Origin of the sequence: Providencia sp. PROV150 (assembly GCF_028481025.1) — a bacterium.
Taxonomy (GTDB): domain Bacteria; phylum Pseudomonadota; class Gammaproteobacteria; order Enterobacterales; family Enterobacteriaceae; genus Providencia; species Providencia hangzhouensis.
The window spans coordinates 57,672-173,014 of the sequence record NZ_JAMPPJ010000004.1; the positions used below are offsets into that span (position 1 = coordinate 57,672).

Sequence of the window (115,343 nt, forward strand, 5' to 3'; positions counted from 1 at the left end):
CAGTGCCGCAGTGATCATACAAGCTTGTTTATGAGACTTAATGACGGTTTTGACGGGTAATTCTTGTGACAAGGCCTTTTTGGCTGCCAGTTCTTTAAATATCGGGGTTTCTTGTAAAAAACGACGTAAATACACAGAGATAAACCCAAAAACACCACCAAGAATAAATGGAATACGCCATGCAAAATCATGAATTTCAGTTGTAGTATAAGAGCGCTCAATAATAATTGCGACGATAGAGCCTAATAAAATACCACCGGTGATCCCAGAAGTCAGTGTACCGACACCTAAACCATAACGCTGTTTTGGTGTATGTTCTGCAATAAATACCCATGCACCTGGCATTTCACCACCAATCGCGGCACCTTGCATAATACGCATTAACAGCAGTAATAATGGAGCAGCAGCACCAATAGTTTCAAAAGTAGGTAAGAAACCAATAACAAATGTTGGGAATGCCATTAAGAAAATACTGAGGGTAAACATTTTCTTGCGGCCAATTTTATCCCCGAAGTGAGCCATGATAATGCCACCAAGAGGGCGAGCAAGGTAACCTGCTGCAAATAGACCCAGTGTTGCCATTAGCGCGAGAAATTCGTTATCCCCTGGGAAAAATAGTTGGGAAATAATTTTTGCGTAAAAAACAAAGATAACGAAGTCATAAAACTCAAGAGTTCCCCCTAAAGAGGATAAGCCTAATGTTTTATAGTCTTCTTTGCCCAAAGGTCTCGCAGAGGGCTGGCTGGCGGTTTGCGGTGTCATTATAGTTTCCTTCTAACTACCTGTAATACTAAATTGCATAAATTCAAAATAATAAGCATTGACTCATAATAATGAGCTAATCATTTTTATTGGTGCAGATAAGAGGTATAAAACGTTGGATGGGTATAACTTAGTTTAATACACAGTATCTTTCTTGCATGAGTATATTTATAGCAGGAAATTCTATATTCTGTAAACCTCAACCCTAAAAACAAGAATGACATTCCAATTAGTTTTGATTTGTTAGCGTATTGATTTGGTGTGATGATAAATAACCTTATATGATGTTAATAATATGAATTTTGCAGAATATCGTATATTTAAATTAGTGAGTTATAGCGTTAATTATATTTAATTTAATAAATTCTTACTGAATTATGGTAAGTAAATATTACCTAGATATTATTCGTTATAATTAACTTTATTAATCTAGATAAACTAAATAACTATAAAATCATTTAATTAATAGATAAATAAAAGGGTTGTTTGCGGGATTTTGGTTTTTTAGCTGGGCTTTGCTGTCGGAGGGAGTGTTTTGTAAATTGCACGCGCCTAATCTAAGAGTAGGACGCGTGCAAAGCGAATTTAAACGAGGAATAGAGTGGCTAAGCCAAGGAAAATAAAGAAACCGCCTGTATCTGTGATAGCGGTGATCATCACGCTAGAACCGATAGCAGGGTCCTTGCCCAGTTTTAGCATAATGAGTGGAATAACTACGCCCATAATAGCCGCCATTAGTAGGTTCAAGATCATCGCTAATGTCATGACTGCACCCATAGCGATATCGCCATAAAGGAAGTAAGTGACGACACCCATAATTCCTCCCCATACAACCCCATTAATAAAGGCGACACCAAGCTCCCTTAACATTAAGAAAGAGAAACTATTGTTTTGTATCTGGTGCAGGGCAATGGCACGAACAATCATGGTAATGGTTTGGTTTCCCGTATTACCGCCAATTCCTGCCACAATAGGCATTAATGTGGCAAGGGCGACTAATTGGGAAATCGTATCTTCAAAAACCCCAATAACACGAGAAGCCACAAAAGCGGTACATAGGTTAATGGCTAGCCATGTCCAACGGGTTTTAACGGCTTGGCCGACAGGGGCGAAAACGTCTTCTTCAGGGCTTAACCCCCCCATACGACGAATACTGTTATCGTTTTCTTCACTAATGTTATCAACGATATCTTCAACCGTCAGGCGGCCCATTAGTAGGCCGTTGTTATCAACAACAGCCGCAGAAATTAAGTCATAACGTTCGAACGCACTCGCTGCGTCTTCGCCTTTTTCATCAGGCAAGAAGGTCACTGTGTCAGTCTTCATGACATCGGCCACTATTTTTTCAGGGGATTGCGTTAAAATAGTGGTTAGAGGCAATTCACCTTGTAAATAATTACTGTTATCGACAACGAAAATTTTGTCGGTCGCTTCTGGGATCTTGCCCCGTTGGCGTAAATAACGTTGAACCGTTTTTAGCGTCACATTTGGGCGTACGGTGACGAATTCAAAATCCATCATTTGGCCGACGCTATCTTTCGCATATTGTAAAACTTCGCGAATACGGCTTCGCAGGCTAGGTTCTAAATAGGTGAGGAGCCGACGCATGGTGTCACGAGGTAAATGCTCAGCAATATAGGCTTGTTCGTCAACATGCAAGTTGGCAACGGCGCGCAGTAGTTCTCTGTCAGACATATCCTTAATTAGGCTATCCCAAACAGAAACCGAGGCCTCAACTAACACTTCACCACGTTCGTTATTATCAACAAGACGCCATAACGCGAGACGCTCATCATAAGGGAGCATTTCTAAGATATCGGCGATATCCGCAGTGTGTAAATCAAGTAGCAATTCTTTTACAAGACTAATTTTTTCACTAATTGCTTTGTCATCAATACTGACGTGTTGATCATTTTCAACAAGCGCATGGACGAACTCTTCGTCATCTAAAAATAGCGTCAGGATTTGCTGGCGAATATGTGCCAGTTTTTGAGAGTGCGGGTTGACTGTTGGCGCCGCATCGGTTGAGAAAGCAGATTGTGACATTTTAATCCTTAAAGCAATAGCAGCGCAAAAGCGCTTTTTATGAATTCGTCTGCGAGCGGACGAAATTTATTATCATTATTGTCGCTTATTTAAATAATATATCAAATAGTTGAGTCAAATAAGCGGTGATTTTCAAGTCATCAATGATGAATAATAAGAACAAATCACTACAATAATGGCCGCAAATTACTCATTTTCTGCGCAAATAGTTAACGACCAACCGGGAACATCTTCCCAATAGCCACTTTCCTTTTCTAAATCTAATAACATCAATGCATTTTGCACGAGATATTCAGATGGTAAATAGATAGTCCAGTGCCCATCATCCGTTTCTATCCGTAACGAAGAAGGGATTGTTGTAGATTGGCGTTGATTATTTAACAAAATGGCTAGCCGCAAAATTTGGATAAGCGGCATAAATTGTTTTCTTTTAAATAAATTAAATTTAGGGATATCGTCATACTTAATAGCCCTACGATGATTACGTACTAATGTTGCCAGTAATAGTTGCTGTTCTTGGTTGAAACCCGGTAAGTTAGTATTTTGCAAAATATAAGCAGAATGGCGGTGCATACCACTATGATTAATACTTAAGCCAACTTCATGGAGCATAACCGCCCATATTAAAATGGATTCTAACTGTGGATTGAGTTGTTTAGGGTTTTGCTGCCCCCATTGGAAATAGAGCTCTTCCATCGTTTTTAATACACGTTTCGCTTGCTCTCTATCAATATTATAATGCTCAGCAAGGCTTAATGCAGTACGTTGACGGATATCTTGGTGACGGAAGCGGCCTTCCATTTCATATAAAACACCTTCACGTAATGCACCGTCAGATAAACGTAACTCTTTAATTTCTAATGAATCAAAGACGGCAAGTAAAATGGCTAAACCTGGGACAAATACGTGTTTACGTTCATTAGAGAGGCCCAGTATATTTAGTGAGCTAAATGACTTATATTTTAATGCCATTTGCTTGATTTCGATAAGGCGTTCACGGGTGATAATACCGTCTTTATAGCCTAATTCTTGTATTACACTATGAGCAGCTTTGATGGTGCCCGAGGCACCCATCGCGACGTCCCAAGTTTGTTTCTTAAATAAAATCGCAGTGCTTTCTAATTTTAAGCAAGCCCCTAGGTAGGCGCGATTAAAAAATTCAGGGTTGATTTCTTCATTTGGGAAGTAAGTGCGAGCAAAGCTCACACAACCCATACGGCGGCTTTCAATCAAAAGCGGTTCAAACTTCTCACCAATGACTAACTCAGTTGAACCACCACCGATATCAAGTACTAATTTGCGGCCTTTTTCGGGTTGGGTGTGTTCAACGCCCATAAAAATCAATCGAGCCTCTTCTTGGCCTGAAATGATTTCAATAGGATAGGGCATGATTTCTTTTGCGCGTTGCAAAAATAATTTCACATTCGTTGCGACACGTAATGAGTGTGTGCCAACAATACACACGTTCTCAGGGGAAAATCCTTGTAACCGTTCGGCAAACAACGCGAGGCAGGCAAGGCCACGTTCCATGGCTTCTTCACTTAATTCATTGGTATCACTTAGGCCATCGGCAAGGTGAACACGTTTTTTCAAACGAGTGAGAACTTGCAATGCACCGTTGACAATACGAGCAATGACCATATGAAAACTATTGGAGCCTAAATCTATAGCCGCAATTTCTTGTGGTCTCGGTGTTGAGGCGTTGGTTATTGGCATATTTTTAAGCTCTTGTATCAGGTGTTTCGATTGATTTTAAATAATCATACACAGCAAGCTGGGCTTGGATTTTTCGTTTATTTCCGCGGGGAACATAATGATTACTTAAATCTTTGTCAACATAACGTGCTTTTACGGTATCGCTAAATTGCAGCTCTAAAATATCCAATACCCGTTGTTTTAAATGCGGGTCGACTAAACTAACGGCAACTTCAATGCGGTAGTCAATATTGCGCGTCATCCAGTCAGCGGAGGAAATAAAGACTTTTTCGTCACCCGCATTGGTGAAAACATAGACACGGTCATGCTCAAGAAAACGGTCAACAATGCTGGTTACTTGAATATTTTCACTATAGCCGACTTGACCCGCCACTAAAGAGCACATTCCTCTGACTAATAAACGAATTTTGACACCTGCATTGGAGGCATCATACAGTTTGTCGGTCAATTCTTTGTCGACTAGATTATTAATTTTTAATGTGATGCCACTCGGCCGTTCAGCGAGTGCATTTTCGATTTCTTGGTCAATTAAGGCCATTAAACGAATCCGTGTATTTTGTGGGGACACCATTAAATTATCGAAAGTCACTGGGCGATAGGGGTTTTCTATAAAACTAAATACCCGACGAACTTCGTTGGTGATCAGCTCATTTGCTGTGAGTAGCGAGTAATCGGTATAAAGCCGAGCGGTTTTTTCATTAAAATTACCCGTACCAATATGAGCGTAGCGAACGATTTGGCCTTCTTCCATACGCGAGATAATAAACAATTTCGCATGGATTTTAAGCCCTGGCGCGGAGAAAATAACATGCACGCCAGCTTCGGTTAACCGTTTTGCCCAATGAATATTGGCGGCTTCATCGAATCGAGCTTGTAACTCAACGACCACCGTGACTTTTTTTCCATTATGGGCAGCATGAATGACGGAATCGATAATGCGTGAGTCTTTCGCAACACGGTAAATATTAATTTTTATCGACAATACATTCGGGTCAAAAGACGCTTGGCGCAATAATTCTAAAGTATGTTCAAAGGTATAGTAGGGATAATATAACAGCACATCGCGTTCGCGAATGGCATCGAAACCGTTACGGAAATTATCAAACCAGCGGTGACGCAGCCTTGGTAATGGCTTGTTTAATAGGTTTTTATTTCCTTCATTAGGGAAATTAATAAAGTCTTTAAAATTGTGGTAGCGGCCACCGGCAATCACGGAGTCATCGCTGGATAGCCCCAGTTTTTCACGTAAAAGAGCAACCATTTCGTCAGGCATATCACGCTGATAGACAAAACGGACGGGTTCTGCGGTTAAACGTTGTTTTAATGTAGATGACATTATTTCGAGCAAGCTCGATTCCATCTCTGTTGCGATGTCGTACTCTGCATCACGCGTCATTTTCATCGAATAGGCATTGAGCTTATCGTAATCAAAAAAACCTTTGAAAATTTCATCGAGCGTATAGCGAAGGATATTATCAATTAGGATCATTGACTTGCGACGCTTTGGCATTTCCGGCGGTAAGTTAACAAACCGAGGTACTTTATCAGAGGGAATTTCCAATAGCGCATACTGAATGTGATTGCCATTGATGATTTCAACGGCAAGGTACGTGTAGTCATCTTTTAGAAACTCAACCAGATTGGTGTCAGGATTAATTAATATTGGCGTAATATGCTGGCGCAGGTTCTGCCGGAAATATTGACGTAACCAAATCTGTTGGCGAGGCGAAATTTGACGTTCGTTAATCAAGAATATTTGATTGCGCGCCATTTCTAATAGCAAATCATTATAAAGAATATCGAACTCTTGTTCTTGTTTGGCAACTCTTGACTGAATTCTCTTTAACAAGTGGCGAGCACCGCTTGCCGAACCCCGTTCTTCATTAATTAAAATACGGCGTTTAACGTCGGCGAAGCGGACTTTATAAAACTCGTCTAAATTATTGGAATAAATACCCAAAAAACGCATTCGCTCAATAAGAGGGTTACGCTTGTCGGCTGCTTCTTGTAAAACACGCTCGTTAAAAGACAGCCAGCTTAACTCTTTTTCATGATAGAGACGTTCTTGGGACATTCTAACTCCATATTAGACTCTTGTTACTTTGTGGCTATGATACCAGCCAGTTAGCTAAATGTGTTGTTTAATTGCTTTATCTTGGGTAATAACACTTTCTGGATTAGCAGATTGCTGTTTCATCGTAAAATATTGCTGCTGAAAAATACACATACGGATAGCGGTGTGATAACGACCATTGACAAAGAACTCGTCGATCAGTTCGCCTTCAGTATGGAAGCCTAGTTTATTATAAATATGGATAGCTTTGACATTTTCTTTATCAACAATAAGATAAAGTTTATATAAGTTTAGTACAGAAAACGCGTAGTCCATTGCTAATTGCGCAGCGCGACTCGCATAGCCATGCCCTTGATGGCTCGGTGCAATGATAATCTGAAATTCAGAGCGTCGGTGAATATAATCAATCTCTACCAATTCGACTAGGCCTACTTTCTCACTGTCATTTTCAACGATAAAGCGGCGTTCAGATTGGTCATGAATATGTTTATCGTAAAGATCGCTTAATTCAACAAAAGCTTCGTAAGGTTCTTCAAACCAATAACGCATAACACTGGCATTATTATCAAGCTGGTGAATGAATGCTAAATCTTCACGTTCAAGTGGGCGCAACCTAAACGGATGAACTTGCCCGGTTGTCATAAAAATACCTCTATTTAGTTAGGAAAAATGTGTTGTTCTTCGATTACAAGGATAACATTTATTTACGATAAAATAATGACACAGCACAGAGAGATGATCACCTTGTTGAAAAATAATTCATTTTACTTAGGGGGACGCTGTTTAACTCAATACCGTTCTATGTTATTTCCATGTGAAATACGACGAAAAAAGGGTGGATATCCACCCTTAAGTTTATATTTTTCGCTGCCACGAAGGTTACTCGTTAGCATAACCTTGTTGCGGTAAAATTTGGTTATCTAACACAGCGTTACCTTTTTGCATTGTTAATCGGCCACTGATGAACCATTCAACAACTAATGGGTAAATCGCATGTTCTTGAGCTTTAACCCGCTCGATAATATCTTCTTCGCTATCTTGTTCAAAGATAGGCACTTTGGCTTGTAAAATAACCGGCCCGCCATCCAGCTCTTCGGTAACGAAATGCACCGATGTGCCATGTTCTTTATCCCCATTTTCCAGCGCCTTACGGTGTGTATGTAAACCGGGGTATTTAGGCAGCAAAGAAGGGTGGATATTGAGTAATTTTCCAGCAAAGTGGTTGACGAATTGGGCTGATAAGATACGCATAAAACCCGCTAATACGACTAAATCAGGCTGGAATTGGTCAACCTGCGCGAGTAATGCAGCATCATATGCTTGGCGGTCAGTATATTGTTTCGCATCTAAATAACAGGCTGGGATCCCAGCCTGTTGTGCTCGAACAAGCCCATAAGCATTGGCTTGGTTGCTGATAACAGCAACAATTTGAGCGCCAATTGCCCCAGAGCGACAGCTATCAATTAATGATTGCAAATTACTGCCACTGCCAGAAATGAGGACAGCTATTTTTTTCATTAGCGGATCAAAACCTGCTCTTCACCCGCAGGTAATGCACCAATTGTACCGATTTGCCATGCGTTTTCACCAAGCTTGTTCAGCAGAGCAAGTGCATTTTCGACTTCTTGCTGTGGCAGAGCAATAATAATCCCCACACCACAATTGAAGGTACGGTACATTTCATGGGTACTAACATCACCAGCTTGCTGTAGCCAATTAAAGACTGCGGGCCATTGCCAGCTGCTGCCGTCAATAATCGCTTGTGTGTTGTCAGGTAGTACGCGAGGAATATTTTCCCAGAAACCCCCACCGGTTATGTGTGCAATGGCGTGGATATCGCTATTTGCGATCAGCTCTAATACATTTTTAACGTAAATGCGTGTTGGTTCCAATAAGTGATCAGCTAAAGGTTTTCCATCTAATAGCGTTTCTTCAGGGTTGGTTTGACTGACTTCAAGGATTTTGCGAACCAGCGAATAACCATTTGAATGAGGGCCGCTAGAGGCTAAAGCAATTAAGGCATCCCCAGCACTCACTTTGCTGCCATCGATGATTTCTGAGCGCTCAACAACACCCACACAGAAACCCGCCACATCGTAGTCTTCACCATGGTACATACCAGGCATTTCAGCGGTTTCACCGCCAACTAATGCGCAACCAGATTGTTTACAGCCTTCTGCGATACCTGTAATCACGCTAGTAGCGGTATCCACATCCAGTTTACCGGTTGCATAATAATCAAGGAAGAATAGAGGCTCTGCGCCTTGAACAATCAGGTCATTGACACACATAGCGACGAGGTCAATCCCAATGGAGTCATGACGTTTTAAATCCATTGCTAAGCGTAATTTGGTACCGACACCGTCAGTGCCTGAGACTAAAACAGGTTCACGGTATTTTTGCGGTAGGGAACATAATGCACCGAATCCCCCAAGCCCACCCATAACTTCTGGGCGGCGGGTTTCTTTTACGACACCTTTAATACGTTCAACCAAGGCGTTACCCGCATCAATATCAACACCGGCATCTTTATAGCTGAGAGAGGTTTTATCAGTCACTACGGCCCCCAAGGCAATTACATTTTTGAGAAAAATAACATCATTGACATTATTCTAACAGGCTAGGCAAACGTTTGCGATAGCTTTGTGTTGGAAATTTTTTTAGTACTCGTGATTCAAAAAAGGGGATTGCTAAGAAGCCGTACAGAAAAATAATAAATGATTTTATTTAAATCAAATTTGCGGTTTAGCCAATTTCAACTTAACTGAGATGAGGTATAATTCTAAAAAAAATTGTGTTAATCGTTGTTGTTTTGACCAAAATCAAGCGTTATCTAGTGGCAACCAAAGCTAAAAGAGGTATAATCCGGCGATTTTTTTGTCCGCCGCCGTCTTAAATAGTAGGAGAAACCCATGAAGATCGTTGAGGTAAAACACCCTCTCGTTAAACATAAACTCGGCCTGATGCGAGATCATGATATAAGCACAAAACGCTTTCGTGAACTGGCCTCAGAGGTTGGTAGCCTACTGACTTATGAAGCAACTGCTGACCTTGAAACTGAAAAAGTGACTATCGATGGTTGGTGTGGTCCTGTAGAAATAGAACAAATTAAAGGTAAGAAAATCACTGTAGTACCAATTCTCCGTGCTGGTATTGGTATGATGAATGGTGTATTAGATAGTATTCCAAGTGCACGTATCAGTGTGGTGGGTGTTTATCGTGATGAAGAAACACTGCAGCCTGTCCCTTATTTCCAAAAACTCGCATCTAACATTGAAGAACGTATGGCATTAGTGGTTGACCCAATGTTAGCGACGGGTGGCTCAATGATTGCCACTATTGATTTATTAAAAAATGCGGGTTGTACCTCGATTAAAATCTTAGTCCTTGTTGCAGCGCCAGAAGGTTTAAAAGCGTTGGAAGCTGCGCATCCAGATGTTGAATTATATACCGCTTCAATTGATGAGTATTTAAATGAAGAGGGGTATATCGTTCCGGGTCTCGGTGACGCGGGCGACAAGATATTTGGTACTAAATAATGATTAAGCCGACTGAGAAGTCGGCTTTTTTTTGATTAATTGTAGAGACTCACTGCTTATTCAGTGATTAGCCATTTCGCTAAAAGAGGATAAAGTCACATGACTCGTCGCACCATCAGTGTTGAAGAAAGACCACCATTATTACAAACTATCCCACTGAGCCTTCAACACCTGTTTGCTATGTTTGGCGCAACCGTTATCGTACCGATTCTGTTTGGTGTAAACCCCGCGACAATTTTGCTGTTTAATGGAATAGGAACGCTGCTGTACTTATTTATTTGTAAAGGGCAAATTCCGGCTTATTTAGGTTCAAGTTTTGCATTCATTTCCCCTGTGTTGATTTTATTACCATTAGGTTATGAATTGGCACTTGGCGGCTTTATCATTTGTGGCGTGTTGTTCTGTATAGTTGCGCTGATTGTTAAAGTTGCAGGAAGAGGGTGGATCAACGTCATGTTCCCCCCAGCGGCAATGGGGGCAATCGTAGCTGTAATTGGTTTAGAGCTTGCTCAAACCGCTGCAGGTATGGCAGGGCTATTACCTAAAGATGGCGCAGTGGTTGATTCGAACACGTTAATTATTTCCCTGACCACATTATCAGTCACTATTCTCTGCGCGGTCGTTTTCCGTGGGTTTTTATCTATAATTCCAATTTTGATTGGCTTTTTAGCGGGTTATGCATTGTCCTATTTTATGGGAATTGTGGACTTTACCCCTGTTATTGAAGCGCCATGGTTTGCTATCCCAACATTTTATACACCACGCTTCGAATGGTTTGCTATTTTAACCATTTTACCTGCGGCCTTAGTGGTTATCGCTGAGCACGTAGGGCACCTAGTGGTCACGGCGAATATTGTTGAGCGTGACTTAATGAAATCGCCAGGTTTGCATCGCTCAATGTTTGCGAATGGGTTCTCGACGGTGATTTCAGGTTTCTTTGGCTCGACACCGAATACGACTTATGGTGAAAATATTGGGGTAATGGCAATTACCAAGGTATACAGCACATGGGTGATTGGCGGAGCTGCAATTATTGCTATTTTATTATCTTGTGTTGGTAAATTAGCTGCTGCTATCCAATTAGTGCCGGTTCCTGTCATGGGCGGGGTTTCACTCTTATTATACGGGGTAATTGGTGCATCAGGTATTCGTGTGTTGATTGATTCAAAAGTTGATTATAACAAGCCACAGAATTTGATTTTAACCTCAGTGATTTTAATTATTGGTGTTAGTGGTGCGGTTATCCATATCGGTCAAGCGGAACTTAAAGGTATGGCACTGGCGACGATTGTCGGGATATTTATGGCATTATTGTTCCGTTTTATAACGTTTGTTAGGCCTGAAAAGCAATTTGTAACATCTGAAGTGCAAGAGCTTGATAGCAATAAAAAATAAGCTATGTGATTTTCCCTATTGCCGTTCGGTTGATCGAGCGGCATTTGCTCACCGTTCTTATTCATCTATCCGTGTTTTTTATGGTAAACTGCTAGATGAAAATTGATTTGTACAGCCAGAGGCGCTTCTGAACACACCATCACAGCTTTCATTACCACTATATCTGCCAGATGATGAAACCTTTGCAAGCTTTTATGCAGGGGAAAATGGGGCGTTGCTGTCTGCTATTCAGTCTGCTATTAATCAACCACACGGTAGTTATATCTATTATTGGTCGCGAGAAGGTGGTGGAAAAAGCCATTTATTACATGCGGCTTGTGCTGAACTGTCTGAACAAGGCATTGCAGTAGGCTATGTCCCTTTAGATAAACGTGCATATTTTGTCCCTGAAGTACTAGACGGTATGGAACATTTATCACTCGTTTGTATTGATAATATTCAGTGCATCGCGGGTGATGAAGAGTGGGAAATGGCGATTTTCAATTTATATAACCGTATTTTGGAAATTGGCCGAACTTGTTTATTAATCACTGGGGATAGGCCACCTCGGCAAATCGAACTGAAATTACCTGATTTAGCGTCTCGCCTTGATTGGGGACAAATTTATAAACTGCATCCACTGAGTGACGAAGATAAAATTTGGGCACTGCAATTACGTGCTCGTATTCGTGGTTTCGAATTACCGGAAGATGTGTGCCGTTTCGTATTAAAACGTTTAGATAGAAAAATGGGAACCTTGTTTGATATCTTAAACAAACTTGACCACGCATCCATCGTTGCTCAGCGCAAATTAACGATCCCTTTCGTAAAAGATATTCTAAAACTCTAGTAGACTAAACGAGTTGGCAGCCGCATAGCTGCCAAAATAGTGACTATAAGATTTCACAGACTTGCTCAGGCGGACGGCCTAAGCGTGCTTTATCACCATTAACAACGATAGGGCGTTCAATCAACTTAGGGTTCTCATGCATCGCTTTAATGAGTTGGTCCTGAGTTAAGCTGTCATCGTTTAAATTCAATTCCTTATACAGCTCTTCTTTGGTACGCATTAATTGACGAGCATCTTTAAAGCCTAACATTTTAAGGAGTTTTTTGATCTCAGCTACCGTTGGGGGTGTTTTTAAATATTCGACCACCGTGGGAGTGATACCCTTATCAGTTAAAAGGGCTAGGGTTTCACGACTTTTAGAACAACGTGGGTTGTGGTAAATCTTAATCGAATCCGTCATTATTTTAACTCCTTACGGTTTTGCATTTTTGTCACGTAATTGTAGTTTTCTAAGCGCATCAATGCGAGCGTCATAACGCTGTTGTTCATAGCTGCCTAAACGGCTTTGACGGCTAGCATCGCTGAGATAATTAATCGCAGTGTCATAATTACCCCGTAATGCCATTCCTTCTGCGTAAGCGGCGAGTTCTTCTGTACGTTTACCTTGCTTTGCAGACGCTTCAGCCAGTAAATCCCAGCCAATCGGGTCATCAGGGTAATCAAACGTATATTTATTCAACAAGGTTGTTGCTTCTTTATATTGATGATTATTAATTAATGCGTTGGCAAGGTTAACAATGAAAACAGTATTTTTCGGTGTTTTTTTCAATGCGTTTTGTAAACGCGAAACTGCTCTAGCAACTTGATTTTGTTCGATATCGACATCCGTCATACTATCAATAAACCAAGGGTTATCAGGTTGTTTCGCTAATAGCTCTGTCAGGATTTTACCTGCTTCTGCATATTTTTTGTCCTGAGAAAGAAGTAACGCTTTACCATATTGTGCCGCAATTTGCTCTTGTGCAGAACCTTTCCCGTAATTTTCAATAATTTGGTCTAAGGCATGTTTTTGCTCGGTGCTATACATGGCCAAAATACGAACGCGAGCTAACATAAAATCTAGTGATGATGGCACACTCACTTTAGGATATTGATTAGAGCGGTTTCTTGCATCCGCTAAACGGCTATCCGGTAAGGGGTGCGTTAATAGGATTTCAGGGGGCTTCGACATATAACGAGTTTGGTCTGACATCGTTTGCATAAAATCAGCCATGGCGTGTGGGTCAAAGCCAGAGCGCCTTAATGTCTGCAAGCCAATACGGTCAGCTTCTTGTTCATTGGCTTGGGTAAAGCTGATCATACCTTGTTGAACCCCAGCCATTGTTCCTGTTAAAGCGGCAAAACCGGCTTGAGGATTCGCCATCACTAACAGTAAAGAACCAATGGTCCCTGCAATCGCGAGAGGAGTGGTGCTTTTCTGGTCTTCCATCATTCGCGCAAGGTGTCTTTGCGTGACGTGAGATATTTCGTGAGCCATGACTGATGCGAGCTGGCTTTCATTTTGGCTGTACCGAAATAATGCGGAATGCAGCACGACATTACCCCCAAAATAGGCATATGCGTTAATATTGGGGTTATTGACTAAATAGAACTTAAACGGTGTTTTAACTGAGTCGGCATTTTTTACTAAGCGCATGCCAAGTTTGTTAACATACTGAGTTAACAGTGGGTCATAAATAAGAGGGGTACTGGCTCGTATTTGGCGTGTGATTGCGTCTCCCATAATAATTTCTTGGTTGATGCTAAGAGTGCCTCCCGCCGTCGTTCCTATATCGGGTAAGGTATCTTCAATTGCGCTATAAGCAGGTAAAACTGCACCGTTCATTAGCGCAGCGATCATGAAAGCCAATAATGGATATTTTAAAGTTTTCTTCATGAAACGTGAGTATCCCATACAACATTTAAATTTAGGGTAAGTACCGACTTTATTTCGGGTATGTTTAAGTAAGGCACCTAAAAACGCGAAAAGTTTAAAACACATGATAGCAAAAGCTATCGTAAAATCTGTTCTTCGGTATAATTTTCGTTACTTTAGGAACTGTCCTTTGCACTAATTCCCCCAGGAGCAATAAATGCTGGAATTGTTTTTACAGTGGTATCGTCGGCGTTTTGCTGATCCACAAGCCATAGCCCTCTTTACATTACTCGTATCGGGGTTTGTGATCATCTTCTTTTTCAGCAGTATACTGGCTCCATTGCTGGCGGCAATTGCTTTAGCTTATTTACTTGAATGGCCAACCAATTTATTACAGCGTATAGGGTTATCTCGTTCAGTTGCTGTCGGCATTATTTTGACCTTATTCGCTGGAATAAGTGCCATGGTTATTTTAATTATTGCGCCGACGGCATGGCAGCAAGGGATTAATTTGATGGCCGATCTACCAAATATGGTTAACCGTTTCAATGAATTCGCACAGAAATTACCAGAGCAATACCCCGCATTAGTGGATGTTGGCATTATTGATATGATGGCAGATAACCTTCGTAGCCGCATGTCAGGCATTGCAGACTCAGTGGTTAAAGCGTCAGTTGCATCATTAATTGGTATTTTTACTTTGGCGGTTTACTTAGTTCTAGTGCCTTTGATGACATTTTTTCTTTTAAAAGATAAAGAACGTATCAGCAAAAGCTTTCTTAAGTTATTACCCAAAAATCGTTTGTTAGTGGGCAAAGTTTGGGTCGAAATGAATGAACAAATCACCAACTACTTACGAGGGAAAGTAACAGAAATGGTGATTGTTGGGGTGGCGACCTATTTATGTTTTGCTTATTTTGACTTGCGCTATTCTGTATTGTTATCGGTGCTTGTCGGAGTAGCGGTATTAATCCCTTATATTGGTGCGGTAGCGGCCACGATCCCAGTGGTTATTGTTGCGCTCTTTCAGTTCGGTATCGGCAGTGAATTTTGGTACCTAATGTTAGTTTACTTAGTGATCCAAGGTTTGGATAGCAACGTTGTTGTGCCTTTATTGTTTTCTGAAGCGGTAAATTTGCACCCACTAGTGATTATTTTATCTGTTGTGATATTTGGTGGGTTATGGGGCTTTTGGGGCGTATTTTTTGCAATACCATTAGCAACACTGATTAAAGCGGTCATTCACGTATGGCCGGAAGAGCCAACGGAATCACAAAACTAGGTTAGGAATAGTGCTGTATGGGGGCATACAGCACTAAGATGTGGCGATTAAGCGTGTGTATTAATGTAATCAAGCACGATTTCGTGGTGGTTACTGGTTTTAAAATTGTCAAAGACGTGTTCTATTTTCCCAGTAGGGTCAACGAGGAAGCTAATACGATGAATCCCATCATAGGTTTTACCCATGAATTGTTTTTCACCCCAAACCCCAAATTGCTCACATACTTGGTGGTCTTCATCTGATAATAAAGTGAAGTTCAACATCTCTTTTTCAGCGAAACGAGACAGTTTCTCTGGTTTGTCTGTGCTAATACCTAATACTTCGACACCTTTCGCTTTAAGTGTATCCATTTCATCACGTAGACCACACGCTTGAACAGTACAACCAGGGGTCATCGCTTTAGGATAAAAGTAAACTAATACGCGCTGACCCTGATAATCAGAAAGATTGATGAGCTCACCATCTTGGTCAGGAAGGCTAAATTGAGGCGCCTTATCACCGGCTTTCAATGGGTTCATTACATATATCTCCGTTAACTTTGCATGTTGGGGTTGTTAACAATACTTATGTTGCCTTTAGCATTTAGCATTGTACACAGTTGTTGAAATTTATTTTTTATGATTATGCCATTATCGTCCAACGGGTCGTGTGCAGTAATCTGAATCTCCAGTTGAGCGGGCATATCATTATTGGCTGGTTGTGTTTTAGAAACAAGCTCTGCGATATTACACTGCGAGGTTGTGAATAAATTTGTGAATTGCTCGACAATACGGGGTGCATCGTCAACAACAACATTCACTGTTACTGTCGATGGGTAATAGGTTGTTTGAACACTCTGGGTTCTTTTCATTACGATGAGCAAATCGAGCTCGGCGCCCTTAGGTGGCAATGTCGCCTCTAAAAGGGTGATAGCATTCCAACTGCCTGAAAGCATCATAATGAAGGTAAATTCCTTGCCAAACATCGCTAAGCGACTATCTTCAATATTACAATCACACTCGCTGACTAGCCGTGTAATAGTATTCACAATGCCCGGACGATCTGTTCCCAGCGCAGTAATGACAAGAAATTGCTGTTCAGTCTTAGGCAAAGTCTATTCCTTAGTATTTTAATTATGTCAGTTAAACATTTGATTAGAATATAGCAGTAAAATTCTAGCACTAAAAACTGACTGACTATGAAGGTAAGGAAACCATAAAAAAGACAATCTGCCAAGAGGGGAAATAGACTCTTGCGAGAAATATCAGTGAATTATTACTTCTATTTAAGTTAATGTGCTCGGCATTAACAAAATTCATTAAATTCTTGCTGTTGGGTGGTTTTCTTCTTTGAAATGAAAAAGTAACATGGTAGTTCAATTATTGAGGGGGTATCGCTATGGCTAATGGAAACGCAAATTATAAAGATTTTTTAACGGGAAGCATTGTTGCAGTTATCACACCAATGGATTCGGCGGGGCGTTTAGATAAAGCCAGCTTAAAAAAATTGGTGGATTATCATGTTGAAAGCGGAACAACTGCGATTGTTTCTGTTGGTACAACTGGCGAATCAGCAACCTTAACGCACAAAGAACATGTGGATGTCGTAAAAGCGACACTTGAATTAGCGGATGGCCGTATTCCTATTATTGCAGGAGCAGGCGCAAATGCGACAGCTGAAGCTATTTCGCTGACAAATGAGTTTGAAAACAGTGGTGTAGTTGCTTGCCTGACGGTAACACCTTATTATAATAGACCTTCTCAGGAAGGGTTATATCAACACTTTAAAGCAATTTCAGAAAACACGAGCTTGCCACAGATTCTTTATAATGTACCATCACGGACTGGCTGTGATATGTTGCCTGAAACCGTTGGGCGTTTAGCAAAACTGGCGAATATTGTTGCAATTAAAGAAGCAACAGGGAACTTAGCTAGGGTTCATCAAATCAAAGAACTGGTTGATGATAATTTTGTACTGTTAACAGGTGATGACGCAACAGCACTTGATTTCATGCAACTGGGTGGTCAAGGCGTTATTTCAGTCACATCCAACGTTGCGGCACCACAGATGGTAAAAATGTGTGACTTAGCGCTTGCAGGCAAATATACTGAGGCGCGTGAATTAAATAAAAAACTGATGGGGCTTCATCTTCAGTTATTTGTTGAACCAAATCCAATTCCAGCGAAATGGGGCTGTCATCGCTTAGGCCTGATTGCAGATGGTACATTACGGTTGCCAATGACACCGTTAACCACCTCGGGCCAGCAAAAAGTTGAGGAAGCCTTGAAGCTCGCTGGGTTACTGTAAAATTTAGGGAATTTTAATGGCAACATTATTGCAAAAATCGAAGGTTATGAAGGTTGCTGGCCTGTCACTTGTCGTGTTACTGGCAGCCTGCTCCAGCGATCAGCGCTATAAACGTCAGGTCAGTGGTGATGAGGAATATCTCAATGCTGCGCCATTGAAAGTGTTGAATGTGCCACAAGGGCTGACATTACCAGAACAAAATGGTGAGTATGATATCCCTAAAGCCACATCAACAGGGGCAATAGGGAAAGCGTTAGACATTCGTCCGCCAGTACTGACAATTTCGCAATTAGCGGGTTCTCGTACAGAGGATAGCGCTCAAGCAAGTCGTTTGTTGCTAGAAAATACACCTGAAAATAGTGCACTTTGGTCACAAGTTACGATGATCTTAGAGCAAAGAGGTATTCCAGTTTCATCTAAAGATGATGGTTCTCGCTCAATTGAAACCGATTGGGTCAAATGGGATCGTGCAGATGAAAACGTACCGATTGAGAGTCGCCATAAAGTAACAGTGCAACCAGAAAATGGTATGATGGCGTTAACGGTAACCAGCTTAGGCTTACGTCAAGGTGGTGAGACCATTACCGATGTTGTCGAAACTCAACGTTATAACAAACTGTTATTGAATGAATTAACCGATAACTTATATACGTTGCGTGATACTTCAAACAAAAATAGCATTCAAAATGCTTATGGTATCATTGATGTTCAAACAGGTAGTGATGATACTGGCTTACCTTTAGTTGTTGTTCGTGCGCCATTTGATGCAGTATGGGAACGCTTACCACACACCTTAGAAAGTGTTGGCATGAAAGTGGGTGACCGTACACGTTCAAGTGGTTCTGTGATGGTGACTTATAAAGGTTTAAGCAGCTCAGAATGGCAGGCGTTGGGCATTGATGACCCAACTGTGCCAGAAGCGGATTATAAAGTGCAGGTCGGTGATTTAAATAACCGTAGTACACTGCAATTTATCACCACCAAAGGTGTTCCTTTAACACAAAAACAAAATGATGAAATGGTTGCTGCACTGAAAGCGGCGTTTAGTAAAGCACCAGCTAAAAAGCAATAATTCAACATTTTTAGATGACTAATTAAACCGTAGCTTAAATACAAGCTGCGGTTTTTTTATTTAAATTGGATGGGTTTGTATTGGGGTAAAGATATTAAGCTTCATACGCATAGGCTGGTGGTTATCAGCTCTGTATTTTGTTTATTTAATGCTTATCGTAACCTATATGCTTAGTTAATTATTAATTAGCTTTCCATCAGTTTCAATTTTCCTTCTCTGGAAGGCTAATTTTATCTTTCATGTTTTCACTTAAAACAAATGGACAAAAAATCAGTATTTATGGTTAAGTAATCGTTTGCGTCCGCTCCGGAATTTTATTATCATGATTAGCAGTCAATTATAAAATATTGAATATCAGCTAGTTAGCGTTTTACATAGTGAATTTCAGTAACTGACTGAAACAGAGCAGAAAATTAACAATGAATAGGCCATTTGAATGGTTTTTGTTCTTCTGTTACTTATCTGAATCTGCTGTGCAGGTTGATTTTTGTTTAGTTTAATCACATCCCTGGAGTGTGTAAGATGCAAAAGAAAGCTGAGTTGTATCGTGGTAAGGCAAAAACAGTCTATACCACAGAGGATCCTGATCTACTGGTTCTGGAGTTCCGTAATGATACATCAGCACTCGATGGTGAGCGTATCGAGCAGTTTGACCGTAAAGGTATGGTAAATAACAAGTTTAACCATTTCATTATGAGCAAATTAGAAGCAGCCGGTATTCCAACGCAAATGGAAGCATTATTGTCTGACACAGAAGCTCTAGTGAAAAAGTTAGATATGGTGCCGGTTGAGTGTGTGATCCGCAACCGTGCAGCGGGTTCACTGGTAAAACGCTTAGGTGTTGAAGAAGGCATGGTGTTAAACCCGCCTTTATTTGACTTATTCTTAAAGGACGATGCCAAGCACGACCCGATGGTGAATGAATCGTACTGTGAGACTTTTGGTTGGGTGAGTAAAGAAAATTTGGCTAAAATGCGTGAGCTAAGCTACAAAGCCAATGAAGTGCTCAGTAAAATTTTTGCAGATGCAGGGTTAATTTTAGTCGATTTTAAACTGGAGTTCGGCTTGTATAAAGGCCAGATTGTCTTAGGTGATGAGTTTTCCCCAGACGGTAGCCGTTTATGGGACAAAGAAACACTGAATAAAATGGATAAAGACCGTTTTCGTCAGAGCCTTGGTGGTCTAATTGAAGCTTACGAAGAGGTCGCCCGCCGTATTGGCGTGCAGTTAGATTAATTAATTTCCTATAATTTGAATGAGATTTTAGCCTGCATTGCAGGCTATTTTTTTATTTTTTAGTTATTAATCGGGCGCGACTGTTGGTTAATAAAATGTGTGATCCATGATGAAAGAGTGGTATCAGTAGTATTTATTTGTAGTTGCTGACTAAGTGATATCAATGTCGGTGCAGGAAGTGGGCTTTCAACTTGTAACTCTGGATGGCTTAATATTTCCGTTGGTTGACCATCAGCGATGAGTTGGCCATTTGATAAATGCAATACGCGTTGAAAATGGCGAGCAACAAAATCAAGGTCGTGGCTAATAGAAACGACGCTTACCCCTTTTTCGCGTTGTAATGTCAGCCAATCTTCGAATTTTCGCATCCAAAAGGCATCAAAGTCACGGCTTGGTTCATCAAGTAGCAATAGTTTAGGTGAAACAGCCTCTAAGCAGGCAACAGCAACCATCCTGCGTTGGCCTGCATGTAAATCTAAAGGGTGTTTATCCGCCACATCGGATAAGTGGCAAATTTCAAGTGCTTGCTGTACTCGCGCTTGAATATCACGTTTATGATGTTTTTGGCGTTTTAAACCAAAAGCAATTTCATCACGTACACAACTATGAAAAATTTGTTTCTCAGCTTCTTGGAATAAGATCCCAATATGGTTAGCTCTTTGTGGGGAGGAAAGAAGATTAAGCGGGAGGCGATCAAGCCGAATATCACCTTGTGTTGGGCGCAATAACCCCGCTAAAAGGCGCAATAGCGTTGATTTACCTGCACCATTATCCCCAACTACAGCGACCCATTCACCAGGGCGAATAGATAGAGATAAAGATTGTATGTTATCAATAGTTGAACTTGGCCAACGATAACTCAGGTTTTCAAGCTGTAACATATCGCTCCTTAAACATCTGTAGCAATTGTGCTTCATCGTGGGGAATATTTCCTTGCCAATACCCTAATTTGAGCAGTTCACCTACCGCACGCCAAGCATCTGGCATATTGATTGTTTCAATGGCATCAAGAAAAACATCATTTAAACCGCCTGTTGCGACCATTTTCCCAGCCTCTAAAAAGGTTTTACCCGTATTCAGCAAAAGGAATGAGTCACAGAAACTGATGGCTGGTAATAAGTTGCGCTCAAAAAAAATAATGCTACAGCTTGTTTGTTCTGTATAGCGTTGTAATTGCGTTAAGATGCGTTGTGTTGCACTCGGTGTGAGCCGACTAAAGGCTTCATCAAGTAACAGGAGTTTGGGTTGCATCGCTAATGCGCTTGCTAACACCACTCGTTGCGCTTCACCGCCTGACAAGGTTGCAGGATGGCGCGTTCGCAGTGCCCCACAAAATGTCAGTTCAATGGCAAGCTCAACTCGCTCACTAATTTCGTCGGGTGTTAAACCGAGGTTTTCAGGCCCGAACGCAATTTCCTGTTCAACGGTAAACGCGCAGCCTGAAAGTTGTAATTGGGGGGATTGCTGAACTAGTTGGCGTGATATAGACACCTGAACCACGGAGTTGTCAGCTAAGGGCGCTCGTAATATCTCTGCGGTTCCTTCGATTTTCCCCTGAATGAGGTCATTGTGCCAACCGGCGAGTATTTGCGCTAATGTGCTTTTTCCGCTGCCGTTACCGCCAAATATGCATAGCCATTGGCCTGCGTTTAGCTGAAGATCAATCGGCCCTAATAGGGACTGCTCCGCACCTTGTGGAATGAAGCGCATTTGTTGTAGATTTACCACCACAGAGAGAGACCACCTTCAATGAAAATTAACAGAACTAACCCATATCTAAGTAGGGCTTGGAGTGAGCTATCTTTAGGCGGGTTTAATGTGGTGCGTTTGGCACAATAACGAAAACCACGCATATCTAATGCGGCTCCACGAATACTTAGTTCACTTAACGTATTACTGGCAAGTGGAAATAATAGGGCAGGTAACGATATAACACGTTGCCAAAAGCGCCCATCAAGAGGTACGCCTCTCGCTAATTGGGCTTCACGGATAGTGTTTAATTGCTGGCGAAATTGTTCTGCAAGTAATAACGGGCCTGCGAGTAGGTATGCAAAACTTGCAGGTAAACGGCTTGCAAACAAAGCACGAATGAAACGTTCAGTCGGTACATACTGCAGCCAAAGTTGAGAAGCGCTAATAATCGTTAATAACTTAAACCACAATGCCAACGCAAATTCAGGGCGGCTATTTTTTAATGTGGCTCCGGTTAATAGCTGAGCTAGCCAGCCACCATGAATTAACCAAAGCCCTGCCGCCATGGGAAGCATAATCCACGCAACTATTTTCCATCGGTGGCGTGCGGGCCGCCAAAATAATAAAACACCAAATGTGCTGCAACCTAACAGAATTAATGGCCAGCTCAATGGTAAGAAAAGCGAGCTTACACTGAGCCAAAACCAAATTGTCAGCGAGGTAAATGGATGCATTTAACGGACCTTAGCCATATTTGGATAATTACGTTGGACACGTTCTGGTAATTGTCGAACCAATAACCAAGCAATAATGGCTGATGCGACTTTATCTGCAATATTGGCGCCTAATACTGTAATTGCCACCGATTCTAATAAGTTATCGCCAACAGCATGAAAATACGCGACAAAAAAGTCAGCGCCGCTACCGGTTGTTCCTGCAAACAAGTAAGTGCGAATGGGAACAGCAACGATCATCAACGCAAAAGTAATGACAACACCGGATAAAATCACTCTTGGTAAGGTGCGAAAACCACCTGCGCGAGCTAATAACCCAGCACTCAGGCCAATCATCATCGCGACAGGGGCGAAAGCCGCTGCAATTGGGCCGCTGAGTAAACCCCATAATAGATTTGTTAATAATCCACTCAATAGCGCAACCCAAGGGCCTGCTAATAATGCACAAATTAATGTTCCTATAGAATCTAGGAATATCGGCAGTTTTAACATTGAGCTTAATTGGCCAATAACCATATTAATAGCAATAGAAAAAACAATTAAAGTCAGTGTACGACTAGAAATAATCGACGTTTTACTCATGACAAAGTCATTCCTTACAGTAATGGAATAATAAAATTAGCGAGAAGTGATGATAAGCTCTTCATAACCAGACAAAAGGCAAGGTTCACGAGTGAAATTAACTTTTTCAAGTTCCCCAATAATCAGCTCTAATGTTGTTCTAACAGTACAACCCGGCATCATATGGCCACCGAGAACTTTCCCTTCTTCATCAGAGACAGACAAATGCAGGTGTTCGCCGTTAGCATCTAAAGTGCCAATTAATGAAACAATTTCGAATTTGCCTGTTGTGTGAAACGTGTTCTCTTGTCCTGCAAAACGCAGTGCGACATGAGTTAAGCTGCCGACGCTACTGGCAATAAATGCAGCTTGTAGGCTGTGTTGCTCAATTTTTCGTTTTAATGCTAAAAGCGCATCTTCTCCAGGCACTAAGCGGATAGCAATAAAACGAGCGTTTGAAAAGGGGGATAAAGATTGGTTCATATTGTTAATCCTAATCATTGTGCTTGCGCAGAGCGTCGCACAACCATGTAAATCATTAAAATTATAAATAATGCTAAGTTATGATTTTTCTGTATTAATTATTGGTGATTATTATACGTAATTGAGATGGATTGTCTGGTTGTAAAGGTATTTAGGACTATCTTCAGCAAAAGGCACCACAAGTTGGTTTTTATGATGATAAATATAAAAAAAATGCAGAAATAAAAAAATAAACAGTGATGAATATTCCGAATATTTAGCTTAAGTTTTGGTGGCGATGGAAGTTATCTGTATTGCCATGCTAATTTTATGTACAATTCGGCTTGTCACCGTGAAATATGCTAAGAAGACCTCTTTTGAAAAGTATTAAATAGATAATAAAGAACAGCTAAAATGTCGCACTTGAGTTAATAAATTGTGCGGAAATAGTAAGGCTTTTTATTAATGAAAATATCGTTACCGTAAAAATAAAAAGAGTTGGCGTTAATATTTGCTTCTTTGATGATGAGCCAATAACATGTTTTTAAATAAGTCTATTTGCTGCTAATAAATTATAATTATGCGTTTTACAGGGATAAATCTATGAGTCATGTTGATCCAACATTAATCATTTTACTGGTATTAGCCGGGTTAGGTATCATTAGTCATAATATGACAGTCACTCTTGCGATGTTATTTTTATTGGTGGTCAGAATAACACCATTGAATAATTATTTTCCATGGGTTGAAAAATATGGCTTAACCATTGGGATACTTATCTTAACTATCGGTGTTATGGCACCAATTGCGAGCGGTAAAATAACGGCAAATGAAGTATTGAGCTCATTTTTGAATTGGAAATCGATTCTTGCAATTGTCATCGGGATCGCCGTTTCTTGGTTAGGTAGCCGAGGTGTCACATTAATGTCCCATCAACCTTCTACTGTTGCAGGCTTACTTGTTGGAACTGTTATTGGTGTTGCTTTATTCCGTGGTGTTCCTGTAGGGCCTTTAATTGCTGCCGGGATCTTGTCACTATTAATTGGTAAATCATAGTATTACGATGGTGAAATTGCTTCCTGTTATTATCGAACAGCTACATATGGTTGGCATGCGTCGTCTTATGGTTCTTTCTGGCGACAGTGCGTGGGTGGAACAGCAACTCAACGAACTTCAGACAGCCATTGATGGCGACTGGTTAACCATTTCAACGAATTTGCCACAAGGGGTTTCCCCAGAGAATGCACATCTATTATTGGGCCGTGAATTTTTACATGGCATCTTTGATGCACGTAAAGGTTTTCATAGTGAAGCCCTAGCCATGCTTGCTGGCACGTTAAAAGCAGGGAGCTTGTTAGTTTTATGTACTGCACCTCAAACTGAGTGGGCGACAAATGCTGATCTAGACAGCCTACGTTGGAATGAACAATTGGGGCTCATTCCAACACCGAATTTTATTCACCATCTGCAACGGACTTTCCAAACATCTTCCGATATTTTATTTTATAAACAAGGAGATGAGCCTGATTTTTCATTACTAAATAACAAACCATTATGGCAAGCACCGACAGGCCAGCCAACAGAACAGCAGCAACAAATAATTAGCCAATTATTAAAAGCAAAACATGGCATTTGGGGCTTGATAGCCCCGAGAGGGCGCGGAAAATCTGCAATAGCTGGGATGTTAATAAAACAATTTATGGGAGAGTGTTGGTGTTGTGCTCCCGCCAAAGTGGCAACGGAAGTTTTAAGTCGGCATGCAGGACAAAAGATTAATTTTTGGTCCCCTGATAGCCTATTAGCGTACTGCCGCAGCAATGAAAAAATAACAGCAGATTGGCTAGTCATCGATGAAGCTTCTGCTATTCCTAATTATATATTACGTGAGCTGGTGGGGTATTTTCCTCGAGTTCTATTAACTACGACAGTCGATGGTTATGAAGGAACTGGGCGCGGTTTTACGTTAAAATTTTGTGCAAGTTTAGCTCATTTCACTTTACTGCAACTTGATAACCCAATGCGCTATGCGGCTAATGATCCCTTAGAATTGTGGGTCAATGAGGCTTTATTGCTGCAAGAACCCACCACTCAAACGGTTCTTGCTGGAAATACTGAATATAAAGCGTTAACTCAGGCATCATTAGCGGAAAATAATGAGCAATTAAAAGCGTTTTATGGCTTATTGATGAGTGCACATTATCGAACGTCACCATTAGATTTACGACGACTATTGGATGCCCAGCAACAACATTTTATGGTGGCAAAAGCCGAGTCTGATGATTGTACCTATTTAGGTGCATTATGGATGGTAGATGAAGGACAGTTAACCGAATCATTGAGCTGGCAAATATGGGCTGGGCTTCGTCGACCAAGAGGAAATTTAGTTGTCCAATCTTTAGCAGCTCATAGTTATTTCCCCATTGCGGCACAATGGCTATCTCGCCGAGTGATGCGTATTGCCGTTGATGCGAACTACCGTAGGCGCCAAATTGGTTTAACGCTTTTAGAAAAACAGAAAGCAATTGCTACAGAGCAAGGGTTAGATTTTTTATCTGTTAGTTTTGGATTAACACCAGACTTAGTCGCATTTTGGCAAAAAGCGGGCTTTCGGTTAATACGAATAGGTTCGCATAAAGAAGCCAGTAGTGGCTGTTTTACCGCGATGGCTATTTTACCTATTTCAAACCGTGCATACCAACTTTGTGAACAAGGCGAATCCCGATTAAAACGTGACCTATATTGGCGCAGTGATTTACAAGAGTTTGCGTTCGAAACGGATCCACAGCAGCAACTAGTGACAGATGATTGGATAGAACTGATCGGTTTTAGTGAGTTTAAGCGCCCAATTTCGGCGAGTACAAGTGCAATTATGCGTTTATTGAGGGAAGAAACAAACGGGCTTCCTCTCCTCAGACGGCATTTTGTATTATGTGAACCTATCTCCAAGATTTGCGCGGATGTCGGTATTACAGGGCAAAAGCAATGGTTAAAACGAGTAAGAGAAGAGGTTGGTATACAGGTAAAACAATACCAACCAGCACTTTTAGCTGAAATAAAGCAGAAAATTACTTCTTCTTGTCTTTAGGCCAATCGTCTTCATCATCCCAAAGATGGTTATTATCCTGATGCGGAGGGATTTCAGGCTTGTTATCTAAAAATTTTTTGGGGTCCAATTTCATCATTTCTTTGACTGAGTTCCAGATAATACCTACCAATAAGAGTAAAATTATCCACCAGTAGTCGGCTAACCATTGCATACATTACCTCTATGAAATTGGGTATAGCTAAATGTTGATTTTAAATTATTTAAAATTTATACCATTAGAGTACCATTTGCACTTTGTATGAAGCGGTGTGTTGTGTGTTTTTTCAGAGATAACTACAGCAAATACACCTACAGAGTTTATTGTTTATTTAAATACCATGGCAAATGCACCAACAATACCAAGCAAAATATCAGAGCCTGTAAGTGCGTAGATATTTTTAACCTCTTCACCGCGAATATTAGCAAAGCGTTCAAGCGCTTTTTCTGTTGAAACGGCTTCAACTTCTTCAAATTGCTTTTCATATCCGGCAGCAATTAGCTTTTGAGTCTCTTGCTCATTTGGTGTAATGATAGCAATAACTTTTCCGGCCTTCATAAAAAAAGAGTAATGATTCATGGGGCTTCCTAATAGTCTTAAGTTTAGGCTCCTGTCATTTTCCTCAGGCTTAGCAAGTCATGACTGGGGCTATTACCGCTCTTTTCGTAGTAGAACAAGGGAATAATAATCGCATCAACAGGCAAAAGCGACTTTTCATTAAGCGTGTTTACCATTAGAGTATACCATTGATATTATTATGAGTTACCACAGATTTTATGCGGCTTTTACCATTTGATTTATTTTTTAGGGAGGGGGAGTAATTTTGAAAAAATTGTTCCTCATTGTTATTGGATGGTTAGCTGTTGCGCTGGCTTTTGCTGGCGTTATTCTTCCTGTTTTGCCGACTACGCCTTTCTTGTTATTAGCGGCATGGTGTTTTTCTCGTTCATCTCCACGCTTTCACCATTGGTTATTATATCGCTCTTGGTTTGGGGGATATATCCGTCACTGGCAAAAGCATAAAGGACTACCGAAAGGGGCAAAACCAAAAGCAATTGTATTGATAATACTCACTTTTTCACTATCAATCTGGGTTGTTAGCTATTTATGGTTAAAAATTGGTTTATTGGCACTGTTGTGTTGGCTGCTTATTTTTATGTATCGGCTTCCAGTTGTTGATGAACAAATTGCCACGAAAAAGAAAAAAGCCCCATAAATTATGTAGCGTAATCTATGAGGCGTGATAGAAGTTGCTCTGTTAGCTTAGAAATTATTCAGGAGCTTTAATATAGCGTTCGAATACATAATCTAAGTTACTGTTTAGCCAGTTTTTTCCGCAAATATCCTCTTGTAGGAGAACTTGTTTAATGACTTCTGGCGTTAAAAGCTGTTCAGCTTCATGGGATAAAGGCCAGTAGCTAATATGCCAAGGTTCATAGGCAACCCCTGCATTTTTTGCAGTGAAAGGGCGATAAAAATCAAATGTCGCCATGTTATCCGTCAGCCAGTGGTTCAGTTCAGCAAAATAGCCACCAGTTTCATATTCCCAAGGCTCTAACTGTAACGTTTGCCCTGAAGGAATACGTAATGGGTCATAAACATCTATTTCGGTTCCCCAATGGTGGCGGCTTGCACCGGGTAATGCAGACCAATGTAAAATAGCTTCACAAAGCTCGCCTTCAGAAAGCGTTGTAATATCTAAAGGTTGGCTTTGTGCATCAAGAACAGGGCGGAGACCGGTAAATTTTTCATTCCAAATTAACTGTTGACGTGAAAAATCACGAAATGCACTTGCCGATTGTAACTTGAACCCTGACTTTACAGCCACTTGTTGCATGGCTAAAAATGCTTTGGTGGCATTGAACTGTAGGCGATGAGAACCGCCAAGTGTCACTAAATGGTCAGTTGAGCGGCCTGTTAACATGGCAATAGTGATCATAATAACAATAACCCCATGACCCGTTCATAAATTAAGGCCAGCTGTTGCAAGTCTTTGACGCTAACGCATTCGTCAACTTTATGTATGGTGGCATTCAGTGGGCCGAGCTCAATAACTTGAGTCCCCATTTGGGCGATAAAACGGCCATCGGAGGTTCCACCGCTTGTGGATAACTCTGCATTAAGACCAGTTAATTCATGAATTGCTTGCAAAGTTGCAGTGACAAGCTCTTGTTTTTCAGTTAAAAATGGTTGCCCAGATAACGACCACTCTATTTTATATGTTAAGCCATGGCGTTCTAGCATGCTAGTGACCCTGTCACGTATTTGTGTGTCGGTCAATTCGGTGCTAAAACGAAAATTAAATTGAACAAATAACTCACCAGGGATCACATTACTTGCCCCAGTACCTGCATGGATATTGGCAATTTGCATGGTGGTGGCAGGGAAGAACTCATTGCCGTTATCCCAGATAGTTGAAGTGAGCTCTTGTAAAAAAGCGGTTGAACGGTGCACCGGGTTGTCCGCTAAATGGGGATAAGCAACGTGTCCTTGTGTACCCAAAATAGTTAAATTCGCTGTAATAGAGCCTCTTCGACCATTCTTTATGATGTCGCCTAATTGTGATTGGCTTGACGGCTCACCGACTAAACAGTAATCAACGCGTTCATTACGTGCCATCAATGTTTCGACCACTTTGACCGTGCCATCTAGCGCATCGGCTTCTTCATCTGATGTGATTAAAAAGGCCAAACGCCCTTGATGTTGAGGGTGCTTTTTGACAAAGCGCTCTGCGGCGACAACCATTGCTGCGACTGAGCCTTTCATATCAGCAGCACCGCGACCATACAAATGTTGATTGATAATTGTCGGGCTAAAAGGGGGTGTTTGCCAATTTTCACTATTGCCTGCTGGTACGACATCGGTATGGCCTGCAAATGCGAGGGTTGGGCCTTGAGTACCTCGATGTGCCCAAAAATTTAATGTGTTACCAAAATGCATTGGTTCAACGGTAAAACCGAGTTGGTTTAAACGCTCAGTCAGTATCGCTTGGCAACCTTGGTCATCAGGGCTGATAGAAGGGCGTGAGATCAGTTCTTTGGCAAGTTGAATAACTGGGCAATCCATCATAACCGCCTGATTATCGAATGAAGTTTTGGTAGTCATTTGCGCTAAACCCAACTAAGTAACGGTTGTCTGGAGAAACAAGTACGGGTCTTTTGACCATGGCGGGCTCTGCAATTAGCACTTTTTTCGCGCTATTTGAGTCAACCACTGCATTTTTTTCATCATCAGTCAGTTTACGCCAAGTTGTTCCTCGTTTATTTACTAACACTTCCCAATCAATATGTTCCATAAAGGTAGAAAGTAATTCATCGCTAATACCATCAGCACGATAATCATGAAACTGATAGTTAACTCCATTGTCTTCTAAGTAACGGCGTGCTTTTTTAATGGTGTCACAGTTTTTAATTCCGTACATGATATAAGGAGAGTTAGATGTATTGGGCATATGATTTTCCTCAAAAAACTAGCGATAATCCATACATAATGAGGCAAAAATCGCTTAGGATCTAGCCCAAATGTGAGAAATATATAATAAACTTATAATTAAATTATTCGTAATTTAGCTTTGTTAATTAATATAATTAGAAAAAATTATCTTGAACGCATATAAATTAAGCTAGCTTCAAGACGAGAGCGAACACGTAATTTTTTAAGAATATTTCTAATGTGAACTTTAACCGTTTCTTCAGAAATAAAAAGTAAATTAGATATTTCACGGTTTTTTAAACCTACAGCCATTTCATGTAAAATTTCAGATTCTCGCCGTGTCAGTGATGAGAGTGGGTCATTATAATTATGACGAGAAATAAGATGCTGATATATTTTTTCACTGAAAACTAATTGCCCTCTAGAGGCTTTCTTCATACTATAAAATAACATGTCAAGCTCACTGCTTTTTAATAAATACCCTTGTGCTCCTGCATCAATAGCGCCATATATATCTGTTTTAATTGTTGAAGCAGATAACACTAATAAGTAGCTATTATTGCAGTGCTTACGAAGTAATCGTATCGTTTCAAATGTTTTAATACCTTGAATATTGGTATCTATAATAATTAGATTAGGCTGTAGCTGCCTTGCAATGCTTAAGGCCTCGTAACAACAAGAGGACTCTGCTGTGACAATAAAGTGCGTATCGGTATTTATGAGCTGTCGCAATCCCAAGCGTATAAGAGGGTGCTCATCAACAATCATTACGGTATATTTAGACATAGAGGGTTCCTTTTTCATGTCTTAAAATTCAAGGTCTAGTTTGATACTTTCCATAAAATAGACAGTTTAATTTTGATATATTTATTATATTTAATTGGAGTATTAATAATTGTAAAATCAGTATGGGGAATTCTTAATGTTACTTCTTTGCTTAATATATTATATCCCTCGCTAATAACAATAAGATACTTGTTGATAATACATTAAAATTAGAAAATTCATATCTAATATTTAAATCAATATTAAACGGAGAAGGTATTTAAGATAGGGTTCATAATGTGATTAATTTTTTATATATATTAACCTCATAAAACTAATAATAAATTATTTTTAGTTAATATCTTAAAAATTAGAGAGGTGTTTCGATATAGTAAAATATAATCAATGTGATTACGTTTTACTCTAACGGTGACCTAACTCTATTGTAACTGAAAGATTTTTTTGGAAATTGCCAGTATGATCATGATTTGCTAGGGAGATGTGTTTATACTGTTATCGCTCTTACCTTACTTATTTTGAAAGGACTTGACGATGGATGACAAATTAAAACAAAGTGCTCTTGATTTTCATGAGTTTCCACATCCTGGGAAAATTACGGTTACCCCAACTAAACCACTAACAACCCAGAGAGATCTCGCATTAGCATACTCACCAGGTGTTGCAGTGCCATGTCTTGAAATTGCAGATGACCCACTTAAAGCTTATCGTTACACCGCTAAAGGTAACCTTGTCGGGGTCGTGTCTAATGGTACGGCTGTCCTTGGGTTAGGTAATATCGGTGCTTTGGCTGGTAAGCCTGTCATGGAAGGAAAAGGTGTACTATTTAAAAAGTTTTCTGGTGTTGATGTCTTTGATATTGAAGTTGATGAAACAGACCCAGACAAGTTAGTTGATATCATTGCGTCTCTTGAGCCGACTTTTGGCGGTATTAATTTAGAAGATATCAAAGCACCAGAATGCTTTTATATTGAACAAAAACTTCGTGAGCGGATGAAAATCCCTGTATTCCATGATGACCAACACGGTACCGCAATCATCTGTACTGCCGCTGTTATCAATGGCTTACGTATTGTTAAAAAAGATATTGGTGATGTGCGTCTGGTGGTTTCTGGCGCAGGGGCGGCATCAATCGCTTGTATGAATTTATTAGTCGCGTTGGGGTTGAAACGCGAACATATCACCGTTTGTGATTCAAAAGGGGTGATTTACAAAGGCCGTGACGAACGCATGGATGTCACCAAAGCCGCGTATGCAATTGAAGATAACGGCCAACGTACTTTGGCTGATGCGATTCCTAATGCAGATATTTTCTTAGGCTGTTCAGGTCCACGTCTTTTAACGCCAGAAATGGTGAAAACCATGGCAAAAGATCCTCTAATCTTAGCATTGGCTAACCCTGAACCCGAAATTTTACCACCATTGGCGAAAGAAGTTCGCCCTGATGCCATCATCTGTACTGGTCGTTCTGATTACCCAAATCAGGTTAATAACGTATTATGTTTCCCATTCATTTTCCGTGGTGCGCTAGATGTTGGCGCAACAACGATTAATGAAGAAATGAAACTGGCTTGTGTATATGCCATTGCAGACCTTGCATTGGCTGAGCAAAGCGAAGAAGTGGCTTCTGCGTATGGCAACCAAGATTTATTCTTTGGCCCTGAATATATTATTCCGAAACCATTTGACCCGCGTTTGATTGTGAAAATTGCGCCAGCAGTGGCAAAAGCAGCTATGGATTCAGGGGTAGCAACGCGTCCAATTGAAGACTTTGATGCCTATATCGAAAAATTAAATCAATTTGTTTATAAAACAAATTTATTCATGAAACCTATTTTCTCTCAAGCTAAGACGGCGAAAAAACGCATTGTATTAGCAGAAGGGGAAGAAGAGCGTGTATTGCATGCGACTCAAGAATTAGTGTCTTTAGGTTTAGCCTTCCCAATTTTAGTTGGGCGCCCAAGTGTGATTGAAATGCGTATTCAAAAACTCGGCCTACATATTGAGTTAGGTAAAGATTTTGAAGTGGTTAATAACGAAAACGACCCGCGTTATAAAGAATATTGGCAAGAATACTACCAAATCATGAAACGTCGTGGTATTTCCCAAGAAATGGCGCGCCGTGCGGTGATTAATAACCCAACCTTAATTGGTGGGATCATGGTGTTGCGTGGCGAAGCCGACGGGATGATTTGTGGTACGGTGGGCAGTTATGGCGAACACTATGAAGTTGTTAAAGATTTATTTGGTTTCCGCGAGGGTGTTCATGCAGCAGGTGCAATGAATGCATTGTTATTACCAACGGGTAATACGTTTATCGCAGACACTTATGTCAATGAAGACCCTTCACCGGAAGAGCTAACTGAAATCACGTTAATGGCAGCGGATACAGTAAGACGCTTTGGTATTGAGCCAAAAGTGGCTCTGTTATCGCGTTCTAGCTTTGGTTCTTCAGATTGCGCATCTGCACAAAAAATGCGTGATACGCTAACGATGATCAAAGCACGTGACCCACATTTGGAAATTGATGGTGAAATGCATGCGGATGCCGCATTAATTGAATCTATCCGTAAAGATGTGATGCCTGATAGTCCATTAAAAGGTTCAGCAAATTTATTAATTATGCCAAATATGGAAGCAGCACGTATTAGTTATAATTTACTGCGTGTCACAAGCTCTGATGGTGTGACTGTAGGGCCTGTGTTAATGGGGGTTGCGAAACCTGTGCATATATTAACACCAATTGCTTCGGTACGTCGTATCGTGAATATGGTGGCATTGGCAGTGGTTGAAGCACAAACAAATCCACTCTAAGGGTTAATATTAATTAATTTGTGTTAAAGGCTTCTATGGTTTCATAGGAGCCTTTTTGTTGAAAATGATTCTCATTATCTGTATCTTGTGAGCTTGACTACATAAGATGGAAAGCATAATGATTTCAATTAGATTGACCTCTCGAATAGCCACTTTAATGGTTGGGTTATTTTTTCTTATTGGTTGTACACAAAAAATTGAGCCAACAAACGTACAATTGGATAGCCAGCTAACAGCAAGCGACCAAATTGTTGACTTAGCAACAGGTAAGTCTTTAACACCTCAGCAATTAGTTGAGCAGCTTGCTCAATCTCCACGTGTGATTGTTGGAGAAAAGCATGATAACCACTATCACCACCAAATTGAGCAATGGCTTGTACAGGAAATGCCAAAAATACGGCCTCAAGGTGCGGTTTTACTCGAAATGCTGACACCGTCACAGCAAAAAGGTGTGAGTCGAGTACAGGCACAGATGCAGAGTAATCCTTATATTCGTGACGAAAAGTTACAGTCCGCCATAAAATGGAACAGTGGTTGGCCTTGGGAACAGTATGGGGCTTTAATCCGTCATTTGCTAAGCTCACCTTATCCATTACTTTCTGCAAACCTAGATAAAGAAGAGGTGCTTTTCGCCTACGCTAACCCATCATCAATAATGGGGCAGTATTCGACTCAGCCTATTGTTCAAGAACTCATCAGTAAAACGATTGAAAGCTCTCATGGTGGGGAACTTACAGCGGAACAAGTGGTAAAAATGACCTTTATACAGCAGTTGCGTGACCGCCGTATGGCAGAGTCGTTATTAAATGCACCTACACCCGCGCTCTTATTTGCAGGTGGCTACCATGCAACAAGAGCTATTGGGGTACCTTTACATGTGCAAGACCTCGCACCTGACGAATCAGTCAAAGTGTTAATTATTTCAGAGAGAGGGGAAGAAATAGACCATTTACATGCTGATTTTGTTTGGTATACCCCTAAATGATGACTAAATAATAGCAACCTAATGATTTCAAAAAAGTTAATTTTGTGAAGTATTCTTTATTTTCATTAAGAAATGATTTCCATTTTCATTTGTTATTAATTATCATTTGCGTTTATGTGAAGATACATAAGTACATAAGATAAAAATGAGTATAACAACATTTGAAAATAAGTATTTAAAGCGAACGACGAAGATGAGTGGGTGGTTCGCATTGGCAATTGCTCTTCATGTCGCTGTGGTTGGGGGCTATATATGGGTAACTTATAATCAACAATGGGAAGAGCTATTGCCTCCACCATCAGTGGTGATGGAAATTTCGATAGAGTCGCAAGCCGAACAATTGACAGAAGTTAACATTGGTCAACTACAAGAGTTAGCGGTGGCGAGTCAAGCCTATGAGGCTCCATCAGAAGAGAAAATTATCCCACCATTAGCCATCAATGAGCAGGCAGAAGTGCAAGTGGCTAAGACGGTGAGTACAAAACGAATAGCTGAAGTAAAAAAACAAAAGCGTGAAAAGCAGGTGGTTGAACAAAAACAAGCGACTGATTCAAAAGCCAATGATGCCCCTGTCACCAGTGATGCAGCAGCGCCATTACAGACTCAGAAAATTGCCGCAGAATTTAATAGCCAGTCACAATCGATAGAGAACGCGAAAAGGCTGTGGGAAGCACAAGTATTGGGTAAATTAAATAAATACAAGCGTTTCCCTGAAGATGCCGTAAGGCGAGGGCGAGTTGGTCAATCAGTAGTAACATTTACGGTTGACCCACAAGGTTTTTTACTTGATAGCGAGCTGGTGAGTTCATCTGGAACGCGATCGTTGGATAGAGAAGCCTTGCAGGTTTTATCAAGAGCGGCACCTTTACCTGAACCACCTACTGAAATTTTAATCAACGGGCGGGTAACAGTCAGGATCCCTATTGATTTTACTCTTAATGAAAAATAGATTGGATGAATTATGCGTAATAAACTTACTGAGTTTTGTCTTATTACATTACTTGGTTTATATGCAGCAACTAGTGCTGCGGAGGATAGAATGTCAGCACCAATAGCCAAAAAACAACCACATACAATGACTACTCACGGAGATGTCCGTGTTGATAACTATTATTGGTTAAGAGATGACCAACGTGAGTCTCCAGAAATTATCGAATATCTAACGCAAGAAAATGACTATACAAAGCAACAATTAGAGAAAGGTGAGTCGTTAAAAAAAGAGATTTACGATGAACTATTTTCGCGTATGAAGCAGGACGATGAGTCAGTTCCCTATAATTATAATGGTTATACTTACCGCTCACGAGTGGTTGCGGGAAAAAATTATTCTATCTATGAAAGACGTCCGGTAAATAGTCAGGGTGAATGGGTTGTATTAGTTGACGGTAATGAACGTGCCGAAGGCACAGAATATTATCGTATGGGCGCGTTAGCTATTTCGCCAGATAATACCACGCTTGCCATTGCCGAAGATCGCCAAGGGCGTAATGAATTTGCAGTGTCATTTCGAAAAATTGATGAGAGCGAGTGGCAAGAGAATGCATTAACCAATACATCAGGGAATATTGTTTGGGCTAATGATAACCAAACGCTATTCTATGTGAATAAGGACAAGCAAACATTGCTTCCTTATCAAGTGGTTAGGCACCAATACGGTACACAGCAAACTCAAGACAAACTGGTGTATGAAGAAAAGGATGATACTTTTTACATTAGTTTAGCGAAATCGACGTCAAAAGATTTTATTTTAATAGGTATCACGAGTACTGAAACTTCTGAATATCGGTTAATTGATGCAAATCAGCCACAAAATGATGCTAAAATCTTAAAACCACGTCAAGTTGGGGTTGAGTACTATCCTGATCATTTCAATGGTAAATTCTATATTCGTTCTAATCACCAGCACCCATTGTTTGGTTTATATATTGCAGACAATATTTCAGCGCCGTGGGTAAGCTTTATTACACCACGTGATGGGGTTGATCTTGAAGGTTTTGCGTTATTTAATAACTGGTTAGTGGTAGAAGAGCGCCAAAACGGCTTAGTAAATATACGCCAAATCAGTTGGTTAACGCATAAAGAAAACCAAGTGAGCTTTGATGACCCAACTTACATGGCGTGGATTGGGAATAACCCTGAGCCTGATACAGACACATTACGCTACGGCTACTCATCAATGACCACACCGTCTTCAGTATATGAAATTAATATGCTGACTCAAGAAAAACAGCTTTTAAAACAAGAAGAAGTTAAAGATTTTAATAAGCAAAATTACCAAAGTGAGCGTATTTGGGTCACTGCACAAGATGGGGTAAAAGTCCCTGTTTCCTTAGTTTACCGTAAAGATCTTTTCAAACATGGTCAAAATCCATTGTTAGTCTATGGTTATGGGGCTTATGGATATGGCATAGACCCTTCTTTTAGTTCATCTCGTTTGTCTTTATTGGATCGCGGTTTTGTTTACGCGATTGCACATATTCGTGGTGGTGGTGACTTAGGTAAAAATTGGTACATACAAGGCAAAACAATCCACAAAATGAATACATTTACTGACTTTATTGATGCAACCAAAGGGTTATTATCAGAAGGTTATGGTAAAGCAGGGCATGTGTATGCCATGGGGGGCAGTGCGGGTGGCTTATTAATGGGAGCGGTGGTGAATATGGCGCCTGACTTATACGAGGGTGTTGTTTCCGCTGTTCCATTTGTAGATGTGGTAACCACAATGTTAGACCCATCAATTCCTCTAACTACTGGGGAATACGACGAGTGGGGTAACCCTGAAAATGAAGAGGATTACTGGCGAATTAAAGCGTATAGCCCTTATGACAATATCAAAGCACAACATTACCCACATATTTTAGTGACGACAGGGTTACATGATTCCCAAGTTCAATACTGGGAACCTGCAAAATGGGTGGCTAAATTGCGAGATATTAAACAAGGTAATTCATTATTATTATTAGAAACGAATATGAATGCGGGCCATGGCGGTAAATCAGGGCGTTTTAATGCACTCGATGATATTGCCCAAGAATATAGCTTTATTCTTATGCTTGAAAATAAAGACAAATATTTTCCATATTTAAAATAATAATTAACCTATAAAATTTAGGTGATTTTAGGCCAGCAACAAGATTAATCACATTGTTGCTGAGCCTTTTCACAGGCACTATTTGGCCTGTGCTAGCGGTGTGAGCGTATGACACTCAGTACGTTTACAGGAATGGTTTAATGAATAATAAAACAATAATTATGGTAGCTGGCATTATTGCCACTAGCTACCAAGGGATCGCTTTGGCTGAAAATACACAGCAGCAAAATAAGCAGAAAGAAGGTGTGGTTAATTTTAGCCAATTAAAAGTTTCAGGTGCGCAGAAACAAACCCCATTAGTCAAAGCATTAGAAAAACCAGGTGCTTATAGTGCGGTTGGTACAGAAAATAAATTGCAGTCGATGGATAAAATTATTCGCACCATGCCCGGCACCTATACTCAAATGGATGCCAGCCAAGGTACGGTTAACGTCAATATTCGTGGACTGAGTGGTTTTGGTCGCGTGAATATGATGGTTGATGGTATTACACAAAGTTATTATGGTATCTCACCGAGCAAATATACCCACGGTATGCAGCCGAGTAATGATTTTGGTTCATTAATTGATCCAAACTTTATTGTCTCAGTGGAAGTGGAGAAAGGGCAGTTGAATGGCAGTAATAGCATTAATGCTTTAGCCGGAAGTGCGAATTTCCGCACTATCGGAATTGATGACGTCATTTTTAACGACAATTTATACGGACTGCGTAGTAAAGCTAACTGGGGGGATAATGGTCTCGGTTATAACGGAATGGTTGCCGTTGCGGGTAAAACGCAATTACAGGATGATGGTTACTTTGGTGGTTTAATTGCAATTAGTGGTCATAATATTCCCGGAAGTTATAAGAATGGAGACGGCTTTGACAGTGATGAATTTGCCACAGATCCCTCATTCAAACAAAAGCCACAATCTCAATTGGCAAAGTTGAAATATAAACCTAATGATCGCCATGAATTGGAATTCAGTGGGCGTTTTTTGCAAAATAAACTTACCAGCAGAAAGATTAATAGTGATGACTATTATCTTAAATATAAATGCACCCCATTAAATGAATTAATTTATGTGGAAATCTTGGCAAGCCATGGTAATAATGAACAAAAATTTCAAGGTGATCCTATTGGTGGAGCCTTTAAAAATGCCATATCTAGAAATAAATCCGATAGTATAAATTTATCCAATACGAGTCATTTTTCTTATGGAGATGTGGATTATAAATGGCAAGTTGGTTCGAAATTAATGAAAACCAAATACCAAAAAACATCTCAACCTGTTGAAGACCCTAACACCCAAATATATAACCCATTTTCACCGAGTGGCACGCAAGATATCGTGAGCTTATATACCCAATTTGAAGGGAAATATGATATCTATACCGCTACATTTGATCTTAATTATCTTAATTATAAAGTTAAAGGTTATAAACCTGCGTGTGATGAAACCGAAAAATGTTTCCCCCAAGAAGCCAGTACATTGAATATCAAGGATAGCGGTATTAACCCTGGTGTTTTATTATCAGCACAAATTATTCCTGAGTTTCAACCTTTTGTTAGTTATGCTCACTCGATGCGTGCACCTAATTCCCAAGAGGCTTTTTTCTCGCAAAATGGTGGTCAGAGCATGAACCCATTCCTAAAAGGGGAAAAGTCGAAAACATGGCAAGTTGGGTTTAATAGCTTCAAGCCTGACTTAGTTGTAGAGGGCGATCAATTCAATATGAAAGCTCTGTGGTTCCATACACATATTAAAGACTACATTACTAGCAAATCATTTATGTTGTGCCGAGCAAACTCACAAGAAGAGTTTGATTGGTGCTTGATTAACGATGATGTTTGGAATAAAGAAAACCCAGATATTTTTCAGCGTGCAGATATGTATGTTAATGATCCTAGAGATGTGAATTTACGAGGGTATGAGTTGCAAGCCAATTATGATGCAGGTGTATTTTATTCAATGGTTTCATATACCAAAGAGTCAGGAAAACAACCGGTTTCTATTAATAGTACCTCCGTATTTAGTGCAGGGGATTTCACTCAATTACCTGACTATTACCTAACATTAGACTCAGGTGTACGCTTATTTGATGAAAAACTGACACTCGGTTCAACGATTACATGGACTGGCCCCTCCAAACGGATTAGCCCAGTACCCGATGGCGACCAAAATGGTGATGCTATGACGGAGAAATATGAGAAACAACCAACTATTGTTGATGTATATGCAGATTATGAAATTAATAAAAACGTTAAATTGATGATGACTATTAACAATGTGACGAATAAAAACTATACCGATGCATTAAATCGCGCAAATTCGGGGGCAATTATGGAAGAACGAGGGCGAAATAACGAAACGGGTAGAGGGCGTACTTATATGATTGGTGGGCAGGTACGTTTCTAACCAGTATATAAATTTACAACCACTTATCCCGTTATTTTAATCGAGATAAGTGGTTAAAATAATCACTTCGATACTATTTTTGTTTTAACTTTCTCAATGTGAGTAATTTGGCTTTCAACCCAACCATCATTAAGGCGTGTTTTCAGTGGTTGCCCTAATTTTACTTGGCTGGTTTTTTTCAACACGGTGCCTTCTGCTGTCTCACTAATACTAAAGCCGCGAGCAAGTGTTGCCAATGGGCTGACAGCTTCCATTTTCGAACACGCGACAGCAAAACGTTGACGATAGCTATTGACCAAACTCGTGATCATATTTTGCAAATGATATTGTGTTTGTTGCAACTGACGTTGTTGCTTTTGCAACTGAGGGCGTAAATCATTTTGCAGCAAACGGCGATTGACTCTTTCGAATTTAGCTGTCGAATTTTGTAGTTGCCGAGTCATCGACTGTGCTAACTTTTGTTGCAATAAATTAAGTTGGTTATGTTGCCGTGCTAAGCGTAATTGCGGGTGCTGTTGCTGTAAACGATGGTGTAAACGAGCAAACCTTTGTTGTTGGCCTACCACGTAATAATCCATTGCCATTTCAAGGTGTTGCTGTGCAGATTTTAACTGCCGCAGCATTTCTAGCTGGTTACGGCTAACAAGCTCGGCTGCCGCAGATGGGGTTGGTGCTCTTATGTCCGCTACATAGTCCGCAATCGTCACATCGGTTTCATGACCAACAGCACTAATTATAGGCAGTTGACTAGCAAAAATAGCTCTAGCAACGATTTCTTCATTAAATGCCCACAAATCTTCAAGGGAGCCCCCACCGCGACCGACAATTAACACATCACATTCTTGACGCAAATTTGCTAGCTCAATCATTCGAGCAATTTGTGCTGGTGCCATTTCGCCTTGAACGGCCGTTGGATAGATAATGATAGGCAGAGAAGGATCCCGGCGGCGTAAAATATTTAAAATATCATGTAGGGCTGCACCGGTTGCTGATGTAATGATACCGACAGATTTAGCAGGGCTAGGTAGCGGTTTTTTATGAATAATATCAAATAAGCCTTGTGCGCTTAGCGTTTGTTTTAATAGTTCAAAACGCTGTTGCAGTAAGCCCTCACCGGCTGGCTGCATACTTTCAAGGATTAATTGGTAGTCACCTCGAGGTTCATATAAAGTCACTGTCGCTCTAACCAAAACTTGCTGGCCATTTTGTGGGCGGAAAGTGACACGTGCATTCTGCCCACGGAACATTGCCGCACGTACCTGTGCTCGGTCATCTTTTAAGGTTAAGTACCAATGACCTGAACTTGGCTGTGAAAAATTGGAAATTTCAGCGGTTAACCAAATACGCCCCATTTGGCTATCGAGTAGTTCTCGAACTGTTTGGTTAAGCTTGCTAACCGAGTAAATTGCGTTATTTTGTGAAGTCGACATGTGAGCCAGATCAAATTTTAAAACAATGACTTAATCGATAGATACTAACGCAGCTATAGGAGTTATCAAGTTTTTTTTCAAAAAAACGCTGGAAGCAACCGTTTTCGGTGTGTATAATGCCGCGGCAATATTTTATACCTTTCCATAACGCTGCCTGGTGGGATATTGCCTATGTTACGCATTAAAAAAGAAGCACTTACTTTCGACGACGTTTTACTCGTTCCTGCACACTCAACCGTATTACCGAATACCGCAGATTTATCAACTCAACTGACTGCAAACATCCGCCTGAACATTCCTATGCTTTCTGCAGCCATGGATACTGTCACTGAATCTGATCTTGCTATTGCATTAGCACAAGAAGGTGGCATTGGTTTCATCCATAAAAACATGACTATTGAGCGCCAAGCGGAAGAAGTTCGCCGCGTGAAAAAGCATGAAAGTGGTGTCGTCACTGACCCTGTGACAGTAACGCCTGATACCACCATTCGTGAAGTGCAAGAAATGGCTGAACGCAATGGTTTTGCAGGTTATCCAGTAGTTGCAAACGACAACTCATTAGTTGGTATTATTACTGGCCGCGATGTTCGTTTCGTGACGGATTTAGACCAGCCTGTTACTGCTGTGATGACGCCAAAAGAACGTTTAGTCACCGTGAAAGAAGGCGAAGCACGTGAAATTGTTTTACAAAAAATGCATGAAAAACGTGTAGAAAAAGCCTTAGTGATCGATGATAACTTTCATTTGTTAGGGATGATCACTGTTAAAGACTTCCAAAAAGCAGAACGTAAGCCAAACGCGTGTAAAGACGAGCAAGGCCGTTTGCGTGTTGGTGCTGCTGTTGGTGCTGGTGCAGGAAATGAAGAGCGTGTTGACGCACTGGTGGCTGCTGGCGTTGACGTTTTATTAATTGACTCATCACATGGTCATTCAGAAGGCGTATTACAACGTATTCGTGAAACCCGCCAAAAATACCCTGACTTACAAATTATTGGTGGTAACGTTGCAACAGCGGAAGGGGCGAAAGCCTTAGCGGATGCAGGAGTTAGCGCGGTTAAAGTCGGCATTGGTCCTGGTTCTATCTGTACCACTCGTATTGTGACTGGCGTTGGTGTACCACAAATTACAGCTATTGCAGAAGCGGCAGAAGCTCTGGAAGGTACGGGTATTCCTGTTATCGCGGATGGGGGGATTCGCTTCTCAGGTGATATCTCTAAAGCTATCGCGGCAGGCGCAGCCTGTGTGATGGTTGGCTCAATGTTCGCAGGAACTGAAGAGTCTCCGGGAGAAACTATTTTATTCCAAGGCCGTACTTACAAAGCATACCGTGGCATGGGTTCACTAGGTGCGATGTCTAAAGGTTCGTCAGATCGTTACTTCCAATCTGATAATGCAGCAGACAAATTAGTGCCAGAAGGTATTGAAGGCCGCGTAGCATACAAAGGTCGCCTAAAAGAAATCATTCATCAACAAATGGGTGGCTTACGCTCCTGTATGGGCCTGACGGGCTGTGGTACTATTGATGCATTAAGAACAAAAGCAGAATTTGTTCGCATCAGTGGAGCCGGTATCCAAGAAAGCCACGTTCATGATGTTACTATCACGAAAGAATCTCCAAACTACCGTTTGGGGCAATAATCGATAAAGTTTCTCAGGGTGGCGCATTCATTTGATTGCGTCACCGATTCTTATTTTTGACTTGAATTTTTGGAATTCTCCTCAAATGACAACAAATATCCATAAACATCGCATTCTTATTCTTGATTTCGGCTCGCAATATACACAGCTGATCGCCCGTCGTATTCGTGAAATTGGCGTTTACTGTGAACTCTGGGCGTGGGACGTTACAGAAGAACAAATTCGAGAATTCAATCCAAACGGTATTATTCTTTCTGGCGGGCCAGAAAGTACGACTGAGTCAGATAGCCCACGTGCTCCTGATTACGTATTTAATGCAGGTGTTCCTGTATTAGGTATTTGTTATGGCATGCAAACCATGTCAATGCAGTTGGGTGGTTCAGTTGAAGTCTCTGGTGAACGTGAGTTCGGTTATGCCAATGTCGAAATCACTGAGCAATGTGAATTATTCCGTGATATTCATGACTCTCTGAACGAAGCTGGCAAGCCAGTACTTGATGTTTGGATGAGCCATGGTGATAAAGTTACAGCTATCCCTGCAGATTTTAAAACTATCGCCAGCACGCCAAGCTGCCCATATGCCATCATGGCAAATGAAGAGAAGAAATTCTACGGTGTGCAATTCCACCCAGAAGTGACTCACACTCACCAAGGCCTGAATATTTTAACGCGTTTTGTGAAAGATATTTGCCAATGTGAAGCCCTGTGGACACCAGCGGCAATTATCGAAGACACAGTAGCGCGTTTAAAAGAGCAAATTGGTGATGACCATGTACTGCTCGCATTATCGGGTGGTGTTGATTCATCGGTTACGGCATTGCTATTAAACCGCGCAATTGGTAAACGTTTAACCTGTGTGTTCGTTGATAACGGTTTATTGCGTTTAAATGAAGCAGACCAAGTAATGGAAATGTTCGCAGGTAAATTTGACCTGAACATCATCCATGCAAAAGCCGAAGATCGCTTCTTAAATGCATTAGCTGGGATCAGCGATCCAGAAGCTAAACGTAAGAAAATTGGTCACGTATTTATCGAAGTATTTGATGAAGAGTCATCTAAGCTGCCTAATATCAAATGGCTGGCTCAAGGAACAATTTACCCAGACGTTATCGAATCAGCAGCATCAGCAACTGGTAAAGCACACGTTATCAAGTCTCACCATAATGTAGGTGGTCTGCCGGATGACATGAAACTTGGTTTAGTTGAGCCATTAAAAGAATTGTTTAAAGATGAAGTCCGTAAAATTGGTCTCGAATTAGGCCTCCCGTACGATATGCTGTATCGCCACCCATTCCCAGGCCCAGGCTTAGGTGTGCGTGTATTAGGCGAAGTGAAGAAAGAGTACTGTGATTTATTACGTCGTGCAGATGCTATCTTTATTGAAGAACTGCACAAAGCAGATTTATATCATAAAGTTAGTCAAGCATTTACCGTATTCTTACCTGTCCGCTCTGTTGGCGTCATGGGTGATGGCCGTAAATATGACTGGGTTGTTTCACTGCGTGCAGTTGAAACTATCGACTTTATGACCGCTCATTGGGCGCATTTACCTTATGACTTCTTAGGCCGCGTTTCAAACCGCATCATTAATGAAGTCGATGGTATTTCCCGTGTTGTTTATGATATCAGCGGCAAACCACCAGCGACAATTGAGTGGGAATAATCCCCCAATAAGAACTCGCTGGCACTGACTGGCAAAATAACGACTTAAGCCCATGTAAAAATGGGCTTTTTTGTTTTTAGTCTTTAATAGCATTCGATTTAATTGAGCAAATTAGTGAACACTTAAATTTGAAGTGCAGAAAGGATTATTGCTTCCATTTTTTCAGGGGTAGTGAATGGTGCGAAGCGTTTGAGCGGTTTACCGTCACGCCCGATCAAGAATTTAGTAAAGTTCCACTTGATCCGCCCACCCATTAGACCTGGTAGCTCGTTTTTCAGGTAACGGAATATCGGGTGAGCAGAGCTCCCATTAACGTCGACTTTTTCGAATATTGGAAAGCTCACTTCGTAGTTAATAAAGCAGGTCTGCGCGATTTCCTCAGCGCTACCGGGTTCTTGTTTGCCAAACTGATTACAGGGGAAACCAAGCACCACAAAGCCCTGAGGAGCATATTTCTTGTAGAGTGATTCTAAGCCGTTGTATTGTGGTGTAAAACCACAATGACTGGCGGTATTAACAACGAGAACCACCTTATCAGCGTAGTCTTTCATAGAGATAAGTTGCCCGCCGAGACTTGTCGCTGCTAATTGATGAAAGGGGGCCATAGTAGGATCCTTAGAATAGAGCTAATCGACATAAGCCAATATAGCCGCTGATTGTGTGGTAGGTCTGAAGTCTTTTACCTGGCTATCTTGGCAAATTTTAAAGGTAAAAACAACATACTGGCTGTTCTCCCATTGATTGAAATATTAGATATTAGCCCTTTGCTTTAATCCCGCTATAAACATTCGCTGGCTAAATAATGGTATCAGCCCGTGTCAAAGTGGAGGGAGCTTATGGCATCAGCAACCTCTCATGTTCCTTTGCAACTAACTCATTCAAAAAATCAGCGACAACCCTGATCCTTCGTGAGTGAGCGAGATCAGAGTGAATGACTAGCCAAATAGGTTGGTCACAGCCTATATTATCTTGTAGGCAAATCAGTCCCATCTTTTGGGCAATGAAATGCGGCAAAACAGCCATGCCAATACCCGCTTGGACTGCGCTAAATTGTGCTGACATCGTACTGGTAGTGAGCCGGCAAGCTCTTCCTCTTAGCGTTCTTTCTAACCATTGTGCTGATTGGAGGTGCTGCTGTGCTTCCGACCAACCGATAAAATCATCTTGTTCTAGAGAGCTCAATCTGTTTGGATTTGGTCTACGCTGTAAATAACTCTCTGAGGCGTAAAGGCCAAACCCCAATGTGCCTAATTTACGAATACGCACATTACCGCGTTCAGGCCTAACCATACGCAGTGCAATATCCGCATCACGCCTGTGTAAATTCACTGTCGACACCCCAGTTACAATTTCAATTGTGAGATTAGGGTTCACGTTGGTTAGTGAAGGCAGAGCAGGGATGATTAGATGATCGGCTAAGCCTTGAGCGGTAGCTAAACAAACATGGCCCATCACGCTTTCGCTTTTTCTCCGCGCGGCATTGCCAAATGCATAACCCGCCTGTTCTAAGGCTTCAGCCTGAGAAATTAATGCATTTCCTTCATCGGTAAGCTTGTAACCAAGCTGGTCTCGAGTGAATAGCCGAACATGTAATGCCTCTTCTAGGCGTTCTAAACGCCGAGATGTGGTTGCAATTCCAAGTTTCAATGCTTTAGATGCAGCACTTAGCGTGCCTTCTCGAGCAATCGCTAAAAATACTCTGACATCATCCCAATTTGAATGCTGTCTATCGTTTTGTTTTCCATTATTGGAAAATGGATTGCTTTCATTAGTCATATAAATCTCCATTTATGGAAAATATACTGAAAAACATAAAATAAACCAAGGGAGAGCGATAATGAAAAAACGTATTTTGGGTAATGGACTTGAAGTCTCGGCAATTGGACTCGGTTGTATGGGGATGAGCGAGTTCTATGGGCCGCAAGATGATCAGGCTGCCATGGTTGTGCTACAAAAAGCTATCGAACTAGGCTGTACGATGCTGGATACTGCGGATACTTATGGCAATTTTCATAACGAAGAGTTGATTGGGCATTTTCTTAAACAAGTCGGTTCTGATGTTAAAATCGCGACAAAGTGCGGTATTGTTCGCCGACCAGGTGAATATGAGAGAAGGATTGATAATAGTCCAGAATATATACGCAGCGCCTGTGAAAGCTCTCTTCGTCGATTAGGTGTTGAATGTATTGATTTGTATTATATCCATCGTCTAGATCCCTCTGCATCAATAGAGACGACAATGCACACGCTGGCGGGGTTAGTTGCTGAAGGGAAAATTGCTCACATTGGGTTGTCTGAGGTGAGTGCGGCAACCCTTAGAAGGGCACACGCAGTTTATCCTGTTACTGCAATCCAAACTGAGTATTCGCTTTGGACGCGTGATGTTGAAACGGAAATATTGCCAACTTGCCAAGAATTAGGGATTGGTTTTGTACCTTATTCCCCGTTAGGACGTGGATTCTTAACAGGGCGCTTTAATGCCGAAAGTAGGTTCGAGAGCGATGATGCACGTAATACGCTACCACGTTTCACATCAGAGAACCTTAGAGCTAATCGCACATTAGCTGACTTTATCGTGCAGATGGCAAGTAACAAGTCATGTTCACCTGCTCAAATTTCACTGGCCTGGTTGCTAGCTCAAGGAGATAACATTGTACCAATACCAGGAACGAATAAAGTTAAACACCTTGAAGATAACTTTGCTGCCGCTGATATTGACCTAACATCGGAGGATTTACTGCAAATAACACAAGCGCTAGAAAGCTTTCAACCTGTGGGTTCCCGTTATACTGCTGAAGGAATGAAAGGTGTTAATGTGTAAGGTAAGCATCATTTTGTAGAGTAATAGAGTTGCCCTGTGCTGTCATATTCTGTGAATGTTATTTGGCAACAATAATTGAGGTATCAGTTTTTTACTGGTGCCTTTTTTTATTAGTACCAAAGACGTTAGAAAAAATAGGTATACCATTATAGGAATTTATTTAGGAAAAGGGGCCTCTATGTATGGGGTTAGATACTTTTGTATCTTACAACTGCTTTATCGAGGGTAAAGCAACAGAGCTTCCCGTTCCTAGGGAATAGGTCATGAAGATGATGAGAGATATTTTTATTGTCAAAGCTTACCCGTAAAAAAGCGCCTGTAATTTACAGACGCTTTTGCTTTTCACTCAATTCTAAAATTAGAACTGATACACTAACCCTAAACCAAGTACGTTATCGGTATTCACTTTGTAGTGGTCAGTAAAATCATTATCGTTTAACAAGTTGATTTTATAGTCGATGACAGCACTTAGGTTTTTATTAAAGTCATAAGCTGAGCCGATGGCGATATAATTTACTAATTCTTTATCTCCAAAGCTGCCTAAGTTTTTACCTTTGGAATAGTTATAGCCAATTGATGGGGTTAAACCGAAGTCAAAAGAATATAGGGCAACCACTTCCAAGTTCTGAGTTTTATTTGCTACTGACTCCATATTATCATTACCAAAACGGCTCATATTAAGCGTTTGGCCATACATGACTGCGAAATAGAGATCTTCGTATTCAAATTTTCCCCCTACGTTCCAAGCTTCAGCGCGTTTACCAGTCGCACTGCTAGTTGTGGCATCTTTTTGCTTTGGTGTACGGGAAGATGAGGAGTAACCACCACCGAGGGAAATACCATAACCTAATTCATAAGCTGTAGATAAACCAAAACCATCGCCGTTATCGGTTAATTCATCACCGGATGACAGGTTTTGTTCGCCATTTTTCCCCTGATATTGTAATGCAAAGCTTAAACCATCAATGTAACCAAAGGCATTATTATTGCGATAAGTGAGTAAATTACGGTTACGGCTTAGCATGTAGTTATCTTCTTGATCCATCGTATCCGCTCCCCAGAGAGGTAATACGTCTGTCCAAGCATTGGTATCATAAATAACACCATAATTGCGGCCATAATCAAGGGAACCGTAATCTGCAAATTTTAAGCCTGCATAAGCTAAACGATTACTATTTTCTTCAGTTGATTCTGATTGGTTAGTTTTAGTTTCCCATTCAAAACGTCCAAAACCAATGAGTTGGTCGGTGATTTGTGTGTCACCTTTTAGCCCCAGTCTGACACGTGAGTCATCACCATCTTCGCCACTACGGCTTTTGGCAATATGATGGCGAACATCGATTTGCCCATACACATCAAGCTTATTACCATCTTTATTGTACATTTCAGCGGAGTTAGCAACATTAGCAGTAAGTAGTGTTGGAATAATGAGTGCGAGTAATTTGTACTTCATAACATAGCCTTATGGATTGAGTGATATTTAGCAATAGTTCCTAATTGATAGTTATTATCATTTAAGCATTTTAATTCGCCAAATAAAAAATGTAACAAAATTAAATATTAGTGAAACAATGCGGCTAACTTATTAAATAATAAAAATAATTTAATTTATGGTGATTTCAACCAAATGTTTTATTTTTAGAAAATCAAAATCAATGTGATGAAAGAGTTATGTTTATGTATAAGTGATTTTTTATGCATAAATCGTGAATTATTACTTGTTTGAAATGCTAAGGTTGGTATTATTTAAAACCTATACAAATTTTGTCTATATCAACCCAGAACCCTAAAAATAATATCTTGGTAGAAATCACTAGATATAAGGAATAATAAGTGGCTTTACGTTTGAAGTATCTGGCATTACTCCCTTTATTAGTTGCTGCGACAGCTTGTCAGCAACCAAATAATATCAAAACACCAGTAGAAACTTATGCGACACAAAACCAACCTGCGGTGGTTAATAACGCATGGATTGAAATATCACGTGGTGCATTAGATTTTAATATCAAAAAAGTACAAAACTTGCTGGGGGATAAGTCTTCTCTGTGCGCTGTTTTGAAAGGGGATGCCTATGGACATGACCTTTCTTTAGTTACGCCAATAATGATTGAAAATAATGTGCAATGTATTGGGGTAACAAATAACCAAGAGCTTAAAACCGTGAGAGACTTAGGTTTTAAAGGCCGCTTAATGCGAGTGAGAAGTGCGACAGAACAAGAAATGGCTCAGGCTACACAATATGAGACAGAAGAGTTAATTGGTAATTTAGCAATGGCGCAGCGCTTGAATGCGATTGCGAAAAAACAAAATAAAGTGATCCCTATCCATCTTGCGCTAAACTCGGCAGGGATGTCCCGTAATGGGCTAGACGTCAGTAGTGCATCTGGCTTAGATGAAGCAAAACAGATCGCGGAGTTATCGCAATTAAAAATCGTGGGCATTATGTCTCATTATCCAGAAGAGGATGAAGCTCAGATCCGTAAAGACCTTGCGAAATTCAAGAAAGAGTCTCAACAAGTCTTGAATGTGACAGGGTTAAAACGTGAAGACATTACATTACATGTCGCGAATACTTATGCAACTATTACCGTACCAGAATCATGGTTGGATATGGTACGTGTAGGTGGTATTTTCTACGGTGATACCGTTGCGACAAATGACTATAAACGCGTGATGACGCTGAAATCGAACATCGCCTCTGTCAATCATTATCCGAAAGGTAATACAGTGGGTTATGATAGAACCTATACCTTGAAGCGTGATTCTGTATTAGCCAATATCCCTGTAGGTTATGCAGATGGCTATCGCCGTGTATTTAGCAATGCGGGACATGCATTAATTAATGGCCAGACAGTTCCTGTTTTAGGAAAAACATCAATGAATACGGTCATGGTTGATGTTACTGATTTAAAATACGTTAGCCCGGGAGATGAAGTTGTATTTTTTGGCAAACAAGGTCATGCTGAAATTACGGCCGAAGAGGTTGAAGACATCAGCGGTGCATTATTTACCGAAATGTCAATTTTGTGGGGTGCAACCAATAAACGTATCTTAGTTGATTAGGTTAATTTTTAATTCCGTATATTTTAACCCGCAATAATCGCGGGTTTTTTTATCCTAAATGTCTCTTCGGATTTTATCCAATATGTCGATAAAATGCGGTTTAGGGGAATGACTATCGAAACTTATAAGCTGATATGTTAGGTTGGTAGAGTCTTTTTTGAGCGGATTGACTCAGAAGGAAAATAAAAGAATTAGAAGGATATCATTTATGTATCAAGTTGATTTACATGCGCATACCATTGCCAGCACCCATGCATATAGCACTGTTAATGAATATTTTGCTGAAGCCGTAAGTCGAGGTGTGAAACTCTTTGCGATTACCGACCACGGCCCTGAAATGCAAGATGCTCCACATGAATGGCACTTTGGTAATATGCCTATCTTACCGAGAATTGTTGATGGCGTTGGTTTATTGTACGGTATTGAAGCGAATATAAAAAACAAGTTGGGTGAGACAGACTGCAATGAAAAGATTGCTCGTCATTTGGATATTATTTTAGCTGGTTTCCATGAACCGGTTCTTGAACCCCAAAGTTTAGCTGATAATACAGAAGCTATGATTGCCACGATCCGTAGCGGTAAAGTGCAAATAATTACTCATCCGGGAAATCCCAAATATCCCATTGATATTAAAGCGGTAGCACAAGCTGCGAAAGATTGTAATGTGGCTTTGGAAATGAATAACTCCTCATTCTTGCATTCAAGAGCGGGTAGTCAAAAGAATTGTTTAGAAATAGCAAAGGCCGTTAAAGAAACTGGCGGGTGGGTAGCATTAGGTTCGGACTCGCATTTTGCTGGGTATCTCGGCCGTTTTGACAGCGTAGTTGAAATGTTGGAATCAATTGATTTTCCGCAATCACAAATTTTAAATGTTACTCCACGCCGTGTATTGGATTTTTTAGAGTCCCATGGGCGTAAGCCTATCCCTGAATTTGCTGATTTTTAATAGTTATTCAGTTATTCAACATTGCGTTCTTAAAGACAGTCAATATTAGGTATAATAAAGCCACAAAAGGTTAGTGGCTTTTAATTCAAGTTATATTGAAAGTTATAATTCAATTTCCATTTGAACACAATTTAACTCAACTTGAGCAAGAGAAGAGTAGTAGCTAGCATGCTTAATCGAAGTAAATCCATGTTTCTGATAAAAGCGTTCCGCATTCGGTGATGAATCTAATACCAATTTTTTAATATTTCGCTTTTTGGCTTCAGCTTTAATAGCATCTAATATTAAGCCCGCAGCTCCGCAGCCAGTGTACTGTGGTAAAGTAAATATGGCATCAACACTGTTAGCCTCTAGATTAAGATAGCCAGTTGCAACGGGTTCATCATTTTTATTTACCGCGACAAAGAATGGGTTATTCTTCACAATACGTATATAACTTACTGGCATTTCATCAGGTGTCCAGGCGCTGATCGTTTTTGCGTCAAAACTCGTTGTACAACCATGGCGAATGGCTTGGTTGCGTATAAACCAAAGATGTTCAGCTTCATCGGGAGTTGCTAACCTAATTTTCATCATGATACACCTGCTAATGTTTTTTTATTTCTTTCATAGAACAAAAAGTACAGTTAAAAAGCAATATATATAACAGAAAGAAAACTAATTTGAATATGGTATACTCACCCTTATTTTTAAATCAGTGACTTTTATGAATTATCAATGCCCCCTCTGCTTTACACCACTTAACTTTATGCATAACAGCTATCGCTGCGCAGAAAATCACCAGTTCGATTGTGCGAAAGAGGGTTACGTTAATTTGTTGCCCGTACAACATAAACGGTCTAAAGACCCCGGTGATAATGCTGAAATGATGCAAGCACGTAGACAATTTCTTGATGCAGGACATTACCACCCGATGCGTGAAAAGGTGGCAGAAAAAATTATTCAGTTTATTCCATCATCTAATACTAGTTTGTTAGACATTGGTTGTGGGGAAGGGTATTACACAGACTATTTCTCTCGGGAACTTGCAAAACATTTTGAAAAATATACGGTTCTGGGCTTAGATGTTTCGAAAGTGGCGGTTCGCTATGCGGCGAAACGGTATAAATCCGTTCGTTTTTGCGTCGGTACAAGCCATCGCTTGCCATTCTCAAATAACAGCTTAGGTGGAGTTGTCCGAATTTACGCACCCTGCAAAGCACAAGAATTAAGCCGTGTATTAGTTTCTAAAGGTATGTTAATTACTGTTACGCCTGCGGCAGAGCATCTGCAAGAATTAAAAGCGTTAATTTACGATGAGGTTAAGTTACATCCAACTAAAGATGAAGATTTACCAAATTTTTCGCTAATAGATAGTTGCCAATTAAATTATAAAATGGCACTGACAGGGCAAGAAGCTTATGAATTGTTGATGATGACCCCATTTGCTTGGCGTGCATCAGAACAGGTCAAAGAGAATCTGCAACAAGCTGAAGTGAAAGAATATACGGCTGATTTTTTAATTCGCGTTTATCAATCTGATGCAGAGTAAGGTTATTGCCCCCATATAAGGGGGCACAAAAACTAATGGGCATACATAAATAATTCGAGGTGCTCAAATAAAATATTAAAACCAATACCTATTAGAACCAACCCACCGATAATTTCTGCTTTTTTTCCGAGTAATGGGCCAACATAGCGGCCAATCATCATACCAATAGTTGCCATAATCATTGTCATTAAGCCGATAGTCATTGCAGTATGAACGATATCCACTTGCAAGAAAGCTAAACCTAGACCGATAGCCATTGCATCAAGGCTGGTGGCTATCGCAGAAAAGATAAGGCTTGTTGAGCTATGACTAGAAGGTTTAGAACAGCATTCTTCATCTTTTGTTTTAATACTCTGCCAGATCATTCTAGCACCTAAAACAAACAATAAACCAAATGCAATCCAATGATCCCAACGGATAACATATTGGCTAGCTAGGATCCCGATACCCCAACCAATAATCGGTGTAATGGCTTCAATAAAACCAAAAATAAAACCAGTACGGAGAATTTCTCTAAAGCGGGGTTTATGAAGAACGGCGCCTTTACAAATAGCAACAGCGAAGGCGTCCATTGATAGGGCAAGGGCTAAGATAAGGGTAGCATAGAAACTCATAATAGAACCTCGGTTGGGTGATTCCATATACACATAAATTACCCCCAACCAAAAGGCTTATTTATGTGTCTATGGTCTTGCCAACCGAATTTTGGTGTCCGCACCACGTTTGAAACCAAACGAGTATGTTGATACGGACTTTCTGGTCTTATATATGAAACCAGAACAGGCTACTCCCCAATGACGTGGAAAGAAAGATACCATATTTTATATTAAAGGCAACACTTAATTAATTGTGGATATTAAATGTTATTGAGAATTATTATCAATAAGGATATTGGCAAAAACAAGGTTAATTAAATTTATAATTAACCTTGTTTTTAGTGATAATATAAAACTTATTTACTTATGATTAATAAGGAATTCATAAATTCTTTGTAAATCATCAAGATGTGAAACTTGGATGTTAATTTTCTTTTTTTCCAAACCTATTATTAATACACCGTCTTCGGATAAGTTCATTGTTTTTATTCTGTCATATAATATAAATGCATTGGCAAAATAAAAACCATTCTGTTTAAAGAATAGCTTAGGTGTTCTTATAAACGCCAAATAGATTGACATAAAAATAGTAATCAATAATAAGTAAGTGGTTAATAAATTACCATGGCGTACAATATTTGTATAAATAACGATACAAATTAGAACAATAAAAATAATAGCATCGGCCCGATGTTTTCGTTTTAGATTAATTTTTAATAATGTTTTACCCTTTAGCAAATGCTGAATGAATTCATCATAAATTGCATAAACAAGCATGATCAAAATGATTATAGCAAGAATGGCATCATTGAAGGTCATTTGTGAACCCTTGGATAAGTGAACATAATGCAGAGCTTAAAATTAAAAAAGGGAGGCTGCAACCTCCCAATTCAAATAATGGTGGAAAATTATGGTGCTAAGAAGTTTAACCAAGCACCAAGGATACCCAAACCAAAGAAGCCGATAATAATCCACAATGCGTTAACTTTACGACGTAACAGCCACATACAGGCGAAGGTTAGCAATAGTGGTACTAAACCTGGCATGAGTTGATCAAGGATCATTTGGACGGTGGTAATATCTTCAGCACCTGTTGTTGGGTTTTTGATCCGCGACACTTCAAGTGGAATATTGACATGTGTCCATTTATTGACCAAGGCCCCCATAACAAATAAACCGAGAATTGATGCTCCTTCAGTTAGTTTTTGTAGGAAACCGCCACCAATGTCTTGAACAATATCAATCCCTTTTTTGTAGCCATATGAAACACCATAATAAAGGGTTAACAAACGGACAAGATTAAACAAAACAAAAAACAGAAGAGGGCCAAGTAAGCTACCCGTCATTGCGATACCTGCACCGAGAGCCGCAAATACTGGGCGAACAGTTCCCCAGAAAATTGGGTCACCAACACCGGCTAATGGCCCCATTAGACCGACTTTGATACCATTTATTGCACCGTCATCAATGTCTGCACCATTGGCACGTTGCTCTTCCATTGCCATTGTGACACCTAGAACAGGCGCTGCAACATACGGGTGTGTATTAAAGAATTCAAGATGGCGCTTAATGGCTTGTTTTCTATCATCATTATTTTCAGGATAAAGACGACGAATAACGGGAACCATTGAATAGCAGAAGCCTAGGGCTTGCATACGTTCAAAGTTCCAAGAACCTTGCAATAGGTTAGACCGTAAGAATACGCCGCGAATATCGCTTTGTGTAAGCTTTTTAGCCGTTGGCTTAGTGATATCTACCATTATACGTTCCTCCTAGTCTAGCTCATTATCAAGGTTGTTATTGCTACTATTTCCTTGGGTAACAACAGTTTGCGATTTATTGTATTTTGGACTGAGTTGGATATATAAAATAGCCATAACAGTACCGATAACCCCAAGAGCAACCAGGTTGAAGTCAGTAAATGCCGCGGTAACAAAGCCTAAGTAGAAGAACGGCATTAAGTAGCCTGCACGCATCATATTGATAACCATCGCATAACCGACAACAACAATCATACCACCAGCAATATTCAGGCCGTCAGTAACAACTTGCGGGATAGAATCCAACATTTGTTGTACTTCTGATGTACCAACAGAAATGGCGACAATTAACGCAGGTATTGCGATACGCATGGCTTGCAGTAATAAAGCTGAGATATGGATAAAGCCAATTGCAGTTAGATTACCATTGAGGGCGGCTTTATCAGCAGCATGTTGGAATGCAACCGTTACAGTACGAACAATAATGGTTAATACTTGTCCCGCTGCTGCGAGTGGGATGGCGATGGCAATACCTGCACCAATGCTTTGACCACCAGCAATAACGAGAATCGTTGAAATGATAGAAGCTAAAGCGGCATCAGGTGCAACGGCAGCACCGATATTCATCCACCCAAGTGCGATCATTTCTAATGTACCGCCGATGATGATACCCGTTTTCATATCTCCCAAAACAATACCTATAAGCGTACAGGCAATGAGAGGACGGTGAAATTGGAATTCATCAAGGATTGATCCCATCCCCGCGATACACGCGACGATGAAGACCATTACTATTTGAACAACGGTAAGTTCCATTGTTTAATCTCCTGTAACCAAAAGTTTTAAAATCTGTTTTGAGTAATGGATTAAAATTAATATAAAAAATGGCTATAAAAATTATTTTTTGAGCTTATTAATCAAGTCCATCATATAAACTTTGCTATCTGATGAGACTTTCCTAACTTCAAGTTCAATCTTTTTGTCGTTCAAATAATTAAATGCATCAATGTCTTCTTGGTTGATAGAAACGGCATTTGTGACCATTGTTTTGCCATCATGGTATGCCATTCCACCAATATTAACGGACTTGACGTCAACACCTTCTTCGACGATACGTTTAACATCAGTTGGATTAGTGAAAAGCAACATAACGCGCTCACCAGCGTATTTCGGGTTATTGTAAACGCGAATACATTTAGCAACATCGACAACATGTGCAGTGACACCTGGTGGTGCGACTTGTTTTAACAATGTAGAGCGAACTTGGTCTTTTGCTACGTCATCACTGACCACAATAATGCGCTTAACTTGGGTTTCTTTCGTCCAGCGTGTTGCGACTTGCCCGTGAATTAATCTGTCATCAATACGAGCAAGTGCGATTACCATATGTTCACCGGGGCCGGCTTTCACTAGTGCAGGGGCAGGAGTACTCGAGACTACAGGAGCAGGTTCAGCTTCAGCTTCAACTTCTTTGAATTTAAATGAACGAACACCACCACGACCCGTTTCTAGGGCGACAGTGATAAGTTCATTCATTGATGGGTTATCGTCACGGCACATGAATGTTTCAACTAACATTGGAACATTTACACCCGTGATAATGTCATAATTATCATGTTCATTAACAATGCGACTAGCTGCGTTAAATGGACTGCCTCCCCATGTATCAACAAGGAATAAGACACCCTTTGATGTATCTAAATCAGTTAGCTTTTGGGTGTACTTATCAAATAGGGTATCTGCGTTTTCCCCAGGGATAAAATCAATAAACGACACATTATCTTGTTCGCCTATTAACATTTCGGTTGTTCGAAGAAGCTGCTCTGCAGCGACTCCGTGTGTACCAATCATAATAGCTATACTCACTATTTTTCCCTCATAGATAGATAAAACAAAACATTATCTGTCGATAAAATGGACACTTAAGTTAGACTCCTTTTTATCAGTTTCCCCTGTATGATAATTTTAGCTGAATAATTACAAACGTTTTATAATAGCCATAAACTCATTTATGGCACTGTTAGTATCAATTACATTATTAGCATATCATCTTGCATTATCCTAAAAACTTGTTTCGCGTCAGAAAAATAAGAATACACCTAAAAATTGATATCGAATTGCATTTTTCTGCTATTCATTTTAATTAAATAAAATTAATAATCTGATTATTTTGTTTTTGCTGGTTTCTTTTTGTGTTATCGGTAACAAAAAAAGTAAATAAAATAGTGCCATATTGATTTTTAGAGTGAAAAGTAATCAATTTTTAGTGGAAATTAGTTATCTCTTGTTCAGCTCAAAACAATCTTTAGCACAAAATAGTATGAATTTCGTTTTGATGTGATGTGTTGAGTATAAGAAAATTGAGTTAATTCAATGAAAAAATTATGGGTAATTGATTAGGTGAATTGGAGCGTTTAGGAAGAGAAAGGTGACTAAAAAATAAAGAAAACTTTTTAATGCAGATTAAAAAAGCACCCTCAAAATACTGTTCAAAGACATAACAGTATAGGAAAGGGTGCTTAAGGCTTAAATTAATTGAGAATAAAATTAGTCACATTGTACTTTGATGGCTAGCCCGCCTCGGGATGTCTCACGATATTTCGCATTCATGTCTTTCCCGGTTTCGTACATAGTTTCAATGACTTTATCAAGTGAAACCCGTGGCTCACTTGTTCTGCGTAGGGCCATACGTGTGGCATTCACCGCTTTAACAGATGCGATTGCATTACGCTCAATACAAGGAACTTGTACTTGACCAGCAACAGGGTCACAAGTTAGACCTAAATTGTGTTCCATGCCGATTTCAGCAGCGATACAAACTTGCTCAGGGCTACCGCCAAATAATTCGGCCAGACCAGCTGCAGCCATAGAGCATGCTACACCGACCTCCCCTTGGCAGCCAACTTCAGCTCCTGAAATGGAAGCATTCATTTTGTATAAAATACCAATGGCGCCTGAAGCTAAGAAATAACGCATATACAGCTCTGGCGTTACCGGTTCTATGCAATGATTATAATACGCTAAAACGGCAGGTACGATACCACACGCACCGTTAGTTGGTGCTGTTACAACACGGCCGCCTGCTGCATTTTCCTCATTCACTGCTAAGGCATACATATTGATCAGGTCAACCACATTCATCGGATCATTAGATAGCTTACTTGATGAAGTGACCATTCGGTTTAGTGCCGGTGCACGGCGAGGAACACGCAATGGGCCCGGCAATACACCTTCGGTGCTTAAACCACGCTCAATACAGGCTTGCATTGTCTGCCATACATCAGCGAAATAGGCTTCGATCTCTTCTTTAGAATGAAGATCTAACTCATTTTTCATCATTAAGCTAGAAATCGAAAGGCCTGATTTTTTACAATTTAGTAGTAGCTCTTCAGCAGAGTTAAATGGATAAGAGACCGGTTTGCTATCAAGAGTAGATTCGCCAAAATGCTCTGCATCGACAATGAAACCACCACCAATGGAATAATAAGTTTTGGTGTAAATTTCTTCATTACCTGCAAAAGCATGAATTGTCATGCCATTTTCATGCAATGGCAGGTTGTCTTGACGAAAATTCATGCCACCCTCATTAGGGAAGTCAACGACCTGAAGACCATTCGCTAATGATAACTTTTCTGTTTCTTCTACATTTTTGATAAAAGTTGGGATGGATTCAATGTCGACAGTGGCAGGTAAGTTACCTGCTAGCCCCATAATAATGGCGATATCAGTATGGTGCCCTTTTCCAGTAAGCGATAATGACCCATAAACATCCACAGAAATACGAGTGACGTTAGGTAATAAATTTTTGCTTACTAAATCATCGACAAATTCTTTCCCAGCTTTCATTGGACCAACGGTATGAGAGCTTGAAGGGCCTATGCCCACTTTAAACATGTCGAAAACGCTTATCACGCAGGACTCCTTAAAAAAAAGATGAAAATGTAGTGCATTATTTTAAAAGGCGCTACTTTACTGTTATTTAGTAGTGTTAACCAGTAAGTTTAAAGTATTTTTTGAAATAAGGTAGTTGCTGAAGGGTAATTGATTGTAAATAGCACAAAATGTCTGTGATGTGGCTAAAAAAGCGACAAGTGGTAGAGGTATATTTTGTCATATATGACGTGATATTTTGTCATCTTAAATAGATTTTACTGCAATAGTAACATTGTATGGTGAAAAGTTGTGTTAAACGTTAATCCAATTGCAAAGCAAGTTGGTGAATAATTGAAGCGGTTAACCCCCAAACTAAATGCCCCTTATACCAATAAAAAAAGATGCGGTTATGCCGCCCTGAACGGTTAATATCGACATATTTATGGCGTTGTAATGAAAGGGCATCAAATAAGGGAACTTCAAAGATAGCAGCGACTTCACTAGGGTTGGCTTGGTATTGAATGTTATTTGGTACCAAACCAACGATTGGCGTAACTTCATAGCCACCATAACTTTGCAAGGGGCTTAACTGACCCAGTACCGTGACTTTTTCAGGAGGGATGGCCACTTCTTCATATGCTTCACGCAGTGCGGTATTCACAAGCGTACCGTCCTCCGGGTCACTTGCCCCTCCTGGAAATGCGACCTGACCTGCATGGGAGCGTAAAAAAGGAGACCTTTGGGTGAGAAGTAATGTTGGGTTTGGTTTATTGATAATGGGTAAAAGAACAGCCGCCGATTTACCCGCCTTAGCTTCAAATTGGCGGGTAGCCGGCAAAGTAAACTGAAAACGATTGATAAAGTTATTCAGTTCAGTCATCGTTATTGAGCGCTCCTAATAAAGGTAAAATCAGGCTTAATTTATCAAAGGTTTCTTGGTACTCTTTGTCTGCTTGGCTATCTGCAACGATACCACCGCCAGCCCAACAATAAACCTGCTTTTTATATGTCAGTAAAGTACGAATAGTAATATTGCTGTCCATATTACCATTGAAACTAATATAGCCGATTGCTCCACAATAGCCATGTCGGCGATGGGGCTCTAATTCTTCAATTATCTCCATTGCACGCACTTTTGGTGCGCCGGTTATTGAACCCCCAGGAAAACACGCTCGTAATAAATCAGTTGCACGGTATTGGCTATCTAGCTTTGCCGTGACGGTACTAACCAGATGATGTACTGCCGGGAAAGCTTCAACAGCAAATAATTCAGGAACACTGACCGTGCCCGGTTTGGCAACACGACCAATATCATTGCGTAGCAAGTCAACAATCATCAAGTTTTCTGCGCGGTCTTTGACTGAATTAGCCAGTTTTTCAGCTTGTGCAAGATCATCTTGTTCATTATCTAGGCGCGGAAGCGTTCCTTTTATTGGGCGGGTTTGAATATCCCCATCTTGCAGAAAGATAAAACGTTCCGGTGAAATACTGATAACCGCATTTTCGGGGAGACGTATAAAAGAAGAGAAGGGAGCTCCATTGCGCTCAAGTAGCGCTAAAAACGCATTCCATTCATCTCCTTTATACTTAGCTTTAAATCTTTGTGCTAAATTAATTTGATAACAATCACCATTACGTAAATATTCATGGATGCGCGCAATATTATGATGATATGTCTCTTCAGACATATTAGATTGCCATGCCGAGGTTAATTGGAATTTGTTTTTACGGCCCTTTTTTTGACTATGTAGCCAAGCTAACCGAGCATCAACATCATCATAACTAATTAATGTAGTTGTTTTATTATGGTGATCAACGATAAGTGCCCACAAGTAGATGCCAACCGCCATGTCTGGAAATTGTAGTTCTGTGGTTGAAATTTCAGGTAATTTTTCAATGCGCCGGCCTAAATCATAACTCCAAAGGCCGAGGGCACCGCCGATGAAGGGACATTCGGTCTCTTCCTGGTATTTCGGTTGGTATTTATCAAGCAACCCTTGAAGAAGTTCAAAAGGATCTGATTCAGAAACGATAGGGGCCTGATTTTGCTCTGAGATAGTTGTTTCAAGCTGATAAGTCGTCAGTGTGGCAATAGGGTCAGCAACGATAATATCAAAGCGATTATGTGAGTGTTTTGCATTACCTGAATGCAGTAACATCGCCCATGGCTGGTGTGCCAGTGGGGTAAAATAATCAATGGCAGTGTTTGGACTATAAGGTAATTGGATTTTTTTGATAACCATTTTTTTTGATAACCATAATGATGAGTCTAAATTTCCGCAAGTGAATCAATACAGATTAACATATATTCTTATCTTAATAATCGAAGAGATGTTAAAATGTTAACTGTTGATTTTAGTCTTTTATTCATGAGGTTTAAACCATGTTTTCTGGTATGCCAGCACTTAATCACCAAGAACAGCAAGAAGCAGTTGAAAAAATTCATCAATTGATGGCGGAAGGTATGAGTAGTGGTGAGGCAATTGCATTAGTTGCTCAAGAAATTAGGGAAAAGCACCAAGGTAAAGAGCAAATCCATGTTCGTTTTGATGATGAAAATTAATAATCTGTAAACATACTATTAACATCCATGCATAAACCTGATAGATTAATATTAGTTAAGTCATTCTATTTATCAATGAAGACTAGATAATAACCAGAAGATAACTGGTATCTGATAGGCTGAAATATGCCGCTAAACTAATCAAAAATCTTTACCTAGTAATAGGTATCGGAGGATGGTATGGAAGCGAATCAAAAAATTGCTGTAGTTTTAGGTGCTTGTGCGCTGGTTTTTAGCTCTTTTGCGTTAAGCGCAAATAATGAAGAAGGTAAAGCAGCGCCTTTCGTCAGTTGTGGTACGTTAACTGAGCCACAAATTGCAGCACAAGTGAAAAGCGATTTTATGCATAATCGTTTACCTCGCTGGACAGATGAAAAAGCGGCTTTAGGCAAGAAAGCGGTTGCATGGGTCAATGATAGTGAAGTCACTAAAACCGAAACAGGCTACAGGGTACCGTTAGTTGTTCGTGGTGCAAAATCTGACTTACATTATTCAGTCGCGGTAGACTGCCAAAATAATACAGTGACATATAATACGGCGAAATAAATTTTTTAATCTTGAGAATCAAGGGGTAACCATTAAGGTTATCCCTTTTTTGTATCATTTCTTTTGTGCCTTCGTGAGATTAGCGATTTCGTGGTTCATAAGGCATACGTGCAAAGTTTTGCGACAGTTGTCGGTAGTAGACTAATCGCTCCCTGAAATACTCCCTTAAGTGCTCGGGTTGTTCTCGCTCAACAGCTTCAGCAATGATGGCAATGTTATAGCGTTCTTTAAATGCAACACCGGAAGCTAAAAGGTCGACATTGACCTTATCCATTTCATCTTTAGGCAATAAAGCAAGATTATGGCTCATATTTGATCTCTACTGTTAAATTCATACGCCATTATTGTAACTGGATAATGAGAAAAAATCTCAATACCTTAATTGGAATAATGAAAAACAATAGTTAAATTTCTCTATTTATATATTAGTAATTAAGGGAAAAAACAGGGAAAGATAATGAGATTGATTATTATTGTTTTTAACAAAAGTTATTAATTATCAGTAAATTGGATTTTTTTGTTTTAAGATTGTTTTAGGGTTTTAATTGTTTTAATACTGTGCATAATATACTCATGAATAATTAATCGATAAGGCATAAATATGTTAACTACAGATATGGTCAAAAAATTAAACGAACAATTAAACCTTGAATTTTATTCTGCAAATCTTTATTTGCAAATGAGCGCTTGGTGTAGTGACAAAGGCTATGAAGGTGCTGCAGCGTTCTTAAAAGCACACTCACAAGAAGAAATGGAACATATGCAGCGTTTATTTGATTACCTTAGTGACACTGGGGCATTACCCCTGTTAGGGCAAATTGCAGCGCCACCAGTTGATTTCAAATCAATTAGCGATGTATTTCATCAAACTTATGAACATGAGCAATTAATTACTCGTGAAATTAATAAATTGGCTCATTTAGCAATGACAACACAAGATTATTCTACATTTAATTTCTTACAATGGTATGTTGCAGAGCAACACGAAGAAGAGAAATTATTTAAATCAGTACTGGATAAACTGGATATGGTGGGTGAGTCTGGTAAGGCACTATTCTTGTTAGATAAAGATTTGAAAAACATGTCAGCGGCAACACATGTTTAATCTACACGCCAGTAAGTAAATAGAAATATCGTTTTATCTCCATGTAAAACATAAAGACCTCTCTAGGCTTATGGGCATGAATCCTGCAATTCAATGTTCATAAGTCTTTTTCTTTTCATTTTGTGTGAAAACTCACAGGATAGGCCGATAAAACCCATTTTTAAGCAGTAAAATGGTTTGTTTTCCGTATAATGATTGGTAATTATTCTAAATTCACCTGCAAATTAAGAGGTTACTATGCCAATTAACCCTATTAAATCTTCATGGCGCAAACTTAGCGCAGTCGCAGTTCTTTTTTTAGGTATGTCTTTCCAACAAGCATTTGCACATGCGCACTTAAAAGACCAACTTCCTGCTGAAGGTACGGCAGTAGAACAAGCCCCTGAGTCTATCTCATTAAGCTTTTCTGAAGGCATTGAAGTTAATTTCACTAAGGTCAGTATTATCGGTCCTGAAAATAAAATAGTGAAAACCGGTAAAGCAACGTTAGACCCAAGTAACGATACAAAAGTGACTGTCCCTGTGGAAGACAAGCTCGTTGCTGGGAAATATGACGTTAATTGGAGCGTCGTTTCTGTCGATGGACACAAAACAAAAGGAACGTATAGCTTTACAGTGAAATAATATGTCACTAGAAGCTTTTTATACCCTTATTCGCTTTATTCATTTTATCGCTGCAATATTGATGTGTGGAATGTCAATATTTGCAGTGGTACTTAGTCGTGAGCCATTTAATTATTTGCTCAGCCGCTATTTGAATAAAGGTATTTTCTTCTGCGCCATCGTTACTGTGTTAACAACTTTTGGTTGGATGCTTGCACAAGCAGGCCTGATGGGAGATGGTTGGCAAGATAGTATCGATTTGGATATATGGCAAGGGGTTTTAGGGACGTCATTCGGTCAAGTATGGCGTTGGGAACTTTTGTCATCTGTATTATTGTTATTGGTTTTATTTGTAAAACCAATCCAATTGCGATTGAAACTCATATTGGTTTTTTCAGTGATCCTACTTGGTTTGCATGCTTTTATTGGGCACGCGGCTATGCATGATGGCTTACTCGGAACCCTCCACCGCATCAATCAATTCATTCATCTTATTAGTTCAGCCTATTGGTTTGGCGGTTTGTGGCCATTTTTAATTTGCATTCAATTTTTACGCAATAAAAAAGAAATGGTCGAAGGGATGGATAAACACATTGTGAATACCATGATGCGTTTTTCGCGTTATGGTCACATCGCTGTTGCACTGGTTATTATTACTGGAGTCATTAGTGCAATAACGCTCTTACCTGGCTGGCCATTAAACTATTCAGGGTCAGAATACCAATCACTACTTTGGTTTAAGATCATTTTAGTGGGGGGAATGCTTCTATTGGCTATTATCAATCGCTATTACATCGTACCTATTATTAAACAAAAAGGGCGGGTCAACACCCTAATTATTAACAGTTGGGTTGAGTTACTGTTAGGGACTATGGCTATCCTTTCGGTGGCGATTTTTGCAAGCTACCAGCCAATCTAGCTAAACTTTTATATTTAATTGATAATAACGCGAAGATATCTTTAATGTTTGATAAGGCACTACCATGAAATTTAAACTCATTATTTGCACACTGTTATTGGCTGGTACCGTAAGTACTGCTTTTTCTGCACCGTTAACATCCGTGAGTAAGAAACAATTTGGAGATGATTGGCCATTTACTCGTGAGGAGGTCATGTTAGAGTGCCGTCATAATGGGGCTTTGGTCGTTATTAACCCTGCGACATTAATGCAATATCCATTAAATGATATTGCAACTGAATTGATGAATAAAAAAGAAATTAAAGCACAGCCTATTGATGTGCTGCTTAAGCCTATCGATAGCACCAAGACAGTTGTGGAAAGAATATTACCTATAAAAGAAGCCGCTGAAAAGTTGTGTGTTAGCAACTAAGCTGATAGCAAAGTAAAACCATTAGAGCATAAAGGAAGTGGTGAATTAATAAATTATCATTGTTATTCAATTAGTTGATTGATTGAAAGGTTTGAATGATTAGGTGAATAGGTTTAACCTATTAAACAAATAGTTCAATATTATAAAATCAAGAAATAAATTGTGTTAATAATATGTGAAAATATTGATAATAAACATGGTAAGAACGTGCATTGAAAGCTAGTATTAGAGTGTACTTTGTTACGTCTCAATGGCAATTTTAGCGCACGGCTCTGCCAGAGCCATTTCCCAAGGCCCGGTAATCGGAATCTACCAGGCCTCTTTTTTGCCTATTATTTTGTTAGCTCTCATTTCATATCAGCTTCTCAGTTCCTACCTACTTATATGCTTAGTCAATAGCCTAAGTGTACTAACAAAATTCTTAAGCAAGTTTCATCACCCAATGGTGATTTTCTTTATCATAACGATCACGATAGAGCAGGACTGGTTTTTCATCTAAAGTTGCAGGAATACTTGTATGCTCGTCCCAGCCATCAAGCTGCATGCAAAAATCGGTATCAGAATCACATGGAATACTCACTGTGTCGCTTTTATGGGAAGCCATAACTGCATCATTAATTTCATAGGAAGATATTTTCAATTTTACAATACACATAACTGCACCTCATTCATTGATTTTAACTATGTATAAACAGCCCAATGAAATTAAGCATAGTATAAATGGAATTAATTTCCAAAATAATTTTTATGACGTATGAAGGGTTAGGGTGCTATATGTGGTTAATATGCACCCTAATAGTGGTTATTTTTTAGGAATAGAAGTTCCCCAGTCCATGTAATCTTTAGGGGGTTCCAACTTCAGGATGAAATGCTGTTCAGGCTTGGCTTTTGGTGCTAAAGGTACTGACGGCGGGGTTGCGAAGGAAATGCCACCGCGTACAAATTGTTTGAAAGTCCCACTCTTGGCGACACCACCAGTTAAACCAAATGAGAAATTAAAACCGGAAGATTGCCAAAATTCTGTATTATTGCGAATGAGATATTGGTATTCCTTGCCAATGCGTGTGGCAACATATACGCGATCGGAAAGCTCTCCCAAATATAGACCTGTAACAACACCGACTTCTAGGCCTCTGAATAAAATAGGCGTGCCAACTTGAACGGAGCCGACATCACTCGCATCAAGGTAAATAGTTAAACCGTCTAGATAACGCGAGTCTGTAATATTTGCAGCTTGTAATTCAAATTGATAACGGCTTTTATTATTACGTCCTGGCTCAGCACTAATATAGGGTTGTAATATGCTATCTAAATTATTTAAACCCGCAGGGGATAATTCAGGTGTTACAACTGCGAAACGGCTTCCTAACCGGGTAAAAGCACTGACATATTCAGGGTATAGAATGGCTTTTGCTTGTACTTCACGTTTATCAGATGACAATTTTAATGATTCAATTTGGCCAATATTGATGCCCAAATAACGGATAGGCATGCCTTCTGAGAGTTTTGATGCATCAAATGTTGTTAATGTAATGATGCTTCCTATTGCTTTCGCGGAGGTTTCATTTGGATAAAGTGTGTGTTGGCGAGCAGTATTGGCAACACCTCCATCCAGGTTATCAAAGCTAATAGCACCGCTAATGGCTCGGCTCAGCGGTGCCGCTTGAACGGTTAAACCATTACCATTAAGTTGAACTTTTGCACCACCTTCAGCCCAAAATACACTGTTTTCAGTGAGTAAGTGAAGATATTCATTTGAGATATTTACATTGATCGCAAACCCAGCCTTGGTCGGTTTAATGGCAATTATTTTGCCGACTGCAAATTGGCGATAAAGAACAACAGAGCCTGCCTGAATGTCTGGTAATGTTGTGGTATTGAGAGTGATAGTTGTGGGTGGTAAAGCCCCTAAAATACCCGCTTTTGCATTATCATCACTACGATATAAAGGAAAAGTTTCTGGGAGTTTTTCTTGGCTTTGTCCTGCTATCAGATGAATACCACCATCTAACCACTCTTGGGGAGTAGCTCCTTGGAATTGTAATCCATTAAGACCTAATTGGATATCCACTCGGCTATTAGCAACAAACTTGCTGTCTTCTCGAACAAGATGTTGGAACTCATCATATATCAGGATATTAAAATTTACTTTCTCAGTTGCTAAGTGACGCTGTAACACCTCGCCAATTTGAATGCCTTTATAAACAATAGGTTGACCTTTATCGACGCCATAAGTGTCATGTGCCCAAAGTGTTAGCAACAGGGGGTCTTTACCATCTTGTTCTGCGGTTTGGGCTATTTTTTTACTGTCTTGTAGGACAAATTTTTGCCCTTCTTCTGCTTGTGGGCTGTCTTGTGGTGAATCAAAAGCAATGGCGCCATTTATAACAGCAGAAAGGCTTTCCATTTTTACGCTAGCGCCAGATTTAAGGTCAAAGCTGCCTTGTAGCCCTGACACATTCCAAAACTGGCTCTCTTTACGGACCAAGTGAACATAAGGTTTTTTGACAACGGCAGAAATGGAAACCCCTTGGTTATCAGGCAAAATGGTGTAGTCTGAAATATAACCAACAGGGACTTTCCGGTAATAAATAGGCGAGTTTTCATTCAGTGAGCCTAAATCTGGAGCAGTCAGGTGAATAAGTAATTCACCTTTATCAATGTCTAGCTGCGGTGGTGTGTCTTGTGCAACAAAAGAGAACTGTTCTGTTCCTGTGCTTGGTAACATACCAATGTAATTTCCACCAACTAAAGCATCAAGACCAGAAACACCCGCTAACGATGCTTTGGGGGTCACTAACCAAAATTTAGTCCCTGAATTTAAGGCTGGCCGCATATCTTTATTCACACTAGCAGTGACAATGATGGTTTTCATATTTTTACTGATAGCAACAGATTGTACTAAACCTACTTCAACACCTTGATACCGGATAGGCGTTCTATTGGCGACGACTCCAGGTGCGGATGTAAACTCAATAGTGATATCCGTTCCTCGTTCAGCCCAATGTTGAAACAAAAGCCAGCCTGCAATGAAAATAGCGACTAAAGGCAATAGCCAGAAAGGCGAAATTTGCCTGCGTTTGCGTAATATGGCTTCTGATATTTCTTCAGAGGGTTCATTTTGTAGGTTTTGATTTTCCATAAGAATCCCAAATTAAACGGCTATCTAACCACTCAACAGCCAAAATTGTTAAAATAACGGCTGAACCAAAATACAGTGCGGCTGGCCCCATAGTAAAAGACATGAGTTGATCACGGTTAACGAGTGTCATCATCAAGGCGATGACAAATAAATCTAGCATTGACCAACGACCAATCCACGAAACAAACCTAAGTAATTTCATACGTAAAATAGGGTCAGTATTGCTTTTTAAATGGATAGAAAACAGTAGCAATATCATAATAATAATCTTAATAAATGGAACCAGTATACTGGCGATGAATACAATAACTGCGATTGGCCAGTTACCTGAATCAATTAAAGAGACAACCCCAGAATAAATGGTGTCTTCTAAGCGCTGTCCATTGAGATAAAAAATAGAGATTGGCATTAAATTAGCAGGAAACAATAACACCATGGCAGCAATTAGTGCGGCCCAAGTTTTTTGTAAGCTATAAGGTTCCCGATAATGAAGAGGGCGATGACATCGTTTGCATTTCCCATTCCAATTTGCGGGCCCAGTGTAATGGCAAGCCGTGCAAGTTAGCGAGTTATCTTGTACTTTTTTATTATTGATGGGATAAAATTTTTGCCATAACTCATCTAGGTTTATGTGGATGAGAATTAATAAACTGAGAATAGACATAGTAATAAAAGCCACTAAGCCATGCCCAATAAATACACTTGCGTAATCTTGCATTTTAATGGCGGCAATACCCAATGCTATTAGGTAAACATCTAACATAACCCATTCTTTGATGTGGCTTAACACTAAAAGAATAGGCCGGAGATTCAAATTGATATGCTGACCAATAGATAACAATAAAATTAAAATTGGTAATAATAAGGGGGCTGCAATAGCACAAAAAGCCACTATACTGGCAGTAAATGGATCCCCTTGTTGATTAATTAAGCGTATACCTTCAATGACATTTGCATTAATTTGGCTTCCTAGTAAATGAATAGAAATAAGGGGTTGCCAAAAAGCAATTGGAGCAAGCATCAGTAATGTGATAGCCAGTATTGATAAACGGTTGAGTGACCAAGAACGTCCATCATTAAGTTGACTAAAACAGCGAGGGCAAACAACGACTTGTCGTACGTTGGCTCGTGGGGTTAGTAGCTTCTGATTGCAATGATTACAACGTTGAAAAAGCAAATCAGTGTGGTTAATGTAGTTCATATTGACTCATTTTAGGTGGTTACCTAGATGTAATCTAGTGTAAAAAAATTTACCTCAAAGTGACAAATTGGTAACCTTAGGGCTACGCTTACAAACATTCGATTAATTGCTTGATTATTACAAGAAATAATTATGGATAAAAAGAAGTATTATCTTGAACTTTCGGACAATCTCTCTGCATTACTTGCAGGTGAGTATGATTTAATTGCAACTTTAGCAAATACCAGTGCATTATTATATGAATATTTAGAAGGGGTTAACTGGGCTGGTTTTTATCTCAGTAATGGGCAAGAATTAGTTCTGGGTCCTTTCCAAGGTAAAGTTGCGTGTGTTCGAATTCCTTTTGGTAAAGGCGTTTGTGGTACAGCTTTTAGTAATAACCAAGTTCAGCGTATAGAAGATGTTCATGCCTTCCCAGGTCATATTGCCTGTGATGCAGCAAGTAACGCTGAAATTGTGTTCCCTTTGGTAGTTAGTGGGCAAATTATCGGGGTTTTAGATATTGATAGCCCAAATATTAGCCAATTCGACCAAGAAGACGAAAAAGGGCTACAACACCTTGTAAACCAGTTGTGCCAACATCTGGCAATGTGTTCTATGCCTAAATATCACTAAATAATGGTCAGTTAAATTAATAGTAACGTGGCAATTGTCAGCAACACGATTATAATGTCGGCTTGTTCATGCCCGTGAGGTTGGCAAAATCGTTGTTATCAGGAAATTTCATGGAAAATCAACCTAAGTTGAATAGTAGTAAAGAAGTTATCGCATTTCTAGCAGAGCGTTTTCCTCGCTGTTTTATCGCTGAAGGCGAAGCACGTCCGTTAAAAGTCGGAATTTTTCAAGATATCGTAGGATGCTTAAAAGAAGAAGATGGTATTAGCAAAACGCAATTGCGTTCTGCGTTACGCATGTATACTTCTAGCTGGCGTTATCTCTACGGTGTTAAAGAGGGCGCTAAACGCGTTGACTTAAATGGTGAAGATTGTGGTGAATTAGATGCAGAACATATTGCTCATGCGCGCCAACAATTAGCCGAGGCTAAAGCTCGCGTTCAAGCACAACGTGCTGAACAAAAAGCACAAAAACGTCCAGCAGCGAAAAAAGCGAGTGAGAAAACCCCTCGTAATCAAGATGCAGCTAAAGAAAAAACGCCTCGTCGCCGTCCGTCAGATAATAAAGAACGCTCGCAAAATACATCTGCTAAAGCCCCTCGTCGTAATACACCTGCGCCAGAGCAAAATCTGAAATCAGTCACTGATATCAATACCCTTCAAATTGGTCAAACTTTGAAAGTGAAAGTCGGTACCAGTGTGATGGACGCCTCTGTGCTGGAAATTGCGAAAGATGGTGTTAGGGTTCAATTGCCAACAGGGCTGGCAATGATTGTACGCGCGGAACATTTAAAGTTCTGATACGGAGGTCAATCAGGTCATGAACAAACTTCTTAAAATTGCATTGGTGGTAAGTCTAGCGACTTTTGGCAGTGCAATAGCTAATACTCAAGCAGTGGCTCCGGTCACTGCGGCTCAGTTACCTGTCTTAAAACAGAGTGCACAGCACGGTACTGTGAGTGAAAGGGTCACCTCTCGGTTTACTCGCTCACATTATCGCCAATTCGATTTAGACAATGCGTTTTCTGGGAAGATATTTGATCGTTATCTCAATATGTTAGATTTCGGTCATAATGTTTTACTTCAATCCGATATTGACCAATACGCCAAAGATAAAGGCAAAGTGGGTCAGTGGCTTGAGGATGGCAAATTAGATACGTTCTATGACCTGTATAACCTGTCTCAGGAAAGACGTTTCGAGCGCTTTAAATATGCATTGGCTCGTTTAGAGCAACCCATCGATTTAAATGCGACTGATTCTATTGAAGTTGACCGTTCAAAATCACCATGGCCTAAAGATAAGCAAGAGCTTGATCGTCTATGGGACCAAAAAGTGCGTTATGATTGGTTGAATTTAAAACTATCAGGTAAAGATGATAAAGAAATCAAAGAGAAACTGACAAAACGCTATAATTTTGCGTTGCGGCGTTTAACGCAAGCGCAAAGTGAAGACGTTTTTCAATTGATAGTTAACTCTTTCGCTCGTGAAATCGATCCACACACAAGTTATCTGTCGCCTCGTAATACTGAACAATTTAATTCAGAAATGAGCTTATCATTAGAAGGAATTGGTGCGGTATTACAGCAAGATGACGAAAATACGGTTATTAACTCATTAGTTGCTGGGGGGCCAGCTGCTAAAAGTAAAGAGCTAAAAGTCGGCGATAAAATTATCGGTGTTGGCCAAACGGGTAAACCTATTGTTGATGTGGTTGGCTGGCGCCTTGATGATGTGGTTGCTTTAATTAAAGGCCCGAAAGGAAGTAAAGTTCGGTTAGAAGTCGTTTCTGATACTAAAGGGGCGAAACCTCATATTGTCACCATAGTTCGGGAGCAGATCCGACTGGAAGACCGAGCGGTCAAACTGACGATTAAACAGCAAGGTAAAGATAAAGTTGCTGTTTTAGATATTCCTGGTTTTTATGTTGGTTTAACCAATGATGTTAAAACTCAATTGCAAAACTTGGCTAAAGATAATGTTTCCGCATTGGTTATTGATTTACGCGGTAATGGTGGTGGAGCATTAACCGAAGCGGTTTCTTTATCAGGTTTGTTTATTCCGAAAGGGCCAATTGTTCAAGTTCGTGATAACAACGGTCAAGTTCGCCAAGATATTGATGATGACGATGTTATTTATTATAAGGGGCCTCTTGTTGTTTTAGTCGACCGCTTTAGTGCATCCGCATCTGAGATTTTTGCTGCAGCAATGCAAGATTATGGCAGAGCGATGATTGTTGGGGAACCGACCTTTGGTAAAGGAACTGTTCAGCAGCACCGTAGTTTGAGCCGTGTTTACGATCAAATGCTAAAACCAGAATGGCCTTCATTAGGTTCTGTCCAATATACCATTCAGAAGTTTTACCGAGTTAATGGTGGTAGCACACAACGTGAAGGTGTAACCCCTGATGTGATAATGCCTACAGGCCAAGACCCAGCTGAAACTGGAGAAAGCTTTGAGGACAATGCATTACCATGGGATAGTATTCCACCGGCAAAATATACACCTGTTGGTAATGTGTCTTCTGATTTATCACCAATAAAAACTCAGCATTTGGCACGTATTAGCAAAGACCCTGAATTCAACTATATTGATGAAGATATTGCTCGCTATAAAGTAAACAAAGAGAGTAAGAATCTTATTTCGCTCAACTATGCAGAGCGCCAAAAAGAAGATTCAGAACTTGAAGCGACAAAATTGAAACGTATAAATGAACGTAATACTCGGGAAGGTAAACCACTATTGAAATCAATTGATGATTTGCCTAAAGATTACGAAGGGCCAGACCCATACCTCGATGAAACGGTGAAAATGGCGATCGACTTAGCTAATCAACATACTAAGCTATTATCAAATAATAAATAATATTCTCTTAGTGTTTAACAGAATTAAGCCAGCGAAAGCTGGCTTAATTTTTTGAGTTTCTTTAACGCTATCTTAATCCGCTTAGAAAATAGAAAATCAAATGTTAATTTATTATTAATTTTGGTGTTTTTAGTCAGCGACTATTAAATTGGTGAAGTTTTATTCTTTATTTATTTTATTTCCCCAAATGACTGACTGAAATTGATGATTAATTATAGGTTTCTTTACCTTTACTTAATTTATCCTAAACTTTTGGTATAGCTTTCCTTAACAACGAGACAATACCATGCGTAAATTATTTGTAGGATTAATGGCAGTTAGTGTAATGATGATTGCATCTATAAATACAGCGAATGCAAGAAATTACCCATGTTCTGGAAGTAAAGGGGGAATAGATCGCTGTGAAGATGGTAAATTTATTTGTAATGATGGTTCAACAAGTCGCTCAGAGCAAGTGTGTACCATAGAATTAAAAAATGATATTAACAGCAAAGCGAAAGCGGCTGGTGCTTCCATTGGTGCAGGTGTTGCTAAACAATCAAGTAAACCATCGGTTTCTGACTCAATAAAGAGCACGAGTGATAAAGCCAGTAAAACAGCCTCTGATAAAGCAAGCAAAGCCAGTGATAAAGCATCAGATACAGCTAAGACAGTAAAAGAAAAAGCCGCTAAAACGACAGATAAAGAATCAGCAAAAGCGGTGAAAGAAAAAGCTAGCAAAGCGACAGATAAAGAATCAGTAAAAGCGGTGAAAGAAAAAGCTAGCAAAACGGCAGATAAAGAGCCAGCAAAAGCAGTGAAAGAGAAAGCTAGCAAAGCGGCAGATAAAGAATCAGCAAAAACGGTAAAAGAAAAAGCGTCTAAAGCCAAAGATAAAGAAACAGCTAAGACAGCAAAAGAGAAATCAACAAAATCGACTAAAGAGAAAACTAATTAGCGCGAGAACTAAACAACAGACAGCGATAGAACAGAATAGTGCCACTTAATGTGGCATTATTTTTTAATAGAGTGGAAGTAAAAGTAAATATTCATTCATTTGGCAAACAATGTGAGTGATAATATAGATAAATACACTAAATTGTTTTTGGTGATTGGCTAACTAGCTTTATCGTTTCAATTACAAATAGCTTTGAATTTAAATGGTTACAAAATGAGCCTTTAAAAACAAATGGTTAAATTCTTATTAAAGAAGTTATCATTTATTTAGAGCATAATGATGAGTTTTGAACGCAGCTATGTAAAGTTATGTTATTTTTTAGGGTTTTCGCGTTAATGCACTTGAAAAAGTGTGAAAAAACCTTATTTATAAAGTAAATTCTACGTATATTTGTTTTTACCAAGGAATACATAAAAAATGATGAGAATTGCTTTATTCTTACTCACAAACTTAGCGGTTATGTTTGTGTTTGGGATAATCCTAAGCTTAACTGGGATCAGAGGTAGTAGTGTCCAAGGCCTCATGATCATGGCTGGCCTATTTGGTTTTGGTGGTGCTTTCATATCACTACTGATGTCCAAATGGATGGCTCTAAAATCAGTGGGTGGTGAGGTTATTGAAACTCCACGTAACCAAACAGAACAGTGGTTAGTATCAACTGTTGAGCGTCAAGCAAAACAAGTTGGAATTCAGATGCCACAAGTGGCTATTTATCATGCTCCAGATATTAACGCGTTTGCAACAGGGGCTCGCCGTGATGCTTCGCTTGTTGCAGTAAGTACTGGGCTATTAGAAAATATGAGTCGTGATGAGGCGGAAGCTGTTATCGCTCATGAAATTAGCCACATCGCGAATGGTGACATGGTGACGATGACCTTATTACAAGGTGTGGTGAACACGTTCGTCATCTTTATTTCACGTATTATCGCACAGGTTGCGGCAGGCTTTATGTCCAACAGTGATAACGAAAGTGAAAGTAGTAATGGTAACCCAATGGTTTATTTTGCGGTTTCTATGGTACTTGAAATCGTCTTCGGTATTTTGGCAAGCATCATTACTATGTGGTTCTCTCGTTATCGTGAGTTCCATGCGGACGCGGGTTCTGCAAAATTAGTCGGCCGTGAAAAGATGATAGCTGCATTGCAACGGTTGAAAACGAGCTATGAGCCACAAGAAGAAGGCCGTTTGATGGCGTTTTGCATCAATGGTCGTGGTAAAGCATTCAGTGAATTATTTTTATCACACCCACCATTAGACAAACGTATCGAAGCATTGCGCTCAGGTGAATATTTAAAATAGCCTAAATAATAGTCTAAAGTTAGCTTTAAGTTGACAACGATTTTAGTATCTGCCCAGTAATAATTTAATTACTGGGCATTTTTATCTATACAATATGGTAAATATGCTCCCTCAAAATACCCATTCATAGCTAACAAACTCAATTCTAATTCTGACTCTCAATTAATTGTATTAATAACTGTAATCGATAAATCACAAGTGAGCTTACTCACAATCTTCTATTTTAAATGAAGAATTACTGAAAATTTGTTCGCTTTTATTTTACTTTTAATCTTTATTAGATTGATAAAGAATTGTTATGAATTCGATTGTTTTGTTAATTAATATGAATTAATTGGGGGTAGGATGGATTTGATAACTACGTGGTTAAGTGAACTAAATGGAGTGGTTTGGGGAGTACCAATGCTGGTTGGGATCTTAGGCGTTGGTATTTATATGCAAATCCGGCTTGCATTTTTACCGATAAGAAAAATTGGGACAGGTTTTAAGTTATTGTTTCAAAAGAATGAATCACGCGGTGAGGGACAAATATCACCTTTTAATGCATTAATGACAGCGTTATCGGCAACGATTGGTACAGGGAATATTGCCGGAGTTGCAACCGCAGTGGTCATGGGAGGGCCGGGAGCGTTATTCTGGATGTGGATGACGGCATTGGTAGGAATGGCAACAAAATACTCTGAGGCGGTGTTAGCTGTCCGTTTTCGTGAAGTCGATAAATATGGCCAATATATTGGTGGCCCAATGTACTACATTAAAAATGGATTAGGCCCTAAATGGATTTGGCTGGGAACACTGTTTGCCTTCTTCGGTGCATGTGCCAGTTTTGGTATCGGCAATACGGTACAAGCGAACTCAGTGGCAGATGTGCTAGAAAGTAACTTTGGTGTGCATAAATGGTTGACCGCAGGGGCTTTAGTTTTATTAGTTGGTGCGGTATTGATTGGTGGGCTGCGACGTATTTCTGATGTTGCAGGAAAACTTGTCCCATTTATGACTGTTGCCTATTTTGGCGCGGGGGTCATTGTGCTTGGTATTTATTTTACTGAGATCCCTGCGGCACTTTCTCTGGTTGTTACCTCGGCTTTTAACCCTGTTGCTGCACAAGGTGGGTTTGCGGGGGCTGCTGTATGGGCTGCAATACGCTTTGGGGTTGCACGAGGCGTATTTTCCAATGAAGCAGGTTTGGGGAGTGCACCTATCGCTCATGCCGCTGCAAAAACACAAAACCCTATTCGCCAAGGACTCATTGCGATGTTAGGGACATTTATTGACACTATCATTGTGTGCTCTGTCACAGGGTTAACTATCATTATTACTGGTGGTTGGCTGACCAGTGAAACAGGCGCGACATTAACCGCATCATCATTCCAAACGGCAATTCCCGGTGGAAATTATATTGTTGCTATCGCATTAGCCGTGTTTGCATTTACCACTATTCTGGGTTGGAGCTTTTATGGCGAAAAATGTGTGCAATATTTATTTGGGTTGCGAGCAATAAAGCTGTACAGAGTTTTATGGCTGATTGCTTTACCTATCGGCGCAACACAATCACTTGATTTTGTTTGGTTGTTGGCGGATACACTAAATGCCATGATGGCGATCCCTAATTTGATTGCCTTGTTACTTTTAAGCCCTGTTGTTTATCGGTTAACACGTGACCATATAAAAGATGTGAACGCAGACAGCATTGATATGGCAAAACAGTTGTACGACAATAAATCATAATCTATTGATAATAAGCTTCATTTTAATAGTGAAGCTTATTATTTCATCAATATCTCTCCTCTCATTCATCAGGCCTATCGATGGGCAATATATAAATCATCTATTTTTATAGGTAAAATTACGGTATGGCGTTAAATGCGCTATGCTTAGAAGAGAAGTTGTATACCATGCGTATTTTATAAATTAAACAAGGGGATAGAATGGATATTCTGGAGAAAACGTTATTGTTTGGTAATGATTTTTTGACAACGACAAATCCCGCTAGGTTAGTTCCGTTTAAATTTGAGATCTACCGTTCTGAGCAAGGTTTTTACCATCGGATTTATAAGCAAGTTGGTATGTCTGGCGCTAACTTTGGGCAAACGTTTGAAGTGTGGGCTTTTGAAGAACAGAAAAGTTGGGATAAGCAAACTGACGATACAACAGTTGATGAATATATTCAGCATTGCCAAGATATTTATAAACGGAATAATACATAAGTTGTAGAAAAAAAAAGCCCCCTTCATAGGGTTCTGAAGGGGGAGCTAAATGAATAAAGAATGGTTTAATTCATGAACAAAGATAGATGATTTTCATGATTAAAACTTAGTTATTTGTGCAGTTTAAACCACTTTATAGCATGTATATCCTTAAAATAGCATTTATCGCTAAATAATCTATTGGCGATACGCTGTTTTTATCTGTTCTAACGTATTTTTATAGGTTTCTGCCTGTTTTTCGTCTTCCATTTGTGCAACTTCACGTTGCATCTTGACCAAAATCTTACCTGCATCAGCTTGGCCGATAGCTTTTAGCATATGCGTTAATAAGTTTTTTAGGCAAGTAACTTCATCTGCTAAGGTATTAACGTTAGGTTCAGTAGGAAAATGGTTTTTCATTAAAGCGGTCCTTTAAGCATAAAAAATAATAGTGAGATTGTAGCATAGAAAGTAATGCGATGTATTTTCAGATAACTGAATGTAATAAATATTCAGATAAATGACTTAAATTTGAACGAATAATGAAACAGAATAGTCGAGAGAATAAAAATAAGCAGACATGATATTGTTCTTGCCAATTAGGCAAAGAGGAGCCTTTATGAGTAATGAAAAAATGTGATACAATTCACATAAAAAGAGTTATTAGCAACCTAGCTTGCTTAGTGACAACTCAATCCTGTATGAAATACCAATATCCTTTCGCAGCAATTTTTACGCACAATTAAACCGTTGTGTATGTTATTTGTGGGAAAGTAAAGGCTAAGAGAAATATGACGCAAGTTTCTAGAAAAACAGCTTGGATCCGTGTAATAGCATTAGCGGTCGCTGCATTTGTTTTTAACACAACAGAGTTTGTGCCTGTAGCATTACTCAGTGATATTGCAAAAAGCTTTGATATGACGGTCGCACATACTGGATTGATGATAACAATCTACGCGTGGGTTGTGGCTTTGATGTCGTTACCTTTAATGCTATTAACCAGTAAAATAGAGCGTCGCAAATTATTAGCTTTTTTATTCGTTATTTTTGTTATTAGCCACATTATTTCAGGGTTTGCGTGGAGTTTTGATATTCTAATAGCAGGGCGTATTGGCGTTGCATTATCCCATGCGGTATTTTGGTCAATTACTGCATCTTTAGCTATTCGGGTTGCTCCTGCAGGTAAAAAAGCCCAAGCTCTTGGGTTATTAGCAACGGGGACCGCTTTAGCGACAGTATTAGGGCTTCCCCTTGGTCGAGTGGTTGGGCAGTTTTTAGGCTGGCGGGCGACGTTTTTAGGTATTGGTATCATTGCATTGTTTACTATGGTTGTGTTGATCCGTTTTTTACCTCGTTTACCAAGTGAACATTCTGGTTCGTTAAAAAGTGTTCCTATGCTATTCCAACGGCCTGCACTCGTAGGAATGTTCGCATTAACTGTTTTAGCTGTTACCGCACATTTTACAGCTTACAGCTATATTGAACCTTTTGTTCGAGAGGTTGCATTGCAAAGCCAAAATTTTGCTACTTTACTACTACTGATTTTTGGTGGTGCCGGTATTTTCGGAAGCGTAATATTTAGTCGTTACAGCAGCAAGTTTTCATTATCATTTTTACCTGCAGCAATCGCATTTATGACGATTTGTTTATTATTGCTGATGCCATTAGGTAGAGATGTTTGGTCTTTGGTTATGTTATCAGTGTTCTGGGGAATGGCGATGATGTGCATTGGCTTAGGGATGCAAGTTAAGGTGATTGATTTATCTCCAGATGCTACTGACTTGGCAATGTCAATTTTCTCTGGAATTTTTAATATTGGTATTGGCGCTGGTGCGCTGTTAGGTAACCAAGTTATTGTTCATTTGGGGATGACTCAAATTGGTTATATTGGTGGTGCGATCGGTCTGATAGCCTTTGCTTTATGTGTTTATCTATTCAAGCGCTATAGTGAATCTCTTACTGATAGAATAGACGTAGCTTCAAATCATTAACTCGTCTTAGCACCATGAAGAAGATATAAAAGCTCTGGGTTATTTTCAGGATAGACAGAGCTTTTTTGTTGTATATAGGAAAATAATAAGTTTCATTATTACTAATTCTAATAATAAGGAAAGGCGATGAAGGGTTTGGGTTTTTTGTTGATGTCTATTATTGCAGAAGTCATTGCGACGACAACATTGAAAGCATCTGATGGTTTTAGTCGTTTTTGGCCGTCTTTGATTGTTATTGTTGGCTATGCTGTTTCTTTTTGGGGGCTTTCGCAGGTAGTAAAAACAATGCCATTGGGTATTGCTTATGCAATTTGGTCAGGTTTAGGGATCGTGTTGGTTTCCGTCGCTGCAATTTATATTTACAACCAAAAACTCGATTTACCTGCAATTATTGGTATGCTATTAATTATTATTGGTGTTTTAGTCATCAATTTATTTTCAAAAAGCGGCGGGCACTAAACAGTTGGTGCAAAATGTTCAGGTAGCATGATAGGAGAAGCAGGGAATGAGGCATAGGGTTAATCATTTTTTTCAGCCAATAATAGCAATGTCACTTATTGGCGTTATATCTGTCATGTTATCTGCGTGTGGTAGTTCAAATGTGGATAAATCGGTGGAACATTCTGCGAGTCAGTATGCTCAACAAGTGGTCAATTTAGGCCCCGGTGCACAAGAAGCTTGTATGTCAGCGGGTGGGTTGCCCGCACTCACATTAGAATTAAATGGGTCACAAACTGCAGTATGCCAATTTGCGAATGGTAAACGTTGTGCTGTTGACATTATACAATCTGGCTCTTGTATATAACTCTTCTTTTTATGAAGTTAATTAATTTTCTTTTAATGGAAAGTTAATTAACTTCATGCATTTATTATAACTGAATGTTAAATTAATATTCATCATTTCTTTTTTTAATTATATTCTAATTACTCATTTATAAATCATCTAATTATGAACATCTATTTAAGTGTTTATTTTAATTATTGATATTTAACGGCGAAGTTACTAATATTAAATAATAAAGAAAAATTTAAATAATTATAAAAGCATATATAAAGATATTTCCATTTATTAAAGAGTAATGCCTAATGAAAAAGAAAATTGAAGAGTATGATGGCCCCGCTGCGGGTTGGGGGGCTGTAAAAGCAGTTGCAGAAGCTTTACGCGGCCAAATGAAAGTAGGGCACGATATCATTGCAATGTTTGAAATGAATAAGGTGGATGGCTTTGATTGCCCTGGCTGTGCGTGGCCTGACCCTGTACATACAGCATCATTTGATATTTGTGAAAATGGTGCAAAAGCAATTGCTTGGGAAGCAACATCTAAAAAAACAACCCCAGAATTTTTTTCTAAATATACTGTAACAGAATTACTCGAATGGGATGACTTTCATTTAGAAGATGAAGGGCGTTTAACTCACCCCATGAAATATAATTCACAAACAGACAAATATGAACCTATCGAATGGGAAGAGGCCTTTCAGCAAATAGGTACGCGTTTACAAAGTTATTCAGACCCAAATACCGTTGAATTTTATACCTCCGGTCGTACTTCAAATGAAGCCGCATTCTTATATCAATTACTGGCTCGTGAATATGGAACAAATAATTTTCCAGATTGTTCAAATATGTGCCATGAGCCAACGAGTGTTGGTCTTGCTAACTCTATTGGTGTCGGTAAGGCGACGGTATTATTAGACGACTTTGATAAAGCGGATTTAGTTATTTGTATAGGTCATAACCCGGGGACTAACCACCCGAGGATGTTGAGCTCATTGCGTGAAGTTTCTAAACGCGGCGCAAAGATCATTGCAATAAACCCTTTAAGAGAGCGTGGTCTTGAGCGTTTTACCTATCCACAAGACGTGTTAGAAATGCTGACGCTAGAATCTACACCTTTAGCGGGGCACTATTATAAAGTTCGTGTTGGTGGAGACACTGCGTTACTTAAAGGGGTTATGAAGTTATTGATTGAAAAGCACCAAGCCGCAGTAGATGCAGGAAAAGAGCCTATTCTCGATACTGATTTTATATCAACTCATACACAGGGTTATGAAGCTTTAAAAAATGACTTACTGACAACAAGCTGGAAGGATATTTTAAGGGTTTCTGGCTTGCCACGCGAGTCTATCGAAGAGATTGCAGACCTTTATATTGAAGCAAAAAGCACCATTATTTGTTATGGCATGGGGATCACTCAGCACGAACATGGTACGCAGAATGTTCAGCAATTAGTCAATTTGCTGCTACTTAAGGGCAATATTGGTCGGGAAGGTGCGGGTATCTGCCCATTGCGTGGCCACTCGAATGTGCAAGGTGATAGAACCGTTGGCATTACAGAAAAACCGTCAAAAAGCTTTTTAGACAAAATTGAACAACGATTTGGTTTTAAGCCACCAAGCGAATTCGGTCATGCTGCAGTCGCGAGCATGCAAGCCATTTCTGAAGGAAAAGCGAATGCTTTAATTTGCATGGGAGGAAATTTAGCGGTTGCAATGCCTGATAAAGACGCTTGTTTTGCTGGTATGAAAAAGCTTGATTTAGCGGTTCATACTGCAACTAAACTAAATCGCTCCCATTTATTAACAGCTAAGCAAACATTCTTATTACCCGTATTGGGTCGCAGTGAAATAGACAGACAAAGCAGTGGTGTGCAATGTGTTACTGTAGAAGACTCAATGTCGATGGTTCACGCATCAAAAGGTTTACTTAAACCATGTAGCCCTTACCTTAAATCTGAGTGTGCGATAATCGCAGGAATAGCTAAAGCGGCAATACCTCAGAGTAAAGTCGAATGGGATGATTTTATCGGTAACTATGACTTGATCCGTGACGCAATGGAGGCGGTATTACCTGGCTTTGATGATTACAATGCACGTATTAAAATACCGGGAGGATTTCACCTGACAAACGCTGCTTCTGAGCGTCGTTGGTTAACTCAATCAGGTAAAGCTAATTTTGTACCGACAGAAGGCGTTATTGAAGACCCGAATTCAGCAGTAAACAGTGAATTGATTTTGGCAACATTACGCAGCCATGACCAGTATAATACTACAATTTATGGGCTAAATGACCGATACCGTGGTGTATTTGGGCAACGAGATGTTGTTTTCATCAGTGGTGCAGAAGCCCAAAAACAGAAGTTACAGGCGGGAGATAAAGTGAATCTCATCGCATTAGACCGTGAACAAAAACCGACAAAACGCCGTTTAGATAACCTCACTGTGGTGATCTATGATATGGCAGACCGAAGTGTTGCCACTTATTTCCCTGAAGCCAATAATTTAATTTCATTAGATAATTTCGACCCGCAATGTGGTATTCCTGCATATAAAAATATCCCTGTGAAATTAGAGAGAGTCATTCAATAGATAGATGTTATTGTTTAGGAACCCCAAATGTTGAATTTAACATTTGGGGTTTTAAAGATTATTTTTTGGCTGGGAAGAATTGGCTGATGATAACAATGATTGCAACTAAGAGATAAGCCGCGAAGATACCAATTAACCATTGTGGCATATCAAGCCCTAAGAATGCCCATTGCCTAACGGCACAGTCACCTGTTGCTTCAAACACTGCAGGGACCCACTCTTGTAATGGTAACCAATCAGGGAAATTAACGAAAAAATCGCAAGAAGCAAATGGAGAAGGATAAAGTTGTAGCATGGTATGTTCCCATGCAAGGTCTAAGCCACGCCAAGCAGAGTAAACCCAAATAAGAATTGCTACCCAGCGTATTACCATATTCCGTGGTGCTATTGCCCCAATTAAGCCAGCAACCATAATGCCAAGTAATGCAACACGTTCATAGACACACATAACACAGGGTTGTAGCTTCATCACATGTTGAAAATATAAGGCCGCACACTCGAGCATAAAGGCAATAAAGGCCATGAGTAGCCAGGCGCCTCTCCCTTGCGAGCAGTAGTTAAAAAATCTGAACATACTTAGTATCCTAATTGAGTAATGCGCACATTTTGCCTCTATCAGCTCGATAAAAAAAGCAATTAAAGTGAAATAATGCAATTTCAGATAAGGCTTTACCTAACATTACAATTAGCCATATTGGTATATGGCTAATTGTTTTAAAGTATAGTTACTGGGCGAATGTAATCAAACCGATACTTTCCATCCAATGAGTGATTGGTACTAGCCAGAGCTCTACCCCTAATAACCCGACAATAGTCATTACGATGGTATATGGAAGAGCCATCCAAACCATACGACCGTAGGATAAACGGATTAGTGGAGATAACGCTGAGGTTAATAAGAATAAGAAAGCAGCTTGCCCATTAGGTGTTGCAACAGAAGGCAGGTTAGTACCTGTATTAATTGCTACGGCTAAGAATTGGTATTGTTCCATTGATACCAAACCTTCATTCGCTGCTTTTAAGGCTTCAGTAATGTAAACAGTCCCTACGAATACGTTATCTGATACGGCAGAGAGTAGGCCATTAAATAGATAGAATAATGATAATTGTGACGACTCAGAGGATTGCAGCACAAACTGAATAAATGGGGTGAATAGTTGTTGGTCAATGATTACGGCTACAATACTAAAGAAGACAGTTAATAATGCGGTAAAGGGTAACGCTTCCTCGAAGGCTTTCCCCAACGCATGTTCTTCTGTGATACCACAAAATGCGGTCGTTAGCACGATAACAGAAAGACCAATAAGGCCAACTTCCGCTAAATGGAAAGCAAGAGCAACGATTAACCACACGCCAATTAAGCCCTGAACGACTAACTGTGCAAGATCTCTTTTGGTACGTTTAGCCGTCAGTTTTTTATCGTGCTCAGTCAAAATTTGACGTACAGAGTCAGGAAGCTCAGCACCGTAACCAAATAGCTTGAACTTTTCAACAACAAAACAGACAACCAAGCCACAAATAAAAACAGGTATGGTCACAGGAGCCATACGAATATAAAAAGTAATGAAGTCCCAATTAACATGCTTTGCAATGATAAGGTTTTGTGGTTCACCAACCATGGTCATGACACCACCAAGCGCGGTACCAATACCGGCATGCATCATTAAGCTACGTAAAAATGCCCTAAATTGCTCAAGGGTTTGCTTTTGCTCCGCACTATTAATGAAACCATCATTTTGTAGGTCAGTGTTGCTGGGCTGGTTAGAGGCATATTGGTGATAGATAGAATAAAAGCCAATTGAGACGCTAATGACGACGGCAATAACGGTTAATGCGTCTAAAAATGCGGATAAAAATGCACTTGCCATACAAAAAGCAAGGGAAAGAATGCGTTTAGAGCGCACGTTTATCAACAGTTTGGTGAAAACAAATAACAGTAATTGCTTCATGAAGTAGATACCAGCTACCATAAAAATCAGTAACAGGATGACTTCAAGGTTATTGCTAATTTCATGTGAAATTTGGGCAGGGGTGGTCATACCAATAATAACGGCTTCTATGGCTAAAAGACCACCTGGCTGCAATGGGTAACATTTAAGAGCCATTGCTAATGTGAATATGAATTCAACAACTAATAGCCAGCCTGCGACGAAGGGGCTGATGAAGTAAAAGATAATAGGGTTAATTATTAAAAATACAATAATTGCTAATTTGTACCAATCAGGCGAATTTCCCAGGAAATTTTTCAAAAAAGCAGTTTTTAAACTAAAATCCATTATGATTCGTTATCCTCTTTTATGCGGATGTCGTGTATTGTGCTATACATACTACTCTTATCTTTTGCGGATTTTAAGCTTATTTGCTAATTGAGAGCTTATGAATTATATGGAAATTCTATGATTTGCCTCACTCTTTATTTTTAGTCTAACTATATCAGACGATGACAATCTGGTATGATTTGCCCAATATCCGTCTAAATGTTTGGAATAATAAAAATATGGTTATTAAAGCTCAAAGTCCGGCTGGTTTCGCGGAAGAGTATATTATTGAGAGCATATGGAACAACCGCTTTCCACCAGGTTCAATTTTACCCGCAGAGCGTGAGCTTTCGGAATTAATTGGTGTGACACGAACAACCTTACGTGAAGTGTTACAGCGCTTGGCTCGGGACGGTTGGCTAACCATTCAGCATGGTAAACCAACTAAAGTGAATAACTATTGGGAAACGTCTGGTCTAAATATTTTGGAGACATTGGCTAGGCTAGATCACGATAGGGTGCCCCAGCTAATCGATAATTTATTGGCAGTACGTACCAATATCGCTGCTATTTTTATCCGTACAGCCTTTCGAAATAACCCCGAGAAATCAATAGAAGTATTAGCTGAGCGGGAAAAGGTTGAAGATAATTCAGATGCATTTAGTGATTTGGATTATAACATTTTCCGTGGTCTTGCATTTGCATCCGGTAACCCGATCTATGGCTTGATTATTAACGGCTTAAAAGGGCTTTATACCCGTGTTGGTCGCTATTATTTTTCGAACCCAGAAGCTAGGCGTTTAGCGTTAAATTTCTATCAACAATTAAGCCATCTTTGCCGTGAACAAGCCTATGACCGTATTATGGATTGTGTGCGTAATTATGGGAAAGAAAGTGGAATAATTTGGCATAGTATGCAAAGCAATATGCCTTCAGATTTAGCTCAAAGTCGCTAATTAATTAGTAGTTAAACACTTAAGGCCAGCATGTTGCATTGAATCTGCATGCTGGTTTTTTTATCGTTAATGATTGACAGTTTTTAGTCACATAGCCACCGAATACGAAAATGAAGCGGAAAAACCAATTTTTATTGGTTTTTTGAAATTTAATACTGACAAAACCCCTCGAATTGGTTTAATAAAATAAACATATTTTATTGGGCGCATCACTTGAATCGATAGAAAACTCTGAATTAACAAAATAGATAAATTGCCATTATTTTATCCAATTGAATTATAAGAATTTAAATTCATGCTGAAATTTTAGTCTAGTATTTAATATCGACATGTAAAACAAATGTGATGAAATTTAAATTTTTTAACTTTATTGTTAAAAGTGTTAATCCACCACATTGGCAAATAATTTCTAGAATATTATCCTAAAATAAATGATGCATATTTTTATTTTGCGGGGAAGCTATGAAAATTCTAGTGTTAGGTGCGGGAGTGATCGGTGTAACAACAGCATGGTATTTAGCACAAGAAGGGCACGAAGTGCTGGTGGTGGATAGACAACATGATGTAGCAGAGGAAACAAGCGCAGCAAATGCAGGGCAAGTATCCCCTGGCTATGCAACCCCATGGGGGGCTCCTGGTATCCCCCTTAAAGCCGTGAAATGGATGTTTGAAAAACATGCGCCCTTGGCAATACGTCCAGATGGTACGTTATTTCAACTGCGTTGGATGTGGCAGATGCTAAAAAACTGCGATATCCAACATTATGCGATGAATAAAAGCCGTATGGTGCGCATTGCAGAATATAGCCGTGATTGTATTCGCCAATTAAGAGTGGATACAGGCATTGAATATGAAGCTCGCCAAGGTGGCACCTTACAGCTTTTTCGTACGGCAGAGCAGTTTGATAATGCAGCGAATGATATTGCGGTCTTACAGCAAGAAGGTGTTCCATACGAATTATTGACGTCTAATGAATTAGTTAAAGCGGAACCTGCGTTAGAGTTTGTCAAGCACAAGCTTACTGGGGGGTTGCGATTACCCAATGATGAAACAGGGGATTGCCAGCAATTCACCAAAAAACTGGCTAAAATGGCGAAAAATGCAGGAGTCCAATTCAAATTTGGTAGCCGGATTGAACAGATTTTAACCGAAGGTAACAAGGTTAGCGGCGTTAAAATTGATGGTGAAATTTTGCAAGCGGACCGATATGTAGTAGCGATGGGCTCTTATTCCACCTCAATGCTACAACGTCTGGTTCAAATTCCGGTTTATCCACTCAAAGGCTATTCATTGACAATGCCAATTATAGATGAACAGCGTGCCCCAATGTCTACTATCTTGGATGAAACATACAAAATTGCAGTAACGCGGTTTGACAAGCGCATTCGTGTCGGTGGAATGGCTGAAGTCGTTGGGTTTAATTTGAATATCCTGAAAAAACGCTGCGAAACATTAAAAATGGTGGTACAAGATTTATATCAAGGCGGTGGTGATATTGCACAAGCGCAATTTTGGACGGGGCTGCGCCCAATGACACCGGATGGTACCCCAATAGTTGGGCCGACTGCATACAGTAATTTATATTTAAATACAGGGCATGGGACGCTGGGCTGGACAATGGCTTGTGGTGCAGGAAAACTGCTAGCAGATTTAATTTCAGGGAACACACCAGAGATAGCGTCTGATGATTTATCGGTATTTAGGTACCTTGATGGCTTTAATACCAAACTGGTTACTCATGGTGATTTAACTCCAGCACGTTAAGCGTTTGATGTTTTGGCATCATTGTAATTTTAGAATTAATTAAATGTACTAAGGAATTAAAATGCCGCGCCCTATAAGTGCTGTTATTCATCTACAAAATTTACAACATAATTTGGCTATTGTACGGCAACATGTTGGAAACTCGAAAATTTGGTCAGTCATGAAAGCAGACGGTTATGGTCACGGTATCAAGCAGATTTGGCCTGCATTAAAAGAAACGGATGGTTTTGGGGTATTGGATTTTGATGAGGCCATTTTATTGCGAAAAGAAGGGTGGAAAGGGCCAATTCTGTTGTTAGAAGGTTTCTTCCAGCCACAAGACTTACAATTGATTGACCAGTATAATTTAACAACCAGCGTTCATAGTGAGTGGCAATTGTTTGCTATTGAAAATGCACAATTATCATCACCTATTTCAGTCTATATAAAACTAAATAGCGGCATGAATCGATTAGGTTTTTCACCGAGCGAATACGAAAGTGTGGTACAACGGTTATCTAAAATGCCGAATGTACGCAGTTTAACGTTAATGAGTCACTTTGCTAATTCAGATACCAAAACGGGCATTACTGAACCTTTTCAACAAATCCAGCAATTTGAACACTTATCTTTAGAAACCTGCATCGCAAATTCAGGGGCAACACTGTGGCATAAACACACACAATATGATTGGATTCGTACAGGTATTTTGCTGTATGGCGCTTCTCCAAGTGGAAAGTCTACTGATATATCTGGGTTGGGCTTGAAGGCGGCGATGACCTTACAGTCAGAAGTGATCGCTATCCATGAAATTCCAGCAGGTCAATCAATTGGTTATGGTAGCCGGTTTACATCGACTAAACCTATGCGTATTGCGACAGTAGCGTGTGGTTATGCAGATGGCTACCCTAGACATGCTGCCAATAGAACGCCTGTATGGTGCAAAGGAAAGCGTTGTGCGCTACTGGGGGCTGTTTCAATGGATATGCTGACAATTGATATCAGTGACTGTGGCGATGTTAAGCTTGGTGAGCGAGTGGAGTTATGGGGGCAAAACTTACCGGTTGATGAGGTTGCACAAGCTGCGGGGACAATTGGTTATGAGCTACTTTGTGCGCTAGCAAAAAGAGTTCCTGTTTCTTATGAAAATAAAGTAGAATAAATATTAATCAGTCACGCTAAAAACAGTTAAAATTTAGCTTTAAATGTGATTTCGATTAAGCATATTGGGATTATAGCTATATTGTTATAACATATAGCTGTGATCTATTTCTCATTATTTTTAGGTTGAATATATGTCAAAAGCAATTAAATTAACGACACTTGCGGTGGCTTTGAGTGTGTTATCTGGGGCCGCCTTTGCAGGAACTTGGTCAGTTGGTGGTTCAGTATTAGCTCAGTCAACACCTTATAAAGGGATTAAGAGCCGTGACTATGTCACGCCAGTGCCTATTGTTAATTATGATAGTGAGAATTTCTATTTTCATACATTAGCAGCTGGTTATTATTTATGGAATGATACACAAGACCAGTTATCATTGGATGCTTATTATTACCCACAATTTTTTAAACCTAAAGACAATGATGATAAAGCAATGCGTGAATTAGACCGTCGCCGTGATACGGTGATGACTGGTCTGACTTATCGTCATAAAGCTGATTGGGGGACACTAAGAACGAATATTTCTGGTGATATCTTAGGTATCAGTAATGGTATTCGTGGTGAGTTTGCCTACCTGTATGGCTTTGAAGGTGACAAATGGTCAATCACTCCGGGCCTTGGTATTAAATGGGATAGTAAGAACCAAAACCGTTATGAATATGGCGTGTCTTCAAAAGAATCACGTAATAGCGGTTTAAAACGTTATAACCCAGGTTCAAGTTGGACACCATACATTGAAGTGACAGGAAATTACCGCTTTGATGAAAATTGGACGGTATTCGCAATGGGCCGTGTTGACCGACTGCCAAGTGAAGTGAAAGATAGCCCAATGGTAAATAAAGATGTTTCCGCCATTATGTGGACAGGTGTCACTTACACATTCTAAGTTTGTGATAGAAAATTAAATTAATTAGCCCCTGATATTCTTACAATTATCAGGGGCTAATTTTATCTATCTAGTTATCTATCTAGAAAATTTATATTCTTAGAATGGATAATTAATCTTGCGGCTTATTATCGCGACTGACCATCACTAAAGAAAGACGAGCAGGGTGTTGTGCTTCACTTTTCATCGGGACGTTGATCCTTGCCGTTTCTACACAAACCATTTGTTTGTACCCATTATTTGGCATGTCATCCATGCTACATGATAATTCTGCCCAAGGGTTCCAACAGACAACATCACTATTATGGTAATGGTGAATTTCTATTGTACGTGCCCAGCCATCATCACGTAATAAGCTGTATTCTTCCGGTTCTGAATAAATACGATCGGTGTGCTTATTAAATTTGAGTGGCTCATTCACATAAGCTTCTTTATCTGCGACTTTATCGAAGTAGTGGCCGCCTAACCCATAGACGGTGGCTTTTTGGATATCACTGATATTGAAATAACTATGCAATGCGGCAGTCGTTTCGAAATCTCCATAACTTTCTAATTCAAGTTCACATGTTTCCCCAAGTTTCATACGTAAGATCAGGGTGAACTCATGGGGCCATAATTTACGGGTATAGTCGGTATCCGTTAACGTGAAGGTTAAAATAACACCATCTTCATGTTCATTATGTGCGGTGAATTGCCAAGGTAAAATTCGTGCAAAACCATGACTAGGACTGGCAACAGGACCGAACCAAGGCCAACAAATAGGAATGCCACCGCGAATAGCAACGCCTTCTTTAAAGGCACTTTCTGAACTTAGCCATAAGCAAGGTTTTTGCCCCGCGGGTTGCCAATCAATAAGTTGAGCGCCTTGTAAACTGACAGCACCACGTACTTTGGGATGTGAAATAACAATAAGTGGGAGCTCATCGAGTTGGCGTTGAGTAATGTAAGCAGAGACTTGTTTAATGACTGGTAGTGCAAAAAGTTTGTCGTGCATGGTATTAGGCCTGTGTTCATTCACTTAAATTATTTAGAAGTTCCTATGTGGCATACTTAAAGCCGCAGTGAATCGTATTCGTTCTAAAATAAGTCATGTTTATAGCGTATCCAATAGATGATCAACCATAAGCGATATTGCAGAAAATATGAAGTGTTAATTTGTTATTGGATACGATACAAAAGAGCCGCCAAATTGGCGGCTCAGTTAGACAGATTACATTACAGCTCTTATTTAGAGATGTGAGCGATCAGGTCTAAAACTTTGTTAGAGTAACCCGTTTCGTTGTCATACCAAGAAACTAATTTAACAAAGTTGTCGTTCAGTGCGATACCTGCTTTAGCATCAAATACTGAAGTCAGTTTTTCACCGTTGAAGTCAGTTGATACAACGTCATCTTCAGTGTAACCCAGAACGCCTTTCAGTTCGCCTGCAGCTGCTTCTTTGATAGCATCACAGATTTGAGCATAAGTTGCTGGTTTTTCTAAACGAACAGTTAAATCAACAACTGATACGTTAGGAGTAGGTACACGGAAAGACATACCAGTCAGTTTACCGTTCAGCTCAGGGATAACTTTACCTACGGCTTTAGCAGCACCGGTTGATGAAGGGATGATGTTTTGAGCAGCACCACGACCACCACGCCAGTCTTTATGTGAAGGACCATCAACAGTTTTTTGTGTTGCAGTTGTTGCGTGAACTGTTGTCATCAGACCTTCAACGATACCGAACTTGTCATTGATAACTTTAGCCAGTGGAGCTAAGCAGTTAGTTGTACAAGATGCGTTAGAAACGATTTCTTGACCTGCGTAAGCTTTGTGGTTAACGCCCATAACGAACATAGGAGTATCATCTTTAGAAGGGCCAGTCAGAACAACTTTCTTAGCGCCAGCTTGGATGTGTTTACGTGCAGTTTCATCAGTTAAGAAGATACCTGTTGCTTCAGCAACGACGTCAACACCGACTTCGTTCCATTTCAGGTTTGCAGGATCTTTTTCTGCTGTTACACGGATTTTTTTGCCGTTTACAACTAGGTGACCATCTTTAACTTCAACAGTACCGTTGAAACGACCATGAGTTGAGTCGTATTTCAGCATGTATGCCATGTATTCTGCATCGAGCAGGTCGTTGATAGCAACGATTTCGATGTCAGAACGCTCTTGTGCAGCACGGAAAACGATACGGCCAATACGACCAAAACCATTAATACCTACTTTGATAGTCATAGTATTTCCACCAGCTATTTATTCGTGAATTAAGTTGTAGTTAAAGTTACCAAAACCTTGCCAGCCGTCAAGCGGAATCGTGTCAATTATTGAAAAAAATCAATTCTGATACCACCAATTGCTTATTTGTCAGCCACTTCAGCGGCAAATACAGCCGCACGTATTATCGGGATTGTACGGCATAATGAAACCATCTATCAGTGATATATGTGATACGGTTCACAAATCAAAACGGAAAGTAAGATGCTTCTTAGTTTAGAATAGTTTTACAGAAAATGTTGTTAATTTTTTGTTGATTGAAATTGATGTATGATAACCATCAACCACTTTAGTTATTTAAATATTTAGGTATGACATGTCAAGTAAAGATAAACAACCTATTGATATTTCAGAATTAAATGAGATGCAGCGTTACGTTACACAGCAAGCGGGTACCGAGCCGCCATTTAGTGGCCAATTATTGCATAACCGTAAAGAAGGTGTGTACGAGTGCTTATGCTGTGGTTCACCTTTATTTATGTCTGAGACCAAATTTGATGCAGGTTGTGGGTGGCCAAGTTTTTACCAACCCGTCAATGAAGAGGCAATCAAATACATTGAGGATTTCTCTCATGGGATGCACCGCATTGAAGTTCGCTGTCAACACTGTAATGCGCATTTAGGGCATGTGTTTCCAGATGGTCCTCAGCCTACTGGTCAGCGTTACTGCATTAATTCAGCATCATTAAGCTTTATTGATGACGATAGCGGTGAAAAGACGCGTGGATAAATAGCTGAAGCGTGCTGAAACCATTTTTTTTAGAATGACAAAAACGATTCAGCTATTGGCTGAAATCAAGAATAATAAAATAATGAGTGAATTATGTATTTGAAGGAGCTTTACCGTGAGCGTTGAAGTCAGTCCTGAGCAACTTGAACAATTATTAGCAGTGATGACCCCTGAAATTTATGAACGCCTTGTGACCGCTGTTGAGCTCGGTAAATGGCCAGATGGTGTGATGTTAACGCCAGAACAAAAAGAACATAGCTTACAAATGGTATTATTGTGGCAGTCACGGCATAACCATGACCCTGAGCATATGACGGTAGGGACTAATGGTGAAATTACGATGAAGAGCAAGCAAGAGCTAAAAACGTTGTTTCAAGGTGAGATGTTAGCAACATTAAAACCGCAAAATAATGATGAATAACGGTTGCTCTAGAGAATAGCTTGTTGATTCAATATGATGCTGCATAGTGACAGTGTCACTAAAACAAGTTTTCTCAATTACTAGATTTTCAATTATTACATGAGAAAACTTGTCCATAAAACATGTCCTAATGCAGGTCGGTTAATGTAATTAACCTCGCACCTTGATTTTGCATTTCGACTAAAGCTTCTTGGCTGTCATTGGCCCCGAGATTGACGCCTCTACACCCATCGACTAAAACATCTACGGTATAACCTAATTTTAACGCATCTAACACAGTAAATTTGACACAGTAATCCGTCGCAATTCCCATAATAATTAAATGCGAAATATGGTGTTCTTGTAGCCACGTATGTAGGCGCGTTTGGCTAATTTTATCATTATCAAAAAAGGCACTATAGCTATCAACCTGGGGGTTTTCCCCTTTGGTAAAAATTGCACTAATAAGCGATTGATTTAAATTTTTGTGTAATTCAGCGCCATGTTCATCTTGTACGCAATGAATAGGCCACCAAACTTGTGTAATACCATTTAGCTCACCGACTTCGCCAATTTGAGTATTTGAATTGGCCGCGAAACTAAGGTGTGTCGCAGGGTGCCAATCTTGGCTTGCAATGATGTCTATCTGTTTTTGTTGGCAAATATCCATCGCTTTATTAGCAACATCAATAACATGTTCGCTTTCATTTACTGCTAATGTGCCACCCGTGCAAAAATCGTTTTGTAAATCGACTAACAGTAATGCTGCTTTCATTATATCCTCAGTATGTTATCTGTTATTCATCAGCATAGCTCAACTCGCCGCGTAAATTATTCTGCATTAACTCACGGATTAACGCAGGGGTATAATTTTGACTCAGTAAGTAGTGCAATTTACTTAAGGCGGCTTCAAAAGTCATGTCATATCCACTTATCACACCCGCTTCTGCAAGTGCGTGTCCTGTAGCGTAGCCTTCCATATTAACACGGCCAGAAATACATTGTGTCAGGTTCACCACAATAATCCCTCGGTTCGTTGCTTCACGGAGTATGCGAAGTAATTCAGGCTGCTGAGGGGCATTACCGACACCGTAAGAGCGCAATATTAGCGCTTTAACGGGTTGTTGGAGAATGTTGCGTACAATTTCAATTGATAGCCCTGGATAAAGTGTCACAACGCCGATAGGTTGAGGTGTAATTCGGTGACTTTTAAATTCACCTATACCAATAGGCGCAGGGCACGTATTAAATGAGCGAATATGAATGCCAGCTTCCATTAATGGCGAACAGTTAGGTGAACTGAAAGCATCAAAGCCATCTGCATGGGCCTTAACAGTGCGGTTACCGCGATATAATTTATTATTGAAAAATAATCCCACTTCATTAATGGGGTAGTTTGCTGCTAAATATAATGCATTTAGTAGATTAGTTTGCCCATCAGAACGTAATGCTTCTAAAGGGATTTGTGACCCTGTCACTATTACGGGTTTTTTCAAGTTTTCAAACATGAAAGATAACGCTGAGGCGGTGAAAGCCATCGTGTCAGTGCCATGTAATATGACAAACCCATCATAAAGTGGATAGTTCTCACGTATATCATCAGCGATAAGTTGCCAGTCTTCAGGAGTGATATCAGATGAATCAATTAAAGGCTGATGTTCACGGATCGTAAACTCAGGCATTTCAGGGCGGTGAAACTCGGGCATCTGAGCTAACTGAGCTTGCAAATGGCCGGAAACAGGAATATATCCCTGTGGTGAATGGCGCATGCCAATTGTTCCACCAGTGTAAACAACATAAATTGATTTCTTCTGCATCTTATTACCTAATTTATCCAACTTATCGAAGGAGAGTGATTATCAGGATTTTGACGTATTTGTTAGCGTATTACTATCGTTAACTTGCGAATAGTTAGATTGATATGAGGTTATTGATGGGTTTGTGAGAGAAATCCCCTTCATTGAATCTGAAGGGGATTTAGCGATTAGTTAATTTCCGCGCAATTTAAACAAAAAGCATAGCGGTTTTGTGGGTCATTCATTTTTAAGAAAAATTGCGCTTGTTGGCGGATATCCGTCGCGACTGCTGGTGGTAAAAATACGTGTAGCACATCCGGCATGGCGGCTTGAACGTTTGTCGTTAATTCAAGTAACAATTGATCCATAAAGGTCAACTCAGGCTTCATCCAATCTAACTTAACGTCAGTGAGTTTAGCGAGCTCAGCAGCTTTATCTACGGCATTATCAAAATCACCTAGTTGGTCTACAAGACCATTTTTAAGCGCGTCTTGCCCAATCCATACACGGCCTTGAGCGATTTGGTCTATCTCTGCTGGTGTTTTATGGCGAGATTTAGCCACTAAGCCAATAAATGTCTCATAGCCATTCTCAATGGTAATTTGCATCATGTCAGCAAATTGTGGGCTGATCCCTTTAGTCAAAGAAATATCGGCTAATGGCGACGTTGATACGCCATCAGTATATACCCCTATAGAATCTAAAGATTTTTCAAAGGTATTAATTACGCCAAATATACCAATCGAACCAGTCAGCGTGTTTGGACTGGCAATGATATAGTCCGCTGGAGTTGAGACCCAATACCCCCCAGATGCAGCCATTCCCCCCATAGATACAACAACAGGTTTACCTGCAGCATGAGCAGAAGCCAGTTCACTGCGGATCAAATCAGAAGCGCTTACGCTACCACCTGGGCTGTTAACGCGCAAAACTATCGCTTTAATATTATCATCAAGGCGAGCGTCACGAATTTGTGCTGCGATGGTATCGCCTCCTGCAATCCCAGCCGTTTGTGGGCCATCCATGATAGCACCTTGAACGACAATCACGGCGATATTGCCACTTTGATTAGCATTGGTATCTGCTATTTTAGTGGAATAATCATAGATACTAATATTATTGAATTGTTTATCTTCTTTATTCCAGCCAAAGTGTTTACTGAGTAAATCTTCAACTTGTTCGTTAGTATAAAGTTTATCAACCAATTTTTGTTTTAACGCGTATTGTGCGCTATCGCCTTTGACTGAGCGTAATTTCTCTAAAATAGCATCAGCCCCAGGAAAAATTTGTGTGCTGGTCGTATTGCGGTTTTTGGCGATTTCTGTGAGGTAATTGTTCCAAAGGGCATCCAGCCACTGTTTATTGGCTAAACGTGCTTCAGGGGACATCTCATCACGCATTAATGGCTCAACCGCTGATTTATAGGTACCAACACGGAAAATATGGCTACTAACTTTAAGTTTTTCTAACAGTGACTTGTAGTAGAGTCCATTCGTTGCAAAGCCATATACCCCAACCGCACCTTGCGGTGTGAGGTAAATTTCATCAGCGTAACTGGCGAGGTAGTATTGCGACTGATTATAACTGTTACCAATGGCGTAAACCTGTTTCCCTGAACTTTTAAATTCATTGATTGCTTTACCGATATAAGCTAGAGAGGGCTGATCGGCTCCAGCTAAATCATCTAGGCGTAATACCATCCCTGTAATGCGATCATCATTTGCAGCGGTACGGATGGTATCAACGATGTCGAATAGTGAATTTTCTTGCATTCGGCTGTTTGAGGTACCAAGTAATTCACGGCTCATACGACCAAATGGGTCTGGAGTAGAGACTTGGTCTACGATAACCCCCTGTAAATCCACATACAAAGCACCAAAATAATTTTTTTCGGGTTGAGTCTCTGTCTGATAAAGAGCAATCGACCCAATAACAACAAAAAATAATACTAAGAAAATGGCGTTGAAAACGAATTCCCTAATAAAGTTCAGTGCTCGCCAGCTAATTCTAAAAATGGTAGCGATGATGTCCCATAGTTGACGCATGTTTTCTCCTATCCTGCATATTCTGCACCACAAGGGTGTTGGCTTCATTTTTTTGCCGTTGACTTATGGCACAAACTATTTTTGGATATTACATAAATAGTTCTTTCTACAGTTGGGTTACTTCAGCCTGTAGCACGAATTAACAACAATATACTCAAAAGCAAATCTGTTACCCGATCACCACATCGAACACTTGATATCTTAGTTGTATCAATACAATTAGTTGCAATAGCGGGCTATTTTTATGCATAACAAAATTATGATACGCAAGGTACAATGCTTCAATGATATTTTTCACATGTGACAAATGATACAATTCAATGAATTTATAACGTAATTTTACCTAACGAATAACTGTTATTGTTGTATTAGTGTAAGCGATTTTCCTTTAAGCTTAAACAATAGATAGCGTGGGTATAATTATCTAATTGAATGATTATCATATCAGTTTACTCTTAAACGGAGACAAATATGGATGCTTTGACCCTTTTGTTGAACCGCCGTTCAGCTTCAAGACTTACAACACCAGCACCGCAAGGCGAAGAACTCGACAATATACTTGCTGCGGGGATGAGAGCACCTGATCACGGTGCTTTGAAGCCGTGGCATTTTGTTGTTATGCAAAATGAGGGGATTAAACGCTTCAGTGAGCTATTGGAAAAAGCGGCAATTGAAGGGCAATTAGGCGCAGAGGTACAAGAAAAAGCCCGTAATGCCCCTTTTCGTGCCCCATTAATTATTACTGTGATCGCTAAATTAAAAGATCATCCGAAAATACCACAATGGGAACAATTAGTTGCTGCGAGCTGTACGGTACAAGCAATGCAGATGGCAGCAGTAGCTCAAGGTTTTGGCGGTATATGGCGCTCAGGTTCATGGACAGAAGATGCTGTGGTTCGTGCTGGATTAGGTTGTGGAGATAATGACCGCATTGTTGGGTTCCTTTATTTAGGAACTCCAGAGCTTAAAGCGCCAGTAAAAGTACAAGCTCCTGATATGACAGGCTATGTATCTCACTTCTAAAGAGAATAATAATGACTGAAAAAATTAGATTAACTCAATATAGTCATGGTGCTGGTTGCGGTTGTAAAATTGCACCGAAAGTATTAGAGCAAATTCTGCACACAGAGCAAGCAAAATTTCATGATCCACATTTGTTAGTTGGTAATGAAACTAAAGATGATGCGGCTGTTTATGATTTAGGTAATGGAATAGGCATCATCAGCACAACAGACTTTTTCATGCCGATCGTTGACTCCCCATTTGAATTTGGTCGTATTGCAGCAACCAACGCGATTAGCGATATTTTTGCAATGGGTGGTAAGCCAATTATGGCCATTGCTATTTTAGGCTGGCCAATTGCGAAGTTACCACCGGAAGTGGCTCGTGAGGTGATTGAAGGTGGACGAGCAGCTTGTGCTGATGCTGGTATCTCGTTAGCTGGTGGCCATTCTATTGATGCACCTGAGCCTATTTTTGGTTTGGCGGTTACGGGTGTTGTGAATACGGAGTATGTGAAGAAAAATAGTGCCGCAACAGCGGGGTGCGAATTGTTTTTGACAAAACCGCTTGGAATTGGTGTTTTGACAACAGCAGAGAAAAAAGGGGTACTTGCGCCGGAACATCAACACTTAGCGGCAGAAACCATGTGTCAAATGAATAAGCTAGGTGCGGTGGTTGCGCCTTTAGATGGTGTGACGGCAATGACTGACGTGACAGGTTTCGGTTTATTAGGTCATTTAAGTGAGATTTGCGAAGGGTCTAAAGTTCGTGCTGAAATCTCCTTTAGTAAAGTTCCTAAATTAGCCAATGTCGAAAAATATATTGAAGCAGGTTGTGTTCCTGGGGGAACCACTCGTAACTTTGACAGTTATGGGCACCTTATTGGCCCTATGAGTGATATGCAGCGTCAACTACTGTGTGATCCTCAAACTTCTGGCGGCTTACTTATTGCAGTAAAACCTTCCGAAGTCTCTAAAATTAAAGAGATTGCACAGCAGCAAGGTGTTTTGTTACAGTCTATCGGTAAATTATTACCCCATCAGGATAATGTTCCTTTAGTTGAAGTGATAGATTAATTTATGCGTTTGTTTATTGCGGAAAAACCGAGCCTTGCAAGGGCCATTGCAGATGTATTACCAAAGCCCCATAAACGAGGTGATGGTTTTATTCAATGTGGTGATGGCCAAACTGTAACATGGTGTATTGGCCATCTTTTAGAGCAGGCGGAACCCGATGCTTATGAACCTCGGTATGCACGATGGAATCTTCAGGATTTGCCAATTATCCCTGATAAGTGGCAATTGAAGCCCCGTCCCGCAGTAACTAAACAATTAAAAACTATTGAAACATTACTGAAGCAAGCCTCAATAGTTGTCCATGCAGGAGACCCCGATAGAGAAGGTCAATTGCTGGTGGACGAAGTGCTTGACTTTTTAAAGCTCGACCCTGAAAAACGTAGAGAAGTAAAACGTTGTTTAATCAATGACCTTAACCCACAAGCCGTTGAGCGGGCAATTGAGCGTTTGAGAGAAAATCGTGAGTTTATTCCTCTTTGTGTCTCTGCCTTAGCAAGAGCACGGGCAGATTGGTTGTATGGCATCAATATGACCCGTGCTTATACGTTATTAGGGCAACGAGGAGGCTATCAAGGCGTTCTTTCTGTAGGGCGGGTACAAACTCCGGTATTGGGGTTAGTTGTTAGGCGCGACGAAGAAATAGAAAACTTTGTACCTAAAGACTATTTTGAGGTTAAAGCTCATATTGTTACGCCAAAGGATGAGCGCTTTGTAGCGATATGGCAGCCAAGCGACTCCTGTATTGACTATCAGGATGAAGAAGGGCGTTTATTCCATCGACCGCTTGCAGAGCATGTGGTATCGCGTATTGAGGGCAAACCTGCCATAGTGACGCAATATCAGGACAAGCGCGAATCAGAAATTGCACCGTTGCCTTTCTCTTTATCTTCTTTGCAGATTGAAGCTGCCAAAAAATATGCGTTGAGCGCTCAAGAAGTATTGGACATTTGCCAACGTTTATATGAAACACATAAGTTGATTACTTATCCACGTTCAGATAGCCGTTATTTACCGGATGAACATTTTGCAGGGAGACACAGTGTCTTGAATGCAATTGCGGTGCATCAACCAGACCTCACTGAATTTGAATTGCCTGAGCTGGATAAAAAGAACCGGTGCTGGGATGATAAAAAAGTCGATGCTCACCATGCCATTATCCCAACAGCAAAAACGGCAGCAGTAAAGTTAACTGAAAATGAAAGTAAAATTTACCAATTGATTGCGCGTCAATATATTATTCAGTTTATGCCCGATGCGGTTTACCGTAAGTGTACAATTGATCTAGAAATTGAAAAGGGTAAATTTATCGCAAAAGCTCGATTTCTTGCTGAAGCAGGTTGGCGAGTCGTATTGGGTAATAAAGAGCGCGATGCTGAAAACGATGGTATGCCACTGCCAGTTGTGAGTAAGAATGATGAGTTGTTATGTGAAAAAGGGGAAGTGGTTGAACGGCAAACGCAGCCTCCACGTCCTTTTACGGATGCAACGTTATTATCAGCAATGACTGGGATCGCTCGTTTTGTGCAAGATAAAGCATTAAAAAAAGTATTGCGAGAAACGGATGGGCTTGGTACAGAAGCGACTAGAGCCGGTATTATTGACTTACTATTCAAACGCCAATTTCTCTACAAAAAAGGGCGTTATATTCATTCCTCGCCTGCGGGAAGAGCTCTAATTCATGTTTTACCCGATATGGCAACATTACCAGATATGACAGCCCATTGGGAGTCAGTATTAACCCAAATTAGTGAAAAACAATCACGTTATGATGATTTTATGCATCCACTAAGCCAAACGCTAATGCAATTAATTCACCATGCACGTCAGTTTACAAATTTGAGGGCATTTCGAGAACTACCCGCTCCATCAGTAAAAACGGGGAAAAAACCAGTAAAAGCGGGTAAGAAAACAAAAAAGAAACAGGATTAGTTGAGTCTGGTAAACCAATAAAAGGCGCTTAAGGCGCCTTTTTGCATTATGACAAGTAAGAAAGTTTACTTTGAGAGGTCAAATTCAGACCATACAGGTGCGTGGTCTGATGGCTTTTCCATCCCGCGGATTTCGTAATCAATACCCGTTGCAATACAACGCTCAGCGAGTTTATTGGAGGCCAGTAATAAATCGATACGTAGGCCACGGTTATCATCGAAGCCTTTCGAACGGTAGTCAAACCATGAGTAGCAATCAGAAATATCAGGGTTTTTTGCACGATATGTATCGACTAAACCCCAGCCTAATAATTTAGCTAACCACTCACGCTCTTCGGGTAAAAAAGAGCATTTTCCGGTTTTTAACCAACGTTTACGGTTTGCATCACCGATACCAATATCAAGATCGGTTGGGCTGATATTCATGTCACCCATAATGAGCAACTGTGACTCTGCCGTTTGTGTTGATGTGATGTAATTTTGTAAATCTTGATAAAATTTTTCTTTTGCCGGAAATTTTGTTGGGTGGTCACGGCTTTCTCCTTGAGGAAAATAACCATTTACAACCGTCAATGGGCCGCGATCTGTTTGGATATCAGCCATGATAATGCGACGCTGTGCATCGTCATCGTCAGTTGGAAAACCTTTACGGACAGCAAGAGGCTCATTTTTAGTTAATAGAGCCACGCCATAATGCGCTTTTTGACCGTGATAAAAAACATGATAGCCGAGCTGACTAACTTCTTCATAAGGAAACATATCATCATGGACTTTGGTTTCTTGTAAGCCAATAACCTCAGGTTGATGTTTTTCGATGATTGCAGCGAGTTGGTGAGGGCGAGCTCGAAGGCCATTAATATTGAACGATATGAATTTCATGGTTTTTTATCACCTAGTTTTATGATTATTATGCTTATTCTACCAGATGGTAGCAATACTGTAACCCCGCGGAGTATGTTTCAACGGTTAGATTGTTTTAAAGACGATAATGGCTATGATAAAAATGCTCATGGCTTAACTTATTCTTGGTATAGTATCAAAATTCAGTGGTTAATATAAAAATAATAATAAATTTAATTAATCAAAAAATATTATGGCCAATTAAATTTATTATGGGTGCTAGAGTTTAGTTTTCTATTAAAGCTAAATTAATAATATCATTATTAACTAGTTTTAATTTCATTTAAAGTCAATTGGTTATTTATATTTTAATGTGATTTAATAGTGGGGGAATAAAAAATAATCAATCGAAACAATATAATATATTGCTTTGTAATGATGGAAATTATAAAAATACTTTTATGAAATATTGTTAATCATTCAATAAAAAATCAAGTTTGATTTTTTATTTTGTGAATTAATTTCTGGGTTAATCAATATAATTATTAATGAGAAAGTTAAGTATGTTGATTAATATTTTAATAAACTGAATGGGGTCATAGATATGTTCTTTTCAAGAAAATTAGAGGCGTTTATGGCGGTTGTTGAGAATGGCTCGTTAAGCAAGGCTGCAAGAGTGATGAACCGTACGACACCTCCCATCGCGAAGTCAATCAAAGACTTTGAGACAAGCCTAGGAAAACGGCTTTTTAAACGAGAAAAATTTGGAATGACATTAACTAAGGATGGCCAAGAACTTTATAACGATCTAAGAGATCTTTATTTGCAGGAGAAAGAAATAACAAAAAAACATTTTTCTGGTTATATAATCAATGAGGCTAATATTTATTATGATTGGGGTAAGGAAAATCATTTAATTAATTTATATCAATCAGCACATCAAAATAATGTGCAAGTAAATATATTAAGGTTTAATTATGATGAAGTAGATGAAATTGTCGATTATGATGGTAATACACTTATTCTTAGCTCTGAACAAGTTGTCAGTGAGCGATTTTCATTACAAAAAATAATAGAAAACTCACCATTAGGTATCTATTGTAGGAAAGAACTTTATGAAAAATTCCATTATGATCTTGTTACACTATTACAAAAAAGTACATGGCTATGTGATCCCGCATTTTATAAAAGTTCATTAATGAGCGATTTATTAGCAAAAATTGAAACGGTTGATAATAAAACGAGTGTGAGACAAATGGATAATATTGGTTGTTGCCAAAGTTTCATTCAAGATGGTGATTTTATAGGCATAATAGACCATTATCCAGAAGAAGAATTGATTGATAAATCATTGATCTATATACCATTAAATAAAATTTTGGGGAAAAGTGTGTGTTATATCTATAAATCAAAGTCACACTCAAGTGTGTTAAATCGTTTTATGGGAGTTGTAGATAAACTAGGAGGTGAAATCAATTAAATGGTGGTGGGAGAAGGATTCGAACCTTCGAAGTCTGTGACGGCAGATTTACAGTCTGCTCCCTTTGGCCGCTTGGGTATCCCACCAGATTTTGAGTTGCTGTAATCATTGACAGCGGGCGGCATCATATCAAATGACGCGCCGCTGTAAAGCATTAATTTTCAATAAAATGGTTGTTTGCTGTTTTTTTATTCTTAATGCGTGTTAAATCAACAAAGTGTTGTTAAATAAGCCGCTATATTATTGGCTTATAAAATAATGGTGCGATTACCATATACAAATACACGTTGAGCTAAGACCCAATAGAGAGCATGGCTTAGTACATTTTTTTCAACATCACGCCCTGCACGCATCATATCATCGGCTGTGAATGTATGGTCTACATTAATCACATTCTGTGTAATGATTGGTCCTTCATCAAGGTTATCATTAACAAAGTGCGCAGTAGCCCCAATAATTTTTACGCCACGCTCATAAGCTTGGTGATAAGGGCGGGCACCAATAAATGCAGGTAAAAACGAGTGGTGAATATTGATAATTTGGTTTGGATAATGCTGCACAAATGCAGGCGTTAATACACGCATATATTTAGCTAAGACAACATAATCAGGCTGATATTGGTCAATCTGCGCTGTCATTTTTTCGTCATGTTGTTCGCGTGTTAGGCCTTCATGGCTAATATGGTGGAATGGAATGCCAAATTGTTCGACTAAGTTTTTTAGCGTGTCGTGGTTTCCAATAACTGCTGCAATTTCAACATCTAAGCCATCATAAGCACTCTTCATGAGCAGGTCGCCCAAACAATGTGCTTCTTTTGTAACCATAACGACAATGCGACGACGACCCGCTGTGTTTAATTCACGTTGAGACCCAACTGGTAATGCATCATCGAGGTCAGCTAATAATGTTTCATCGTTGAAAATTCCCTCTAACTCAGTTCTCATAAAGAAACGGCCAGTGTGATGATCAACAAACTCATTATTTTGTACAATGTTGAGTTGGTGCTTATAGCAAATATTGGTGATTTTCGCGATTAATCCTTTCGCGTCAGGGCAAATTGTCCTGAGAATTTTTTTCTGTACAATTTTGTGTTGCATGAAACAGCCTAATCCTTAACTAACAAAGCGATATGAAAAAATGACGGATTGAGTATCAAATGTGTCTCATTAGACAGGCATTAAATAAAGGGTAATTAGTCTGGATGACCACACTTTTTATATTTTTGACCAGAGCCACAGGGGCATAAATCATTACGACCGACTTTGGGGGTAATGCCGTCTATATAATACCAACACGAATCCATCTTAATAAAACGCGAACGTTCATGAATAAGCTGCTTATGATCAGCTTTTTCATCAATAAAGCAAGCCGAAAATTCGACATAAGCTTCATTGGGATTTTTAGCATAAGAAGAACTAATAACACGAAGACCAAACCAGTGTGTTTTCGGAAAACTATTGACTATTTCTTGATGCCATTCTTGAGCATGGCAATCTGGGTGCCATGTTTTAATAAGATAATCGACGTCTTGGTGTACATAAGCACTATACCTTGAACGCATAAGTTGCTCTGGTGTCTGTGGAATAGCTTTCCCTTGTAAAAAAGGAGCGCAGCATTGCTCAAATTGTGCTTCGTTGCCACAGTAACACCTATCTTCTACTTGTGATTTCATAACACTCTCTATAAAAATAAGTATAAGATTGAAAAGTCACTATACTTAAATGATGGCGAATAAATGATTTTATCGTATGAATAATTGTATTGTTAATTAAACCAGGCTTTTGCAGTAGGTATCTTATGAAAAATAGAAAAATACTCATAATAGAAGACGAAATCACCTTCTGTACAATTTTAAAAAACTACCTAGAAACGCTGGGTATTGAGATCTATACCGCAGATAATGGTCAATTAGCAATAGAGATGTTAACAATAGACCGTATCAAACCTGATATCATTCTATGTGACTTAAATATGCCTGTCATGAATGGTGAAGCGTTTATGAAAGCGTTAGTTGCGCGTAATATTGATATTCCTGTCATTGTGATTACAGCAACAACAGATTTCACTCAGTTAGATAGAATGTTTCGCTTAGGTGCAAAGGATGCTTTGTTAAAGCCAATAAAAAATTTAGATGAAGTTAAAGTGACAATCCTTTCTGCGTTGTATCCTGAGCAAAATAGCCTAACAGAGCTGTTAGGAGAGGAAATCCCTCAGATTTCGACACTAATCCAAAACGATACTCAAGAACTGTTAGCGGTATTGAAACAGTTACAACCACCAGTACATCAAATTATAAATAATTACCGAATTAACTATCGCCAACTTAATGAGGCTAACCGTTTTGGATTATTATTAGACCTAGCGCCCATTTCAGACAGCCAAATAGGTTTTTACTGTATTGATACTGAGCGCTCTCCTCAAGAAGGCATTATGGCTGCTTTTTTGATTAGAGTCGTGTTCAATGATCTCTTGAAAAGTGCGGTAAGCCACCCAGAAAAAAAATTACCCAATATTGATAGAATTATTAACCAAATAAATTATTTACTGGAAGATTCGGGGTTTAGTGGCCAGTTTCCGCTATTATTGGGGTATTTTAATACACGGAATAAAGCGATTATTATGGCGAGTGCAGGTTTAGAAGCGGATATAACGACAGAAAATACGCATGTTAAGTTATCTAGAAGCCTTCCTTTAGGAGCGTTGAAATTTTACCAATCTAATCATTTAGAGGTAAAAGGAAATGCTTGGCAGTGTTTAATTCGCAATAATAGCCAGAAAATAAAACTAATGTTTAACCCCGAAACATAGTTATTACCTAAAATGTATACTCTTTTAATCTGAATAACTCTATTCGGACTCGTCGCTATTTATTCATGAACATTTCCTGATATACTTCTGCGCACTTAAAATGCCTCTTGTTACTTTAGTAAAATTCGAGAGGCTAAGATGATATCTGGAGTGATAAAAATGACACAGCGCAAGGTGCGTAAAGCGGTAATCCCAGTTGCGGGCTTAGGGACTCGTATGCTTCCTGCAACAAAGGCAATCCCAAAAGAAATGTTACCAATAGTTGATAAGCCACTTATTCAATATGTTGTTAATGAGTGTATCGCTGCTGGGATCAATGAAATTGTTTTAGTGACACATTCATCAAAAAATTCCATTGAAAACCACTTTGACACAAGCTTTGAGTTAGAGGCTATCTTGGAAGCGCGTGTTAAGCGCCAGTTATTGGATGAGGTTCAATCTATTTGCCCAAGCCACGTAACGATTATGCAAACACGACAAGGAATAGCAAAAGGATTAGGTCATGCAATTTTGTGTGCTAAACCTTTAGTCGGTGAAGAGCCTTTTGCGGTTATTTTACCCGATGTCATTTTAGACCGTTACAGTACAGATTTAACCAAATTTAACTTGCGTGAAATGCTAGAACAATATGAGTCAACAGGCGCAAGTCAAATTTTAGTTGAACCAGTCCCTGAAGAAGATGTATCTAACTATGGTATTGTGGATTGTAATGGAGAAATGTTAGAACCTGGAGATAGTAAAAGAATTATTCGTATGGTTGAAAAACCAAAACGTGAAGAAGCTCCATCTAATTTATCTATTGTTGGCCGTTATGTTTTATCTGAAAAGATTTGGGATGCATTAGCCAAAACAGCGCCAGGTGCTGGGGATGAAATACAATTAACCGATGCTATTGCATTAATGATGGAAAATAATGAGCCAGTAGAGGCCTACCACTTATGTGGTAAAAGTCATGACTGTGGAAATAAATTAGGTTATATGAAAGCGTTCGTTGAATATGGAATGCAGCATGATGCACTGGGAGATGAGTTTACCCAGTGGCTGAAGAAATTATCAGTATCATTGAATTCAGCAAAATAAAATTCCGCAATAAATTTTATTAAAGGCTAACTTAATTTGTTAGCCTTTTTTTATACGTAGATAAATAAATTATTAACAAAAATACCAAGTATAAAGAGGAACACTCTGACTTGAGCTGTTCAGTCTGTACACGTTATAAGTGGTGAGAGTACAAAAATTAGCATACAACTTCATTACATAAATAGAATCACTGAAAAATATTTAAGTTTATCTAATTAAGCTTACATATCTTTACTGCTATGCTTTTATTTATCATGATTATTTGGTAGATGGCGTAATACGTCGTAACAGCTTAAAACAGAACAGTTAATTGAAGTAGGGAGCGGCAGTTATGCGGTTTTAGTGCTAAAGACTGTAGCTATAATAGATAAGGGCTTTTTCTTAGTGCAGGTTAATATAAATAATATATAAAGGATTAAATAAAAACACCCTTATAAAAGGGTGTTTAAAATACATGTTGAGGCTATTAGATTAAGAAATCATCCAAAGATTTGCCTTGTTCTTCAATGGCAACCTTGATTACTGCTGGAGTACGGCCTTGGCCTGTCCAAGTTTTGGTTTCGCCATTTTCATCAACATATTTATATTTAGCTGGACGTGCAGCGCGTTTAGCACGAGTGCTAGTGCTTTTACCTGAATCCATTGTTTGCAGAAGGTCATTTAAATCTACGCCTTGCTCAAGGATCATTTCACGAACTTTTTCCAATTTACGGTTACGTTCTTCTAATTCCGCGCGAGCTTGGCTTTCTTCATCACGACGTTCTTCAACAACGACGGTTAATTTTTCCAGCATTTCTTCTAAAGATTCTAAAGTTACTTCGCGAGCTTGAGCACGAAGAGTACGGATGTTATTTAACGCTTTTAATGATTCGCTCATTTTCCTGGTCTCAAATTATTTGTTGGCATGTGTACAGTAATAATAGAATGCTATTTTAAATTCTGCAATAGCTAAATTACATCCTTAGTTTAAAAGTAATCTTTAACGAATGCAATTTTTTTACAAAAGAAAAATAAACTTTTCGTAGATATATATATAGCTATTATCAATAACGGAACTAAACGAAAAATAGGAATAAGCTAAAATCTTAGTGATTAAATAATTCAAAAAAGAAGAGGAGGGTCTCATTTTACTTTTACTCGGAATGAATTGAAGGGATAGACTCGCTTAAATTTTCTTTTTTTGATGATGTTTTTTAGCGGAATGTGCTTTAGTTGAAACTGTTTATAGTTAATATCAAATTGGTTTTTTTGCCCGCAAGCTAAGCAATATTTGCAATAAGGTATAAGCAATAAGGTATAAACTGAACTGGGAAAAGTTCAATTTTCAATAAGTAAACAGCATCTACACCATTATTGTTAATCCTAAAGCTAGTTTTATGGTAAAATTATTACGTATATTAATTTTGAGGGAACAGCCAAATGGCTCAGCTTTACTTTTATTATTCAGCTATGAATGCGGGAAAATCAACGTCATTATTGCAATCATCGTATAACTATAATGAAAGAGGGATGCGTACGGTTATTTTTACAGCAGAGATAGATAACCGTTTTGAACAAGGAAAAGTCTCATCGCGCATAGGCTTATCAGCGGAAGCGTTATTATACTCAACAACAACAAATATGGCTGAACTGATAAAAAAAGAAAATAGTGAACAAAAAGTCCATTGTGTTCTTATTGATGAATGCCAATTCCTAACAAAAAAACAAGTTGAAGAATTATGTGACATAGTTGATAACGAGGATATTCCAGTTTTATGCTATGGGTTGCGTACCGATTTTGCAGGGCAATTATTTGAGGGCAGCCAATACTTGCTTGCTTGGGCTGATAAATTAGTTGAGCTAAAAACAGTTTGTTATTGCGGACGTAAGGCGAGTAAGGTATTGCGTATAGGAAGTGATGGGGTGCCTGTATATGAAGGCCTACAAGTCGATATAGGCGGTAATGAAAAGTATATCTCTGTTTGTCGTAAACACTATTCAGAAGCAATAAAACAGGCTCAGTTGATGAATGAAGGCGTTATACCTAAAAAACCACTCCATTTTAGGTAAACAGAAATAATCTAGTGTAGAGAATAAAACAGGATTCAGTTATCGGATATTATGGCTATTAATGATATAACTCAGTGAGTTAAATCATTTTATATGATATTGATTTCTACATTTTTATAGCAATTGATTTTAAATAACGAAACAAAAGGCACTGCAATTATTGCAGTGCCTTTATTTTTAAATTATGTGCTAAACATTATTTCTTAGTGTTTTTCTTTTCTGCTTCTTTTTTTACGGTTGATTTTTTCTGAGGGGCTTTTTTTTCCTCTTTTTCAATCACAAGCGCGTCTTGGTGCTCAACAAACTCGCGACCATAATAAGAATCCAGTAATAGTTGTTTAATTTCAGAAATTAAAGGATAACGAGGGTTAGCTCCTGTACATTGGTCATCAAACGCATCTTCAGAAAGTTTATCTACGCGAGCTAAGAAGTCAGCTTCAGTAACACCAGTCTCACGAATAGATTTAGGAATACCTAAATCGGCTTTCATTTCCTCCAACCATGCGAGTAATTTTTCAATTTTCGCAGCAGTACGATCTCCGACGTTAGTGAGTCCCAAATGATCCGCAATTTCTGCATATTGGCGGCGCGCATGAGGGCGGTCGTACTGGCTAAATGCAGTTTGTTTTGTTGGGTTATCATTAGCATTGAAACGGATAACGTTACAAATTAATAGAGCATTAGCGAGACCATGAGGAATATGGAATTCTGAGCCAAGTTTGTGTGCCATTGAATGACATACACCTAGGAATGCGTTTGCAAATGCAATACCGGCAAGTGTCGCACCGTTGTGTACGCGTTCTCTGGCTACAGGGTTTTTAGCACCTTCATGGTAACTTGCTGGTAAATAATCTTTTAATAAGCTTAGTGCTTTAAGTGCTTGACCATCAGTAAACTCGTTAGCTAAAACAGAAACATAAGCTTCTAACGCATGGGTGACAGCATCTAAACCACCGAAAGCAGTTAAAGATTTAGGCATGTTCATGACTAAGTTGGCATCAACAATGGCCATATTTGGCGTTAATGCATAATCTGCTAATGGATATTTTTGGCCCGTTTTATCATCAGTCACTACAGCAAATGGGGTGACCTCAGAACCTGTACCTGAAGTTGTTGTGATAGCAACTAATTTAGCCTTAACGCCCATTTTAGGGAAGCGGTGGATACGTTTACGTATATCCATGAAACGTAATGCTAATTCCTCAAAATGAGTCTCTGGGTGTTCATACATGACCCACATGATTTTAGCCGCATCCATTGGTGAACCACCACCTAATGCAATGATCACATCAGGTTGGAATGCTTGCATTTGTGCTGCACCTTTACGGACAACAGTTAATGTTGGGTCTGCCTCAACTTCAAAGAAAACGTCTGTTTCAATGTGGTGTTTTTTGAGAACGTTAACCACTTCATCAACATAACCATTATTGAACAGATAGCCATCGGTTACGATAAAGGCGCGTTTTGCACCATCAGTTGCAATCTCTTCAAGGGCGATAGGTAGACAACCACGGCGGAAGTAGATTGAGTTCGGAAGTTTATGCCACAACATATTTTCAGCTCTCTTCGCCACAGTTTTGGTATTGATTAGGTGTTTTGGACCCACGTTTTCAGAGATGGAGTTACCACCCCAAGAACCACAACCTAGAGTAAGAGAAGGGGCTAATTTAAAGTTATAAAGGTCTCCGATACCACCTTGAGATGCTGGCGTATTGATTAAAATACGCGCTGTTTTCATTTTTTGGCCAAAATAGTTAACGCGTTCGTGTTGGTTATCTTGGTCAGTGTATAAACAAGAGGTATGGCCGATCCCGCCCATTTCGACAAGTTGTTCTGCTTTGGCAACCGCGTCTTCAAAGTTTTTACCACGGTACATCGCTAATAATGGTGAAAGTTTTTCATGTGCGAACGGTTCTGACTCATCGATGCTTTTTACTTCACCAATTAATATTTTAGTGGTCTTTGGCACGGTAATACCGGCCATTTCAGCAATTTTATAAGCAGGTTGGCCAACAATAGCGGCATTTAAGTTACCATTTTTTAAAATGATATCTTGAACCGCTTTAAGCTCTTTTCCTTGTAGCAGGTAACCACCATGACTTGAAAAACGCTCGCGAACTTGATTGTAGATTTCATCAACGACTACAACGGATTGTTCAGATGCACAAATAACTCCGTTATCGAATGTTTTTGACATCAAGATAGACGCGACAGCACGCTTAATATCTGCGGTTTCATCAATAACGACAGGGGTGTTACCAGCACCAACACCAATTGCAGGTTTTCCAGAACTATAAGCAGCTTTGACCATGCCTGGTCCACCGGTCGCTAAAATCAGGTTAATATCAGGGTGGTGCATTAAAGCGTTGGATAGCTCAACAGAAGGGGAATCAATCCAACCAATAATATCTTTCGGCGCACCAGCTGCAATCGCAGCATCAAGCACAATTTGTGCCGCGCGGTTGGTAGCAATTTTAGCGCGAGGATGAGGGGAGAATATAATAGCATTGCGCGTTTTTAAGCTAATAAGTGATTTAAAAATCGCGGTTGAAGTTGGGTTAGTTGTTGGCACAATACCACAGATAATACCAATCGGCTCAGCAATGGTGATTGTCCCAAATGTTGGGTCTTCAGATAGCGTGCCGCAGGTTTTTTCATCTTTATAAGCATTGTAGATATACTCTGAAGCGAAGTGGTTTTTAATCACTTTATCTTCAACAATACCCATTCCAGATTCTTCGACAGCAAGTTTTGCTAGAGGGATACGTGCATCAGCAGCAGCGAGAGCCGCGGCTCTAAAGATTTCATCAACTTTTTCTTGGGAAAAAGTAGCGAATTCACGTTGAGCTTTTTTGACACGAGCAACGAGTTCATTGAGTTCGGTAACGTTAGTTACGGACATATAGATTACTCCTGATAAATGTTAAACTTTTTAAGCCAATGAGCAATGCATCGATAGAACAAGGAAATGCTTAAAGATAAAAGTATAGATGTTATCTATAATAACGCTGCTCATGATCGCCTATTGGCTTAAAAACCTTATTCCGTACTGAGTTAATATCCTAATTAGCTCTGTCTATCAGTTAAGAGTAGATTAACAAAACGGTAATTAAATAAAGTGATCTAGGTCACGAAAATGTCAAGCTGACTCCTTTCAGCACGTGTATTTATGCACAAGTTGAATAAATGTTGTTCATCTATTACTTAATTTAATATTATCAAAACAACTTGTGCAGATAATTTATGTATATCTAACTAAATACTAAGCAAATTTAGCAAGTTAAAGAAAATATTGTTTTGCTCAAGGAAATTAATGACATCGGTGGTAAAATTATAAAAGATATCAATAAATCTCTAAAGAGAACTGCTTAAGGAAATGAATGGGTGAGTAGCGCATTACTTGATTTATCGGGATATATTAAATTTTTTATTGGTTTGTTTGCACTCGTAAACCCAGTTGGCATATTGCCTGTGTTTATTAGTATGACAAACTATCAAAGTAATGCGGGGAGAAATAAAACCAATACTATTGCAAATACATCAGTTGCTATCATTTTATGTACATCACTATTAATTGGTGACTCAATATTGCAATTGTTTGGTATCTCAATTGATTCTTTCCGTATTGCTGGTGGGATCTTGATCGTCACAATAGCGATGTCAATGATCAGCGGTAAAATTGGGGAAGACAAACAAAATAAACAAGAAAAAACAGAAACTGCGGTTAGAGATAGCATTGGTGTTGTGCCTTTGGCTTTACCCCTAATGGCAGGGCCTGGTGCAATAAGTTCTTGTATTGTTTGGTCATCTCGCTGGCATGGGTGGCAAAACTTTTTAGGCTTAGCGTTGACGAGTATCGCATTTGCCTTTTGTTGTTGGTTATTATTCCGCTCAGCGTCTTTATTGGTTCGTTACTTAGGTCAAACAGGGATCAACGTAGTAACGCGTATCATGGGTCTATTACTGATGTCATTGGGTATAGAGTTTATTGTGACCGGTGTTAAGGCCATATTCCCGGGCCTATTGTAATCTAATCTCTTTTCTTTTGATGGCTGCAAACTATATCTATTTGCAGCCATACCTACCGCTAATTACCTCATATTACACACATCAATTTTGCTATACAGATAGCACATTGCTCTTTCTTAAATGGCTTAATAAAACTTTAGCTATTAATAATCACACATAAAAAAAATGATACCTGTAATTATATGTGGCATTTTTTGCTAAAACAGGGATAAAAAGTAAGGAATTGTGAGCTACGTAAATTTATTCACTATTCTAATTGGTGTTTGTTAATGATATGTTTGGAAATCAGCTTAGAGGTTATTTTGTAGTGGATAGTTAACTTAAGTTTAGTGTATTGAAATGTAAGAAAAATTAAATTTTCACTTCTATTTTTTTTAAATTTACTTAAAATTTTTAACTGGTCAATGTTAATTAATTGTTTTAATTGTTTGAGTTCATGAAGTGGATTGCCCATAAGGAAATAGCGGTACCAGGGCTTAAATATCAGCGTAAAGATGGCTGCAAATGAGGTTATAGCGCTATTGATGAATCATGAGGGATAGAATGTTCAAATCAACACTTGGTTTTGGTGTACTTTCTTTATTAGTTGTTACATTACAGGCTAGTGCCACGGAAAAAGTAAAACAGGTTATTACAATTAACAATGGCTCAGAAGTGACATCACTAGACCCCCACAAAGTGGAAGGGGTTCCAGAAGGCAATGTGATATTAAATTTATTAGAAGGTTTAGTGTATACCGATGTAGACGGTAAAGCAGTTCCTGGGGTTGCTAAAAGTTGGAGTAATGAAAATTTCACTACGTGGACTTTTACTTTGCGGGAAGATGCAAAGTGGAGTGATGGGACACCTGTAACCGCTGAAGATTTTGTGTATAGCTGGCAACGTTTATCTGACCCAAATACTGGCTCCCCATACTCCAGTTATTTACAAAATGCGTATATTTTAAATGCAGATGCGATTTTAGCGGGAAAAATGCCGGCAACAGCGCTGGGTGTGAAAGCACTTGACCCGCAACATTTACAAGTTACGTTGAGCCACCCAGTGCCTTATTTCGTTGATATGCTTTCTCATACGTCTATGAAGCCCGTGAATAAGTCAGCAATTCAACGACATGGTGATAAATGGACCCAACCCAAGAATTTTATTGGAAATGGGGCATACGTATTGGATAACTGGGTAGTAAATGAACGTATTGTTATCAAACGAAATCCATTTTATTGGGATAACCCAAATAGCCGTATTGAGCAAGCGACCTTTTTAGCGATTAGCTCCGAAGTGAGTGATATTAACCGTTACCGTAGTGGTGAAATTGATATTTCTAACTCTGCAATCCCACCTGTTTTATATAAAAAAATGCAGCAAGAGAGGCCGAATGAATTGTATGTTCGGCCTTATTTGTGCACGTTCTATTATGAGATAAATAATCAAAAAGCCCCGTTTAATGACCCAAGAGTGCGTGAAGCAATAAAGTTAGGATTAGATAGAGAAACAATAACCAATAAAATTATCGCTCAAGGGCAAAAAGTCGCTTATGGCTTTACGCCAAGTTTTATTAATAATGGTAATTTTACCTTACCGGAATGGGCAAATTTATCAGCAGAACAACGTTATCAA

The 115,343-nt window shown here is 39.6% G+C and carries 104 protein-coding genes, 1 tRNA gene, 1 pseudogene and 1 riboswitch (2 of these 107 cut by a window edge); of the genes and pseudogenes, 53 read left to right on the forward strand and 53 right to left on the reverse strand.

What is annotated here, in order from left to right; translation table 11 throughout:
• The 7 genes and pseudogenes from PSE83_RS04280 to purM all read right to left on the reverse strand — a co-directional run.
• A protein-coding gene (locus PSE83_RS04280; RefSeq protein WP_004253528.1) for an MFS transporter crosses the window boundary here: on the reverse strand, positions 1-762 show its 5' portion. The gene continues 591 nt to the left of window position 1, outside the view; only the first 762 of its 1,353 coding nucleotides appear in the window; its start codon is at positions 760-762; its stop codon lies beyond the left edge, outside the window.
• A gap of 585 nt (positions 763-1,347) precedes the next feature.
• Positions 1,348-2,634, reverse strand: a pseudogene (gene mgtE, locus PSE83_RS04285) (magnesium transporter); the annotation flags it as partial.
• Between the two features lie 360 nt (positions 2,635-2,994).
• Complete coding sequence (locus PSE83_RS04290; RefSeq protein ID WP_004253535.1) at positions 2,995-4,524, reverse strand: exopolyphosphatase; 1,530 nt, start codon at positions 4,522-4,524, stop codon at positions 2,995-2,997.
• A 4-nt stretch (positions 4,525-4,528) separates the two neighbouring features.
• Positions 4,529-6,598: a polyphosphate kinase 1 gene (gene ppk1, locus PSE83_RS04295; RefSeq protein WP_004253537.1), complete on the reverse strand. Its 2,070-nt coding sequence runs from the start codon at positions 6,596-6,598 to the stop codon at positions 4,529-4,531.
• Positions 6,599-6,652: 54 nt separating this feature from the next.
• Entirely contained in the window at positions 6,653-7,240 is a 588-nt protein-coding gene (gene speG / locus PSE83_RS04300; RefSeq protein ID WP_004253538.1) for a spermidine N1-acetyltransferase, read from the reverse strand.
• Positions 7,241-7,477: 237 nt separating this feature from the next.
• Positions 7,478-8,116 carry a phosphoribosylglycinamide formyltransferase gene (gene purN / locus PSE83_RS04305; protein ID WP_239982635.1) on the reverse strand — a complete coding sequence of 213 codons (639 nt, stop codon included), beginning with the start codon at positions 8,114-8,116 and terminating at the stop codon, positions 7,478-7,480.
• A complete protein-coding gene (gene purM, locus PSE83_RS04310) occupies positions 8,116-9,156 on the reverse strand; it encodes a phosphoribosylformylglycinamidine cyclo-ligase (protein ID WP_272660677.1) in 1,041 nt (346 codons plus the stop codon). Before purM ends, purN begins: the two co-directional genes overlap by 1 nt.
• Positions 9,157-9,510: 354 nt before the next feature.
• Here purM and upp point away from each other — a divergent pair, with 354 nt between their 5' ends.
• The 3 genes from upp to hda all read left to right on the forward strand — a co-directional run bounded on the left by upp (position 9,511) and on the right by hda (position 12,361).
• Positions 9,511-10,137 carry a uracil phosphoribosyltransferase gene (gene upp / locus PSE83_RS04315; protein WP_004253541.1) on the forward strand — a complete coding sequence of 209 codons (627 nt, stop codon included), beginning with the start codon at positions 9,511-9,513 and terminating at the stop codon, positions 10,135-10,137.
• A 99-nt stretch (positions 10,138-10,236) separates the two neighbouring features.
• Positions 10,237-11,532, forward strand: coding sequence for a uracil permease (gene uraA / locus PSE83_RS04320; protein WP_004253542.1), 1,296 nt, complete (start codon positions 10,237-10,239; stop codon positions 11,530-11,532).
• A gap of 127 nt (positions 11,533-11,659) precedes the next feature.
• Positions 11,660-12,361: a DnaA inactivator Hda gene (hda, locus tag PSE83_RS04325; protein ID WP_036957653.1), complete on the forward strand. Its 702-nt coding sequence runs from the start codon at positions 11,660-11,662 to the stop codon at positions 12,359-12,361.
• 43 nt (positions 12,362-12,404) lie between these two features.
• Here the strand turns inward: hda and arsC are convergent, their stop codons facing one another.
• A complete protein-coding gene (gene arsC / locus PSE83_RS04330; RefSeq protein WP_094960485.1) occupies positions 12,405-12,761 on the reverse strand; it encodes an arsenate reductase (glutaredoxin) in 357 nt (118 codons plus the stop codon).
• Positions 12,762-12,773: 12 nt separating this feature from the next.
• Positions 12,774-14,237, reverse strand: a complete 1,464-nt coding sequence (locus PSE83_RS04335) for a beta-barrel assembly-enhancing protease (protein ID WP_036958108.1) — start codon at positions 14,235-14,237, stop codon at positions 12,774-12,776.
• A gap of 196 nt (positions 14,238-14,433) precedes the next feature.
• Between PSE83_RS04335 and PSE83_RS04340 the strand changes: the two genes are divergently transcribed.
• A complete protein-coding gene (locus PSE83_RS04340; RefSeq protein ID WP_004253547.1) occupies positions 14,434-15,498 on the forward strand; it encodes an AI-2E family transporter in 1,065 nt (354 codons plus the stop codon).
• Between the two features lie 47 nt (positions 15,499-15,545).
• Here the strand turns inward: PSE83_RS04340 and bcp are convergent, their stop codons facing one another.
• Together bcp and PSE83_RS04350 are read right to left on the reverse strand one after the other, a co-directional pair.
• Positions 15,546-16,016, reverse strand: coding sequence for a thioredoxin-dependent thiol peroxidase (gene bcp, locus PSE83_RS04345; protein ID WP_004253548.1), 471 nt, complete (start codon positions 16,014-16,016; stop codon positions 15,546-15,548).
• 14 nt (positions 16,017-16,030) lie between these two features.
• Positions 16,031-16,588: a glycine cleavage system transcriptional repressor gene (locus PSE83_RS04350; protein ID WP_004253549.1), complete on the reverse strand. Its 558-nt coding sequence runs from the start codon at positions 16,586-16,588 to the stop codon at positions 16,031-16,033.
• A gap of 287 nt (positions 16,589-16,875) precedes the next feature.
• Between PSE83_RS04350 and dapA the strand changes: the two genes are divergently transcribed.
• From dapA to purC, 3 genes are all read left to right on the forward strand, one after another.
• Positions 16,876-17,784, forward strand: a complete 909-nt coding sequence (gene dapA, locus PSE83_RS04355; protein ID WP_004253550.1) for a 4-hydroxy-tetrahydrodipicolinate synthase — start codon at positions 16,876-16,878, stop codon at positions 17,782-17,784.
• A gap of 16 nt (positions 17,785-17,800) precedes the next feature.
• Complete coding sequence (gene bamC, locus PSE83_RS04360) at positions 17,801-18,856, forward strand: outer membrane protein assembly factor BamC (RefSeq protein ID WP_004253551.1); 1,056 nt, start codon at positions 17,801-17,803, stop codon at positions 18,854-18,856.
• A 522-nt stretch (positions 18,857-19,378) separates the two neighbouring features.
• Complete coding sequence (gene purC, locus PSE83_RS04365; protein ID WP_004253553.1) at positions 19,379-20,092, forward strand: phosphoribosylaminoimidazolesuccinocarboxamide synthase; 714 nt, start codon at positions 19,379-19,381, stop codon at positions 20,090-20,092.
• Positions 20,093-20,151: 59 nt separating this feature from the next.
• Here purC and PSE83_RS04370 read toward each other — a convergent pair whose 3' ends face one another.
• The 5 genes from PSE83_RS04370 to PSE83_RS04390 are packed head-to-tail and all read right to left on the reverse strand — an operon-like array spanning position 20,152 to position 23,562.
• Positions 20,152-20,973, reverse strand: a complete 822-nt coding sequence (locus tag PSE83_RS04370) for an energy-coupling factor ABC transporter ATP-binding protein (protein ID WP_096863896.1) — start codon at positions 20,971-20,973, stop codon at positions 20,152-20,154.
• Positions 20,960-21,823: an energy-coupling factor ABC transporter ATP-binding protein gene (locus PSE83_RS04375; RefSeq protein ID WP_036957655.1), complete on the reverse strand. Its 864-nt coding sequence runs from the start codon at positions 21,821-21,823 to the stop codon at positions 20,960-20,962. The genes PSE83_RS04370 and PSE83_RS04375 overlap by 14 nt, the downstream gene beginning before the upstream one ends.
• A complete protein-coding gene (locus tag PSE83_RS04380; RefSeq protein WP_036957657.1) occupies positions 21,814-22,518 on the reverse strand; it encodes an energy-coupling factor transporter transmembrane component T in 705 nt (234 codons plus the stop codon). Before PSE83_RS04380 ends, PSE83_RS04375 begins: the two co-directional genes overlap by 10 nt.
• Positions 22,519-23,100 carry a membrane protein gene (locus tag PSE83_RS04385; protein ID WP_036957659.1) on the reverse strand — a complete coding sequence of 194 codons (582 nt, stop codon included), beginning with the start codon at positions 23,098-23,100 and terminating at the stop codon, positions 22,519-22,521.
• Positions 23,101-23,136: 36 nt separating this feature from the next.
• A complete protein-coding gene (locus PSE83_RS04390) occupies positions 23,137-23,562 on the reverse strand; it encodes a PPC domain-containing DNA-binding protein (RefSeq protein ID WP_112307956.1) in 426 nt (141 codons plus the stop codon).
• A 582-nt stretch (positions 23,563-24,144) separates the two neighbouring features.
• On the opposite strand from PSE83_RS04390, the gene PSE83_RS04395 reads away from it, so the two are divergent.
• Positions 24,145-24,597 (forward strand): DUF441 domain-containing protein, encoded by a 453-nt coding sequence (locus PSE83_RS04395; RefSeq protein WP_004253572.1) that lies wholly within the window; start codon positions 24,145-24,147, stop codon positions 24,595-24,597.
• A gap of 7 nt (positions 24,598-24,604) precedes the next feature.
• Entirely contained in the window at positions 24,605-26,626 is a 2,022-nt protein-coding gene (locus tag PSE83_RS04400; protein WP_164455568.1) for a tRNA(Met) cytidine acetyltransferase TmcA, read from the forward strand.
• On the opposite strand, the gene PSE83_RS04405 is transcribed toward PSE83_RS04400, so the two are convergent.
• Positions 26,607-26,798 (reverse strand): YpfN family protein, encoded by a 192-nt coding sequence (locus PSE83_RS04405; RefSeq protein ID WP_004253577.1) that lies wholly within the window; start codon positions 26,796-26,798, stop codon positions 26,607-26,609. The two genes, PSE83_RS04400 and PSE83_RS04405, sit on opposite strands and share 20 nt — an antisense overlap.
• Before the next feature lie 153 nt (positions 26,799-26,951).
• Positions 26,952-27,203 (reverse strand): hypothetical protein, encoded by a 252-nt coding sequence (locus tag PSE83_RS04410; protein WP_036957663.1) that lies wholly within the window; start codon positions 27,201-27,203, stop codon positions 26,952-26,954.
• 244 nt (positions 27,204-27,447) lie between these two features.
• On the opposite strand from PSE83_RS04410, the gene PSE83_RS04415 reads away from it, so the two are divergent.
• Entirely contained in the window at positions 27,448-27,840 is a 393-nt protein-coding gene (locus PSE83_RS04415; protein WP_094960491.1) for a DUF454 family protein, read from the forward strand.
• Between the two features lie 54 nt (positions 27,841-27,894).
• On the opposite strand, the gene PSE83_RS04420 is transcribed toward PSE83_RS04415, so the two are convergent.
• From PSE83_RS04420 to PSE83_RS04435, 4 genes are all read right to left on the reverse strand, one after another.
• Entirely contained in the window at positions 27,895-28,563 is a 669-nt protein-coding gene (locus PSE83_RS04420; RefSeq protein WP_172767111.1) for a M15 family metallopeptidase, read from the reverse strand.
• Entirely contained in the window at positions 28,560-29,690 is a 1,131-nt protein-coding gene (dapE, locus tag PSE83_RS04425) for a succinyl-diaminopimelate desuccinylase (RefSeq protein WP_036957664.1), read from the reverse strand. Before dapE ends, PSE83_RS04420 begins: the two co-directional genes overlap by 4 nt.
• Positions 29,691-29,703: 13 nt before the next feature.
• The gene (locus PSE83_RS04430) at positions 29,704-30,075 is read right to left on the reverse strand and encodes an ArsC family reductase (RefSeq protein WP_164565255.1); all 372 of its coding nucleotides are present in this window, start codon (positions 30,073-30,075) and stop codon (positions 29,704-29,706) included.
• A 146-nt stretch (positions 30,076-30,221) separates the two neighbouring features.
• Positions 30,222-30,842 carry a LuxR C-terminal-related transcriptional regulator gene (locus tag PSE83_RS04435; RefSeq protein ID WP_036957668.1) on the reverse strand — a complete coding sequence of 207 codons (621 nt, stop codon included), beginning with the start codon at positions 30,840-30,842 and terminating at the stop codon, positions 30,222-30,224.
• Positions 30,843-31,373: 531 nt separating this feature from the next.
• Here PSE83_RS04435 and maeB point away from each other — a divergent pair.
• The 5 genes from maeB to PSE83_RS04460 all read left to right on the forward strand — a co-directional run bounded on the left by maeB (position 31,374) and on the right by PSE83_RS04460 (position 40,131).
• Positions 31,374-33,653 carry an NADP-dependent oxaloacetate-decarboxylating malate dehydrogenase gene (gene maeB, locus PSE83_RS04440; protein WP_004253593.1) on the forward strand — a complete coding sequence of 760 codons (2,280 nt, stop codon included), beginning with the start codon at positions 31,374-31,376 and terminating at the stop codon, positions 33,651-33,653.
• A gap of 118 nt (positions 33,654-33,771) precedes the next feature.
• Positions 33,772-34,638, forward strand: a complete 867-nt coding sequence (locus PSE83_RS04445; RefSeq protein WP_272660678.1) for a ChaN family lipoprotein — start codon at positions 33,772-33,774, stop codon at positions 34,636-34,638.
• A 145-nt stretch (positions 34,639-34,783) separates the two neighbouring features.
• Positions 34,784-35,587 (forward strand): cell envelope integrity protein TolA, encoded by an 804-nt coding sequence (locus tag PSE83_RS04450; protein ID WP_164565257.1) that lies wholly within the window; start codon positions 34,784-34,786, stop codon positions 35,585-35,587.
• A gap of 12 nt (positions 35,588-35,599) precedes the next feature.
• A complete protein-coding gene (locus tag PSE83_RS04455) occupies positions 35,600-37,732 on the forward strand; it encodes a S9 family peptidase (protein WP_272660679.1) in 2,133 nt (710 codons plus the stop codon).
• Between the two features lie 140 nt (positions 37,733-37,872).
• Positions 37,873-40,131 (forward strand): TonB-dependent receptor domain-containing protein, encoded by a 2,259-nt coding sequence (locus tag PSE83_RS04460; protein WP_272660680.1) that lies wholly within the window; start codon positions 37,873-37,875, stop codon positions 40,129-40,131.
• Positions 40,132-40,193: 62 nt separating this feature from the next.
• On the opposite strand, the gene xseA is transcribed toward PSE83_RS04460, so the two are convergent.
• Positions 40,194-41,561, reverse strand: coding sequence for an exodeoxyribonuclease VII large subunit (gene xseA, locus PSE83_RS04465; RefSeq protein WP_110591790.1), 1,368 nt, complete (start codon positions 41,559-41,561; stop codon positions 40,194-40,196).
• A 171-nt stretch (positions 41,562-41,732) separates the two neighbouring features.
• On the opposite strand from xseA, the gene guaB reads away from it, so the two are divergent.
• Entirely contained in the window at positions 41,733-43,199 is a 1,467-nt protein-coding gene (gene guaB / locus PSE83_RS04470; protein WP_004253607.1) for an IMP dehydrogenase, read from the forward strand.
• An 85-nt stretch (positions 43,200-43,284) separates the two neighbouring features.
• Positions 43,285-44,862, forward strand: a complete 1,578-nt coding sequence (guaA, locus tag PSE83_RS04475) for a glutamine-hydrolyzing GMP synthase (RefSeq protein WP_004253608.1) — start codon at positions 43,285-43,287, stop codon at positions 44,860-44,862.
• Between the two features lie 122 nt (positions 44,863-44,984).
• Here the strand turns inward: guaA and PSE83_RS04480 are convergent, their stop codons facing one another.
• Complete coding sequence (locus PSE83_RS04480; RefSeq protein ID WP_004253803.1) at positions 44,985-45,467, reverse strand: glutathione peroxidase; 483 nt, start codon at positions 45,465-45,467, stop codon at positions 44,985-44,987.
• A gap of 229 nt (positions 45,468-45,696) precedes the next feature.
• Positions 45,697-46,638 (reverse strand): LysR family transcriptional regulator, encoded by a 942-nt coding sequence (locus tag PSE83_RS04485; RefSeq protein WP_110591787.1) that lies wholly within the window; start codon positions 46,636-46,638, stop codon positions 45,697-45,699.
• Positions 46,639-46,699: 61 nt separating this feature from the next.
• Here PSE83_RS04485 and PSE83_RS04490 point away from each other — a divergent pair, with 61 nt between their 5' ends.
• Positions 46,700-47,683, forward strand: a complete 984-nt coding sequence (locus PSE83_RS04490) for an aldo/keto reductase (RefSeq protein WP_004253824.1) — start codon at positions 46,700-46,702, stop codon at positions 47,681-47,683.
• 358 nt (positions 47,684-48,041) lie between these two features.
• On the opposite strand, the gene PSE83_RS04495 is transcribed toward PSE83_RS04490, so the two are convergent.
• Positions 48,042-49,136 carry a porin gene (locus tag PSE83_RS04495; RefSeq protein WP_004253827.1) on the reverse strand — a complete coding sequence of 365 codons (1,095 nt, stop codon included), beginning with the start codon at positions 49,134-49,136 and terminating at the stop codon, positions 48,042-48,044.
• A gap of 380 nt (positions 49,137-49,516) precedes the next feature.
• Here PSE83_RS04495 and alr (PSE83_RS04500) point away from each other — a divergent pair, with 380 nt between their 5' ends.
• The gene (alr, locus tag PSE83_RS04500) at positions 49,517-50,746 is read left to right on the forward strand and encodes an alanine racemase (protein WP_004253830.1); all 1,230 of its coding nucleotides are present in this window, start codon (positions 49,517-49,519) and stop codon (positions 50,744-50,746) included.
• A gap of 208 nt (positions 50,747-50,954) precedes the next feature.
• Positions 50,955-51,692: a phosphatase gene (locus PSE83_RS04505; protein WP_164565261.1), complete on the forward strand. Its 738-nt coding sequence runs from the start codon at positions 50,955-50,957 to the stop codon at positions 51,690-51,692.
• 102 nt (positions 51,693-51,794) lie between these two features.
• Here PSE83_RS04505 and PSE83_RS04510 read toward each other — a convergent pair whose 3' ends face one another.
• Positions 51,795-52,265 (reverse strand): GNAT family N-acetyltransferase, encoded by a 471-nt coding sequence (locus PSE83_RS04510; RefSeq protein ID WP_164565706.1) that lies wholly within the window; start codon positions 52,263-52,265, stop codon positions 51,795-51,797.
• 133 nt (positions 52,266-52,398) lie between these two features.
• Between PSE83_RS04510 and rlmA the strand changes: the two genes are divergently transcribed.
• Positions 52,399-53,223 carry a 23S rRNA (guanine(745)-N(1))-methyltransferase gene (rlmA, locus tag PSE83_RS04515; RefSeq protein ID WP_036957684.1) on the forward strand — a complete coding sequence of 275 codons (825 nt, stop codon included), beginning with the start codon at positions 52,399-52,401 and terminating at the stop codon, positions 53,221-53,223.
• Between the two features lie 32 nt (positions 53,224-53,255).
• On the opposite strand, the gene mntP is transcribed toward rlmA, so the two are convergent.
• The 8 genes from mntP to pabB all read right to left on the reverse strand — a co-directional run bounded on the left by mntP (position 53,256) and on the right by pabB (position 61,695).
• Positions 53,256-53,837, reverse strand: a complete 582-nt coding sequence (mntP, locus tag PSE83_RS04520; RefSeq protein ID WP_004911288.1) for a manganese efflux pump MntP — start codon at positions 53,835-53,837, stop codon at positions 53,256-53,258.
• A gap of 46 nt (positions 53,838-53,883) precedes the next feature.
• A riboswitch (yybP-ykoY riboswitch) is annotated at positions 53,884-54,028 on the reverse strand.
• A 151-nt stretch (positions 54,029-54,179) separates the two neighbouring features.
• The gene (locus PSE83_RS04525; RefSeq protein ID WP_004253844.1) at positions 54,180-54,638 is read right to left on the reverse strand and encodes a DUF986 family protein; all 459 of its coding nucleotides are present in this window, start codon (positions 54,636-54,638) and stop codon (positions 54,180-54,182) included.
• Positions 54,639-54,727: 89 nt separating this feature from the next.
• Entirely contained in the window at positions 54,728-55,579 is an 852-nt protein-coding gene (locus PSE83_RS04530) for a PTS mannose transporter subunit IID (protein WP_004253848.1), read from the reverse strand.
• 12 nt (positions 55,580-55,591) lie between these two features.
• Positions 55,592-56,395: a PTS mannose/fructose/sorbose transporter subunit IIC gene (locus PSE83_RS04535; protein ID WP_004253851.1), complete on the reverse strand. Its 804-nt coding sequence runs from the start codon at positions 56,393-56,395 to the stop codon at positions 55,592-55,594.
• Positions 56,396-56,476: 81 nt separating this feature from the next.
• Positions 56,477-57,445, reverse strand: a complete 969-nt coding sequence (gene manX / locus PSE83_RS04540) for a PTS mannose transporter subunit IIAB (protein ID WP_206077558.1) — start codon at positions 57,443-57,445, stop codon at positions 56,477-56,479.
• Positions 57,446-58,126: 681 nt separating this feature from the next.
• Positions 58,127-59,491, reverse strand: a complete 1,365-nt coding sequence (locus tag PSE83_RS04545; protein ID WP_036957685.1) for an L-serine ammonia-lyase — start codon at positions 59,489-59,491, stop codon at positions 58,127-58,129.
• Positions 59,492-59,771: 280 nt separating this feature from the next.
• Entirely contained in the window at positions 59,772-60,332 is a 561-nt protein-coding gene (locus PSE83_RS04550) for a CoA pyrophosphatase (RefSeq protein WP_164565262.1), read from the reverse strand.
• Positions 60,325-61,695: an aminodeoxychorismate synthase component 1 gene (pabB, locus tag PSE83_RS04555; RefSeq protein WP_262960331.1), complete on the reverse strand. Its 1,371-nt coding sequence runs from the start codon at positions 61,693-61,695 to the stop codon at positions 60,325-60,327. The genes PSE83_RS04550 and pabB overlap by 8 nt, the downstream gene beginning before the upstream one ends.
• A gap of 140 nt (positions 61,696-61,835) precedes the next feature.
• Here pabB and PSE83_RS04560 point away from each other — a divergent pair, with 140 nt between their 5' ends.
• Entirely contained in the window at positions 61,836-62,015 is a 180-nt protein-coding gene (locus PSE83_RS04560; protein ID WP_004253877.1) for a YoaH family protein, read from the forward strand.
• Positions 62,016-62,195: 180 nt separating this feature from the next.
• Entirely contained in the window at positions 62,196-62,561 is a 366-nt protein-coding gene (yebF, locus tag PSE83_RS04565) for a protein YebF (RefSeq protein ID WP_094960503.1), read from the forward strand.
• Positions 62,562-62,640: 79 nt separating this feature from the next.
• Here the strand turns inward: yebF and PSE83_RS04570 are convergent, their stop codons facing one another.
• The gene (locus PSE83_RS04570) at positions 62,641-62,871 is read right to left on the reverse strand and encodes a DNA polymerase III subunit theta (protein ID WP_004253885.1); all 231 of its coding nucleotides are present in this window, start codon (positions 62,869-62,871) and stop codon (positions 62,641-62,643) included.
• Positions 62,872-63,162: 291 nt separating this feature from the next.
• On the opposite strand from PSE83_RS04570, the gene ftnA reads away from it, so the two are divergent.
• The 4 genes from ftnA to PSE83_RS04590 all read left to right on the forward strand — a co-directional run bounded on the left by ftnA (position 63,163) and on the right by PSE83_RS04590 (position 65,600).
• Positions 63,163-63,666, forward strand: coding sequence for a non-heme ferritin (gene ftnA, locus PSE83_RS04575; RefSeq protein ID WP_004253892.1), 504 nt, complete (start codon positions 63,163-63,165; stop codon positions 63,664-63,666).
• Positions 63,667-63,903: 237 nt separating this feature from the next.
• Positions 63,904-64,290, forward strand: coding sequence for a copper homeostasis periplasmic binding protein CopC (copC, locus tag PSE83_RS04580; protein ID WP_172767154.1), 387 nt, complete (start codon positions 63,904-63,906; stop codon positions 64,288-64,290).
• A gap of 1 nt (position 64,291) precedes the next feature.
• Positions 64,292-65,188, forward strand: a complete 897-nt coding sequence (copD, locus tag PSE83_RS04585; protein ID WP_094960505.1) for a copper homeostasis membrane protein CopD — start codon at positions 64,292-64,294, stop codon at positions 65,186-65,188.
• 64 nt (positions 65,189-65,252) lie between these two features.
• Positions 65,253-65,600: a YebY family protein gene (locus PSE83_RS04590; RefSeq protein ID WP_004253900.1), complete on the forward strand. Its 348-nt coding sequence runs from the start codon at positions 65,253-65,255 to the stop codon at positions 65,598-65,600.
• Positions 65,601-66,021: 421 nt separating this feature from the next.
• Here the strand turns inward: PSE83_RS04590 and PSE83_RS04595 are convergent, their stop codons facing one another.
• The 3 genes from PSE83_RS04595 to yebS form a co-directional block, all read right to left on the reverse strand.
• Entirely contained in the window at positions 66,022-66,255 is a 234-nt protein-coding gene (locus PSE83_RS04595) for a DUF1480 family protein (protein ID WP_004253902.1), read from the reverse strand.
• 147 nt (positions 66,256-66,402) lie between these two features.
• The gene (locus PSE83_RS04600) at positions 66,403-68,742 is read right to left on the reverse strand and encodes a PqiB family protein (RefSeq protein WP_004253906.1); all 2,340 of its coding nucleotides are present in this window, start codon (positions 68,740-68,742) and stop codon (positions 66,403-66,405) included.
• Positions 68,717-69,943, reverse strand: a complete 1,227-nt coding sequence (gene yebS, locus PSE83_RS04605; RefSeq protein WP_096863802.1) for a membrane integrity lipid transport subunit YebS — start codon at positions 69,941-69,943, stop codon at positions 68,717-68,719. Before yebS ends, PSE83_RS04600 begins: the two co-directional genes overlap by 26 nt.
• 132 nt (positions 69,944-70,075) lie before the next feature.
• On the opposite strand from yebS, the gene PSE83_RS04610 reads away from it, so the two are divergent.
• The 7 genes from PSE83_RS04610 to PSE83_RS04640 all read left to right on the forward strand — a co-directional run bounded on the left by PSE83_RS04610 (position 70,076) and on the right by PSE83_RS04640 (position 77,863).
• Complete coding sequence (locus tag PSE83_RS04610; protein WP_004253911.1) at positions 70,076-70,558, forward strand: GAF domain-containing protein; 483 nt, start codon at positions 70,076-70,078, stop codon at positions 70,556-70,558.
• 110 nt (positions 70,559-70,668) lie between these two features.
• Positions 70,669-71,358, forward strand: a complete 690-nt coding sequence (proQ, locus tag PSE83_RS04615) for an RNA chaperone ProQ (protein ID WP_036957687.1) — start codon at positions 70,669-70,671, stop codon at positions 71,356-71,358.
• 19 nt (positions 71,359-71,377) lie between these two features.
• Positions 71,378-73,420, forward strand: a complete 2,043-nt coding sequence (gene prc / locus PSE83_RS04620) for a carboxy terminal-processing peptidase (RefSeq protein WP_004253916.1) — start codon at positions 71,378-71,380, stop codon at positions 73,418-73,420.
• 286 nt (positions 73,421-73,706) lie between these two features.
• Complete coding sequence (locus PSE83_RS04625) at positions 73,707-74,357, forward strand: cell envelope biogenesis protein TolA (protein WP_164565263.1); 651 nt, start codon at positions 73,707-73,709, stop codon at positions 74,355-74,357.
• Positions 74,358-74,774: 417 nt separating this feature from the next.
• Complete coding sequence (gene htpX, locus PSE83_RS04630; protein WP_004253918.1) at positions 74,775-75,656, forward strand: protease HtpX; 882 nt, start codon at positions 74,775-74,777, stop codon at positions 75,654-75,656.
• A gap of 345 nt (positions 75,657-76,001) precedes the next feature.
• The gene (locus PSE83_RS04635) at positions 76,002-77,384 is read left to right on the forward strand and encodes an alanine/glycine:cation symporter family protein (RefSeq protein ID WP_096863799.1); all 1,383 of its coding nucleotides are present in this window, start codon (positions 76,002-76,004) and stop codon (positions 77,382-77,384) included.
• A 200-nt stretch (positions 77,385-77,584) separates the two neighbouring features.
• On the forward strand, positions 77,585-77,863 hold the full coding sequence (locus PSE83_RS04640) for a hypothetical protein (RefSeq protein ID WP_004253921.1): 279 nt from the start codon (positions 77,585-77,587) through the stop codon (positions 77,861-77,863).
• 177 nt (positions 77,864-78,040) lie between these two features.
• On the opposite strand, the gene PSE83_RS04645 is transcribed toward PSE83_RS04640, so the two are convergent.
• Positions 78,041-78,262, reverse strand: coding sequence for a DUF2594 family protein (locus PSE83_RS04645; protein ID WP_004253922.1), 222 nt, complete (start codon positions 78,260-78,262; stop codon positions 78,041-78,043).
• 371 nt (positions 78,263-78,633) lie between these two features.
• Between PSE83_RS04645 and PSE83_RS04650 the strand changes: the two genes are divergently transcribed.
• The 4 genes from PSE83_RS04650 (at position 78,634) to PSE83_RS04665 (ending at position 83,202) form a co-directional block, all read left to right on the forward strand.
• Positions 78,634-79,833, forward strand: a complete 1,200-nt coding sequence (locus PSE83_RS04650) for a sugar transporter (protein ID WP_164565264.1) — start codon at positions 78,634-78,636, stop codon at positions 79,831-79,833.
• Between the two features lie 126 nt (positions 79,834-79,959).
• Positions 79,960-80,292 (forward strand): DMT family transporter, encoded by a 333-nt coding sequence (locus tag PSE83_RS04655; RefSeq protein ID WP_004254027.1) that lies wholly within the window; start codon positions 79,960-79,962, stop codon positions 80,290-80,292.
• 46 nt (positions 80,293-80,338) lie between these two features.
• Complete coding sequence (locus tag PSE83_RS04660) at positions 80,339-80,638, forward strand: DUF333 domain-containing protein (RefSeq protein WP_004254028.1); 300 nt, start codon at positions 80,339-80,341, stop codon at positions 80,636-80,638.
• A 281-nt stretch (positions 80,639-80,919) separates the two neighbouring features.
• Positions 80,920-83,202, forward strand: a complete 2,283-nt coding sequence (locus PSE83_RS04665) for an FdhF/YdeP family oxidoreductase (RefSeq protein ID WP_112307137.1) — start codon at positions 80,920-80,922, stop codon at positions 83,200-83,202.
• Between the two features lie 58 nt (positions 83,203-83,260).
• Here PSE83_RS04665 and dsbB read toward each other — a convergent pair whose 3' ends face one another.
• Together dsbB and nhaB are read right to left on the reverse strand one after the other, a co-directional pair.
• Positions 83,261-83,776, reverse strand: a complete 516-nt coding sequence (dsbB, locus tag PSE83_RS04670; protein ID WP_004254030.1) for a disulfide bond formation protein DsbB — start codon at positions 83,774-83,776, stop codon at positions 83,261-83,263.
• 151 nt (positions 83,777-83,927) lie between these two features.
• Positions 83,928-85,478, reverse strand: a complete 1,551-nt coding sequence (gene nhaB, locus PSE83_RS04675) for a sodium/proton antiporter NhaB (RefSeq protein WP_004254031.1) — start codon at positions 85,476-85,478, stop codon at positions 83,928-83,930.
• Between the two features lie 221 nt (positions 85,479-85,699).
• On the opposite strand from nhaB, the gene fadR reads away from it, so the two are divergent.
• The 4 genes from fadR (at position 85,700) to PSE83_RS04695 (ending at position 90,207) form a co-directional block, all read left to right on the forward strand.
• Positions 85,700-86,416, forward strand: coding sequence for a fatty acid metabolism transcriptional regulator FadR (fadR, locus tag PSE83_RS04680; RefSeq protein WP_094960513.1), 717 nt, complete (start codon positions 85,700-85,702; stop codon positions 86,414-86,416).
• Positions 86,417-86,878: 462 nt separating this feature from the next.
• Positions 86,879-88,180 (forward strand): D-amino acid dehydrogenase, encoded by a 1,302-nt coding sequence (locus PSE83_RS04685; protein ID WP_004254035.1) that lies wholly within the window; start codon positions 86,879-86,881, stop codon positions 88,178-88,180.
• A 61-nt stretch (positions 88,181-88,241) separates the two neighbouring features.
• Positions 88,242-89,321 (forward strand): alanine racemase, encoded by a 1,080-nt coding sequence (gene alr / locus PSE83_RS04690; RefSeq protein ID WP_272660681.1) that lies wholly within the window; start codon positions 88,242-88,244, stop codon positions 89,319-89,321.
• Positions 89,322-89,454: 133 nt separating this feature from the next.
• Positions 89,455-90,207, forward strand: a complete 753-nt coding sequence (locus PSE83_RS04695; protein ID WP_004254041.1) for a MipA/OmpV family protein — start codon at positions 89,455-89,457, stop codon at positions 90,205-90,207.
• A 112-nt stretch (positions 90,208-90,319) separates the two neighbouring features.
• Here the strand turns inward: PSE83_RS04695 and PSE83_RS04700 are convergent, their stop codons facing one another.
• Both PSE83_RS04700 and gapA read right to left on the reverse strand, forming a co-directional pair.
• Entirely contained in the window at positions 90,320-91,201 is an 882-nt protein-coding gene (locus PSE83_RS04700) for a D-hexose-6-phosphate mutarotase (protein ID WP_004254046.1), read from the reverse strand.
• A gap of 230 nt (positions 91,202-91,431) precedes the next feature.
• A complete protein-coding gene (gene gapA / locus PSE83_RS04705; RefSeq protein ID WP_004254049.1) occupies positions 91,432-92,427 on the reverse strand; it encodes a glyceraldehyde-3-phosphate dehydrogenase in 996 nt (331 codons plus the stop codon).
• A 355-nt stretch (positions 92,428-92,782) separates the two neighbouring features.
• Between gapA and msrB the strand changes: the two genes are divergently transcribed.
• Entirely contained in the window at positions 92,783-93,196 is a 414-nt protein-coding gene (gene msrB / locus PSE83_RS04710; protein ID WP_004254053.1) for a peptide-methionine (R)-S-oxide reductase MsrB, read from the forward strand.
• A gap of 115 nt (positions 93,197-93,311) precedes the next feature.
• Positions 93,312-93,617 (forward strand): YeaC family protein, encoded by a 306-nt coding sequence (locus PSE83_RS04715; protein ID WP_004254056.1) that lies wholly within the window; start codon positions 93,312-93,314, stop codon positions 93,615-93,617.
• 127 nt (positions 93,618-93,744) lie between these two features.
• Here PSE83_RS04715 and pncA read toward each other — a convergent pair whose 3' ends face one another.
• The 3 genes from pncA to sppA form a co-directional block, all read right to left on the reverse strand.
• The gene (gene pncA / locus PSE83_RS04720; RefSeq protein ID WP_272660682.1) at positions 93,745-94,371 is read right to left on the reverse strand and encodes a bifunctional nicotinamidase/pyrazinamidase; all 627 of its coding nucleotides are present in this window, start codon (positions 94,369-94,371) and stop codon (positions 93,745-93,747) included.
• A 22-nt stretch (positions 94,372-94,393) separates the two neighbouring features.
• Positions 94,394-95,413: an asparaginase gene (gene ansA, locus PSE83_RS04725; RefSeq protein ID WP_004254063.1), complete on the reverse strand. Its 1,020-nt coding sequence runs from the start codon at positions 95,411-95,413 to the stop codon at positions 94,394-94,396.
• A gap of 167 nt (positions 95,414-95,580) precedes the next feature.
• Entirely contained in the window at positions 95,581-97,437 is a 1,857-nt protein-coding gene (gene sppA, locus PSE83_RS04730) for a signal peptide peptidase SppA (protein ID WP_004254068.1), read from the reverse strand.
• 471 nt (positions 97,438-97,908) lie between these two features.
• Between sppA and PSE83_RS04735 the strand changes: the two genes are divergently transcribed.
• From PSE83_RS04735 to PSE83_RS04745, 3 genes are read left to right on the forward strand one after another with little or no spacing between them, the layout of a single operon-like run.
• Positions 97,909-98,460 carry an NAD(P)H nitroreductase gene (locus PSE83_RS04735; protein WP_004254072.1) on the forward strand — a complete coding sequence of 184 codons (552 nt, stop codon included), beginning with the start codon at positions 97,909-97,911 and terminating at the stop codon, positions 98,458-98,460.
• A gap of 11 nt (positions 98,461-98,471) precedes the next feature.
• Positions 98,472-99,515, forward strand: a complete 1,044-nt coding sequence (selD, locus tag PSE83_RS04740) for a selenide, water dikinase SelD (RefSeq protein WP_004254077.1) — start codon at positions 98,472-98,474, stop codon at positions 99,513-99,515.
• A gap of 3 nt (positions 99,516-99,518) precedes the next feature.
• A complete protein-coding gene (locus tag PSE83_RS04745; protein WP_004254081.1) occupies positions 99,519-101,444 on the forward strand; it encodes a DNA topoisomerase III in 1,926 nt (641 codons plus the stop codon).
• Between the two features lie 65 nt (positions 101,445-101,509).
• Here the strand turns inward: PSE83_RS04745 and xthA are convergent, their stop codons facing one another.
• The gene (xthA, locus tag PSE83_RS04750; RefSeq protein ID WP_004254084.1) at positions 101,510-102,322 is read right to left on the reverse strand and encodes an exodeoxyribonuclease III; all 813 of its coding nucleotides are present in this window, start codon (positions 102,320-102,322) and stop codon (positions 101,510-101,512) included.
• Between the two features lie 565 nt (positions 102,323-102,887).
• On the opposite strand from xthA, the gene PSE83_RS04755 reads away from it, so the two are divergent.
• On the forward strand, positions 102,888-103,763 hold the full coding sequence (locus PSE83_RS04755; protein WP_004254087.1) for a LysR family transcriptional regulator: 876 nt from the start codon (positions 102,888-102,890) through the stop codon (positions 103,761-103,763).
• A gap of 1 nt (position 103,764) precedes the next feature.
• Here PSE83_RS04755 and PSE83_RS04760 read toward each other — a convergent pair.
• The 3 genes from PSE83_RS04760 to PSE83_RS04770 form a co-directional block, all read right to left on the reverse strand.
• A tRNA-Tyr gene (locus tag PSE83_RS04760) sits at positions 103,765-103,849 on the reverse strand.
• Positions 103,850-104,011: 162 nt separating this feature from the next.
• Positions 104,012-104,860 carry a formyltetrahydrofolate deformylase gene (purU, locus tag PSE83_RS04765; RefSeq protein ID WP_004254090.1) on the reverse strand — a complete coding sequence of 283 codons (849 nt, stop codon included), beginning with the start codon at positions 104,858-104,860 and terminating at the stop codon, positions 104,012-104,014.
• Between the two features lie 95 nt (positions 104,861-104,955).
• Entirely contained in the window at positions 104,956-105,435 is a 480-nt protein-coding gene (locus tag PSE83_RS04770; RefSeq protein ID WP_004254092.1) for a YchJ family protein, read from the reverse strand.
• Positions 105,436-105,560: 125 nt separating this feature from the next.
• Between PSE83_RS04770 and rssB the strand changes: the two genes are divergently transcribed.
• Together rssB and galU are read left to right on the forward strand one after the other, a co-directional pair.
• Complete coding sequence (gene rssB, locus PSE83_RS04775) at positions 105,561-106,571, forward strand: two-component system response regulator RssB (RefSeq protein ID WP_004254095.1); 1,011 nt, start codon at positions 105,561-105,563, stop codon at positions 106,569-106,571.
• Positions 106,572-106,730: 159 nt separating this feature from the next.
• Positions 106,731-107,651, forward strand: a complete 921-nt coding sequence (galU, locus tag PSE83_RS04780) for a UTP--glucose-1-phosphate uridylyltransferase GalU (protein WP_036957689.1) — start codon at positions 106,731-106,733, stop codon at positions 107,649-107,651.
• A gap of 466 nt (positions 107,652-108,117) precedes the next feature.
• Here the strand turns inward: galU and hns are convergent, their stop codons facing one another.
• Positions 108,118-108,528 carry a histone-like nucleoid-structuring protein H-NS gene (gene hns / locus PSE83_RS04785; RefSeq protein WP_004254106.1) on the reverse strand — a complete coding sequence of 137 codons (411 nt, stop codon included), beginning with the start codon at positions 108,526-108,528 and terminating at the stop codon, positions 108,118-108,120.
• 542 nt (positions 108,529-109,070) lie between these two features.
• On the opposite strand from hns, the gene PSE83_RS04790 reads away from it, so the two are divergent.
• The gene (locus PSE83_RS04790) at positions 109,071-109,700 is read left to right on the forward strand and encodes a thymidine kinase (protein WP_004254108.1); all 630 of its coding nucleotides are present in this window, start codon (positions 109,071-109,073) and stop codon (positions 109,698-109,700) included.
• Positions 109,701-109,896: 196 nt separating this feature from the next.
• Here PSE83_RS04790 and adhE read toward each other — a convergent pair whose 3' ends face one another.
• On the reverse strand, positions 109,897-112,602 hold the full coding sequence (gene adhE / locus PSE83_RS04795) for a bifunctional acetaldehyde-CoA/alcohol dehydrogenase (protein WP_164565268.1): 2,706 nt from the start codon (positions 112,600-112,602) through the stop codon (positions 109,897-109,899).
• Between the two features lie 482 nt (positions 112,603-113,084).
• Between adhE and PSE83_RS04800 the strand changes: the two genes are divergently transcribed.
• Together PSE83_RS04800 and PSE83_RS04805 are read left to right on the forward strand one after the other, a co-directional pair.
• Complete coding sequence (locus tag PSE83_RS04800) at positions 113,085-113,729, forward strand: YchE family NAAT transporter (protein ID WP_004254112.1); 645 nt, start codon at positions 113,085-113,087, stop codon at positions 113,727-113,729.
• 531 nt (positions 113,730-114,260) lie between these two features.
• Positions 114,261-115,343, forward strand: partial view of an ABC transporter substrate-binding protein gene (locus PSE83_RS04805; protein ID WP_197932659.1) — the 5' portion only. Its footprint extends 531 nt past the window's final position; 1,083 of the gene's 1,614 nt are visible here — the first part of the coding sequence; its start codon is at positions 114,261-114,263; the stop codon falls past the right edge of the window.

Excerpts from the sequence above, each read along its gene's own strand:
- PSE83_RS04600 (WP_004253906.1), bottom strand. The coding sequence starts at position 68,742 with ATGGAAAATCAAAACCTACAAAATGAACCCTCTGAAGAAATATCAGAA.
- xseA (WP_110591790.1), bottom strand. The coding sequence starts at position 41,561 with ATGTCGACTTCACAAAATAACGCAATTTACTCGGTTAGCAAGCTTAAC.
- PSE83_RS04665 (WP_112307137.1), top strand. The coding sequence starts at position 80,920 with ATGAAAAAGAAAATTGAAGAGTATGATGGCCCCGCTGCGGGTTGGGGG.
- PSE83_RS04445 (WP_272660678.1), top strand. The coding sequence starts at position 33,772 with ATGATTTCAATTAGATTGACCTCTCGAATAGCCACTTTAATGGTTGGG.
- PSE83_RS04510 (WP_164565706.1), bottom strand. The coding sequence starts at position 52,265 with ATGAAAATTAGGTTAGCAACTCCCGATGAAGCTGAACATCTTTGGTTT.
- msrB (WP_004254053.1), top strand. The coding sequence starts at position 92,783 with ATGTCAAGTAAAGATAAACAACCTATTGATATTTCAGAATTAAATGAG.
- PSE83_RS04535 (WP_004253851.1), bottom strand. The coding sequence starts at position 56,395 with ATGGAACTTACCGTTGTTCAAATAGTAATGGTCTTCATCGTCGCGTGT.
- hns (WP_004254106.1), bottom strand. The coding sequence starts at position 108,528 with ATGAGCGAATCATTAAAAGCGTTAAATAACATCCGTACTCTTCGTGCT.
- galU (WP_036957689.1), top strand. The coding sequence starts at position 106,731 with ATGACACAGCGCAAGGTGCGTAAAGCGGTAATCCCAGTTGCGGGCTTA.
- alr (WP_272660681.1), top strand. The coding sequence starts at position 88,242 with ATGCCGCGCCCTATAAGTGCTGTTATTCATCTACAAAATTTACAACAT.
- pabB (WP_262960331.1), bottom strand. The coding sequence starts at position 61,695 with ATGGTTATCAAAAAAATCCAATTACCTTATAGTCCAAACACTGCCATT.
- PSE83_RS04655 (WP_004254027.1), top strand. The coding sequence starts at position 79,960 with ATGAAGGGTTTGGGTTTTTTGTTGATGTCTATTATTGCAGAAGTCATT.
- adhE (WP_164565268.1), bottom strand. The coding sequence starts at position 112,602 with ATGTCCGTAACTAACGTTACCGAACTCAATGAACTCGTTGCTCGTGTC.
- PSE83_RS04570 (WP_004253885.1), bottom strand. The coding sequence starts at position 62,871 with ATGAGCCATAATCTTGCTTTATTGCCTAAAGATGAAATGGATAAGGTC.
- PSE83_RS04495 (WP_004253827.1), bottom strand. The coding sequence starts at position 49,136 with ATGAAGTACAAATTACTCGCACTCATTATTCCAACACTACTTACTGCT.
- maeB (WP_004253593.1), top strand. The coding sequence starts at position 31,374 with ATGGATGACAAATTAAAACAAAGTGCTCTTGATTTTCATGAGTTTCCA.
- PSE83_RS04635 (WP_096863799.1), top strand. The coding sequence starts at position 76,002 with ATGGATTTGATAACTACGTGGTTAAGTGAACTAAATGGAGTGGTTTGG.
- PSE83_RS04595 (WP_004253902.1), bottom strand. The coding sequence starts at position 66,255 with ATGTGTATTGTAAAATTGAAAATATCTTCCTATGAAATTAATGATGCA.
- PSE83_RS04380 (WP_036957657.1), bottom strand. The coding sequence starts at position 22,518 with ATGCATCCATTTACCTCGCTGACAATTTGGTTTTGGCTCAGTGTAAGC.
- PSE83_RS04335 (WP_036958108.1), bottom strand. The coding sequence starts at position 14,237 with ATGAAGAAAACTTTAAAATATCCATTATTGGCTTTCATGATCGCTGCG.
- mntP (WP_004911288.1), bottom strand. The coding sequence starts at position 53,837 with ATGAGTTTCTATGCTACCCTTATCTTAGCCCTTGCCCTATCAATGGAC.
- PSE83_RS04685 (WP_004254035.1), top strand. The coding sequence starts at position 86,879 with ATGAAAATTCTAGTGTTAGGTGCGGGAGTGATCGGTGTAACAACAGCA.
- PSE83_RS04460 (WP_272660680.1), top strand. The coding sequence starts at position 37,873 with ATGAATAATAAAACAATAATTATGGTAGCTGGCATTATTGCCACTAGC.
- PSE83_RS04660 (WP_004254028.1), top strand. The coding sequence starts at position 80,339 with ATGAGGCATAGGGTTAATCATTTTTTTCAGCCAATAATAGCAATGTCA.
- prc (WP_004253916.1), top strand. The coding sequence starts at position 71,378 with ATGAACAAACTTCTTAAAATTGCATTGGTGGTAAGTCTAGCGACTTTT.
- PSE83_RS04650 (WP_164565264.1), top strand. The coding sequence starts at position 78,634 with ATGACGCAAGTTTCTAGAAAAACAGCTTGGATCCGTGTAATAGCATTA.
- PSE83_RS04560 (WP_004253877.1), top strand. The coding sequence starts at position 61,836 with ATGTTTTCTGGTATGCCAGCACTTAATCACCAAGAACAGCAAGAAGCA.
- rssB (WP_004254095.1), top strand. The coding sequence starts at position 105,561 with ATGAAAAATAGAAAAATACTCATAATAGAAGACGAAATCACCTTCTGT.
- rlmA (WP_036957684.1), top strand. The coding sequence starts at position 52,399 with ATGAATTATCAATGCCCCCTCTGCTTTACACCACTTAACTTTATGCAT.
- PSE83_RS04390 (WP_112307956.1), bottom strand. The coding sequence starts at position 23,562 with ATGAACCAATCTTTATCCCCCTTTTCAAACGCTCGTTTTATTGCTATC.
- guaB (WP_004253607.1), top strand. The coding sequence starts at position 41,733 with ATGTTACGCATTAAAAAAGAAGCACTTACTTTCGACGACGTTTTACTC.
- PSE83_RS04490 (WP_004253824.1), top strand. The coding sequence starts at position 46,700 with ATGAAAAAACGTATTTTGGGTAATGGACTTGAAGTCTCGGCAATTGGA.
- purN (WP_239982635.1), bottom strand. The coding sequence starts at position 8,116 with ATGAAAAAAATAGCTGTCCTCATTTCTGGCAGTGGCAGTAATTTGCAA.
- PSE83_RS04410 (WP_036957663.1), bottom strand. The coding sequence starts at position 27,203 with ATGAATCATTACTCTTTTTTTATGAAGGCCGGAAAAGTTATTGCTATC.
- PSE83_RS04505 (WP_164565261.1), top strand. The coding sequence starts at position 50,955 with ATGTATCAAGTTGATTTACATGCGCATACCATTGCCAGCACCCATGCA.
- PSE83_RS04435 (WP_036957668.1), bottom strand. The coding sequence starts at position 30,842 with ATGTCTAAATATACCGTAATGATTGTTGATGAGCACCCTCTTATACGC.
- PSE83_RS04735 (WP_004254072.1), top strand. The coding sequence starts at position 97,909 with ATGGATGCTTTGACCCTTTTGTTGAACCGCCGTTCAGCTTCAAGACTT.
- PSE83_RS04290 (WP_004253535.1), bottom strand. The coding sequence starts at position 4,524 with ATGCCAATAACCAACGCCTCAACACCGAGACCACAAGAAATTGCGGCT.
- dsbB (WP_004254030.1), bottom strand. The coding sequence starts at position 83,776 with ATGTTCAGATTTTTTAACTACTGCTCGCAAGGGAGAGGCGCCTGGCTA.
- gapA (WP_004254049.1), bottom strand. The coding sequence starts at position 92,427 with ATGACTATCAAAGTAGGTATTAATGGTTTTGGTCGTATTGGCCGTATC.
- yebF (WP_094960503.1), top strand. The coding sequence starts at position 62,196 with ATGGAAGCGAATCAAAAAATTGCTGTAGTTTTAGGTGCTTGTGCGCTG.
- dapA (WP_004253550.1), top strand. The coding sequence starts at position 16,876 with ATGGCTAATGGAAACGCAAATTATAAAGATTTTTTAACGGGAAGCATT.
- copC (WP_172767154.1), top strand. The coding sequence starts at position 63,904 with ATGCCAATTAACCCTATTAAATCTTCATGGCGCAAACTTAGCGCAGTC.
- xthA (WP_004254084.1), bottom strand. The coding sequence starts at position 102,322 with ATGAAATTCATATCGTTCAATATTAATGGCCTTCGAGCTCGCCCTCAC.
- PSE83_RS04530 (WP_004253848.1), bottom strand. The coding sequence starts at position 55,579 with ATGGTAGATATCACTAAGCCAACGGCTAAAAAGCTTACACAAAGCGAT.
- PSE83_RS04610 (WP_004253911.1), top strand. The coding sequence starts at position 70,076 with ATGGATAAAAAGAAGTATTATCTTGAACTTTCGGACAATCTCTCTGCA.
- dapE (WP_036957664.1), bottom strand. The coding sequence starts at position 29,690 with ATGGATTGCCCAGTTATTCAACTTGCCAAAGAACTGATCTCACGCCCT.
- PSE83_RS04485 (WP_110591787.1), bottom strand. The coding sequence starts at position 46,638 with ATGACTAATGAAAGCAATCCATTTTCCAATAATGGAAAACAAAACGAT.
- PSE83_RS04525 (WP_004253844.1), bottom strand. The coding sequence starts at position 54,638 with ATGACCTTCAATGATGCCATTCTTGCTATAATCATTTTGATCATGCTT.
- PSE83_RS04370 (WP_096863896.1), bottom strand. The coding sequence starts at position 20,973 with ATGTTACAGCTTGAAAACCTGAGTTATCGTTGGCCAAGTTCAACTATT.
- purC (WP_004253553.1), top strand. The coding sequence starts at position 19,379 with ATGCAAAAGAAAGCTGAGTTGTATCGTGGTAAGGCAAAAACAGTCTAT.
- nhaB (WP_004254031.1), bottom strand. The coding sequence starts at position 85,478 with ATGGATTTTAGTTTAAAAACTGCTTTTTTGAAAAATTTCCTGGGAAAT.
- ppk1 (WP_004253537.1), bottom strand. The coding sequence starts at position 6,598 with ATGTCCCAAGAACGTCTCTATCATGAAAAAGAGTTAAGCTGGCTGTCT.
- pncA (WP_272660682.1), bottom strand. The coding sequence starts at position 94,371 with ATGAAAGCAGCATTACTGTTAGTCGATTTACAAAACGATTTTTGCACG.
- PSE83_RS04700 (WP_004254046.1), bottom strand. The coding sequence starts at position 91,201 with ATGCACGACAAACTTTTTGCACTACCAGTCATTAAACAAGTCTCTGCT.
- proQ (WP_036957687.1), top strand. The coding sequence starts at position 70,669 with ATGGAAAATCAACCTAAGTTGAATAGTAGTAAAGAAGTTATCGCATTT.
- PSE83_RS04590 (WP_004253900.1), top strand. The coding sequence starts at position 65,253 with ATGAAATTTAAACTCATTATTTGCACACTGTTATTGGCTGGTACCGTA.
- ftnA (WP_004253892.1), top strand. The coding sequence starts at position 63,163 with ATGTTAACTACAGATATGGTCAAAAAATTAAACGAACAATTAAACCTT.
- ansA (WP_004254063.1), bottom strand. The coding sequence starts at position 95,413 with ATGCAGAAGAAATCAATTTATGTTGTTTACACTGGTGGAACAATTGGC.
- PSE83_RS04550 (WP_164565262.1), bottom strand. The coding sequence starts at position 60,332 with ATGACTGAACTGAATAACTTTATCAATCGTTTTCAGTTTACTTTGCCG.
- PSE83_RS04625 (WP_164565263.1), top strand. The coding sequence starts at position 73,707 with ATGCGTAAATTATTTGTAGGATTAATGGCAGTTAGTGTAATGATGATT.
- PSE83_RS04385 (WP_036957659.1), bottom strand. The coding sequence starts at position 23,100 with ATGAGTAAAACGTCGATTATTTCTAGTCGTACACTGACTTTAATTGTT.
- fadR (WP_094960513.1), top strand. The coding sequence starts at position 85,700 with ATGGTTATTAAAGCTCAAAGTCCGGCTGGTTTCGCGGAAGAGTATATT.
- PSE83_RS04400 (WP_164455568.1), top strand. The coding sequence starts at position 24,605 with ATGGTGAAATTGCTTCCTGTTATTATCGAACAGCTACATATGGTTGGC.
- speG (WP_004253538.1), bottom strand. The coding sequence starts at position 7,240 with ATGACAACCGGGCAAGTTCATCCGTTTAGGTTGCGCCCACTTGAACGT.
- copD (WP_094960505.1), top strand. The coding sequence starts at position 64,292 with ATGTCACTAGAAGCTTTTTATACCCTTATTCGCTTTATTCATTTTATC.
- bcp (WP_004253548.1), bottom strand. The coding sequence starts at position 16,016 with ATGAACCCATTGAAAGCCGGTGATAAGGCGCCTCAATTTAGCCTTCCT.
- PSE83_RS04455 (WP_272660679.1), top strand. The coding sequence starts at position 35,600 with ATGCGTAATAAACTTACTGAGTTTTGTCTTATTACATTACTTGGTTTA.
- PSE83_RS04645 (WP_004253922.1), bottom strand. The coding sequence starts at position 78,262 with ATGAAAAACCATTTTCCTACTGAACCTAACGTTAATACCTTAGCAGAT.
- PSE83_RS04450 (WP_164565257.1), top strand. The coding sequence starts at position 34,784 with ATGAGTATAACAACATTTGAAAATAAGTATTTAAAGCGAACGACGAAG.
- purU (WP_004254090.1), bottom strand. The coding sequence starts at position 104,860 with ATGCAACACAAAATTGTACAGAAAAAAATTCTCAGGACAATTTGCCCT.
- guaA (WP_004253608.1), top strand. The coding sequence starts at position 43,285 with ATGACAACAAATATCCATAAACATCGCATTCTTATTCTTGATTTCGGC.
- PSE83_RS04405 (WP_004253577.1), bottom strand. The coding sequence starts at position 26,798 with ATGCAATGGTTAGCCGACTACTGGTGGATAATTTTACTCTTATTGGTA.
- htpX (WP_004253918.1), top strand. The coding sequence starts at position 74,775 with ATGATGAGAATTGCTTTATTCTTACTCACAAACTTAGCGGTTATGTTT.
- PSE83_RS04695 (WP_004254041.1), top strand. The coding sequence starts at position 89,455 with ATGTCAAAAGCAATTAAATTAACGACACTTGCGGTGGCTTTGAGTGTG.
- PSE83_RS04770 (WP_004254092.1), bottom strand. The coding sequence starts at position 105,435 with ATGAAATCACAAGTAGAAGATAGGTGTTACTGTGGCAACGAAGCACAA.
- uraA (WP_004253542.1), top strand. The coding sequence starts at position 10,237 with ATGACTCGTCGCACCATCAGTGTTGAAGAAAGACCACCATTATTACAA.
- upp (WP_004253541.1), top strand. The coding sequence starts at position 9,511 with ATGAAGATCGTTGAGGTAAAACACCCTCTCGTTAAACATAAACTCGGC.
- PSE83_RS04430 (WP_164565255.1), bottom strand. The coding sequence starts at position 30,075 with ATGCCCAATACATCTAACTCTCCTTATATCATGTACGGAATTAAAAAC.
- PSE83_RS04640 (WP_004253921.1), top strand. The coding sequence starts at position 77,585 with ATGGATATTCTGGAGAAAACGTTATTGTTTGGTAATGATTTTTTGACA.
- sppA (WP_004254068.1), bottom strand. The coding sequence starts at position 97,437 with ATGCGTCAACTATGGGACATCATCGCTACCATTTTTAGAATTAGCTGG.
- selD (WP_004254077.1), top strand. The coding sequence starts at position 98,472 with ATGACTGAAAAAATTAGATTAACTCAATATAGTCATGGTGCTGGTTGC.
- arsC (WP_094960485.1), bottom strand. The coding sequence starts at position 12,761 with ATGACGGATTCGATTAAGATTTACCACAACCCACGTTGTTCTAAAAGT.
- PSE83_RS04340 (WP_004253547.1), top strand. The coding sequence starts at position 14,434 with ATGCTGGAATTGTTTTTACAGTGGTATCGTCGGCGTTTTGCTGATCCA.
- PSE83_RS04755 (WP_004254087.1), top strand. The coding sequence starts at position 102,888 with ATGTTCTTTTCAAGAAAATTAGAGGCGTTTATGGCGGTTGTTGAGAAT.
- yebS (WP_096863802.1), bottom strand. The coding sequence starts at position 69,943 with ATGAACTACATTAACCACACTGATTTGCTTTTTCAACGTTGTAATCAT.
- PSE83_RS04420 (WP_172767111.1), bottom strand. The coding sequence starts at position 28,563 with ATGATCACTATTGCCATGTTAACAGGCCGCTCAACTGACCATTTAGTG.
- PSE83_RS04745 (WP_004254081.1), top strand. The coding sequence starts at position 99,519 with ATGCGTTTGTTTATTGCGGAAAAACCGAGCCTTGCAAGGGCCATTGCA.
- PSE83_RS04480 (WP_004253803.1), bottom strand. The coding sequence starts at position 45,467 with ATGGCCCCCTTTCATCAATTAGCAGCGACAAGTCTCGGCGGGCAACTT.
- PSE83_RS04790 (WP_004254108.1), top strand. The coding sequence starts at position 109,071 with ATGGCTCAGCTTTACTTTTATTATTCAGCTATGAATGCGGGAAAATCA.
- bamC (WP_004253551.1), top strand. The coding sequence starts at position 17,801 with ATGGCAACATTATTGCAAAAATCGAAGGTTATGAAGGTTGCTGGCCTG.
- PSE83_RS04395 (WP_004253572.1), top strand. The coding sequence starts at position 24,145 with ATGAGTCATGTTGATCCAACATTAATCATTTTACTGGTATTAGCCGGG.